Origin of the sequence: Kitasatospora sp. GAS1066B (assembly GCF_041262605.1) — a bacterium.
Lineage (GTDB): Bacteria > Actinomycetota > Actinomycetes > Streptomycetales > Streptomycetaceae > Kitasatospora.
In genome coordinates, this window is the sequence record NZ_JBGCCO010000004.1 from 1 (window position 1) to 114,947 (window position 114,947).

General features: G+C 72.2%; 98 protein-coding genes (1 of these 98 running past the window's edge). 48 read left to right on the plus strand and 50 right to left on the minus strand.

Features of this window, described 5'->3' with window-relative positions; genetic code table 11:
* Positions 1–647, plus strand: a 647-nt coding sequence (locus ABH937_RS04955) for a hypothetical protein (protein ID WP_370146225.1), incomplete at its 5' end; no start/stop codon positions are given.
* A gap of 350 nt (positions 648–997) precedes the next feature.
* Here ABH937_RS04955 and ABH937_RS04960 read toward each other — a convergent pair.
* The 7 genes from ABH937_RS04960 to ABH937_RS04990 form a co-directional block, all read right to left on the minus strand.
* Positions 998–1,927: an FHA domain-containing protein gene (locus ABH937_RS04960; RefSeq protein WP_280688748.1), complete on the minus strand. Its 930-nt coding sequence runs from the start codon at positions 1,925–1,927 to the stop codon at positions 998–1,000.
* 208 nt (positions 1,928–2,135) lie between these two features.
* A complete protein-coding gene (locus tag ABH937_RS04965) occupies positions 2,136–3,497 on the minus strand; it encodes a VWA domain-containing protein (RefSeq protein ID WP_280688749.1) in 1,362 nt (453 codons plus the stop codon).
* Positions 3,498–3,549: 52 nt separating this feature from the next.
* Positions 3,550–4,713 (minus strand): protein phosphatase 2C domain-containing protein, encoded by a 1,164-nt coding sequence (locus tag ABH937_RS04970; protein ID WP_370146227.1) that lies wholly within the window; start codon positions 4,711–4,713, stop codon positions 3,550–3,552.
* Positions 4,714–4,715: 2 nt separating this feature from the next.
* Entirely contained in the window at positions 4,716–7,238 is a 2,523-nt protein-coding gene (locus ABH937_RS04975) for a serine/threonine-protein kinase (RefSeq protein ID WP_280688750.1), read from the minus strand.
* A gap of 5 nt (positions 7,239–7,243) precedes the next feature.
* Complete coding sequence (locus tag ABH937_RS04980) at positions 7,244–8,590, minus strand: hypothetical protein (RefSeq protein WP_280688751.1); 1,347 nt, start codon at positions 8,588–8,590, stop codon at positions 7,244–7,246.
* Positions 8,591–8,625: 35 nt separating this feature from the next.
* The gene (locus ABH937_RS04985; protein WP_280688752.1) at positions 8,626–9,552 is read right to left on the minus strand and encodes a glutamate ABC transporter substrate-binding protein; all 927 of its coding nucleotides are present in this window, start codon (positions 9,550–9,552) and stop codon (positions 8,626–8,628) included.
* 11 nt (positions 9,553–9,563) lie between these two features.
* Entirely contained in the window at positions 9,564–10,928 is a 1,365-nt protein-coding gene (locus ABH937_RS04990) for a hypothetical protein (RefSeq protein WP_280688753.1), read from the minus strand.
* 255 nt (positions 10,929–11,183) lie between these two features.
* On the opposite strand from ABH937_RS04990, the gene ABH937_RS04995 reads away from it, so the two are divergent.
* Together ABH937_RS04995 and ABH937_RS05000 are read left to right on the plus strand one after the other, a co-directional pair.
* The gene (locus ABH937_RS04995) at positions 11,184–12,212 is read left to right on the plus strand and encodes a cytochrome c oxidase assembly protein (RefSeq protein WP_280688754.1); all 1,029 of its coding nucleotides are present in this window, start codon (positions 11,184–11,186) and stop codon (positions 12,210–12,212) included.
* Between the two features lie 32 nt (positions 12,213–12,244).
* Entirely contained in the window at positions 12,245–12,826 is a 582-nt protein-coding gene (locus tag ABH937_RS05000) for a nucleosidase (RefSeq protein WP_280688755.1), read from the plus strand.
* 62 nt (positions 12,827–12,888) lie between these two features.
* Here the strand turns inward: ABH937_RS05000 and ABH937_RS05005 are convergent, their stop codons facing one another.
* A complete protein-coding gene (locus ABH937_RS05005; RefSeq protein ID WP_280688756.1) occupies positions 12,889–13,680 on the minus strand; it encodes a ZIP family metal transporter in 792 nt (263 codons plus the stop codon).
* A 221-nt stretch (positions 13,681–13,901) separates the two neighbouring features.
* Here ABH937_RS05005 and ABH937_RS05010 point away from each other — a divergent pair, with 221 nt between their 5' ends.
* Positions 13,902–14,537: a DUF4291 domain-containing protein gene (locus ABH937_RS05010; RefSeq protein ID WP_280688757.1), complete on the plus strand. Its 636-nt coding sequence runs from the start codon at positions 13,902–13,904 to the stop codon at positions 14,535–14,537.
* Positions 14,538–14,666: 129 nt separating this feature from the next.
* Positions 14,667–15,116, plus strand: a complete 450-nt coding sequence (locus ABH937_RS05015; RefSeq protein ID WP_280688758.1) for a nuclear transport factor 2 family protein — start codon at positions 14,667–14,669, stop codon at positions 15,114–15,116.
* A 21-nt stretch (positions 15,117–15,137) separates the two neighbouring features.
* Here ABH937_RS05015 and ABH937_RS05020 read toward each other — a convergent pair whose 3' ends face one another.
* The 8 genes from ABH937_RS05020 to ABH937_RS05055 form a co-directional block, all read right to left on the minus strand.
* Complete coding sequence (locus ABH937_RS05020) at positions 15,138–15,755, minus strand: TetR/AcrR family transcriptional regulator (RefSeq protein WP_280688759.1); 618 nt, start codon at positions 15,753–15,755, stop codon at positions 15,138–15,140.
* A 46-nt stretch (positions 15,756–15,801) separates the two neighbouring features.
* Positions 15,802–16,857 (minus strand): N-acetylglucosamine kinase, encoded by a 1,056-nt coding sequence (locus tag ABH937_RS05025; protein WP_280688760.1) that lies wholly within the window; start codon positions 16,855–16,857, stop codon positions 15,802–15,804.
* Positions 16,858–16,923: 66 nt separating this feature from the next.
* A complete protein-coding gene (locus ABH937_RS05030) occupies positions 16,924–18,207 on the minus strand; it encodes a 6-phospho-beta-glucosidase (protein ID WP_280689037.1) in 1,284 nt (427 codons plus the stop codon).
* Positions 18,208–18,212: 5 nt separating this feature from the next.
* Positions 18,213–19,115 carry a carbohydrate ABC transporter permease gene (locus ABH937_RS05035; protein ID WP_280688761.1) on the minus strand — a complete coding sequence of 301 codons (903 nt, stop codon included), beginning with the start codon at positions 19,113–19,115 and terminating at the stop codon, positions 18,213–18,215.
* A gap of 2 nt (positions 19,116–19,117) precedes the next feature.
* Positions 19,118–20,092 carry a sugar ABC transporter permease gene (locus ABH937_RS05040; protein ID WP_280688762.1) on the minus strand — a complete coding sequence of 325 codons (975 nt, stop codon included), beginning with the start codon at positions 20,090–20,092 and terminating at the stop codon, positions 19,118–19,120.
* A 7-nt stretch (positions 20,093–20,099) separates the two neighbouring features.
* The gene (locus tag ABH937_RS05045) at positions 20,100–21,440 is read right to left on the minus strand and encodes an extracellular solute-binding protein (protein WP_280688763.1); all 1,341 of its coding nucleotides are present in this window, start codon (positions 21,438–21,440) and stop codon (positions 20,100–20,102) included.
* Positions 21,441–21,564: 124 nt separating this feature from the next.
* Complete coding sequence (locus ABH937_RS05050; RefSeq protein ID WP_280688764.1) at positions 21,565–22,752, minus strand: ROK family transcriptional regulator; 1,188 nt, start codon at positions 22,750–22,752, stop codon at positions 21,565–21,567.
* Between the two features lie 237 nt (positions 22,753–22,989).
* The gene (locus tag ABH937_RS05055; RefSeq protein ID WP_370146231.1) at positions 22,990–24,120 is read right to left on the minus strand and encodes a mechanosensitive ion channel family protein; all 1,131 of its coding nucleotides are present in this window, start codon (positions 24,118–24,120) and stop codon (positions 22,990–22,992) included.
* Positions 24,121–24,500: 380 nt separating this feature from the next.
* On the opposite strand from ABH937_RS05055, the gene ABH937_RS05060 reads away from it, so the two are divergent.
* Positions 24,501–25,118, plus strand: a complete 618-nt coding sequence (locus ABH937_RS05060; RefSeq protein ID WP_280688765.1) for an HNH endonuclease — start codon at positions 24,501–24,503, stop codon at positions 25,116–25,118.
* A 155-nt stretch (positions 25,119–25,273) separates the two neighbouring features.
* On the opposite strand, the gene ABH937_RS05065 is transcribed toward ABH937_RS05060, so the two are convergent.
* Positions 25,274–29,479 (minus strand): beta-N-acetylglucosaminidase domain-containing protein, encoded by a 4,206-nt coding sequence (locus tag ABH937_RS05065; protein WP_370217344.1) that lies wholly within the window; start codon positions 29,477–29,479, stop codon positions 25,274–25,276.
* 349 nt (positions 29,480–29,828) lie between these two features.
* Between ABH937_RS05065 and malQ the strand changes: the two genes are divergently transcribed.
* Both malQ and ABH937_RS05075 read left to right on the plus strand, forming a co-directional pair.
* Positions 29,829–32,012 carry a 4-alpha-glucanotransferase gene (gene malQ / locus ABH937_RS05070; RefSeq protein ID WP_370217345.1) on the plus strand — a complete coding sequence of 728 codons (2,184 nt, stop codon included), beginning with the start codon at positions 29,829–29,831 and terminating at the stop codon, positions 32,010–32,012.
* Between the two features lie 21 nt (positions 32,013–32,033).
* Positions 32,034–32,267, plus strand: a complete 234-nt coding sequence (locus ABH937_RS05075; RefSeq protein ID WP_370146236.1) for a hypothetical protein — start codon at positions 32,034–32,036, stop codon at positions 32,265–32,267.
* A 57-nt stretch (positions 32,268–32,324) separates the two neighbouring features.
* Here the strand turns inward: ABH937_RS05075 and ABH937_RS05080 are convergent, their stop codons facing one another.
* The 4 genes from ABH937_RS05080 to ABH937_RS05095 all read right to left on the minus strand — a co-directional run bounded on the left by ABH937_RS05080 (position 32,325) and on the right by ABH937_RS05095 (position 35,783).
* Positions 32,325–33,035, minus strand: coding sequence for a VIT family protein (locus ABH937_RS05080; RefSeq protein WP_280688768.1), 711 nt, complete (start codon positions 33,033–33,035; stop codon positions 32,325–32,327).
* Positions 33,036–33,118: 83 nt separating this feature from the next.
* Complete coding sequence (locus tag ABH937_RS05085; protein WP_280688769.1) at positions 33,119–33,880, minus strand: FAD:protein FMN transferase; 762 nt, start codon at positions 33,878–33,880, stop codon at positions 33,119–33,121.
* Positions 33,880–34,392 (minus strand): FMN-binding protein, encoded by a 513-nt coding sequence (locus tag ABH937_RS05090; protein ID WP_280688770.1) that lies wholly within the window; start codon positions 34,390–34,392, stop codon positions 33,880–33,882. The genes ABH937_RS05085 and ABH937_RS05090 overlap by 1 nt, the downstream gene beginning before the upstream one ends.
* 14 nt (positions 34,393–34,406) lie before the next feature.
* Positions 34,407–35,783 (minus strand): ferredoxin reductase family protein, encoded by a 1,377-nt coding sequence (locus ABH937_RS05095; RefSeq protein WP_280688771.1) that lies wholly within the window; start codon positions 35,781–35,783, stop codon positions 34,407–34,409.
* A 227-nt stretch (positions 35,784–36,010) separates the two neighbouring features.
* Here ABH937_RS05095 and ABH937_RS05100 point away from each other — a divergent pair, with 227 nt between their 5' ends.
* Both ABH937_RS05100 and ABH937_RS05105 read left to right on the plus strand, forming a co-directional pair.
* Complete coding sequence (locus ABH937_RS05100) at positions 36,011–36,706, plus strand: response regulator transcription factor (protein WP_280688772.1); 696 nt, start codon at positions 36,011–36,013, stop codon at positions 36,704–36,706.
* On the plus strand, positions 36,703–38,214 hold the full coding sequence (locus ABH937_RS05105; RefSeq protein WP_280688774.1) for a HAMP domain-containing sensor histidine kinase: 1,512 nt from the start codon (positions 36,703–36,705) through the stop codon (positions 38,212–38,214). The genes ABH937_RS05100 and ABH937_RS05105 overlap by 4 nt, the downstream gene beginning before the upstream one ends.
* A gap of 67 nt (positions 38,215–38,281) precedes the next feature.
* Here the strand turns inward: ABH937_RS05105 and pepN are convergent, their stop codons facing one another.
* Both pepN and ABH937_RS05115 read right to left on the minus strand, forming a co-directional pair.
* Positions 38,282–40,864, minus strand: a complete 2,583-nt coding sequence (pepN, locus tag ABH937_RS05110) for an aminopeptidase N (RefSeq protein WP_280688775.1) — start codon at positions 40,862–40,864, stop codon at positions 38,282–38,284.
* 132 nt (positions 40,865–40,996) lie between these two features.
* Positions 40,997–42,808 (minus strand): PQQ-binding-like beta-propeller repeat protein, encoded by a 1,812-nt coding sequence (locus ABH937_RS05115; protein WP_280688776.1) that lies wholly within the window; start codon positions 42,806–42,808, stop codon positions 40,997–40,999.
* Positions 42,809–43,216: 408 nt separating this feature from the next.
* On the opposite strand from ABH937_RS05115, the gene ABH937_RS05120 reads away from it, so the two are divergent.
* The 6 genes from ABH937_RS05120 (at position 43,217) to ABH937_RS05145 (ending at position 51,680) form a co-directional block, all read left to right on the plus strand.
* Entirely contained in the window at positions 43,217–44,413 is a 1,197-nt protein-coding gene (locus ABH937_RS05120) for an ROK family transcriptional regulator (RefSeq protein WP_280689041.1), read from the plus strand.
* A 198-nt stretch (positions 44,414–44,611) separates the two neighbouring features.
* Positions 44,612–45,715 carry a sugar ABC transporter substrate-binding protein gene (locus ABH937_RS05125; RefSeq protein ID WP_280688777.1) on the plus strand — a complete coding sequence of 368 codons (1,104 nt, stop codon included), beginning with the start codon at positions 44,612–44,614 and terminating at the stop codon, positions 45,713–45,715.
* Positions 45,716–45,842: 127 nt separating this feature from the next.
* Positions 45,843–46,628, plus strand: a complete 786-nt coding sequence (locus ABH937_RS05130; protein ID WP_280688778.1) for an ATP-binding cassette domain-containing protein — start codon at positions 45,843–45,845, stop codon at positions 46,626–46,628.
* Positions 46,625–47,908, plus strand: coding sequence for a sugar ABC transporter permease (locus tag ABH937_RS05135; RefSeq protein WP_370217347.1), 1,284 nt, complete (start codon positions 46,625–46,627; stop codon positions 47,906–47,908). The genes ABH937_RS05130 and ABH937_RS05135 overlap by 4 nt, the downstream gene beginning before the upstream one ends.
* 193 nt (positions 47,909–48,101) lie before the next feature.
* Positions 48,102–50,018, plus strand: a complete 1,917-nt coding sequence (gene dxs, locus ABH937_RS05140) for a 1-deoxy-D-xylulose-5-phosphate synthase (protein WP_280688779.1) — start codon at positions 48,102–48,104, stop codon at positions 50,016–50,018.
* A 141-nt stretch (positions 50,019–50,159) separates the two neighbouring features.
* The gene (locus tag ABH937_RS05145; protein WP_280688780.1) at positions 50,160–51,680 is read left to right on the plus strand and encodes a glycosyltransferase family 39 protein; all 1,521 of its coding nucleotides are present in this window, start codon (positions 50,160–50,162) and stop codon (positions 51,678–51,680) included.
* A 61-nt stretch (positions 51,681–51,741) separates the two neighbouring features.
* Here the strand turns inward: ABH937_RS05145 and ABH937_RS05150 are convergent, their stop codons facing one another.
* From ABH937_RS05150 to ABH937_RS05175, 6 genes are all read right to left on the minus strand, one after another.
* Positions 51,742–52,185 carry an SPW repeat protein gene (locus tag ABH937_RS05150; protein ID WP_280688781.1) on the minus strand — a complete coding sequence of 148 codons (444 nt, stop codon included), beginning with the start codon at positions 52,183–52,185 and terminating at the stop codon, positions 51,742–51,744.
* Between the two features lie 168 nt (positions 52,186–52,353).
* Positions 52,354–54,480 (minus strand): 3-hydroxyacyl-CoA dehydrogenase NAD-binding domain-containing protein, encoded by a 2,127-nt coding sequence (locus tag ABH937_RS05155; RefSeq protein ID WP_370217348.1) that lies wholly within the window; start codon positions 54,478–54,480, stop codon positions 52,354–52,356.
* Positions 54,477–55,697, minus strand: a complete 1,221-nt coding sequence (locus ABH937_RS05160) for an acetyl-CoA C-acyltransferase (protein ID WP_280688783.1) — start codon at positions 55,695–55,697, stop codon at positions 54,477–54,479. The genes ABH937_RS05155 and ABH937_RS05160 overlap by 4 nt, the downstream gene beginning before the upstream one ends.
* 190 nt (positions 55,698–55,887) lie before the next feature.
* Positions 55,888–57,132, minus strand: a complete 1,245-nt coding sequence (locus ABH937_RS05165; protein WP_370217349.1) for an HRDC domain-containing protein — start codon at positions 57,130–57,132, stop codon at positions 55,888–55,890.
* A 113-nt stretch (positions 57,133–57,245) separates the two neighbouring features.
* Positions 57,246–57,962, minus strand: a complete 717-nt coding sequence (locus ABH937_RS05170; RefSeq protein WP_280688785.1) for a response regulator transcription factor — start codon at positions 57,960–57,962, stop codon at positions 57,246–57,248.
* A 335-nt stretch (positions 57,963–58,297) separates the two neighbouring features.
* Complete coding sequence (locus ABH937_RS05175) at positions 58,298–58,972, minus strand: DUF3000 domain-containing protein (RefSeq protein ID WP_370217350.1); 675 nt, start codon at positions 58,970–58,972, stop codon at positions 58,298–58,300.
* Positions 58,973–59,180: 208 nt separating this feature from the next.
* Here ABH937_RS05175 and hemE point away from each other — a divergent pair, with 208 nt between their 5' ends.
* Positions 59,181–60,251, plus strand: coding sequence for a uroporphyrinogen decarboxylase (gene hemE, locus ABH937_RS05180; RefSeq protein ID WP_370217501.1), 1,071 nt, complete (start codon positions 59,181–59,183; stop codon positions 60,249–60,251).
* On the opposite strand, the gene ABH937_RS05185 is transcribed toward hemE, so the two are convergent.
* On the minus strand, positions 60,252–61,175 hold the full coding sequence (locus tag ABH937_RS05185) for a DUF4349 domain-containing protein (protein WP_370217351.1): 924 nt from the start codon (positions 61,173–61,175) through the stop codon (positions 60,252–60,254).
* A 134-nt stretch (positions 61,176–61,309) separates the two neighbouring features.
* Here ABH937_RS05185 and hemG point away from each other — a divergent pair, with 134 nt between their 5' ends.
* Positions 61,310–62,740, plus strand: a complete 1,431-nt coding sequence (hemG, locus tag ABH937_RS05190; protein ID WP_370217353.1) for a protoporphyrinogen oxidase — start codon at positions 61,310–61,312, stop codon at positions 62,738–62,740.
* A gap of 4 nt (positions 62,741–62,744) precedes the next feature.
* Entirely contained in the window at positions 62,745–63,458 is a 714-nt protein-coding gene (hemQ, locus tag ABH937_RS05195; protein WP_280688789.1) for a hydrogen peroxide-dependent heme synthase, read from the plus strand.
* 33 nt (positions 63,459–63,491) lie between these two features.
* On the opposite strand, the gene ABH937_RS05200 is transcribed toward hemQ, so the two are convergent.
* From ABH937_RS05200 to ABH937_RS05230, 7 genes are all read right to left on the minus strand, one after another.
* On the minus strand, positions 63,492–64,277 hold the full coding sequence (locus ABH937_RS05200; protein ID WP_280688790.1) for a TIGR04222 domain-containing membrane protein: 786 nt from the start codon (positions 64,275–64,277) through the stop codon (positions 63,492–63,494).
* Positions 64,278–64,358: 81 nt separating this feature from the next.
* The gene (locus tag ABH937_RS05205; protein WP_280688791.1) at positions 64,359–64,859 is read right to left on the minus strand and encodes a SigE family RNA polymerase sigma factor; all 501 of its coding nucleotides are present in this window, start codon (positions 64,857–64,859) and stop codon (positions 64,359–64,361) included.
* Between the two features lie 74 nt (positions 64,860–64,933).
* Positions 64,934–65,851, minus strand: a complete 918-nt coding sequence (locus tag ABH937_RS05210; RefSeq protein ID WP_280688792.1) for a hypothetical protein — start codon at positions 65,849–65,851, stop codon at positions 64,934–64,936.
* Between the two features lie 130 nt (positions 65,852–65,981).
* Positions 65,982–66,386: a peptide-methionine (R)-S-oxide reductase MsrB gene (gene msrB, locus ABH937_RS05215; RefSeq protein ID WP_280688793.1), complete on the minus strand. Its 405-nt coding sequence runs from the start codon at positions 66,384–66,386 to the stop codon at positions 65,982–65,984.
* 12 nt (positions 66,387–66,398) lie between these two features.
* Positions 66,399–67,811: a UDP-N-acetylmuramate--L-alanine ligase gene (gene murC, locus ABH937_RS05220; RefSeq protein WP_370217502.1), complete on the minus strand. Its 1,413-nt coding sequence runs from the start codon at positions 67,809–67,811 to the stop codon at positions 66,399–66,401.
* Positions 67,812–68,095: 284 nt separating this feature from the next.
* Positions 68,096–68,554 carry an indole-3-glycerol phosphate synthase gene (locus ABH937_RS05225; RefSeq protein WP_280688795.1) on the minus strand — a complete coding sequence of 153 codons (459 nt, stop codon included), beginning with the start codon at positions 68,552–68,554 and terminating at the stop codon, positions 68,096–68,098.
* Between the two features lie 115 nt (positions 68,555–68,669).
* Positions 68,670–69,437, minus strand: a complete 768-nt coding sequence (locus ABH937_RS05230) for a pyrimidine reductase family protein (protein WP_280688796.1) — start codon at positions 69,435–69,437, stop codon at positions 68,670–68,672.
* Here ABH937_RS05230 and zapE point away from each other — a divergent pair.
* From zapE to ABH937_RS05250, 4 genes are all read left to right on the plus strand, one after another.
* Complete coding sequence (zapE, locus tag ABH937_RS05235; protein WP_370217356.1) at positions 69,436–70,533, plus strand: cell division protein ZapE; 1,098 nt, start codon at positions 69,436–69,438, stop codon at positions 70,531–70,533. The two genes, ABH937_RS05230 and zapE, sit on opposite strands and share 2 nt — an antisense overlap.
* A gap of 36 nt (positions 70,534–70,569) precedes the next feature.
* Positions 70,570–72,678: an excinuclease ABC subunit UvrB gene (uvrB, locus tag ABH937_RS05240; RefSeq protein WP_280688798.1), complete on the plus strand. Its 2,109-nt coding sequence runs from the start codon at positions 70,570–70,572 to the stop codon at positions 72,676–72,678.
* Between the two features lie 182 nt (positions 72,679–72,860).
* Positions 72,861–73,442 (plus strand): TerD family protein, encoded by a 582-nt coding sequence (locus ABH937_RS05245; RefSeq protein ID WP_280688799.1) that lies wholly within the window; start codon positions 72,861–72,863, stop codon positions 73,440–73,442.
* Positions 73,443–73,633: 191 nt separating this feature from the next.
* The gene (locus ABH937_RS05250) at positions 73,634–74,533 is read left to right on the plus strand and encodes a TerC family protein (protein WP_370217357.1); all 900 of its coding nucleotides are present in this window, start codon (positions 73,634–73,636) and stop codon (positions 74,531–74,533) included.
* 66 nt (positions 74,534–74,599) lie between these two features.
* Here ABH937_RS05250 and ABH937_RS05255 read toward each other — a convergent pair whose 3' ends face one another.
* Positions 74,600–75,253, minus strand: a complete 654-nt coding sequence (locus ABH937_RS05255) for an MBL fold metallo-hydrolase (RefSeq protein WP_280688802.1) — start codon at positions 75,251–75,253, stop codon at positions 74,600–74,602.
* Between the two features lie 61 nt (positions 75,254–75,314).
* Entirely contained in the window at positions 75,315–76,076 is a 762-nt protein-coding gene (locus ABH937_RS05260; protein WP_370217358.1) for a maleylpyruvate isomerase family mycothiol-dependent enzyme, read from the minus strand.
* Between the two features lie 275 nt (positions 76,077–76,351).
* On the opposite strand from ABH937_RS05260, the gene uvrA reads away from it, so the two are divergent.
* The 11 genes from uvrA (at position 76,352) to ABH937_RS05315 (ending at position 89,095) form a co-directional block, all read left to right on the plus strand.
* Positions 76,352–79,258 carry an excinuclease ABC subunit UvrA gene (gene uvrA / locus ABH937_RS05265; RefSeq protein WP_370217359.1) on the plus strand — a complete coding sequence of 969 codons (2,907 nt, stop codon included), beginning with the start codon at positions 76,352–76,354 and terminating at the stop codon, positions 79,256–79,258.
* A gap of 106 nt (positions 79,259–79,364) precedes the next feature.
* Positions 79,365–79,841, plus strand: coding sequence for a Rieske (2Fe-2S) protein (locus ABH937_RS05270; protein ID WP_370217360.1), 477 nt, complete (start codon positions 79,365–79,367; stop codon positions 79,839–79,841).
* Between the two features lie 49 nt (positions 79,842–79,890).
* Complete coding sequence (gene uvrC, locus ABH937_RS05275; protein WP_280688806.1) at positions 79,891–81,930, plus strand: excinuclease ABC subunit UvrC; 2,040 nt, start codon at positions 79,891–79,893, stop codon at positions 81,928–81,930.
* Between the two features lie 2 nt (positions 81,931–81,932).
* Positions 81,933–82,811 carry an RNase adapter RapZ gene (rapZ, locus tag ABH937_RS05280; protein ID WP_280689044.1) on the plus strand — a complete coding sequence of 293 codons (879 nt, stop codon included), beginning with the start codon at positions 81,933–81,935 and terminating at the stop codon, positions 82,809–82,811.
* A gap of 133 nt (positions 82,812–82,944) precedes the next feature.
* The gene (gene yvcK, locus ABH937_RS05285) at positions 82,945–83,952 is read left to right on the plus strand and encodes a uridine diphosphate-N-acetylglucosamine-binding protein YvcK (protein WP_280688807.1); all 1,008 of its coding nucleotides are present in this window, start codon (positions 82,945–82,947) and stop codon (positions 83,950–83,952) included.
* On the plus strand, positions 83,943–84,923 hold the full coding sequence (gene whiA / locus ABH937_RS05290; RefSeq protein WP_280688808.1) for a DNA-binding protein WhiA: 981 nt from the start codon (positions 83,943–83,945) through the stop codon (positions 84,921–84,923). Before yvcK ends, whiA begins: the two co-directional genes overlap by 10 nt.
* A 225-nt stretch (positions 84,924–85,148) precedes the next feature.
* On the plus strand, positions 85,149–86,153 hold the full coding sequence (gene gap, locus ABH937_RS05295) for a type I glyceraldehyde-3-phosphate dehydrogenase (RefSeq protein ID WP_280688809.1): 1,005 nt from the start codon (positions 85,149–85,151) through the stop codon (positions 86,151–86,153).
* 149 nt (positions 86,154–86,302) lie between these two features.
* Positions 86,303–87,505: a phosphoglycerate kinase gene (gene pgk / locus ABH937_RS05300; protein ID WP_370217361.1), complete on the plus strand. Its 1,203-nt coding sequence runs from the start codon at positions 86,303–86,305 to the stop codon at positions 87,503–87,505.
* Positions 87,506–87,508: 3 nt separating this feature from the next.
* The gene (gene tpiA / locus ABH937_RS05305) at positions 87,509–88,294 is read left to right on the plus strand and encodes a triose-phosphate isomerase (protein WP_280688811.1); all 786 of its coding nucleotides are present in this window, start codon (positions 87,509–87,511) and stop codon (positions 88,292–88,294) included.
* Positions 88,295–88,381: 87 nt separating this feature from the next.
* A complete protein-coding gene (secG, locus tag ABH937_RS05310) occupies positions 88,382–88,618 on the plus strand; it encodes a preprotein translocase subunit SecG (RefSeq protein WP_280689045.1) in 237 nt (78 codons plus the stop codon).
* Positions 88,619–88,807: 189 nt separating this feature from the next.
* Positions 88,808–89,095 carry an RNA polymerase-binding protein RbpA gene (locus ABH937_RS05315; RefSeq protein WP_030308030.1) on the plus strand — a complete coding sequence of 96 codons (288 nt, stop codon included), beginning with the start codon at positions 88,808–88,810 and terminating at the stop codon, positions 89,093–89,095.
* Between the two features lie 198 nt (positions 89,096–89,293).
* Here the strand turns inward: ABH937_RS05315 and pgl are convergent, their stop codons facing one another.
* The 5 genes from pgl to tkt form a co-directional block, all read right to left on the minus strand.
* Positions 89,294–90,079 carry a 6-phosphogluconolactonase gene (gene pgl, locus ABH937_RS05320; RefSeq protein ID WP_280688812.1) on the minus strand — a complete coding sequence of 262 codons (786 nt, stop codon included), beginning with the start codon at positions 90,077–90,079 and terminating at the stop codon, positions 89,294–89,296.
* Positions 90,076–91,254 carry a glucose-6-phosphate dehydrogenase assembly protein OpcA gene (gene opcA / locus ABH937_RS05325; protein WP_370217362.1) on the minus strand — a complete coding sequence of 393 codons (1,179 nt, stop codon included), beginning with the start codon at positions 91,252–91,254 and terminating at the stop codon, positions 90,076–90,078. The genes pgl and opcA overlap by 4 nt, the downstream gene beginning before the upstream one ends.
* Positions 91,251–92,795, minus strand: coding sequence for a glucose-6-phosphate dehydrogenase (zwf, locus tag ABH937_RS05330; RefSeq protein WP_280689046.1), 1,545 nt, complete (start codon positions 92,793–92,795; stop codon positions 91,251–91,253). Before zwf ends, opcA begins: the two co-directional genes overlap by 4 nt.
* Positions 92,796–92,875: 80 nt before the next feature.
* The gene (tal, locus tag ABH937_RS05335) at positions 92,876–94,021 is read right to left on the minus strand and encodes a transaldolase (protein WP_280688814.1); all 1,146 of its coding nucleotides are present in this window, start codon (positions 94,019–94,021) and stop codon (positions 92,876–92,878) included.
* 98 nt (positions 94,022–94,119) lie between these two features.
* Complete coding sequence (gene tkt, locus ABH937_RS05340) at positions 94,120–96,219, minus strand: transketolase (RefSeq protein WP_280688815.1); 2,100 nt, start codon at positions 96,217–96,219, stop codon at positions 94,120–94,122.
* A gap of 443 nt (positions 96,220–96,662) precedes the next feature.
* Between tkt and ABH937_RS05345 the strand changes: the two genes are divergently transcribed.
* Positions 96,663–97,604, plus strand: a complete 942-nt coding sequence (locus ABH937_RS05345) for a heme o synthase (RefSeq protein ID WP_370217363.1) — start codon at positions 96,663–96,665, stop codon at positions 97,602–97,604.
* A 128-nt stretch (positions 97,605–97,732) separates the two neighbouring features.
* Entirely contained in the window at positions 97,733–98,071 is a 339-nt protein-coding gene (locus ABH937_RS05350; protein ID WP_280688817.1) for a hypothetical protein, read from the plus strand.
* Positions 98,072–98,198: 127 nt separating this feature from the next.
* On the opposite strand, the gene ABH937_RS05355 is transcribed toward ABH937_RS05350, so the two are convergent.
* On the minus strand, positions 98,199–99,113 hold the full coding sequence (locus ABH937_RS05355) for a heme A synthase (protein WP_370217504.1): 915 nt from the start codon (positions 99,111–99,113) through the stop codon (positions 98,199–98,201).
* 589 nt (positions 99,114–99,702) lie between these two features.
* On the opposite strand from ABH937_RS05355, the gene ABH937_RS05360 reads away from it, so the two are divergent.
* Entirely contained in the window at positions 99,703–100,368 is a 666-nt protein-coding gene (locus ABH937_RS05360) for an LAETG motif-containing sortase-dependent surface protein (protein WP_370217364.1), read from the plus strand.
* Positions 100,369–100,449: 81 nt separating this feature from the next.
* Here ABH937_RS05360 and ABH937_RS05365 read toward each other — a convergent pair whose 3' ends face one another.
* Entirely contained in the window at positions 100,450–101,169 is a 720-nt protein-coding gene (locus ABH937_RS05365) for an ABC transporter permease (protein WP_370217505.1), read from the minus strand.
* A gap of 41 nt (positions 101,170–101,210) precedes the next feature.
* A complete protein-coding gene (locus ABH937_RS05370) occupies positions 101,211–102,137 on the minus strand; it encodes an ABC transporter ATP-binding protein (protein WP_370217365.1) in 927 nt (308 codons plus the stop codon).
* 156 nt (positions 102,138–102,293) lie between these two features.
* On the opposite strand from ABH937_RS05370, the gene ABH937_RS05375 reads away from it, so the two are divergent.
* The 9 genes from ABH937_RS05375 to ABH937_RS05415 all read left to right on the plus strand — a co-directional run bounded on the left by ABH937_RS05375 (position 102,294) and on the right by ABH937_RS05415 (position 109,935).
* The gene (locus ABH937_RS05375; RefSeq protein ID WP_370146252.1) at positions 102,294–103,169 is read left to right on the plus strand and encodes a helix-turn-helix transcriptional regulator; all 876 of its coding nucleotides are present in this window, start codon (positions 102,294–102,296) and stop codon (positions 103,167–103,169) included.
* Complete coding sequence (gene sufB, locus ABH937_RS05380; RefSeq protein ID WP_370217366.1) at positions 103,166–104,581, plus strand: Fe-S cluster assembly protein SufB; 1,416 nt, start codon at positions 103,166–103,168, stop codon at positions 104,579–104,581. The genes ABH937_RS05375 and sufB overlap by 4 nt, the downstream gene beginning before the upstream one ends.
* A 76-nt stretch (positions 104,582–104,657) precedes the next feature.
* On the plus strand, positions 104,658–105,893 hold the full coding sequence (gene sufD / locus ABH937_RS05385; RefSeq protein WP_280688821.1) for a Fe-S cluster assembly protein SufD: 1,236 nt from the start codon (positions 104,658–104,660) through the stop codon (positions 105,891–105,893).
* A complete protein-coding gene (locus ABH937_RS05390) occupies positions 105,890–106,240 on the plus strand; it encodes a non-heme iron oxygenase ferredoxin subunit (RefSeq protein WP_280688822.1) in 351 nt (116 codons plus the stop codon). Before sufD ends, ABH937_RS05390 begins: the two co-directional genes overlap by 4 nt.
* Positions 106,241–106,242: 2 nt before the next feature.
* Complete coding sequence (gene sufC, locus ABH937_RS05395; RefSeq protein ID WP_280688823.1) at positions 106,243–107,007, plus strand: Fe-S cluster assembly ATPase SufC; 765 nt, start codon at positions 106,243–106,245, stop codon at positions 107,005–107,007.
* A 5-nt stretch (positions 107,008–107,012) separates the two neighbouring features.
* Positions 107,013–108,278: a cysteine desulfurase gene (locus ABH937_RS05400; protein ID WP_370146296.1), complete on the plus strand. Its 1,266-nt coding sequence runs from the start codon at positions 107,013–107,015 to the stop codon at positions 108,276–108,278.
* A gap of 16 nt (positions 108,279–108,294) precedes the next feature.
* The gene (gene sufU, locus ABH937_RS05405) at positions 108,295–108,747 is read left to right on the plus strand and encodes a Fe-S cluster assembly sulfur transfer protein SufU (RefSeq protein WP_280688825.1); all 453 of its coding nucleotides are present in this window, start codon (positions 108,295–108,297) and stop codon (positions 108,745–108,747) included.
* Positions 108,748–108,763: 16 nt separating this feature from the next.
* Positions 108,764–109,159, plus strand: a complete 396-nt coding sequence (locus ABH937_RS05410; protein ID WP_280688826.1) for a metal-sulfur cluster assembly factor — start codon at positions 108,764–108,766, stop codon at positions 109,157–109,159.
* Positions 109,160–109,281: 122 nt separating this feature from the next.
* Positions 109,282–109,935 carry a Uma2 family endonuclease gene (locus ABH937_RS05415; RefSeq protein WP_370217367.1) on the plus strand — a complete coding sequence of 218 codons (654 nt, stop codon included), beginning with the start codon at positions 109,282–109,284 and terminating at the stop codon, positions 109,933–109,935.
* Between the two features lie 8 nt (positions 109,936–109,943).
* Here the strand turns inward: ABH937_RS05415 and ABH937_RS05420 are convergent, their stop codons facing one another.
* Positions 109,944–110,150: a hypothetical protein gene (locus tag ABH937_RS05420; RefSeq protein WP_280688828.1), complete on the minus strand. Its 207-nt coding sequence runs from the start codon at positions 110,148–110,150 to the stop codon at positions 109,944–109,946.
* A gap of 244 nt (positions 110,151–110,394) precedes the next feature.
* Positions 110,395–111,717, minus strand: a complete 1,323-nt coding sequence (locus ABH937_RS05425) for an MFS transporter (RefSeq protein WP_280688829.1) — start codon at positions 111,715–111,717, stop codon at positions 110,395–110,397.
* Between the two features lie 331 nt (positions 111,718–112,048).
* Between ABH937_RS05425 and ABH937_RS05430 the strand changes: the two genes are divergently transcribed.
* Positions 112,049–113,677 carry a hypothetical protein gene (locus ABH937_RS05430; RefSeq protein WP_370217368.1) on the plus strand — a complete coding sequence of 543 codons (1,629 nt, stop codon included), beginning with the start codon at positions 112,049–112,051 and terminating at the stop codon, positions 113,675–113,677.
* On the opposite strand, the gene ABH937_RS05435 is transcribed toward ABH937_RS05430, so the two are convergent.
* Positions 113,666–114,151: an SRPBCC family protein gene (locus ABH937_RS05435; RefSeq protein WP_370217369.1), complete on the minus strand. Its 486-nt coding sequence runs from the start codon at positions 114,149–114,151 to the stop codon at positions 113,666–113,668. The genes ABH937_RS05430 and ABH937_RS05435 overlap by 12 nt on opposite strands.
* A 357-nt stretch (positions 114,152–114,508) precedes the next feature.
* Here ABH937_RS05435 and ABH937_RS05440 point away from each other — a divergent pair, with 357 nt between their 5' ends.
* A protein-coding gene (locus tag ABH937_RS05440; RefSeq protein ID WP_280688832.1) for a hypothetical protein crosses the window boundary here: on the plus strand, positions 114,509–114,947 show its start. The gene runs 728 nt beyond the window's last position; only the first 439 of its 1,167 coding nucleotides appear in the window; the start codon lies at positions 114,509–114,511; its stop codon lies off the right edge, out of view.

Here is a 114,947-nt window from a genome sequence, read left to right on the forward strand (position 1 = left end):
GGTCCTCGCAGGTGCTGGCGATCGGTAACGACGGCAACGTCTACCACGAGATCCGCTTCGCCAACGGCAGTTGGAGTGGCTTCGCCCCGCTGCCCGGTGTGGGCTCGCCGAACATGTCGGCCAGGGCGGTGGCGATCGCGGGGATGCCGGACGGGTCCTCGCAGGTGCTGGCGATCGGTAACGACGGCAACGTCTATCACGAGATCCGTTTCGCCAACGGCAGTTGGAGTGGCTTCGCCCCGCTGCCCAGCGCCGGCTCGCCGAACATGTCGGCGCGCAAGGCGGGCATCGCGGGGATGCCGGACGGGTCCTCGCAGGTGCTGGCGATCGGTAACGACGGCAACGTCTACCACGAGATCCGCTTCGCCAACGGCAGTTGGAGTGGCTTCGCCCCGCTGCCCAGCGCCGGCTCGCCGAACATGGCCGCGAGCGCGGTGGCGATCGCGGGGATGCCGAACGGCTCCTCGCAGGTGCTGGCGATCGGCAATGACGGCAACGTCTACCACGACATCCGCCTCGCCAACGGCAACTGGAGCGGCTTCGCCGCCGTCCAGGGGCCGTACGGGTCGAGCACCTTCCCCGCTCAGCGGGCGGCCATCGCGGGGATGCCCGACGGCTCCAGCCAGGTCCTGGCGACCCGGAGCTGATCGGCTCTCCGGTCGTGACGGCGGTGGGGGGGCCCCCCCCCCCGGGGGGGGGCCCCCCCCCCCCGCGGGGGGCCCCCCCCCCCGGGCCCCCCCGCCGCCCCGGGGGGGGCCCCGGGGGGGTCGCCCGCCGGCCCCCCCGCGGGGGGGGGCCCCCGGGGGGGGGGGGCCCGGGGGGGGGGGGGGGGGGGGCGCCCCCCCCCCCGGGGGGGCCCCCCCCCCGCCTCCTGCTCTCGGCAGCCGGACCAGTACTCCGGCGACCTACGGGTGTCGCCGCCTGAGAGCAGCTGGCACCGACCAGCGATCCGCCGCCGTCCCACACCCTGGTGGGACAGCGGCGGACAGGAGCGGACCTACGCCCGGATCAGGGTGATCGTGGTCCAGGCGCCGATGTGGATCCGGTCGCCCTCGGTCAGCGGGATGGCGGTGTGCGGGGCGATCGGGTCCGGGCCGCCGTTGACGGTGGTGCCGTTGGTCGAGTCCTGGTCGACCAGGACCCAGCTGCCGTCCGGCTGTTCGGCGAGAAGCGCGTGCTGGTGGGAGGCGCCCGGGTCCTCCGGTGGCACTGAGAGGTCGATCTCCGGGACGGTGCCCTTGTGCTGGCTGCGCCGGCCGATCCGCAGCTGGCCGCGGCCGGTGATCGGGATCCGGCGCTCGGGGCAGTACGGCGGGAAGAACAGCCCGGAGGCCTCCGGGCCGCTGCGCGCCATCATGTCGGTGAAGTACTCGCGGTCCGCGGCGACCACGGCCACCCAGGTGGTGCGCGACTGCTGCTGGTGCGGGGCGGCCGGCGGGGTCAGCGCGAACGAGGTCGGGTACTCCATCGACTGCTGCTGCGGGGGAGCCTGCTGCTCGGGCTGCTGCTGGTAGCCCTGGTCGGGGTAGGCCTGGCCCGGGTAGTTGTTCTCGGGGTAGCCGTTGCCGTTCGACGACGGGTAGGGCTGGGGGGCCGACGGCTCCTGCGGCGGGTAGCCGTAGCCGCCCTGCGGCTGGGGAGGCTGGCCGATCGGCGGGTAGCCGTAGCCGCCCGGCGCCTGCTGCTGAGGCTGAGGCTGCTGCGGGGCGGACGCGGCCAGCTCGTAGTCGTAGCCGCACTCCTCGCAGTACCGGCCGGTCTGCGGGGTCTGGCAGATCGGGCAGCTGACCAGGGCCTCGGTGGCCCCCGCCGGGTAGCCCCCGGCCGTGCCCGGCGGCGGACCGGGCGGCATCTGCGGCATCGGCGGCGCCGAGTAGGGTGCCCCACCGGCCGCCCCGCCCGGCACCGAGCCGGAGGCCGGGTTCATCGGGAAGCCACAGAAATCGCACCAGTCCTCGGCTTGCGACTCATGGCCCCTAGGGCAGATCGGCATCAAGTCCCCCACATCTCAGCAGGTCCGGCAGGTAGCGGCAGCAGGTCATGTCAGCGCACCACGATACCGATGAGTGGTGAAGCGGTGAACGCCGGATCGAAGCCGTTCATGCCCGGTGCGCGCCGGTGCGCGCCCGCCGCGCTCACTCCGGGCGCTTCTTGCCGGCCACCCGGACCGTCTTCGTCGAGCGGGTCTCCAGGGTCATCGAGTCGGCCTCGCTGACGTCCTTGCGGAACTTGACCGTGCCCTCCTTGGCGTCCACCACGTCGACCACCTTCTGGAGCAGCTTGAAGGTGCCCTCGTTGCCGGTCTGGTGGGCGAGGCGGACGGCCGCGCCGAGCTTGGAGGTGGCGCGGTCCAGGTCGCCGGCCCGGTGGGCCTCCAGGCCTTCCTGGATGGCGTCGGCGAGCTCGGCCTGGCCGGTGTAGTGGGCGACCTGCGGGCTGATCTTGGTGGAGGAGGCCAGGTCGTCGGTCCAGACCGCCTTGACCAGGCCCTGGGTGAGCACCTCGGCGGTACCGCCGGCCTGCGGCAGCACCAGCGAGATCCGGGCGGCCAGCATCTCGTTGCCGACCGCGGCCGTCGGGACCTCCACGCAGACGTGGTAGTCGCGGCTCTCGTCTCCCCACGAGCCGGTCGGGTAGTCGCCGGCCCGCGGGCCGGCCTCGGCCCGGCGCTCGGTGAGGTCCTCCAGGTTCGGGGCGACCTGCTTGACGAACTTGACGCTCGCGTTGGCCGGGGTCCAGACCCGCAGCGCCACGTCGGCGACCTGCTTGCCCATCGCGGCCTCCATCATCGAGCGGAAGTCGTCGGCCAGGCCCGAGGGTTCGGCCACGATGTCCACCGTGCCGAGCAGCGCGGAGGAGATCCGGCGCAGTTCGGGGATCTCCCAGTCGGTGCCGACCCCGCGGCAGTCGGCGGTGAAGTGGCCGCTCACCCGGTCCAGGGTCCGCTGCAGGTCCTCGGGCTTCTCGTGCTCGTTGCGGCCGTCGGTGAGCAGGATGCCGTGCCGGATGGCGAAGTCGCGGCGGGTCAGGAAGAGCTTGTCGGCCAGCGTCAGCCAGGTGCCGATCGCGGTGCCGCCGCCGGCGGTGAGCTTGCGCAGCGACTGCTTGGCCGCCTCCCGGGTGGCCGGCGAGGCGATCGCCAGGCCGCCGTCGCCCGGGTAGACCTCCTTGGCCTCGTGGGTGCCGGCCACCACCGCGAACGCGACCCCGTCGCGCACCGTGTCGATGGCCACCGCGGTGGCGTCCCGGGCGTTGCGCATCTTGGTGGGCGGGTAGTCCATCGAGCCGGAGCAGTCCACCATCAGCACCACGGCGGCGCTCTGGCCCGCGTCGCCGCCCGCGTCGCCGGCGCCGAGCGGCCGGCCGCCGGTGGTGCCGCCGCCGGTGGCCGTCACGGTGACGATCGCGTTGACCTCGCGGGCGCCCTCGGCGAGGTACTCGTTCTGGAAGATGTCGGTGGTGAAGCGGGGCAGGTTCGACTTGGCGAGACTGGCCATGGCCGTGAACTCCTGAAGCGTGGAAAGGGGATGGGATGGCCGGGAAGCGTCGTCAGCGGGGCGGCAGGGGCAGCGGCGGGTGCGGGGGCACCGGGGGGACCGGCGGCATCGGCGGCGCGGCGGCGGGGGCGGTGATCACCGGCAGGTCCAGCAGCGTGTCGGTGTAGCCGCCGGCCGGATCGGGCAGCACGGGCAGCACCGCCACGGTGATGTTGTCGTGGCCGCCCGCCCCGACCGCGAAGGAGACCATGGCCCGGGCGGCCCGCAGCGGGTCCCGCTGGGCGTCGACCCGCACCAGGTCGGCCAGGTCGGTGGCGGCCTCGGCGTAGTTCCACAGCCCGTCGCTGCAGATCACCAGCACCCCGGGCACGTGCGGGGTGAAGGCCACGGTGTGCGGCTCGACCTCCTCGGCGTCCGCGCCCAGCCAGCCGGTGATCGCGTGCGCCCGGGCGTCCGCGTAGGCCTCGGCCTCGCTCATCAGGCCGGCCGCGACCATCCCGGCGGCCCAGGAGTCGTCCTCGGTCAGCCGGTAGGGCTCGGCGCCCTCCCGGTCGTCCGGGATCCAGTAGGCCCGGCTGTCGCCGACCCAGCCGATGGTGACCACGCCGCCCGCCGCGACCGCGCCGACGAAGGTGCAGGCGGGGGAGTTGCGCCCGGCCTCCGGACCGCTGGTGCGGCCCAGCTCGGCGACCGCCTCGGCGGCGGTCAGGATCGCCCCGCGCATCGCCGGCTCCGGCTCCACACCGTGCTCCAGCGCGGTCAGCAGCGCCTCGCTGGCCGTGTCGGCGGCGGTCTGTGACGCCTCGTCAGGGCGCGAGGCCGAGGAGACGCCGTCGCAGACCACCGCGACCTGCGCGTTCTCGCCGCCGGGCAGCGAGGTGGCGGCCACCGCGAAGGCGTCCTCGTTGCGGTGGTGGCGCACCCCGCGGTCGCTCACCGCGGCCACCCCGGACAGCTCGCGCTCCTGGTGGTCGCGCGGGCGCGGCTGGGCCGCGCCGCAGGACTCGCAGTAGCCGTCCTGGCTCAGCGACAGCGAACCGCACTGCGCGCAGCCGTTCGGCGCCGGCAGCTCGAAGTCGCCGTCGTCGGCGGCCGGTTGCTGCTCCTCGCCGCGCTCGGCGGCGGACGCCAGGTGGCGCCCGCAGGCCTCGCAGAAGACGTCCTGCGGGTCGAGCGGTTCGGCGCAGAACGGGCAGACCCGCTGAAACTCCATCATCGTCACACCCAGGTTCGCGGGCGGGTGCGGTTGGCCCGCTCGACCAGTTCGATCCGGTCCTCGGCCCGCTCCGCCAGCCGGGCCAGCACCCGGTAGGAGCGTTCCAGGGCGAACCGCAGCTCGCGCTCCCGGGCGGGGTGGCCGAGCACTTGGACGTCGCCGTCGCCGGCCGGCAGCGGTCGGCTCGCGGCGGGCGTGGGCCGACCGGCCAGCACCCAGCCGAGCGCGGCGTCCAGCACCTCCACCGAGAGCTGCTCGCGCCGCCGGTCGTCCAGGCCGAGCGAGCTCAGCTGGGCCGAACCGGCCAGCAGGTCGCCGCCCAGCGGCTCCTGGCCCGGGCGCTCGCGCAGCCGGGCCCGGATGCTCGCGATCCGGGCGGCGGTGTAGTGGCTGGAGGTCTCCGGGACGGACTCCAGGGTGGCCACCGCACCGGCCCGGTCGCCGGCCGCCAGGCAGACCCGGGCCAGGCCGAAGGCGGCGCTGACATAGGCGTGGTCGGTGGTCCAGACCAGACGGTAGAACTCGGCCGCGTCCTCGGCGTGGCCGAGCAGTTCGGCGCAGATGCCGAGCGCCAGCTTGGGCGCGGACTCGCCGGGGAAGGCGTCGTAGATCGCGTCGAAGGCCTCGGCGGCGGCCTCGGCCAGCGCCCGGGCTGCCGCCGGATCGCCGGCGGCACCCGCGGCCGTCAGCTGGGACAGGCCGCGGTACCAGACCACCCGCCAGTCGTCCCCGTCACCGGCCTGCAGCTCGGCGAGCGAGGCGGCGGCGTCGGTGTGCCGGCCCAGCTCGATCAGCGCCCGCAGCTCGCGCAGCCGGCGTTCCACCGAGTTGACCGGCGCGCCTTGCAGGGCGGAGAGCACGTCGGCGGCGCGGGTGGCCATCAGCGCGGCCAGGAAGCCCGCGTTGGGGTCGCTCGGGTCCACCCGGGGGACCGGCAGGGCGAGCGCGGTGGCCGCCGCGTCCAGCGGCCGCAGTCGCGGCAGGCCGGGCGCGGGCGGCTCACCGTCGGTCACCAACTCGGTGTCCACCACCCGCAGTTCGGGACCGAACAGGGTGGAGAGGGCGGGCCGCGGGTTGCGGTCCTTGAGCGCCAGGATCTCCCGCAGCACGCCGGTCAGCTGGTCGGCCATCTCATCGGCGGAGGAGAACCGGCGGCTCGGGTCGGGGTCGGTGGCGCGCACCAGCAGGCGGTAGAAGGACTCGTACTCGGCGAAGACCGGCACCTGCTCGGGGCCGGGCAACTCGTCGACCCAGGTGGTGCTGTAGCCCTGGAAGTCGAAGCTGAGCACGGCCAGGGTGCGGGCCACGGTGTACAGGTCGGAGGCGGGCGACGGGCCGTCGGTGGCGATCTCCGGCGCCTGGTAGCCGACGGTGCCGTAGATCGGGCCGTCGTCGTCGAAGCGGCGCACCGCGCCCATGTCGATGACCTTGAGCGTGTCCTCGCTCTGGATCACGTTGTCGATCTTGAAGTCGCAGTAGATCAGGCCCCGGCTGTGCAGGTAGCCGAGCGCCGGCAGCGCCTCCAGCCCGTAGGCGATGGCCTGCTCGACCGGCAGCGGCTCGCGCTTGCCGTCCGCGCCGCGCCGCTCGTTGGCGATGTCCTTGAGCGACTTGCCGCCGACGTACTCCATCACGATGTAGCCGTCGGTCGAGCCGGTGCGCAGGTCCGGGTGCTCGACGAAGTTGATGATCCGCACGATGTTCGGGTGGTCCACCTCGGCCAGGAAGCGCCGCTCGGCGATCGCCGCCGCCAGCGCGTCCTCGTCGCCGCTGTCCAGCAGGCCCTTGAGCACCACCCAGCGGTCCGAGACCCGGCGGTCCACCGCCAGGTAGATCCAGCCCAGGCCGCCGTGCGCCAGGCAGCCCAGCACCTCGTACTGGCCGCCGACCAGATCGCCGCGGCGCAGCTTGGGGGTGAAGGAGTACGCGGTGCCGCAGTTGCTGCAGAAGCCGTCCGGGCGGCCCGGGCGGCCGTTCTTCTCCCGGCCGACCGGGCGCTCGCACTTGCTGCAGAACCGTTTGCGCTCGGGGACCTCGGGGTTCTCCAGCACGGCCAGCGAGGGGTCGGCGGTCGGCACGGTGGGGACCGTCACCAGGCCGGCGCCCAGCCGGGGGCGCCCGGCGGTGGTGCCGGTGGACTTGCTGCTGCGCACCGAGACCGAGCCGCGGGTGCCGGTGCGGGTGGAGCGGTGCGAGCGCGAACGGCCCGACATGGCACGGGCCGAGCCGGTCCGGCTGGAGGGCATCGAGCGCACCGAGGAGGAGTCCGGCGACTGCCGGGCGGACGGGATCGCCGCGCCGCCCTCGGGGGCCAGGCCGCACTCGTCGCAGAATCCGTCCGCGTCGATGGTGCCGGCGCAGCCGGCCCGCGCGCAGCGGGCGCCGGGGCCCGCCGTCGCGGTGGCCGCCGGCGCACCGGCCCGACCGGTCGTCGCCGACAGCGGGGCCAGCCCGCACTCGGTGCAGTAGCCGTCCTCGTCGATCACACCGCCGGAGCAGTCCGGCCGCACACAGGCTTCGCCCATGGCTCTCAGTCCCCCTGTCCTTCGTACCGCCGCGCGTCCTGCGGCGCCGCCGCCGGACGGAGCGCCTGCTGGAATCTCGCCACCGCCGCCGCTGCCGCGCGCAGATCGCACGGGGCGCTCCACAGCAGCCAGCGGGCCTTCTCGTAACGCTCGATCACCTCGGGGTCCTCGGCCACCCCGAGCCGGGCCGCCATCGCCTTGTAGGCGTCCAGCCGGCCGCGCAGCTCGGCCCGGACGGCCAGCGGCGCGGTCACCTCGGTCAGCGACTGCCGGGCCCGGGTCAACTCCTGGGCGGCCTGCTCCTCCAGGGCGTCGAGCAGCGGCGCCAGCCGGTGCCACTGCCCGCTCTGGCGCAGCTCGGCGGCCTGGTGCACCCCGTCGCGCAGCGCGGCCAGCGGCCCCGGCACGGCCGGCACCTCGGTCGCCGCGATCTTGGCGAGCACCTCGCCGCGCGCCTGCCGGGCCTCGCCCAGCGTGGCGTCCGCGCGCCGCAGCAGGTCGGCGACCTGGTGCAGCCGCTCGTCCGCCTCGTCGCGCAGCCGGAGCAACTGCTCCAGCTCGACCCGCACGTTGTCCAGCGCCCGGCCGGCCTGGTCGAACCGCTCGGTGTCCACCGCGCCGGCCGCGGCCGCCTGGGCGGCCACGCTGCTCGCGGTCTCCCGACCGCGCTGGGCCGGCACCCGGGCCGGGCGCCAGAGCGCCAGCGGGTCGGCCAGCACCTGGGCCCGAAGCTCCGTCAGCTCCTGTTCGAGCCGGCCCAGCTCGTCGGCCAGCGGGTGCGCGCCGGCCCGCACGCCGACCGAGGCGGCAAGCGTTGCCACCCGGCGCAGCTCGGCGAGCAGCAGGTCGATCCTGGCCGGCAGCGCGGACCAGACCGCGTCGGCCGCGCTGACCACCTCCAGCACGGTGGCGTACCAGGAGTTCATCCGGTCCATCAGCTCGCCGAGGCTGATCTGCTCCACCATCCGGGCAGGGCCCGTCAGTTGCATCGCCGCGTTGGGCAGCTGGCCGCCCGAGACGGTGACCGCGCGGCCACGCAACAGCTCGCTCAGCTCGGCCAGTTCGGGCGAGGTCGGGCGCACCCGGCGTGAGCGCACCGCGCGGGCGGCGGCCAGCGCCTCCGAGTAGCGGTCGAAGAAGGCCCAGAGCAGGCCGAGGCCCTGGTTGGCCACCGACCAGCGCTCCTCGGTGCGCCCGGACAGGGCCGCGCCCTCCAGCAGGCGCCGGCCGGGATGGTCCTGGAGCGCGAGCAGCGCCGCCTCGACGGCCTCGCGCTCGGCGCTCAGCCGGGACAGCTCGCGGTCCACCTCCTCCCGGCTCAGCACCGGGCCAGCGGATCCTGTCAACGCCACGCCCTTCTCTCCTCAATCCTCGGTCAGTTCGGTTCTCACGGCAGGTAGTTCGCGGGCGGCGGGCCGTCGGAGGATCCCAGGTAGGGCGCGAGCCACTTGTCGTAGCTGGCCATCCAACCACCACCGCCGCGGTAGTCGGCCAGCACCTGGTTCACCCGGGCCACCAGGTCGGGCGCGGTCCTGGACATCGCCACGCCGTACGGTTCGTCGGTGATGGAGGGGCCGACCACCTGGACCGTCGGGTCCTGGGCGGCCTGGCCGACGGCGATCGCGTTGTCGGTCAGCGTCGCGTCCACCTGCCCGAGCTGCATCCGCACCAGGCAGTCGAGGTCGTTGCCCACCACCGTGATCGCCTTCACCCCGCGCGGATCCTGCTTCAGCTGATCCTGCGCGGTCGAGGCCTGCGACACGCACACCGTCTTCCCCTTCAGTGCGCCGTCGACACTCGTTGCGTGGGCCGCCTTCGGTACCACCACCTGCTGTCCGGCCTGGAAGTAGACCGTGGAGAAGGCCACGTCGTTCAGCCGGTCGCAGGTGATCGTCATGGTACGCGCGATCACGTCCACCTGGCCGTTCTTGATGGCTTCTATACGTTGCGCGGTGGGCACCATCTTGAACACGACCTTGCTCGGGTCACCCAGGATGGCCTGGGCGATCGCGTGCACGATGTCGATGTCGAAGCCCTCCACCTGGCCGCTGGCCGGATCCCGGAAGCCCCAGTGGTAGTTGTTCTGGTCGACGCCGGCGATCAGGTAGCCGCGCTTCTTGATCGCGCTCACCGCCGGGCCGCTGTCGCTGCTGCTCGGCGGCAGGCTCTTGGTGGGATCGCAGGTCGGCGCCGCCGTCTTGACCGTCGCACCGGCCACCGCCGCCCGCCCCGCCACGCCCGAGGCCGAACCGGCCAGCGCGAGCGGCGCCAGCAGGGCGGCTGCGACCAGTGAGGTCCGTACCCGTCGAGTCATCCGTCCCCCCGTCATCGGAACTCCGCCAGCCGGCGGCCGATCCCGCGCAGCACGCCCGCCGCACCCAGCAGGGCGAGCACGGCGGCGGCGTAGACGACGGTGCCGGTGGCGTCCCGTCCGTTCTTCGCCGCGCTCAGGAAGTCGGCCTGTTCGACCTTCACCGCGTTCGCCAGGTCCTGATCCAGCGCCAGGAAGGCCGGCTGCGCGCTGTCCGCGCCACTGCCCACCGTGCCGTCCAGCGCGCCCTGGTAGTCGCCGGCGTTGTTCTTGGCGTCGGCGGCGGTGTGCCGCTGGGTCCAGAGCGAGAACTGGTCGCGGGCGGCCTTGATGTCCGCCGCCGCGCCGCTCGGGGCCAGCTGTTGGGCATTGGCCAGGGCGCCGGAGTCGGCCGCCGAGGTCTTGGTCCACTGGTCGGCGTACTGGGTGGTGGAGCCGCGCGCGACCAGGTTGAGGTTCTCCGCGGTGCGTGCCTGCAGCGAGTCCACCCGGGCCAGGTTGAGCGCCTGCAGCGGCGTCGAGCCGTGCTCGAGGCTGTCCGAGAGCGCCGAGTCGGCGGCCAGCACCCCGACGGTCAGCCAGAGCAGGGTGGCCAGCAGCGCGCCGGTGGCGCCCAGCAACCCGAGGTTGAGCACCCGGTTGGTGCGCCGGAACAGCCGGACCTGCACCCAGAGCAGGCCGGCCAGGAGCAGCGCGCCGAGCACGTAGGCCGCCCAGGGGGTGGCCTGGGCGTCGGCGTAGTCCTGGTTCAGCCGGGCGAGTTCGGCGTCGGACAGGTGCTGGGCGGCCGGCAGCAGCTGGCTCTGCATCTGGTTGGAGGCGTAGCTCAGGTAGGCCGCGCCCAACGGCAGGCCCTGCCGGTCGTTGGTCCGCGCGGTCTCCACCAGGCCCGAGTAGACCGGCAGTTGCTGGTTGAGCTGGTCGATCCAGGTCTGCGCCCGGCCTGCGCCTGCGCTCTGCGCGGCGGCCTGGGTGAGCAGTTGGGCGGCGTTCGCCAGGTCGTCCTGGTAGCGCTGGCGGACCTCGCGCGGTTCGCCGCCGGCCAGCAGGAAACCGGAGGCCGCCGTGGTGTCGGCGTCCGCCAGCGAGCGGTAGATCTCGGTCGCGTTCTGGCTCAGCGGCTGGCTGTGGGTGACCACCTGGTCGGCCGCGCTGCTGCGGTCGGCCACCTGCCACCCCGTCAGGGCGCCGAAGGCGAGCACCAGGACCACCAGGGCGGTCCCGGTCAGCCGCAGCTGCCCGGGCGCGGTGCGGGCCGCGGCCCGCCAGCGGTCGCGCCGTCGCGCCCGCGGCGGCGTCGGTGGGCGTCGTGGATACGGTGGTGGCGCGCCGCCACCCTGTCCCGGCGGTCGTGCCGCCGTCTGCGCTGGTGTTGCCACCCGCCCCACCTTCCCCCAAGGCCACCCCGACGGTCAGGACCGGCCCGTTGCCAGCAGTATGGCCACCGCGTCCGACAGCCACACGTGACTTGCGCCAAGACGCGACTGAACCTTAGTGCGGTTGCGGCGCCGGGCCACCGGCGGGTGGCGCGCTGGACGGCGTGGCGTCGGTGCCCCGCTGCCGGTGATCGACTCGCGGTCGGCCATGATGGCGTGGGAACCCGCCGCACCCGGGCGGAGCATGGAGCGCGAACGATGCAGAGCACAGCAGTCCTGGCCGAAGCCGCCGGATACCACGGCCCGCCGCCGTGGCAGTGGGCCGACCTGGCCACCTCGTGGACCGCCGAGCCGGTGGTGCTGGCGCTCTGCGCGCTGCTCGGCGGCGGCTACCTGCTCGGTCTGCGCACGCTGGCCCGGGCCGGGCAGCGCTGGCAGCCGACCCGCACGCTGAACTTCTTCGGCGGGCTGCTGCTCTGGATCTGGGTCACCTGCTCGGGCATCGGCGTCTACGACCGGATCCTGTTCACCGACCGGGCCGTCCAGGTGGTCCTGCTGCTGATGCTGGTCCCGCTGCTGATCGCGATGGGTGCGCCGGTCTCGCTGCTGGCCGAGGCCTCGCCGCCGGACCGCCGGGAGCGGATCCTGCGGGCGCTGCGCAGCGGGCCGTCCAAGGTGCTGATGTTCCCGGCGGTCTCCACCGTGCTGCTGCTGGCGCCGCCGTGGCTGCTCTACTTCACCCCCTGGTACGAGAAGAGTCTGAGCAGCGGCGCCTGGAACATCGGGCTGCACGTCTCGCTGGTGCTGCTCGGGCTGGCCTACTTCTGGCCCCGGCTGCAACTGGACCCGGTCGGCCACGAGTACCCGCACCTGATCGGGCTCGTGATCACCTTCGTCGAGGTGATCTTCGACGCGGCGCTCGGCATCGTGCTGATCTACGGCGGTCACATCGTCGCCGAGCACTACTACGTCACGCTGGACCGCCCCTGGGGCCCGAGCATCGCGCAGGACCAGACCTGGGGCGGCAACGCGCTCTGGGTGCTGGGCGATCTGGTCGGCCTGCCGTTCCTCTGCGCGCTGATCCGCCGGATGATCGTGCAGGGCCGCGAGGAGACGGCGGCGGTGGACGCGGTGCTGGACGCGCAGTACGCGGCGGCAGCGGAGGCGGCCCAGGCGGCCGGGGCGGAGGGCGGCGAGGGCGGCGAGGCCGAGCCGGCCGAGGTCGGGCTGCGCCCGTGGTGGCTGGACGACCCCAACCTGAAGCACCGGTTCGGCGCCGACGGCTGAGTACGCGGGCCTGTCTCAGTACGATCGGGCGCATGCAGCTGATCGGAACCGTCGCCCCTGACCGCCCGCTCCTGGTCCTCGCCGTCGCCGAGGAGGCCGCCCACCTGGGCGAGGACCTGCCGGTCCTGCTCACCGGCATGGGCAAGGTGAACGCCGCCACCGCGCTGGCCACCGTCCTGGCGAGCGGCCCGCACCCGGCCGAGGTGATCAACCTCGGGACGGCCGGCGCGCTGCGGCCCGGGCTGGACGGTCGGATCCACCTGATCGGCACGGTGCTCCAACACGACCTGGACACCAGGGTGCTGCGGCAGCTCACCGGCCAGAGCTTCGGCGGCCCGCTCACCCTGGCCGCCGACGGCGCCGTGCTCGCCACCGGCGACCTCTTCGTCTCCGACCACGCCGCCCGCGACCGGCTGGCCGCCGCGGCCGAGTTGGTCGACATGGAGGGCTATGCCGTCGCTGCCGCCGCCCAGCGCGCGGGAGTTCCGGTCCGGCTGGTCAAGTACGTCAGCGACGAGGCCGGCGAGGGCGCGGCGAAGGCCTGGCGGGACTCGGTGGACGACTGCGCCGTGCGGCTGGCGGCTTGGGTGCGCGAGCAACTCGCCGGGCGCTGAACCACTGAGGGGGGCGCCGACCGGCGCCCCCCTCGCAGTCGCTCGACGCGCTCAGGCGCGGTTCACGCCCCGCCGGCCGTCACGATCGCGTCGGTGGCGAAGCCCAGCAGCACGCCCGCCAGGATCAGCCAGGTGGTCAACTCCTTGAGCGCCGCCCGCCGGGCCACCGCGAGCAGCTCGATGACGACGTAGAGGATCGAGCCGGCCGCCAGGCCCAGGAACGCGATGCTCAGCTTGTCGTTGACCAGGTGCTGGCCGACCAGGGTGCCGGCGAAGGTCGGGCCGCCGCCGATCAGGCCGAGCAGGCCGAGGCTGCCCCAGGACGGGCGGGTGCCCTCGGCGGCCAGCGGGGCCACGATGCCGAAGCCCTCGGTCGCGTTGTGCAGGCCGAAGCCGATGATCAGCAGCACGGCCAGCGATATCTCGCCGCGCGCGGCCGAGTTGCCGATCGCCAGGCCCTCGGCGAAGTTGTGCAGGCCGATGCCGACCGCGATCATCATCGCCAGCTCGGCCGCGCCGGCCTTCGCGCCCTCGACACCGGCCGCCTTGGCCCGCCGCCGGGCGTTCCAGCGGTCGTAGTAGACCAGCCCGACCAGCCCGATCCCCAGGCCGGTGGCCAGCACCAGCGCGCCGCTGATCGCGGTGCCCCAGTGCTTCTCGGTCAGTGCCTGGTCGGTGGGGTCCCAGGCGTGCGTGAGCACGTCCCAGATCAGGAAGATCAGGATCCCGATGGCCAGCGCGTTCAGGCCGGCCCGCAGCCGGGGCGCCGGGTTGCGCAGCCGTCCGATCGGCAGGCCGAGGTAGATGGTGAAGCCTGCGATGGCCCCGAGGAGGGCGATCTGACCGCTGGACAAGGCTTGCTCCGGTGGGGTCGGAATGAGGGTGTCGCCGCAGACAGTAAGCCAGGCAAGGCTCACCTAACAAGCCGTTGGGTCGGAGGTCTCGGCCAGGCAACGGTCGGATCACGAGGGGATTCCCGGTCGGCCATGAACAGCCCAAGAGTGGCCCAAGGAAGAGTCCCGAGTGCCTCGTAATCCCGGTGACGGTGGCCACCCGCCCGGTGCAGACTGACCCGATGCAGCACGAGAGCAGCGAAGCCGCCCCACTGCCGGTCCGGCAGATCCGCGCCGCCTACACCGAGCAGACGGTGACGGTCTACCAGGCCTACCCGCCCGCGATCGGCGAGCACGCGGCCCGGCACGGGGAGTTCCCGGCCGACTGGAGCCGCAGCCGGATGACCTGGATCAAGCCGAGCTTCCGCTGGATGATGTACCGCAGCGGCTACGGCACCAAGCCGGGCCAGGAGGTGGTGCTGGCCCTGGAGATCACCCGGGCCGGCTTCGAGTCCGCGCTCGGCCGGGCCGTCCTCTCGCACTACGACTCCGAGGTGCACGCCGACCGCGCCGCCTGGTCGAAGCGGCTGAAGGAGAGCACGGTGCGGGTGCAGTGGGACCCGGAGCGCGACCTGGACCTCAACCCGCTGGGCCACCGCTCGCTCCAACTGGGCCTGGCGGGCCGCGCCACCCGCGACTACGCCGACCACTGGCTGCGCGCGGTGCGCGACGTCACGCCGCTCGCCCACCGGGTGCGGGATCTGGTGCGGGCCGGTGACCGGTCGGCGGCCGCCGCGCTGCTGCCCGCCGAACTGCCGTACCCGCCGGTCGCGGTGGAGGTGGTCCGGGAGCTGCGGATGTCGCCGCAGGAGATCTGACGGGGCGTCGGCAAGCGGGGGGTAGACAAGCGGGGGGTAGACAAGCGGGGCGGACTCTCCGGATACTGAAGCGGGGCCACCGTTCCGATTCCACCGGTCCCGTTCTGCCGACTCCGGAGGAGCACTCCCATGTCCGAAACCGTCCTGACCCCGCGCCAGGTGCTGGAGAAGCTGTTCCACACCGTCGTGCACGGCACCCGCGACGAACTCGCCGACCTCTACGCGCCCGACGTGGTGATCGAGATGCCGTTCGCCCCGGCCGGCGCGCCCAAGGTCTCGCACGGCCGCGAGGAGTTCCGGACCCGGCTGAAGGAGCGGGCCGGCCGGTGGGTGTACACCGGTGTCGACGTCCTGCACCTGCACGACACGGACGACCCCGAGGTGGTGGTGGCCGAGTACCAGGTGCGCGGCACGGTGAGCTCGACCGGACGGCCGTTCGCCTTCACCTACATCATGGTGGTCCGGGTCCGCGACGGGCTGATCGCCGTCTCGCGCGACTACTTCAACGTGCTGGAGAGCATGGCCGCCCTGGACGCCACCCCGGAGGCGATCGCGGGCCTGATCCACGGTGACGCCTGACGGTCTTCGCGGGCCCGCCCGTCAGTGGCCGGTCGTGCTCCGGGCGGCGAGCAGGCCGAGCGCGCCCGTGACGGCCTCGTCGAACGGCTGCCGCGACTGGGCCGCCCTGGCCAGCACGTAGCCGCCCTGGACCACCGCGACGACGGCGCCGGCGGTGGCCGCCGGGTCGAGTTCCGCGCTGAACTCGCCGTTCGCGAGGCCCTCGGCGAGCAGTTCGGCCAGCCGGCCGTGCAGCCAGCCGAAGGTCTCCTCGACCGGCTGGCGCAGCATCGGGTCCGCGATCACCTCCGGGTCCTGGGTGAGCCGCCCGACGGGGCAGCCCTTGAGGACGTCCCGCTCCCGGCGCAGGTAGGCGGTGATCCGCTCCAGCGCGGTGCCGGGGCCGGCGAAGTCCGCCTCGGCGCCGGCCCGGACCTCCTGTGCGGTGCGGGTGATCGCGGCCAGCGCCAGGTCGGGCTTGCCGTCGAAGTGGTGGTACATGCTGCCCTGGCCCACTCCCGACCGCTGCTGGATCGCCTTGGGGCTGGTGCCGACGTACCCGCGCTCCCAGAGCAGCTCGCGGGTGCTCTCGATCAGGCGCTCGGCAGCGTTCGGCCCGGCGGCGTTCGGCCCGGCGGCGTTCGATCCGGAGGTGTCCATGCGAGGCATCGTACCTACCAGTAGGTACAGCGGGCAAAGGGCGGCGCTACGCCACCACCGCCGCCGTCGTGCTGCCGTACGCCTCGCGCAGCCGCCGCTGGGCCGCCTCGCCGCCGCCCAGGCCCCCGTCGGCCAGCCGGTCCAGGCCGAGCAGCGCCGCGCCGAGCACCGGGGGAGCGGTGACGATCCGAGGCAGCGCCTGCGGGGCCAGGGCGTGCAGCCGGGCGGTCAGGTTGTCCAGCAGCAGCGGGTGCTCGGCGGCCAGCACCCCGCCGCCCAGCACCAGCGGGGTCGGGGTGTCCAGCAGTTCGAGCCGGGTGAGCGCGACCCGCACCAGCCTGGTGATCTCGTCGGCCTGACGGTCGATCAGCTCCAGCGCCGCCTGATCGCCCCGCTCCGCGCAGCCGAAGATCAGCGGCACCACCTCGTGGAGCCGCTCCTGGCCCAGCTTGCGCAGGTGCAGCGCCTCGGCGACGGCGGTGGCGTCGGGCAGCCCGAAGTGCGCGGCGATCGCGGGGGCCAGCGCGGTCGCCGTACCGCGCCCGTCCTCGGCCCGGGTGGCGTGCCACATCGCCTCGGCGGCCAGCCCGCCGCCGCCGCCCCAGTCGCCGGTCAGCTGGCCGAGCGCGGGGAACCGCACGGTGCGGCCGTCGGGCAGCAGGCCGACGCAGTTGATCCCGGCCCCGCAGACCACCGCCACCCCGTACGGGGTGGCGCTGCCGGCCCGCAGCAGTCCGAAGGTGTCGTTGCTGACGGCGACCGTGCGGCCCCAGCCGTACGCGGCCAGCGCGCGCTCCAGCTGCTGCTCCTCGACCGGCAGATCGGCATTGGCCAGGCAGGCCTGGAGGTGCTGCCCGAGCGGCCCGGCGGTGGCGCCGAGCCCCGCCGCCCGGGCTGCCGCCGCGATCAGCGGCGCGAGCGTGGCGACGGCCGTCTCGGGACCGTCCAGGTGCGGCGTGAAGCCGCCGCCGCGCGCGGTGCCGAGCAGCTGCCCGTCGGCGCCGACCAGGGCGACATCGGTCTTGCTGTTGCCCGCGTCGATGGCGATCACGCCGACGGGCTCGGTGGCGTGATCGTGCGGTTCCAGCTGGTGGTGGTCCATCGTTTCCCCGGGGCTCGTCCATGAGGCCCCGGCCGGTCCGGCCGGGGCGCGGTGCATGACTGGTCGTCAGAGCCAGCTCAGGTACCGGCTGTTGTGTGCGAGCAGCCGGTCCGTCAGCTGGTCGGCGAGCTCGATCTGGCCGACCAGCGGGTGGGCGAGCAGCGCGTCGAAGACCCGGTCGCGGCCGCCCTTCAGGGCTGCCTCCAGGGCCAGTTGCTCGTAGGCCGTGACGTTCGCGATCAGGCCCCGGTAGAGCGGCTCGACCGGGCGCTGCGGCAGCACGGACACCCCGTGCGGGCCGACCCGGGCCGGGACCTCGATCACCGCGTCGTCCGGCAGGAACGGCAGGAGCCCGTCGTTGCGGGTGTTGACCACCTGCACGTCGTACCGCTCGCCGCCGGTCCCGAGCAGCGCCGCGAGCAGTTGCACGGCCGCCTCCGAGTAGAAGGCGCCGCCGCGCTTGCCCAGCAACTCGGGCTTGCTGTCCAGGGTCGGGTCCGCGTACAGGTCCAGCAGTTCGCGCTCGATCGCGGCGACCTCGGCGGCCCGCGAACCCTTCTCGCGCAGCTCCTCCACCACCTCGTCGTGCTGGTAGAAGTAGCGCAGGTAGTAGGAGGGCACCACGCCGAGCCGGCGGATCAACGGCAGCGGCAGCTCCAGGTCCGTGGCGATCTCGGGCCCGAAGCCGTCGAGCAGTTCCGGCAGCACCTCGCGCCCGGTGGTCGCCTCGGGCGTCTCCAGCAGCGTGACCCCGCGCTCCCAGGTCAGGTGGTTCAGTCCGACGTGGTCGAGCCTGATCAACTCCGGTGCCACGCCCAGGTGCGCGGCGAACTTGCGCTGGAACCCGATCGCCACGTTGCACAGGCCGACCGCCTTGTGCCCGGCCTCCAGCAGGGCCCGGGTGACGATGCCCACCGGATTGGTGAAGTCGATGATCCAGGCGTCCGGGTTGGCCCGGCGGACCTGCTCGGCGATCTCCAGCACCACCGGGACGGTGCGCAGCGCCTTGGCCAACCCGCCCGCGCCGGTGGTCTCCTGGCCGACGCAGCCGCACTCCAGCGGCCAGGCCTCGTCCTCGCCCCGCGCCGTCTGACCGCCGACCCGCAACTGCAGCAGCACGGCGTCCGCGTCCGCGACGCCCGCGGCCAGGTCGCCGGTGGTCCGCACGACGGCCGGGTGCCCCTGCTTGGCGAAGATCCGCCGGGCCAGGCCGCCGATCAACTCCAGCCGCTCGGCGGCCGGGTCGACCAGCACCAGCTCGGCGATCGGCAGCCGGTCGCGCAACCGGGCGAAGCCGTCGATCAGTTCGGGCGTGTAGGTGGAGCCGCCGCCGACGATCGCGAGTTTCAGAGACATCAGCCCTTGACTCCTGTCAGGGTCACACCTTCGATGAAGGCCTTCTGTGCGAAGAAGAAGAGAACGATCACCGGTGCCATCACCAGCAGGGTGGCCGCCATGGTGAGGTTCCAGTTGGTGTGGTGCGCGCTCTTGAACGACTGCAGGCCGTAACTGAGCGTCCAGGCGCCCTGGTTCTCGCTGGAGTAGATCTGCGGTCCGAAGTAGTCGTTCCAGCAGTAGAAGAACTGGAACAGTGCCACCGCGGAGACGGCGGGCCTGGCCATCGGCAGGATCACCCGCAGCAGGGTGCGCAGTTCCCCGCAGCCGTCCACCCGGGCCGCCTCGGTGTACTCCTTGGGGATGGTGAGCAGGAACTGGCGCAGCAGGAAGATCGAGAAGGCGTCGCCGAAGGCCATCGGGATGATCAGCGGCCAGAGCGTCCCGGTCAAGTGCAACTGCTTGGCCCAGAACAGGTACATCGGGATCACCGTCACCTGCGGCGGCAGCATCATCATCGAGATGACCGCCATCAGCGCCAGGTTGCGCCCCCGGAACCGGAACCGGGCCAGCGCGTAGGCGACCGGCAGGCTGGAGACGATGGTCAGCGCGGTGCCCGCCCCGGCGTAGACCAAGGTGTTGCGCCACCAGGTCAGGAAGCCCGGGGTCTGCCACACCTTGACGTAGTTGCCCCACTGCCAGTTCTGCGGCCAGAAGTCGGTGGTCAGCGCCTGGCGGTCGGTCATCACCGAGGTGAGGAAGACGAAGACGAACGGCATCAGGAAGAAGAGCGCCGCCGCCACCGCGGTGGAGTGCACGGCCACCCAGTGCAGGGCGGCCCGGCGCCGGGCGGCGCGCACCGCGTCGCCGTGCCTGCCGGCGCCGACCGGCTTGGCGAGCGTGGGGGTCGAAGTCAGCGTCATGCTCAGTCCTCGCTCGTCACGAAGCCGGCCCGGCGGCGCAGCAGCAGGCTGGTGAAGGCCATCGACAGGGCGAACAGGACCAGCGCCACCACGCAGGCCGAGCCGGTGTCGAAGCGCTGGAAGCCCAGGTTGTAGACCATCTGCGGCAGCGTCCAGGTGGAGCCCTGCGGAAAGCCGGGCTCGAACTGCTCGCCGGAGCCGCCGATGATGCCGCTGGCCACCTGCCCGGCCACGATGGCCTGGGTGTAGTACTGCATGGTCTGGATCACGCCGGTGACCACCGCGAACATCACGATCGGCGAGATGTTCGGGTAGGTGACGTAGCGGAACCGCTGCCAGGGTCCGGCGCCGTCCAGCTCGGCCGCCTCGTACTGCTCCGTCGGCACGTCGAGCAGCGCGGCCATGAAGATCACCATCAGGTCGCCGATGCCCCACAGGGCCAGCATGGTGAGGGCCGGTTTGGACCAGGTCGGATCGTTGAACCAGCCCGGCTGCGGCAGGTGGAGCTTGCCGAGCAGGTGGTTCACCGGCCCGGTGCCGGGGTTGAGCAGGAACGCGAAGGCGATCGTGGCGGCCACCGGCGGGGCCAGGTAGGGCAGGTAGAAGGCGGTGCGGAAGAGGCCCGCGCCGCTCTTCACCTTGGTGATCAGCATCCCGATCCCGAGCCCGAAGAGCACCCGCAGCGTCACCATCACCACGACCAGCCAGAGCGTGTTGCGCAGGCCCTGCCAGAAGAAGGGGTAGTGGTTGAAGACGTAGTCCCAGTTCTTCAGGCCGGTGAAGACGGGCGGGGCGAAGCCGTCGTACTTCATGAAGGAGAAGTAGACGGTGGAGATCAGCGGGTAGGCGAAGAAAAAGCCGAAGCCGATCAGCCAGGGGGAGAGGAACGCCAGCGTGCGGGCGGTCTCCCGGCGGCGCTTGCGGCGCAGGGCCTGCGGTACGCGCGCCGCCGGGCGGGTGGCTCGGGTCAGTGCCATCGGGGTGTCACTTCGCCTGGGCCACGGCCGCGTCGATTTCCTTGTCGGTGGCCTTCAGCCCACCGGCCAGGTCGGTCTGCTTGCCGCTCTCCACGTCGTAGGCGAAGTTCTGCAGGCTCACCTGGTACGCGCCGCCGTTGATGCTGGCGGGCGTGGTCGAGGAGTTCGGGTTCTTGGCGATGTCCAGGAACGTCTTGAAGTTCGGATCCTGGGTCAGGTTCGGCGAGTTGAGCGCGGCGACGGTGCTCGGCACGTTGTGGATCGCGTTGGCGAAGCTGACCACGGCGTCCGTGTTGGTGGTCAGGTACTTCACCAACTGCCAGGCGGCGGCCTGCTTGGTGCTGGTCCGGGCGATGCCGACGATGGTGCCGGTCTGGTAGCCGCGGCCGTAGGTGCTGGCCAGCGCGTCCGGCACCGGGAACGGCGCGGTGCCGTAGTCGACCGTGGAGTTGTCGTCGGAGATCGACTGCGTCCGCCACTCGCCGTCGATCGCCATCGCCACCTGGCCGGTCTCGAACGGGTTCTTGGCGCTGAACTCGTCACCGAAGCCGGTGCGGAACTTCTCCAGCTTGTCGTAGCCGCCGAGCTGGTTCACCAGGTCCTTCTGCCAGCTGAGCATCTGGGTGACCGTCGGGTCGTTCGCCAGGTTCGACTTGCCGCTGGCGTCGAAGTAGCCGGTGCCCCACTGGCCGAGGTAGTGCGCGGGGGAGGACTCGTAGCCGTGGTAGTCCGGCATGAAACCGAGCTGCTGGTAGCCGTCGCCGCTCGGGACGGTCAGCTTCACCGCGTCGGCGTCGAACTCGCTGAGCGTCTTGGGCGGCGCGGTGATCCCGGCGGCCGCGAAGGCCTTCTTGTTGTAGTAGAGGCCGTAGGCGTCGCCGAGCAGCGGCAGCGAGCACTGGTCGCCCTGGAAGCCGCTGTACTGCAGCATCGGCGCCGGGAAGGTGGCCTTCGGGTCGATGCCGTCCTGCTTGAGGAAGGGCGTCAGGTCGGCCCAGATCTTGTCGGTGCAGAACTTGCCCACGTTGTCGGTGGTGAACGAGGAGACCACGTCCGGCGCGTCGGGGCCGCCGGCCCGCAGCGCCTGCTCGCTCTTGTCGTCCGAGATGTTGGCGACCACCTTGACATGGACGTGCGGGTTGAGCTTCTCGAAGTTGGCGATGTTCGCGTTGATCGCGCCGGTCTCGTTGGGCTGGCTCCAGCCGTGCCAGAACGTGATCGTGACGTCCTTGCCGTTGGTCGAGGTGTCGCTTCCGGCGGAGCTCTGTCCGGTGCAGCCGGCCAGGAGCACGACGCTCGCGCCGAGTGCTATCGAGGCGAGGGAGCGGCGGGTACGGGTCTGGGACACGCGTCCTCCAGGGGGGTGCGGGGGCGGGCGGCATGGCCCGTCCACCCGGCGGGGGGAAGGTGGGGAGGGGTGGTGCGTCGGGCGGTGCTGTGTCGGGCGGTGCTGTGTCGGGCGGTGGTGCGCGTCAGGCGGTGGTGAAGGCCCTTTCCCGCGCGGCGGTCAGGGCGTGGTGCAGGGCGCCGTGCAGCACGGGGGAGCCGGGGACGGTGCTGCTGAGCAACTGGGGGCGGGGCACCGCGAGGCCGGTGAGTTCCTCGCGGACCAGCTCGCGCAGCCGATCGCCGCCGGCGGTGGGGATCCCGCCGGAGAGCACCACGATCTCGGGGTCCATCACCGCGACGACCGCGGCCAACCCGGTGGCCAGCCGGTCGGCCAGCTCTCCGAGGAACTCCTCGCCCGCGCCCGGGGTCACCAGTGCGCGTTCGATCGCGGCCTCGGCCGTCCTGCCGGACAGCCCGTGCCGCTTGGCCAGCGCGAGTACGGCGTCGGCGCCGGCCAGCTGCTGGAAGCCGCCGGAGTTCTCCCGGCGGACGTTGCGGACCACCGGCGCGCCGGGCACCGGCATGTAGCCGACCTCGCCGGCACCGCCGGTGAAGCCACGGTACAAGCGGCCGCCGATCACGATCGCGGCGCCGATCCCCTCGGCTGCCCAGAGCAGCACGAAGTCGTCGCAGCCGCGCGCCGAGCCGAGGGCTCGCTCGGCGACAGCGGCCAGGTTGACGTCGTTCTCGATCGAGACCGGCGCGCCCAGCGCCGCTCGCAGCTCGGTCAGCAGCTGCGGGTCGTGCCAGCCGGGCAGGTGCGGGGCGTAGCGCAGCTTGCCGGTGGTCGGGTCGAGCGCGCCCGGGGTGCCGATGGCGACCTCGCTCAGGCAGCCCGGCGCGAGGCCGGCCAGCCGCAGCGTCTCGGCCACCCCGTCGGCGACCCGAGCCACCGTGCCGGCGGCCTGCCGGCCCGGGGTGGGCACCTCGTGCTCGGCCAGCGTGCGGCCGGTGATGTCGGCCACCGCGAAGCTGATCTGACTGGGCGTCACATCCAGGCCCGCGACGTACCCGGCGGCCGGGTTCACCTGGTAGAGCTGCGCGTTCGGCCCCGGGCCGCCCGCCGTGGTGCCCACCGGGACCACCAGCCCGGCTGCCTCCAGGCGGGCCAGCAACTGGGAGGCGGTGGGCTTGGACAGGCCGGTCAGGGCGCCGATCCGGGTGCGGGAGAGCGGGCCGTGCTCGAGCAGCAGGTCGAGTGCCGCCCGGTCGTTGATCGCCCGTAGCCGGCTGGGGGTGCCGGGGCGGCGAGTGCTGGTGGAATCTGTCACGGGCTCGATCCTCCCTCATCGGCGCTGGCGTCGGGGTGGTGGTGACCCCTTGCGATGATTGGAAACTTTACTAACAGTCGAGGGCAGGCTGTCAATGGTTTCGACTGACCTTCGACTGACCTTCGACTGACCTTCGACGTGCAGTCCGACATCACGGTGCGGACACGACGGAGCCCCGCGACCCGGAGATCGGGGTCGCGGGGCTCCGTGACGTGCGACTTCGCGCGGAGCGCGGCGCTACGGCAGCTTGCCGAACGCCTGCTGCTCCTCCGGCGTGGGCGCCGGGATCGGCCGGACGGCCAGCGAACGGGCCGAGGCCGGATCGGAGAGCGCGGACGGCGGCAGCGCGTCCGCCGGAGCCACGGCGGCCACGGCGGCCGCGATCCCGTCCTCCTCCTTGAGCTTGATCCCGGCCTCGTCGAAGGCGAGCTTGAGGCGCTGCCGCAGCCCCCGGGTGATCAGGGTCGCCTTGCCCGGCATGGTCCTGGCCTGCACCCGCAGCACCACGGCGTCGGCGGCCACCGACTCCACGCCCAGCACCTCCACCGGCTCCCAGAGCAACTCGTCCCAGGGCGCCTCCTGGGCGAAGTCCTCGGCCGTGCGCAGGATCAGCTCGGTGACCTGGTCCAGCTTCTCCCGGTAGCCGACCTGGACGTCCACCGTCGCGGTCGACCAGCCCTGGCTCATGTTGGCGATCCGCTTCACCTCGCCGTTGCGGATGTACCAGATCTCGCCGTTCGCACCGCGCAGCTTGGTCACCCGCAGGCCGACCTCCAGCACGGTGCCGCTGGCCACCCCGGTGTCGATCTCGTCCCCGACGCCGTACTGGTCCTCCATGATCATGAAGACCCCGGAGAGGAAGTCCGTCACCAGGTTGCGCGCGCCGAAACCGATCGCCACCCCGGCCACGCCGGCGCTGGCCAGCAGCGGCGCCAGGTCCATGCCGAGAGCCGACAGCACCATCAGCGCGGCGGTGCCCAGGATGCTGAACGAGGCGACGCTGCTGAGCACCGAGCCGATCGCCGCCGAGCGCTGCTGGCGGCGCTCGGTGTTCACCAGCAGCCCGCCCAGCCGGCCGATCGAGTCGGCGTCGGCCTCCGGCTCGCGGGTCATCCGCTGTATGAACTGCGCGATCAGCTTGCGCACCACCGCCCGCAGCAGGACCGCGAGCACCACGATGATCAGGATCCGCAGCGCGCCCTCGACCCAGCTCGCCCAGTTGGCGTCCAGCCAGGACGCGGTCTGCTTGGCGCTTGAGGTCACGTCGTCCGCACTGGTCGGCAGGTGCAGCGACGGGGCCTGGGGCGGAGCGGCCGACGGGCCGGCGGCGGCCAGGGGGAGGAGGGCCGGGGGACCGGACCAGCTCACGGTGGAACCTTCCTGCAGAGGGACACGCCACCGGTCCGTGCGGGACACACCGCCCACGCGGACCGGGCACCTCAGCCTAACGCCCGTCCACCGCCCTGTTTCCCCGCCGTTTGCCCGCCGGGGGACCACGAGGTCCCGTCGGAGTGATCTTCCTGGGCCGCTCAGCGGCGTCGTGACGGCCGTTCGAGTGCGACACGGTGCGCCGCTGGGCATAGAGATCAGTACGACCGGTCGCGACCGAAGCCTCTTCGGGCCGTTACCCGGTAGTGGTGGCGCCGTACAAAGTCGTAAGGCGACACTGGGGGTGATCGCGCAGCGATGCGCGATCATCCGCTCGTCCCGGCGCGAGCCACGCGCCGCAGGCGTCCAAGGAGGCATCCGTGCCGCATGTCCTGGTCCTCAACGCGTCCTACGAGCCACTCGGCGTCGTATCGATGCGCCGCGCCCTCATCCTCGTCCTCAACCACAAGGCGGTCAGCCTGGAGGACTCGGGTGTCACTCTGCACAGCGCCACCAGCGCCGTTACGGCGCCCTCCGTGGTCCGGCTCACCCGGTTCGTCCGGGTGCCGTTCTGCGGGCCAGTACCGCTCACCCGCCGCGCACTGTTCGCCCGTGACCACGGGCGTTGCGTCTACTGCGGGGCCGCCGCGACCAGCGTCGACCACGTGATCCCGCGCAGTCGCGGCGGGCAGCACCGCTGGGACAACGTGGTGGCGGCCTGCCGCCGCTGCAACCACATGAAGGCCGACCGCCACCTGACCGAGCTCGGGTGGCGGATGAAGCGACCTCCGGCTCCGCCCAGCGGGCTCGCCTGGCGCATCATCGGAACCGGGATCAGGGACCCGCGCTGGCGGCCCTACCTGGAGCCGTACGGCGGCACGGACCAGTTCCGTGACTTCGAACACCACGACCATACCGACCACGCGGGAGCACCGGTTCCGCTGGGCCGGTCCCGTCCCGTCCACCGCGATGAGCAGCCGGAGGCTCTCACCGCCTGACCAGCGAGGGCCGAACGGTGCCTCATGGGCCGGTGGCGCGCTCGAGCGAGCGCACCACCGGCCCGCCGTCATGGTCGGCCGGTATGACGACGGCGACATCCGCGCGCTGACGGCCGGGCAGCTCGCCCGGCGCCGACCGTCATCGGGTCACGGCCTCAGTGCGTCGAGCCCGGTGAGGAGCTCGGGTCCGGCGAGGCGCCCGGGGTCGGGGCGCCGCTCGGGGGTGGGCTCGGTGTGCTGGCGGGGGGTGGGGTGGCCCCGGTGCCCGGAGTGGGCAGGGGCGTGGGGACCGGCACCGGCACCGTGGGGGTCGGCGTGCTGCTCGGCACCGGTCCCGGCACGCCGCCCGGGGTCGGCGTCGGTGCCGGCACGCCCACCGGCGGCTGGGCCGGGGGCGCCACGGTGCCGCCCTGCTCGGTGACCCCGTAGAGCTCGAGCCCGGACAGCGAGTAGCCGTCCTTGGTGGCCCGGCTGACCCCCTGCATCCGCAGGTAGAGGGCTCCGGGCGCGTCGAACCGGACCGTCTCGGTGCCGCCGTGCCCGTTGGCGACCGTGGCGACCGTGGTCCAGGTCTTCCCGTCCGCCGAGGTCTCCAGCCGGTAGGCACTGGCGTAGGCGTCCTGCCAGTGCAGCACCGCCTCGCCCAGGTGGGTGGCCTGCGGCAGCTTCAGCTGCACCCAGGCGTTGTCCGTGGCCGGCGAGGCCCAGCGGGTGTTCGGGTCGCCGTCGTTCACCGCCGAGGACGGGAGCTTGGACGTCAGGTCGCCCGACGAGCTCGCCGTCGCGCCGCGCGCCAGGTCGGGCCCGCCGGTCGGCGGCACCACGTGCACCTGGAGGGTCTGCTGGATGGCCACCGAGCCGGCGGTGAAGCTCACCGGCACCTGGTAGGTGCCGGACGGGGTGCCCGCCGCCGCGCTGACCTGCACCGGAGTGCTGGCCCGCCCGCCGCGCGGCAGGCTGACCGGGGTGCCCGGCTGGCCCGGGGCGGGGGCGGGCGCCACGGTGATGCCCTGGACCCCGCTCGGGGCCGCCGCCTGGAGCAGGCCGGTCGTGCCGTCGGGGCGCAGCGCGTCCACCACGGCCTGGGTCTGGGCGGGCGCGGGGGCGCCGGCGATCACGTCCAGCACCGGGTCGACCAGGGTCAGCCGGGCCACCGGGGTGTCCGCGTACCAGGGCACGATCTGGTTGACCACCGGTGCGTCGCCGCCCGGCTGCCAGGTCAGTCGCACCGCGTCGGTGGGTCGGCCGCCGGCCGGCAGCTCGTTGTAGCCGGGGCGCAGGGTGCCGATGTCGCGCCAGCTGCCGTCCGGATCGTGCACCGACACGGTGGCGGTGGCCCGCACGGTCGGGTCGGTCAGCACGGTGAGCCGGTCCAGCGGCCGGGGCGCGCCCAGCTCGATGCTGAGCGGGGCGTCGGTGACGGTCGGCGCGGCGGCCGCCCGGTAGGCGGTGTCGGGGTCGCCGTCCAGCACCGTGGCGGCCGAGGAGCCGGGCAGGGCGGCCGGGCCGCCGGAGACGGTGACGTTCACGCTGTCCGGCGCGGTCACGCTGAACTCGCGCACCGCGACCGCCGTCTGCTGGGTCTTGGTGGCGCGCAGCCGGACCGCCTTGACCAGCACACCGGCCGGCAGCTGGGCGGTGACCGTCTTCTGCTGGTGCACCGTCGTCAACTGGTGCCAGACGGCGTCGTCGCCGACGTACTCCAGCACCCCGTCGTGCAGGTAGTCGTTCGCCGCGGCCGCTGTATCGTCCCCGATCGGGGCGGCACTGCCGGGCCCGCCCGCACCGTCCGTCGAGCCCATCCGCACCGTCACCGAGGCCACCGGGCGCCCGTCACCCAGCGCGACACCGATCGCGTCGCCGGGCTGCGGCGGGGCCGAGGTCCAGTAGAAGGTGTCGGGCGAGGCGTCGGCCATCAGCGCCGGGGGGTGGCCGTTCGCGCTGCCCATGGTGGTGGTCGCGCTGAGCTGGCCGGAGCTCACCCCCGACCAGCTGTCGGCGGCCTGGGTGGCCCGGTCCAGGAAGGGGTCCAGCACCCCGGCGCCGACCGTCACCGGACCCTGGGCGGCCAGCTGGGTGCGCAGCGCGCGCAGCTGCACCCGGGCCTGCCAGGCGGTGGCGCCGTCACCTCCGTGCTGGGCCAGCAGCATGTCCAGGGCCGCCTGCCCGGCCTTGCCGTACAGGCTCAGTCGGTCCAGCCAGGGGCCGGCCTCCGCGGCCAGCGGGCCGGCCCCGGCCGGTGAGCCGCCGCGCAGCGCGTCCGGGGCGCCGGCCATGGTGCCGAAGGCGGCCCGCAGCGGGTCGGCGGCCTGCTGCAGCCGGCCGAGGTCGACGGCGCCGCCGGCGGGCTGCAGCGCGGACCAGAAGGCGTCGAGCAGCGGGGTCAGGTAGCCCGACTCCTGGGAGGAGAGCGGTGACGAGGAGCTGTTGCCGGCCAGCGCGCCGATCGCGGCCAGCGCGGGGCCGGCGTCGGTGGCGGCGGCCGGAGTGGCGCCCTGGACCGGCCCGAACTCGGCCGCCAGGGCGCGCAGCGCGTACCGCCAGGAGGCGTCGGACTGGTAACCGGTCGGGTTCCAGGCGTAGTCGGCGGCGGTCGACAGCGGGATCTGCGAGGCGGTGGGCTGCTGCATCGCCGCCGTAAGCAGCATCGCCGAGCGGCTCGCCACCTCCGGGTCGCGCCCGGTGTAGGGGCCGAGGAAGAGCCGACCCGGGGTGGAGTCGTTGACCGGGTAGTTGTCCATGGTGACCAGCGGGTGGTCGAAGAGGCGCCCGGTGTCCGCGGTCTGACCGGCGGTGATCTTCCCGGGGATCACCCCGACCCCGCTCCAGGCGATCTGCACCACCTTCGGCAGCGCGGCGGCCAGCGCGGTGCGGTACGGGCTGGCGCCCTGCTGGTGGAACTCGGTGGGCACCACCGAGAGCGAGGCGAGCGCCGGATCCGGGTCGATCAGCCGCCGCTGGACGGCGGCCGCCAGCTTCGCCTGCGCCTTGGCGGCGGCGGCCGGCCCGGTGCCGAAGGCGTCCTGGTCGGCGGAGCAGTGCCAGTCGTCGTAGCTGACGTCGTCGAACTGCAGCTGGAAGGCGCCGAATCCGAGGTCGCGCATCGCCGAGAGCTTGCCGATCAGCGCGTCCAGGTCCTTGCCGGAGCTGAAGCAGAAGTTCTGGCTGGGGGAGACGGCGTAGCCGAGCGTGACGTGGTCGGCTGCGGCCCGCTGGGCCAGCGCCTTCAAGTCCTGTGCCTGCGCCTGCGGGTAGGGCTGGCGCCACTGGTCCTGGCGGTACGGGTCGTCACCGGGGGCGTAGAGGAAGAAGTTCTGCTTGGTCCGGCCCAGGAAGTCGATCAGGTCGAGCCGCTGGGCGGTGGTCCACGGGGTGCCGTAGAAGGACTCGGCGGTGCCGCGCAGCGCTGCGCCGGTGGGCCAGTCGCGGATCGTCAGACCGGGGAAGCCGTAGCCGCCGCCGTTCTGCCCCTGCCCGGCCGGCACGGCGGTGAGCAACTGGCGCAGGCTCTGCGCGGCGTAGAAGGTGCCGGTGGCGTCCACTCCCGCGAGCACCACCGCACCGTAGGAGCCGCCGGCGATGGGCAGTTGACCGGCCGCCAGCACGTAGCCGCCGGCCGGCAGCCCGGCCGGGCCGCTCGCGCCCAGCGCTTGCAGCGCCTGGGCGGCGCTCGGGTCGGGCTGCTCGGCGGGGCCGCCGAAGTAGACCACCAGCGAGCCGGCCGTGGGCGGCGGGATCGGCGTGCCGGGGACCAGCGAGGAGGGGACCACCACGCTGGTGGCGCCCGCCTCACCGAGCACCTCGCGGACCGCCGCCAGCGCGCCCGGGTCGGCCTGGCCGCCGGTCACCAGGGTCACCTGGGCGGGCACCGTCACCGGCTTGCCGCCCGGCGTCAACTGCTGTGGCTGTGGGAAGACCTGGGGGCTGGTCAGACTCCCGAGCGGAGTGCGCACCGGGGCGCTGACCGCGTACCCGGCGCCGGTGCCGGCCGCCGCCGTGGCCGGGGCGGCGGCGACCAGGCCGCCGATCACCGCGGCGGCCGAGAGGGTGGCGGCGATCCGCAGCGCGGCCCGGCGGTGCGTCAGGGCCTGTGCGACGCCCGTGCCGGTGACGGTCCGTCCACTGATGGTCCGTCCGCTGGGGTGGCGCTCGGCGCGCACCGCGGCGAGCAGCGGTTCGGTGCCCTTGAGGTCGGCGATCAGCCGGTCCGCCGCCCGCGGGGCGACCAGGCGCGCGGTGCGGGCGGCGGACCGCCGGGTGACATGGACGGCGGGATGCTGCAGGACCTCACGCAGAGCCGGGCTTGCTTCGAACTGTTGCCGCAGCCGCTGACCTGCGGCGACGGACACACGGGTCTGCACGGGGGCCTCCTCGCGGCCGGGGGCGGGCGGCCGAACGGGGTGATCGACGGGCTCGCGACGACTGCTTTCCCGGCCCCCCTGCCGAACCCGCCGACCTCGCGGCCCCAGCCCACCAGTTGGCTGCTCCCACTGTCAACGTGAGCCGGTCCGATGGCCGTTCCATCCCCTTTTGTCCGGTGCTGAACCGGCTTTCGTCCGGCGCCCGGACCCGATCACTTCCCCACCTCCGGCGCGCCGCCGCGGATGCCGACCGGACCGGCCGGGTAGGAGTGGAGCTGACGAACACTCTGCCGCCGCAGGAGTCACACCACACCCGCGAAATTGTCCCCGAGTCCTCCAGGAGACCGTGTTGGCCGCCTATCTCCACCGCTCCGACGAACAGCCCGACGAGTCGTCAGGTCCGGCCGCCGATACCGCCGCCGACCTGCCCACTCCCGCGCTGGCCGCCCTCGCCCACGCGCACGGCGTGGACAGCAGCTACGACCCGGGCGACGGCGTGCCGGTCCGGGTCGGCGCCGGCACGCTGGTCGACGTGCTGGCCGCGCTCGGCGTGGACGCGAGCACCCCGCAGGCCGTCGAGCTGGCGCTGGCCGAGCACCGGGCCGCCGTCGCCGCCCGGCTGCTGCCGCCCTGCCTGGTGGTCCGCGCCGGGCGACGCACCGCGCTCGACGTGCCCGCCGCCGCGCGGCTGAGCATCACCCTGGAGGACGGCGGCAGCTGGCAGCTGGCACCGGCCCGCTCGCACTGGCTGCCCGCCGACCTGCCGCTGGGCCGCCACACCCTGCACCTGACGCTGGCCGACCGGGCCGCGACCACCACCCTGATCGTGGCCCCCGACTCGCTCGCCCCGCTGCAAGGGCGCGGCTGGGGCTTTCTGACCCAGCTCTACTCGGTGCTCTCCGAGCGCTCCTGGGGCATGGGCGACCTCGGCGACCTGGCCGAGCTCGCCCAGTGGTCGGCCGGCGCGCTCGGCGCCGACTTCCTGCAGCTCAACCCGCTGCACGCGGCGTTGCCCGGCACCCCCTCCGACCCCTCGCCCTACCGGCCCTCCTCGCGCCGCTTCGCCGACCCGGTCCACCTGCGGATCGAGGCGGTCCCCGAGTACGCCTACACCGACGCCGCCGACCGGGCCGAGCTGGCCGAGCTGGCCCAGCAGGGCGGCCGGCTGCGCGCCGAGGTGCTGGAGCACGACGGCCTGATCGACCGGGACGCCGTCTGGGCGGTCAAGCGCGAGGCGCTGCGGCTGCTGCACGCCGTCCCGCGCGGGCCGGGCCGGGAGGCCGCCTACCAGAGCTTCGTCCGGAGCGAGGGCGACTGGCTGGAGCAGTACGCGACCTGGAACGCACTGGCCGAGCTGCACGGCAGCGACTGGCGGCACTGGCCCAAGGGGCTGCGCCACCCCGGCACCCCGCAGCTGGCCGCCGCCCGCGCCGAGCTGGCCGAGGCCGTGGAGTTCCACCGCTGGCTGGCCTGGTTGCTGGACGAGCAGCTCGGCGGGGCCCAGCAGGCCGCCGAGCGGGCCGGGATGGCCGTCGGCCTGATCCACGACCTGGCCGTCGGCTGCCACCCGAACGGCGCGGACGCCTGGGCGCTGCAGGACTACCTGGCCGCCGGCATCTCGGTCGGCGCCCCGCCGGACGCGTTCAACGCGCACGGCCAGGACTGGGGCCTGCCGCCCTGGCGCCCGGACACGCTGGCCGCCGCCGGCTACGCCCCGTACGCCGAGCTGCTGCGCGCCGCTGCCCGGCACGCGGGCGCGATCCGGATCGACCACGTGATGGGCCTGTTCCGGCTCTGGTGGGTCCCGGCGGGCCGCCCGCCCACCGAGGGCGCCTACGTCCGTTACGACGCCGAGGCGATGCTGGGCGTGCTCGCCCTTCAGGCGCACCGGGCCGGCACCGCCGTGATCGGCGAGGACCTGGGCACGGTCGAGCCAGGGGTGCGCGAGGAGCTGGCCGCGCGCGGGGCGCTCGGCACCTCGGTGCTCTGGTTCGAGCGGGACTGGACCGGCAAGGAGGGTGCCAAGGGCGCGCCGCTGGCCCCCGAGCGCTGGCGGCCCGGCTGCCTGGCCACCCTGACCACCCACGACCTGCCCAGCACCGCCGCCCGGCTGTCCGGCGAGCACGTCCAGCTGCGCCATCAGCTGGGCCTGCTGGCCCGCCCGCTGGCTGCCGAGCAGCAGGCAGCCGTCAGCGAACTGGCGGACTGGCGGGAGGAGTTGACCAAGATCGGATTGCTCGCCAACGGGGCCGAGCTGGACCAGGCCGCGCTCTACCGGTTCCTGCTGGCCACCCCGGCCGAGCTGGTCGGCGTCTGGCTGCCCGACACGGTCGGCGACCCGCGCCCGCAGAACCTGCCCGGCACCTGGGACCAGTACCCGAACTGGCGGCTGCCGATCGCCGACGCCGGCGGCCGCCCGGTCACCCTGGAACGGCTGGCCCGGGCAGCGGGCGCCGCCGAGCTGGGCGCCCTGCTCGCCGCCGGGCTGCCGGCCCGACCCGGAAGGCCGACCCCGCCGAGCGATGCCCAATAAAGGGCGGGTACGTTGAAAAACGTGGACAAGAGGAATGCTTTGCGCGCCGGTGCGGTCTCCGCGGCGGCCACGCTGATGATGCTGCTGTCGTCGCCCGCCTTCGCCGCGACCAAGGTCGCCACGACGGAGCAGGCCAGCCTGGGCGTCGGGGCCGCGATCGGACTGTACGTCGGGATCCCGGTCGTGCTCTTCGCGGTCATCGCCGGCCTGGTGATGCTGGGTACCGCCAACAGCGCCAAGGGCACCAAGAAGTAGTCGGTCCGACCGCCCCGCCACCTCACCACCCGGTGCAGTGGCGGGGCGGTCGCGTGCTCACGCCCCGGCCCTGCCCAGCAGCACGCCCGCCAGGTAGGTGACCGCCATAGCGAGGCCGCCGCCCAGCACGTTGCGCGCCACCGAGGGCCGCACCGGCGCCTCGCCCAGCCGAGCGCCCGCCCAGCCGGTGAGCAGCAGCGCGCAGAGCACCGCCGCCACCGTGACGGGCACCCGCAGCCCGGCCGGCGGCAGCACGATCGCCAGCAGCGGCAGCAGCGCGCCGATCGTGAACGAGACGAAGCTGGCCCAGGCCGCGTGCCAGGGGTTGACGATCTGCTCGGGGTCGATGCCCAGCTCGACCCGGGCGTGCGCCGTCAGCGCGTCCCGGGCGGTGTACTGCTCGGCGACCTCCCTGGCCAGCTCGGGGGTCAGCCCGCGCTCCTCGAAGAGCCCGGTCAGCTCCACCAGTTCGGCGTCCGGCTGCTCGGCCAGCTCGCGCTCCTCGACCGCGAGCGCCGCCCGCTCGGAGTCCCGCTGGGCGCTCACCGAGACGTACTCGCCGGAGGCCATCGAGAGCGAGCCCGCCAGCAGCCCGGCCAGCCCCGCGGTCAGCAGCGTGTTGGCCGACGAGGTCGCGCCGGCCACCCCGACCACCAGGCCGGCGGTCGACACGATCCCGTCATTGGCCCCGAGCACGCCGGCCCGCAGCCAGTTCAGCCTGCTGCTCAGGCTGCCGGCGTGGTTCTCCGCGTGCCCGATCTCGTCCATCGCCTCAGTCTTGCCACAGCCGCCGCCCCGAAACCCTGATCCGGCGCGGTCGCGGCGTGTCGTGCTGCCGGACGGTCGCCGGCTCAGCTCACCAGATGGCGCGCCACGCCGGGGGTGCCGAGGCGGCGGCCGTCCGGCAGCACCGCCAGGGCCTCGTACCCGTCCTTGGCCGTCACCCAGTCCAGCGCCCGCAGCGGGCCCATCGCGAAGGCGGCGGTGGCGTAGGCGTCGGTGCGGGCCAGCCGGGGGCCGATCAAGCTGAGCGAGAGCAGGCCGCGCGCGGGGCGGTCGGCCTTCGGGTCGATGATGTGCTCGCCGCGCTCGGCCGTCCCGGAGGTGGCCACCGCGAAGCCGTCGGCCCGCGCGTCCTCGCTCAGCACCGCGGCCAGCTGCCCGGCCCGGGTCGGGTCGGCGACGCCCACCCGCCACGGCCGTCCGGGCGCCGCCTGGCCCCTGGTCTGCACATCGCCGCCGCCGGTCACGCTGTGGTGCCGGTAGCCGGCCGCCAGCAGCAGCTCCGAGGCCCGCTCGATCGCCCAGCCCTTCACCCAGCCGGACGGGTCCAGCCGCCCGCCCGGGCGCGCGGTGAACCAGCCGCCGGTCTCGGTGGCGACGGCCGCGCAGTGCTCCAGGGCCTCGCCGACCAGCGGGTCGCACTGGCGCAGCGTCAGCTCGCCGCGGCCCAGCCGGCTGATCTCGCTGCCGGGCAGGTAGGTGGAGAAGAGGGCGTCCAGCCGGTGCAGTTCGGCGAGCGCGGGCCCCAGGATGCCCGGTTGCCCCGGCTCGGCGTCGCGCACCGCGAAGGAGAAGACGGTGCCCATCGCCGCCTCCGCGTGCGTCAGCATCAGTGCACGCCGGCCTGGTCGAGGGCGCTCTGCAGGGAGCGGGTGTAGCCGTCGCTGGTGTAGGTGGCGCCGGAGACCGAGTCGATCCGGGCGTTCCCGGCGGCGATCGCCTCCTGGTTCAGCTGGGGGAGCGCGTAGCTGTTGATCTCCTCGTCGCGGTTGGACTCGCTGGGGTACTGGAGCACGTCGACCTTGCTGAGCTTGCCGCCGGTGAGGGTGATCCGGACCTGGACCGGGCCGTACCGGGTGTCGACGGGGCTGCCGGTGACGGTCCTGGTCCCGCCGCCGCTCGCGGCACTGCCGGCGGCGCTCGGGCTCGGGCTCCCACCGGTGCTCGGGGCCGTGCCCGAGCCGGTGCCGCCGCTCGACGGCTGATCGGCCGGCGTCGCGGCCCCGGTGTCCGAGGAGATCACCGGCAGGCTCTGCGCGGAGGCGCTGCCGTGCGGCTTGAGGGCGAGCAGCAGCACCACGCCGGCCGCCGTGGCCGCGGTGGTGACGATGGTTCGGCGCATCGGCTCAGGCTCCTTCAGAAGACGAACGACTCATGGTGGATCCGCCGGCGCGGCACCCCCGCCGCGCACAGCGCCGTGATCACGGCGGTGGTGAACTCCTCGGGACCGCAGACGAAGACCTCGTGCCCGGTCAGCTGCGGTACCAGTCGCTTCAACCGCGGCGCCGTGAACGGATCGCCCACCTGCGAGCGCCGCCCCAGCAGGAAGTTCAGCTTCGCCCGTCGCCGTGCCGCCACCGCCTCCAGTTCCTCGCGGAACAGCACGTCCTGCTCGCTGCGGGCCCGGTAGAGCAGGGTCAGCTCGCCGGGCCGGGCGGGCAGCGTCTCGAAGAGCGCGCGGATCGGCGTGATCCCGACGCCGGCCGCGATCAGCAGCACCTTGCGGGCACCGCGCCGGCGCGCGGTGAACGCCCCGTACGGGCCCTCCGCCCGCACCCGCACGCCGGGGCGCAGCGCCGCCACCGCCCCGCTGTGCCCGCCCAGGTCCTTCACGGTGAAGCGCAGGAAGCGCGGGTGCGGCGGCGCCGAGAGCGAGTACGGGTTGGCCGCCCAGCGCAGTCCCGGCACCAGGAACTGCAGGCGGAAGAACTGCCCGGGCTCGCAGCGCAGTTCGTCCAGCCGCTCGCCGGTCAGGTAGACCGACACCACCCCGGGCGCCTCGGGGCGCACCTCGGCGATCCGCAGCCGGTGCCGGCGGTCGCTCAGGAACGGCACCACCAGCCGGAACCAGCCCAGCAGCGCGAAGGATCCCAGGTAGAGCGCCCACCAGCCGAGCATCCCGACGCCCTGGTTCAGGTCGGCGCCGTTGGTCAGCTGGTGGGCGAAGGCCAGCGCGATCGCCAGGTAGGTCGCCAGGTGCAGGTAGTACCAGGCCTCGTAGCTCAGCCGGCGGCGGGCGGCCCGGGCCGAGACCGCGCCGGTGCCGAGCAGCAGCAGGGTGCCGAAGGTCGCCTTGAGCATGTCCGGGTAGTGGAAGACCAGTTGCACGCTCTCGGGGACCACCCCGGTGTGCGCGGTCAGCGCGTACCCCCAGATCACCGTCAGCACGTGCACGGTGACCAGGCCGACCAGGTAGCGCCCGCCGAGCGCGTGCCAGCGGGCCAGCCGGTCGGCGCCCACCTCGCGCTCCAGCACCGGGATCCGGGCCATCAGCAGGAGCAGCACCGGCGCCGCGTAGCCGGCCAGCAGCCCGGTGATCCGGGCCGCGCCGGTCAGCCACTCGGCGGACCCGGTGACCGCGAAGGTGTCCCGCCACCAGAGCGCCAGCACGGCCGCGGCGCCCGCGGCGATCAGCACCGGCACCAGCGTGGCCAGGTCGACGGTGACCGAGTCGTGGGTCGCCGCGGGCGTGGGTGCGGCACGGCGTGCGCGGCGGTGGGTGGCGGTGCTCACCAGCGGTTCTCCTCCGATCGGGACATCGCCACCCTGCCACCGGAAGCTATCAATTCGCTCTGAACCCGAACGGCCTTCGGCCGGGAGATCCGGCGTCTGCGCAGGTCAGAGCGGTATGGCCGGGCCGGGGATCTCACGGCATTCTCATCGGGCACCCGCAGACTGCCCAGGGTCCGGGAGAATGTCCGGACCTGCCGCCCTCTCACCTTCTTCCTTGAACGGACCCCATGACCACCCCACGCCGCATCCTGGTCGTCGACGACGAGCCCGATCTGGTCGAGGTGCTCTGCGGCGCGCTGCGCTACGAGGGCTGGCAGGCCCGCGGCGCCGCCACCGGGCGCGCGGCCGTGGCCGCCGCGCTCGACTGGGCGCCGGACGCCGTGGTGCTCGACATGATGCTCCCCGACCTGGACGGTCTGGCGGTGCTCGCCCGGATCCACGCCGAGCGCCCCGAGGTCCGGGTGCTCTTCCTGACCGCCCGGGACGCCGTGGAGGACCGGATCGCGGGGATCACCGCCGGCGGCGACGACTACGTGACCAAGCCGTTCAGCCTGGCCGAGGTGGTCGCCCGGCTGCGCGGCCTGCTGCGCCGGGTCGAGCCGGCGCCCGGGCCGCCGCCGGGGGAGGCCCTGGTGCTGGGGGACCTGGTACTGGTCGAGTCCGCCCGCGAGGTCACCCGGGGTGGGGTGCCGATCGAGCTGAGCCCCACCGAGTTCGCGCTGCTGCAGCACCTGATGAGCCACCCGCGCCAGGTGCTGAGCAAGGCCCAGCTGCTGGACGCCGTCTGGTCCTACGACTTCGGCGGCCGGGCCCACGTGGTGGAGCTCTACATCAGCTACCTGCGCAAGAAGATCGACGCCGGGCGGCCGCCGATGATCCACACCGTCCGGGGCGCCGGCTACCTGATCAAGCCCGCGCCGTGACGCGGCCGTCCCCACGCGCGCTGTGCGCCCGGCTCCTGCCCCGCACGCTCCGCGCCCGGGTCTTCCCCCGCACGCTCCGGACCCGTCTGATCGCCGGCCTGGCCGCACTGCTGCTGGTGATCTTCGCCGGGGTGGGCCTGGCCGTCACCACCGCCCTGCAGCACTACCTGCTCGCCCGGCTCGACCAGCAACTCGCCGACACCGGTGGCCGTTACGCCGCCAGCCTGGAGCACAACGCCAAGGCCGACACGGCCAGCCACGACACCCGGGCCCAGTCGCCCGGCACCTTCGGCGCCCGGCTGCTGGACGGCATCGTCACCGAGGCCGGCGTGGTCGACGGGGACGCGGACGACGCGGCGGTGGCCGCCGGGATCGCCCCCGCCGACACCGACGACCAGGTCGAGCTGAGCCCCGCCGAACAGCGCACCCTGGCCGCCCTGCCGGTGGCCGGCCCGGCCCGCACCGCCGACCTGGCCGGCCTCGGCGACTACCGGGTCCGCGCGGTGGCCGGCGGGGACGGCGACGTGCTGGTCACCGGCCTGCCGCTGCGCCAACTCAAGGACACCGTGCACCAGGTGATCATCCTCGAGGTCACCGTCTACGGCGCCGCCCTGGCCCTGGCCGGGCTGGCCGGCGCGCTCTGGGTACGGCTCGCGCTGCGCCCGTTGGACCGGATCGCCGACACCGCCGAGCGGGTCAGCGCTCTGCCGCTGGCCCGCGGCGAGGTGGTGCTGACCGAGCGGGTGCCGCCGGCCGCCGCCGACCCGGACACCGAGGCCGGTCGGGTGGGCCTGGCCCTCAACCGGATGCTCGGCCACGTCGAGGACGCCCTCGCCCAGCGGCATGCCCTCGAGGACCGGTTGCGCTCCTTCGCCGCCGACGCGGGGCACGAACTGCGCACCCCCGTGGCCACCGTGCGCGGCCACGCCGAACTGGCGCTGCGCCACCCCGAGCCGATCGCCGCGCCGGTCCGGCACGCCCTGAACCGGATCGAGGCCGAGGCCGCCCGGATGGGCACCATCGTCGACGACCTGCTGCTGCTCGCCCGGCTGGACGCCGGCCGCCCGTTGGCCGCCACCGACGTCGACCTCACCCGAATCGTCCTGGACTGCACCGACGATGCCCGCGCCGCCGCCCCCACCCACCACTGGCGCCTGGACCTGCCCCCCGACCCCGTCGTGCTCACCGGCGACGAGGACCGCCTGCGCCAACTCCTCGCCAACCTGCTGGCCAACGCCCACCGGCACACCCCGCCCGGCAGCACCGTCACCCTCGCGCTGACCCGCCACCGCCTGACCGTCACCGACGACGGCCCCGGCGTGCCCGCCGACCTGGCGCCGCACATCTTCGACCGCTTCGTCCGCGGCGATCAGACCCGCTCCCGCAGCACGGGCACCACGGGGCTCGGGCTGGCCATCGCGCGCGCGATCGCGGTGGCGCACGGCGGGAACCTGACGCTGAGTCAGCTCGACGGCGGCGGTGCGCGGTTCGTGCTGACGCTGCCCTGACACGGGCCGCACGCCAGTCGGCCCCCGGACGCGATCGCGTCCGGGGGCCGACTGCACTGCGGGATCGTCAGGCGTGCGCGCCGGCCTCACGGTCCGCCGCCCGCGCGGTCAGCGACCGCTCCACGCCCGCGCGCGACTCCACCACCAGCCGCGCCAGCGCCGGGGCCGGCTCGGCGTCGGCCAGCCACGCGTCGGTGGCCGCCAGGGTCTCGCGCGACACCTGGTAGCTCGGGTAGAGCCCGATGACGAGCTGCTGCGCGATCTCGTGGCTGCGGGTCTCCCAGACGTCCTTCAGCGCCGCGAAGTACCGGTCCACGTAAGGGGCCAGCAGCTCGCGCTGGTCGGCGACGTTGAAGCCGCTGATCACCGCGTCCTGGACGTAGTTGGTCAGCGCGTCCGAGTCGATGACCGAGGCCCAGGCCTCGGCCTTGGCCTCGGCCGTCGGGCGGGCGGCGCGGCAGGTCGCGGCCTTCTCCTGGCCGGCGGCGGTGTTGTCGCGGGCCAGCTCGGCGTCGATCGCCGCGTCGTCCGCCTGGCCGACGGCGACCAGGCGGGTGAGCAGGTCCCAGCGCAGGTCGGTGTCGACGGCCAGGCCCGGCACCTCGATGGTGCCCTCGAGCAGGCCGGCCAGCAGGGCGAGCTGCTCGGCGGAGCGGGCCACGGTGGCCAGCGCCTTCGCCCAGGCCAGCTGGTGGTCGCTGCCGGCCTCGGCGGCGCGCAGCCGCTCCTCGGCGGCGGCGGCCCAGCGGACCAGGCCCTGCTCGCGCCAGGCGGGGTCGGCGTAGAGCTCCAGGGCGAGCTTGACCTGGCGGTGCACCGACTGGACCACGCCGATGTCGGACTCCTTCGGCAGCCCGGACAGCGCGAGCGCGAGGTAGTCGCGGGTGGCCATCTCGCCGTCGCGGGTCATGTCCCAGGCGGCGGCCCAGACCAGCGCACGCGGCAGCGGGTCGGCGAAGTCGCCCAGGTGCGCGGTGACCGCGGCGAGCGAGTCGGCGTCGAGCCGCAGCTTGGCGTAGGAGAGGTCGTCGTCGTTGAGCAGCACGACGGTCGGGCGCCGGCGGCCCACCAGCTCCGGGACGGCGGTGAGTTCGCCGTCCACGTCCAGCTCGATCCGGTCGGTGCGCACCAACTTGCCCTCGACCAGCGAGTAGCAGCCGATGGCGATCCGGTGCGGGCGCAGCGCGGCGACGCCCTTGGCGCCCTCGGGCAGCGCCGGCGCCTCCTGGCGGACGGCGAAGGCGGTGATCACGCCGTCGGCGTCCAGCTCCAGTTCGGGGCGCAGGACGTTGATCCCGGCGGTCTGCAGCCAGGCCGTGGACCAGGCCTTCAGGTCGCGGCCGCTGGCCTCCTCGAGCGCGCCGAGCAGGTCGGCGAGGGTGGTGTTGCCCCACGCGTGCCGCTTGAAGTAGGCCTGCACGCCCTGGAAGAAGGCGTCCTGGCCGACGTAGGCCACCAGCTGCTTGAGCACCGAGGCGCCCTTGGCGTAGGTGATGCCGTCGAAGTTGACCTGGACGTCCTCCAGGTCGTTGATCTCGGCCATGATCGGGTGGGTCGAGGGCAGTTGGTCCTGCCGGTAGGCCCAGGTCTTCATCTGGTTGGCGAAGCTGGTCCAGCCGTTGGGCCACTTGGTGCCGGCCGGCTCGACCAGGGAGACCATCTCCGCGTAGGTGGCGAACGACTCGTTGAGCCAGAGGTCGTTCCACCACTCCATGGTGACCAGGTTGCCGAACCACATGTGGGCCAGCTCGTGCAGCACGGTGGTGGCGCGCTGCTCGTAGGCGGCGTCGGTCACCTTCGAGCGGAAGACGTACTGGTCGCGGAAGGTGACCGCGCCGGCGTTCTCCATCGCGCCGGCGTTGAACTCCGGGACGAAGAGCTGGTCGTACTTGTCGAACGGGTAGGCGAAGTCGAACTTCTCCTGGAAGTACGTGAAGCCCTGCTTGGTGACGGCGAAGATCTCCTCGGCGTCCAGGAACTCCTTCAGCGACGGGCGGCAGTAGATGCCCAGCGGCACCCGCTGCGCGCCGTCGGTGAACTCGTCGAAGACACCGACGTACGGGCCGGCGATGATCGCGGTGATGTAGCTGGAGATCCGCTTCGTGGGGGCGAACGTCCAGGTCTGCGTCTCGCCGTCGCCGACCGGCTCGGGGGTGGGGGAGTTGGAGACGACCACCCAGCCGCGCGGCGCCGTGACGGTGAAGGCGAAGGCCGCCTTCAGGTCGGGCTGCTCGAAGGAGGCGAACACCCGGCGGGCGTCCGGCACCTCGAACTGGCTGTACAGGTAGGTCTCGCCGTCCACCGGGTCGACGAAGCGGTGCAGGCCCTCGCCGCTGTTGGTGTACGCGCAGTCGGCGACCACCCGCAGCTCGTTCTCGGCGGCCAGGCCGGTCAGCGCGATCCGGCTGTCCGCGAAGGCGGCCGGATCCAGCTGCTCGCCGTTGAGCACGATCTCGTGCACGGTCGGAGCGACCAGGTCGATGAAGGTGGCTGCGCCCGGCTGCCTGGCGGTGAACCGGACCACGGTGGTGGACCGGAAGGTGCCGCCTTCGCGGGCCGAGCTCAGGTCGAGCTCGATGTCGTACGCATCCACGTGGAGGAGCGCGGCCCGGGTGCGGGCCTCCTCACGGGTCAAGTTGGTGCCAGGCACTCGCAGGACTCCTTCGTCAGGCTTGTTGGCCCGATCCTCCCACGGCACCCGGCCGCGGCCCGAGCGGATTGTGCCGGAGCCCGCCGCGGCTTTCGCGACGGGCTCCGGTGACAGCCCCTAGGTGAGACCAGGTCAGCTCTTCGTGTAAAGGGTGGCGGTGGCGTTCATCGGCAGGGTCGGGACGGTCAGCACCTGGCCGTTGTCGGAGAGCAGCACCTGCGCGTCCTGGAAGGAGAGGAAGGCGTCGTCGCCGTTCTTGGCGCTGAAGGCCTCCACCTGCGTGACGCTGCCGTCGGTCGGGCTCAGCGTGACCACCCGGGCGCCCTTGCCGAAGCCGTCCATGGCGATCGCGGTCGGCTTGCCGCTGGAGGTCTTGTCGACCAGCCGCAGGCCGTTCTCGGCGCCGCCGTCGACGGTCCACAGGGTCTTGCCGCTGACCAGGTCGATCGCCTCGATGGAGGTCTTGCCGCCGCTGTTCACCTCGACGTAGAGGGTGTTGCCGATCACCAGGCTCTTGTTCATCGGGTCGGAGTAGGCGGAGAGCTGCAGCCGGTCCGCGCCGGTGGACTTCAGCGGGACCTTGGCCTCGGCGTTGCCCGAGGAGTCGACGCCGACGAAGTAGTCGTTGTCGTAACCGTTGGAGATCTGCACCACCAGCGGCTTGGCCGAGACGATGTTGGTCAGCCGCTCGTTCTCGCCGAGGGTGAACGACTCGGTGGTCTTGCCGGTGTTGGCGTCCAGCACCATCAGCGCCTGCTTCTGGTCCGCGTCCGAGCAGTAGTCGCTGACCACGATGACGGTGTCGGCGGCGTCCGCGTTGTCCGAGCAGTACTGGCCGCGGTCCTTGTAGGCCCAGACCGAGGTGCCGTCGGTCAGGTTGTAGCCGGCCAGCAGCGAGCCGCTGGCGGCGGCCAGCGTGGTGTCGGTGACGGTGACCTGGGTGCTGAAGCTCTTGCTGCTCAGCGGCGAGCCGACCTTGTAGATCAGCTTCCCGGTGGTCGCGTCGATCGCGCCGACCGCGGCGCAGTCGTTGTCGCCCAGGTTGAAGCTGACGCCGCCGATGTTGTTCTTGTTGACGGTCTTGGACATGCTGCAGATGGCCTTGGTGCCGTCCGGCGCCTTCAGCGTCCAGACCGCCTTGCCGGTGCCCAGGTCGTAGCCGGTCAGCCCGGTGCTGTCGCCGCGCACCAGCAGCTTGTCGGTGACCCACTCGCCCAGGGTGTGCAGGTCGGTGGTGTTGCCGTCGACCTTGGGCACGGTCCAGGTGACGGTCAGCTTGCCGGGGTCGCCCCCCGTGCCGCCACCGCCGGTGCCGCCACCGCTGGCGGCGGGGTTCGGCCTGGAGTGGCCGCTGAACAGCACCACCAGGCCGACCACGATGGCGACCGCCAGCACGCTGCCGATGACCGCGCCGAAGACCAGGACCGGGTTGCGCTGCTTGGTCGGTTGCCCGGTGGGCTGGACCGGCCCTGGGTAGCCGTAGCCGGGGGCGGGCTGCTGGCCGAACTGCGGCGGCGGGTAGCCGCCCTGCGCCGGACCGGGCGGCGGGTAGCCGCCCTGCTGGGCACCGAAGGCGGCGGGCGGAGCGGCCTGCGGGTAGCCGTAGGAGAGCTGCGGCTGCGGCTGCGGGTCGTACGGGCCGACCGGCGCGCCGGGCGCCGGCGGGGCGCCCTGCGCGGGGAAGGCCAGGGCGGTCGGCTGGTAGCTCAGGTCGGCCGCGCTCGGCCCACCGGGCGCACCGGCCGCTCCGGGCGCCCCCGGGGCGGCGGGTGCGCCGGGCGGTGCGAACGGCGGCTGGGCCGGAGCCGGGATCGCCGCCGAGCCGAGCTGCGTCAGCTGGTCCGCGACCGCCGCCGGGTCGACTCCCGGCCGCGGCGGTACGCCGCCCTGGCCGCCCGCCGGGTCCTGCGGCCCGTAGCCCGCACTGGGCTGATCCCCTGCCATGTGATGCCCCGTCATTGTCCGTCCGAGCGCCGCCCGCCCCGGCCCGGTGGGACGCGGGAGACTGGATGGGCGGCTGAGAATTAATGGACATCGTAGAGGCGCACCGTTTTCGGGTGGCCCCAGGTCCGGTTCGGGCGCGCCCGGGCGGACTCGAAGCTGACTCGCAGCGGACTCGCAGCGGACTCGACGTGGACTCGAAGCGGCTCCGGAGAACAGCGGGTGAACGGCGTTCGATGACGTGGCTGAGCGGTGGTTGAGGTTTCGGAGCGATCCCGTTTGCCGTCTTGACGAGGTACCCGGTGGTGCGCTCGGCATAGAGTTCAGAAGTTGAAGGTGAATTTTCCCGCAACGGCGCGGTTGGGCGGGGGACCGTCGGGTGCCCGCGTCCGAAGGAGGTCATTCATGTCCATGGACACGCCGGGGTCGCAGTCCTCGCTGCACCGCGCCAACCTCGAACGGGTGCTGCGCGCCGTGCGGATGGCGGGCTCGCTCACCCAGGCCGAGATCGCCCGGGCCACCGGGCTCTCGGCGGCGACGGTGTCCAACATCGTCCGCGAGCTCAAGGAGGGCGGCACGGTGGTGGTGGCCGACACCTCCTCCGGCGGCCGCCGGGCCCGCAGCGTCTCGCTCAGCGGGGACGCCGGGATCGTGGTCGGCGTCGACTTCGGCCACTCGCATCTGCGGGTGGCGGTGGGCAACCTGGCGCACCGGGTGCTCGCCGAGGAGAGCGAGCCGATGAACGTGGACGTCTCCGCCGAGCAGGGCTTCGCCCGGGCCGAGGCGCTGGTCGAGCGGCTGCTGGTGCAGGCCGGGTTCCGGGCCGACAAGGTGATCGGGGTGGGCCTGGGTGTGCCGGGCCCGATCGACGTGGAGACCGGGGCGCTCGGTTCCACCGCGATCCTGCCCGGCTGGACCGGCATCGCGCCCGGCCGCGAACTGGCCCAGCGCCTGGGCATGGAGGTCTACGTCGACAACGACGCCAACCTGGGCGCGCTCGGCGAGCTGGTCTGGGGCGCCGGCCGCGGCCTCGGCGATCTGGCGTACATCAAGGTGGCCAGCGGGGTGGGCGCCGGGCTGGTGATCAACGGTCAGATCTACCGGGGCCCGGGCGGCACGGCCGGGGAGATCGGCCACATCACGCTGGACGAGGCGGGGCCGGTCTGCCGCTGCGGAAACCGGGGCTGCCTGGAGACCTTCGTCGGCTCCCGCTACCTGCTCAACCTCTTGAACGCGAGCCACGAGCGCGAGCTGACCCTGTCCGAGGTGGTGCGGCTGGCCCAGCAGGGCGACCTCGGCTGCCGCCGGGTGATCGCGGACGCGGGACGGCAGATCGGCACCGGCGTGGCGACCCTGTGCAATCTGCTCAACCCGCGCCGGGTGATCCTCGGTGGCGACCTCGCAGAGGCCGGTGAGCTGGTGCTTTCCCCGATCCGGGACTCGGTGGCGCGGTACGCGATCCCCTCGGCGGCCCGTCAGCTGTCGATCGTTCCCGGCACCCTGGGCGGACGTGCCGAAGTGTTGGGCGCCTTGGCCCTGGTGATGAGTGAGATGGGTGAAACCGGCGTAATCGGGCATGGTACGGCTGCGGTGGGCGCGCGCGGCTGACGGTCTGTCACCTGGGTACAAGGGGGGCGAAACGGACATGGTCGGACAGTTTGGTCTCAGCTCAGCCTTCAGGAAGATAACGAAAGGGTTTGAATTTTCCGAGGCTTGGGTTTACTTGTTGACGACAATGCGAGGTGGCAGGTTGACTCCCTTCCACCTCGCCGCAACGTTGCGGCTCTGTCAGGGAGGCACCCCCACATGAACGCAATGATGCGTCGCGTCGTCGTCGGTACCGCTGCGGTCTCGATGGCCCTCACCTTGGCCGCCTGTGGCAAGGCCGGTAGCAGCAGCTCCAACTCCGCGAGCTCGGGCGACAACAAGACCATCGGCCTGCTCCTCCCCGAGAACTCCTCCTCGGTGCGTTACGAGTCCTTCGACAAGCCGCTGATCCAGGCCAAGGTCAAGGACCTGTGCCCTGACTGCACCGTCAAGTACAACAACGCCAACGGGGACGCGGCCACCCAGAAGCAGCAGTTCGACACCCTGGTCTCGCAGGGTGTGAAGGTGATCATGCTGGACGCCGTGGACGCCACCGGCACCGCTTCCTGGGTGACCGACGCGCAGAAGAAGGGTGTCAAGGTCATCGCGTACGACCGGCTGGCCACCGGCCCGGTCTCCGCGTACATCTCCTTCGACAACGAGAAGGTCGGCGAGCTGCAGGGTCAGGCCCTGATCGACGCCATCAACGCGAGCGGCGGCAACGCCAAGACCGCGAACGTCGTGATGATCAACGGTGACGACGCCGACCCGAACGCCGGTCAGTTCAAGGCCGGTGCGCACAAGGTCCTGGACAGCGGCGTGGGCAAGATCGTCTACGAGCAGTCCGGTGAGTGGAAGCCCACCGTGGCCAGCCAGAAGATCGGTGCCGCGATCACCTCGCTCGGCAAGAACGGCTTCCAGGCCGTCTACTCCGCCAACGACGGCATGGCCGCCGCGATCGTCACCGCCCTGAAGACCGCCGGCATCACCAACATGCCGGTCGGTGGCCAGGACGCGGCCTCCGACGCCATCCAGCGGATCCTGACCGGCGACCAGGCCTACACCATCTACAAGGCCTACAAGCCGGAGGCCGAGGGCGCCGCCACCATCGCGGTCGACCTGCTGCACGGCGTGGACGTCAGCGGCACCGCCACCTCGGTGACCCCCAGCGGTGGCCAGAACGTCCCCTCGCTGCTGCTCACCCCGGTCGTGGTGACCAAGAAGAACATCGCGTCCACCGTGATCGCCGACGGCCTCTACAAGGTCTCGGACATCTGCACCGCCCAGTACGCCGACGCCTGCAAGGCCGCGAACATCCAGTAACGGACGCGACCTTCAGCAAGCGACGCAGTCGACCGGGCCTGAGCAGCAGGTCCGGTCGGCCTGCCGTCGGCACTTCGGCGTGCTGGCCTGAGCCATGTGCGCCCTTTGACCCCCGAAGGAGCCACCGATGGTTCAGTCAGACATACCCGTTCTCGCCCTGCGCGGCGTCTCCAAGCGGTTCGGTGCCGTCCAGGTGCTCACCGGCGTCGACCTGGAGGTGCACGCGGGCCAGGTGGTCGCGCTGGTCGGTGACAACGGCGCCGGCAAGTCCACCCTGGTCAAGACGATCGCCGGGGTGCACCCGATCGACGAGGGCAGCATCGAGTGGTCCGGCCGGCCGGTCCACGTGACCCGTCCCCAGGACGCCCAGGCGCTGGGCGTCGCGACGGTCTACCAGGACCTCGCACTCTGCGACAACCTCGACGTGGTCGCCAACCTCTTCCTCGGCCGCGAGCTGGTCCGCGGCGGCCGCCTCGACGAGGTGGCGATGGAGAAGCGCGCCAAGGAGCTGCTCGACACCCTGTCGATCCGGATCCCCAGCGTGCGGATCCCGGTGGCCGCGCTCTCCGGCGGTCAGCGCCAGGTGGTCGCGATCGCCCGTGCGCTGATCGGCGACCCGAAGGTCGTGATCCTGGACGAGCCGACCGCGGCCCTCGGCGTCGAGCAGACCGCTCAGGTGCTCGACCTGGTCGAGCGGCTGCGTGACCGGGGCCTGGGCGTGATCCTGATCAGCCACAACATGGCGGACGTGCGCGCGGTGGCCGACCAGGTCGCGGTGCTGCGGCTGGGCCGCAACAACGGCGTCTTCCCGGTCGCCACCACCAGCCACGAGACGATCATCTCGGCCATCACCGGCGCCACCGACAACGCGGTGACCCGCCGTCAGGCACGAGTCGCGGAGACGACCAAGTGAGCAAGCACGCCACCCCCGAGAAGGCTTCCACCGTGACCGAGACGACCGACAGCGCGGCGCCCGCCGCCGTGGACCCCCGACTGCTGGTGCGCGAGCAGGGCCTCGCCGGCTACCTCGAGGAGTTCAAGCGCAAGTTGCGCTCGGGTGACCTCGGCTCGATACCGGTGGTGATCGGACTGATCCTGATCGCCACCATCTTCCAGGCGATCACCGGCAACTTCCTCACCGCCGGCAACCTCTCCAACATCACCCTCTACATCGCGGGCCCCGGCCTGATCTCGGTCGGCATCGTCTTCGTGCTGCTGCTCGGCGAGATCGACCTCTCGCTCGGCTCGGTGGCCGGCGTCTCGGCCGCGGTCTCCGCCGTGCTCTCCATCCAGCACGGCGTCAACGAGTACCTGGCGGCGATCCTCGCCGTGCTGGCCGCGCTGGCCATCGGCGCGCTGCACGGCTTCTTCTTCGCCAAGATCGGCGTGCCCGCCTTCGTCGTGACGCTGGCCGGCCTGCTCGCCTGGAGCGGCCTGCAGGGCTATGTGATGGGCAACACCGGGACGCTCAACAACATCCCGAACGGCTTCATCGCCAACCTCGACAACTACTTCTTCGCCGACGTCGCCGCCGCGTACGGCCTGGCCGCGATCAGCGTCGTCGGCTACCTGGTCGCCGCGCTGCTGGGGGCCAGGAGCCGCCGCGAGGCCGGCCTGCCCGCCAAGCCGGTCAGCGAGATCGCGCTGCGTGCCGTGGCGCTCGCGGTGCTGGCCTTCGGCGCCGCCTACACCCTCAACCAGGACCGCGGCTTGCCGCTGGCCCTGGTGGTCTTCCTCGGTGTGGTCGTCGTCACCGACTTCGTGCTGCGCCGCACCGCCTACGGCCGCAAGGTCTTCGCGGTCGGCGGCGGCGTCGAGGCGGCCCGCCGGGCCGGCATCAACGTGGCCCGGGTGCGGATCTCGGTCTTCATGATCTCGGCGGGTCTGGCCGCGGTCGGCGGTCTGTTCATCGCCTCGCAGGCCGGCTTCGCGGACAAGCAGCTGGGTAGCGGCAACGTCCTGATGAACTCGATCGCGGCGGCCGTGATCGGCGGCACCAGCCTGTTCGGCGGCCGGGGCAAGACCTGGTCGGCGCTGCTGGGCATGCTGGTGATCCAGTCCATCGTCACCGGCCTTGACCTGCAGGGCATCAGCCAGTCCATCCAGTACATGATCACCGGTGCGGTGCTGCTGGCCGCGGTGGTGCTGGACTCGGTCTCGCGCCGGACCCAGAAGTCCTCCGGCCGCGGCTGACGGTCGGGATCGCCCGCCCGGGACACGCCCGCACCAAGGGGGCGCGTCCCGGGCGTTCGCGCGCCTGGTCAAAGCCCGCCAAGACGCCCCGCGCCGCAAAGCGTCCGACGAGCGGACATTAGACTCGACCAGCTGGGTAGTCCGACAGCCTGCCCGCGACACGTACCGATAGAGACCGATAGAGGAGGAACGGGTGCCCCTGCTGACCCGCATTCGGGGACCGCGCGATCTCGACCGGCTCACCCCGGGGCAGCTGGCTGCCCTCGCCGAGGAGATCCGGGGCTTCCTGATCGAGGAGGTCGCCAAGACCGGCGGACACCTGGGACCGAACCTCGGTGTGGTGGAGCTGACCATCGCGCTGCACCGGGTCTTCGACTCCCCGCGCGAGCGGATCCTCTTCGACACCGGGCACCAGTCGTACGTGCACAAGCTGCTGACCGGCCGTCAGGACTTCAGCCGGCTGAAGATGAAGGGCGGCCTGTCCGGCTACCCGTCGCGGGCCGAGTCCGAGCACGACGTGATCGAGAACTCGCACGCCTCCACCGTGCTCGGCTACGCCGACGGCATCGCCAAGGCCAACCAGCTGCTCGGCCACCAGGACTGCCCGGTGGTCGCGGTCACCGGCGACGGCGCGCTGACCGGCGGGATGGCCTGGGAGGCGCTGAACAACATCGCCGACGGCAGGGACCGCCCGGTGGTGATCGTGGTCAACGACAACGAGCGCTCCTACTCGCCGACCATCGGCGGCCTGGCCAACCACCTCTCCACGCTGCGCACCACCCAGGGCTACGAGCGCTTCCTCACCTGGGGCCGCGACACCCTGCAGCGCACCCCCGTGCTCGGCGGGCCGCTGGCCGACGCGCTGCACGGTGCCAAGAAGGGCCTGAAGGACTTCATCGCGCCGCAGGGCATGTTCGAGGACCTGGGCCTGAAGTACCTCGGGCCGATCGACGGCCACGACATCACCGCCGTGGAGTCCGCGCTGCGCAAGGCGCGCGGCTTCGGCGGCCCGGTGATCGTGCACGTGATCACCGAGAAGGGCCGCGGCTACCACGCCGCGCTGAACAACGAGGAGGACCGCTTCCACGCGGTCGGCGTGATCCACCCGGACACCGGTCTGCCGGTGAAGACCTCCGGCAAGGACTGGACCTCGGTCTTCGGCGAGGAGATGGTCGAACTCGGCCGCGAGCGCGAGGACATCGTGGCGATCACCGCCGCGATGCTGCACCCGGTGGGCCTGGCCGACTTCGCCAAGGCCTTCCCGAAGCGCACCTTCGACGTCGGCATCGCCGAGCAGCACGCGGCCGTCTCCGCCGCCGGGCTCGCCACCGCGGGGCTGCACCCGGTGGTCGCGGTCTACGCGACCTTCCTGAACCGGGCGTTCGACCAGGTGCTGATGGACGTCGCGCTGCACAAGCTCGGCGTCACCTTCGTGCTGGACCGGGCCGGCGTCACCGGGACCGACGGCGCCTCGCACAACGGCATGTGGGACATGTCGATCCTCCAGGTGGTCCCCGGGCTGCGGCTGGCCGCGCCGCGCGACGCCGACCAGCTGCGCGCCCAGCTGCGCGAGGCGGTCCAGGTCAAGGACGCGCCGACGGTGGTGCGCTACTCCAAGGGCTCGGTCGGCCCCGCGGTCGCCTCGCTCGGCCGGATCGGCGGGATGGACGTGCTGCACGGCAGTGCTTCGCCGCTGCCCGAGGGGGAGCGGCGGGCGGACGTGCTGATCGTCTCGGTCGGCGCGCTGGCCCCGCTCTGCCTGGAGGCGGCCGCGCTGCTGGACGCCCAGGGAATCAGCGCCACCGTGGTCGACCCGCGCTGGGTCAAGCCGGTGGACGCCGCGCTGCCGGGGCTGGCCGCCGAGCACCGCGTGGTGGTCACGGTCGAGGACAACGGGCGGGCCGGCGGCGTCGGCTCGGCGATCGCCCAGGCGCTGCGGGACGCGGAGCTGGATCTGCCGCTGCGCGACTTCGGCATCCCGCAGGCGTTCCTGGACCACGCCAAGCGCGAGGAGATCCTGGCCGAGATCGGGCTCACCGGGCCCGACATCGCCCGCCAGGTCACCGCGCTGGTCTCCCGGCTGGACCAGTCCGCGGTGGTCGAGGCCTGACCGGATCGGGGCCTGAGCTGCGTCGATCGGCCTCGAGCGTTCCTCAGGCGATCTTCCATGGCCTTCGTGACAATATGACATTCATATCTGAGTTCGGGACCGGCGGCGTCTGCGCCGGTCCCGCCCGGTAGGTTGTCCCTCGTGCCTGCTGAGACCTCGACCCTCACGCGCCCCGCCGCGCTTGCCGCGCGGGTCTCCGAGCACGTCCGCACGGGGTACTGGACCCGGGTGGTCCCGGTGCTGGCCGTGCTGGCGACCCTGACCCACATCCCGTCCTTCCTGCGGCCGGTCTGGAGCCCCGACGAGGGCTACCTGGCCACCCAGGCCCGGATGCTCGCCGACGGCGGCGTGCTCTACGACACCGTGGTGGACCGCAAGCCGCCGCTGCTGCCCTGGCTCTACGAGGCCTGCTTCTCGGTCTTCGGCTCGCTCTCGCTCTGGCCGCTGCGCACCCTGGCGATCGTGGCGCACCTGGTCACCGCCGTGCTGCTGGCCTCGCTCGCGCGCGGCCGCTGGGGCAATCGCGCCGGCGCCGCGGCCGGGGTGCTCTACCTGATGCTCTCCATCGGGCTCTCGCCCGAGGACACCCAGGCGGCGACCTTCGAGGTCTTCATGCTGCCCGCGATGGTGGCCGCCTTCCGCTACGCCGAGCGGCGGCGCTGGCTGGCCGCCGGGATCGCGGTGGCGGTCTGCTCGCTGACCAAGCAGACCGGCGGCGCGGTGCTGCTGCCGGTGCTCTGGATGCTCTTCCAGGACGCCCGGCTGCGCGCCGTGCCGTGGCGGAGCGCGCTGGCCAAGGTCGGGTTCGGCTTCGCGCTGCCGATAGCGATCGTCGCGGTGATCCTCACCAAGCCCAAGGGCTTCCTCTTCTGGGTGGTCACCGGCAGCGGCGACTACGCCTCGCTGAACGGCGACTGGTTGCAGATGCTCGGCCGGGCGCTGGGCAACTCGGCGATCCTGCTGGCGGCCGGCCTCGGCTTCCTCTTCCCGCTCGGCCACCGGGTCTGGCTGCGCTACCGCACCGGGCGGCCGCTGCCGACCCGTGGCGAGTCCCACGGCGCGGCCAGCGACCTGTGGGTCTGGCTCTTCTCCTCGGTGGTCGCGGTGGCCACCGGCTTCCACTTCTTCGGCCACTACTACCTGCAGCTGATGCCGCCGCTGGTGCTGCTCGGGGTCGGCGCGGTCTCGGTCTCGGCGATCCGCTGGAAGCCGGTGCTGGTCTACAGCTCGGTGGCCTGCACGACCTTCTGGGCGCTCGCGGTGGCCTGGCCGGGCGAGCAGATGAGCCAGAACAACCAGGTGGCCACGGCGGTCGCCGAGCGCAGCACGCCCAAGGACACCGTGCTGGTCTGGGGCATGCACCCCGAGCTCTACTGGCTCTCCGACCGCAAGCCGGCCACCCGCTACCTGACCGCCGGGTTCCTGACCAACTTCAGCGGTGGCAAGGGCAGCGTGGACGTCGGCGAGCAGTACAGCGTGCCGGACGCCTGGCAGACCTTCGACAAGGAGTTGTCCAACGGGCTGCCCGCGGTCGTGGTGGACGACTCCGGCAGCGCGCCCTACCAGCCCTCCCAGGTGCCGGCGATCGAGAACCTGCTGGACACCCACTACCAGGTGGTCGGCGCCTACGGCGACGCGATGGTCTACCGCCTGAAGAAGTAGGCCGCAGCAGTGAGCCGCCGACCCACGGGGGGTCGACGGCTCACTGCTGGGTCACTGCCGGTCAGCGTCGGCGGCTACCGAGCACCATGCCGGCGGCGGTGAAGGCGAGCAGGCAGGTCAGACCGCCGACCACCACCTGGTTCCAGATCATTCCCCTGGTCGCCGTGTGCCCCACGGTCACCACCCAGGGGGAGATGATCAGGAACACGCCGGTCGCGGCCATCGCCCAGGTCAGCCCGAACATCCGGGCCGGGGCGAGGGTGAGGCCGAGTCCGAGCGCGGCGATGCCGATCCCGAGGATCAGGTTGCAGATCGTCAGTTCGTGGCTGGCGGCGCTGAAGTGCACCACGTAGGGCGAGATGGCCAGGTAGAGGCCGGCGAGCACGACGAGCCCGTCGACGGCGACTCCCTGCGGTCCGTCCATCATGCGTGCGTACCGGGTCCGCATCTCCGCAATGTCGGGATGGGTGGAGAGGTCACCGGTTCGATGTGAGACGTCGGCCATACGACTCGCCTCCTTCGGTGTGCAAGTCCGATCTCGCTTGGCCTAAAAGTATTATGCGCTTTGTCCTCATTTGATGTATACCGATGGGGTTCAGGCATGCGAAAGGGCGGCCCGCTCGGATCGAGCGGGCCGCCCTTCAGGCGTTCAGGCGCTGTCGCGGGCGCGGTCTCAGACCGGCACGCTGGCCAGGCCGGGGGCCAGGAACTTCTTGCCGTTCACCCGCTCGGCGACACCCTCGCGGTCCAGGTACGGGGTGATCCCGCCCAGGTGGAAGGGCCAGCCGGCGCCGGTGATCATGCACAGGTCGATGTCCTGCGCCTCGCCGACGACGCCCTCGTCCAGCATCAGGCCGATCTCCTGCGCGACGGCGGAGAGCGCCCGGTCCCGGACCTGATCCTCGGTCAGCGCACTGTCGCCGAAGGAGAGCAGCTCCAGCACCTCGGGGTCGAGGACCTGCTTGCCGTCCTGCCAGATGTAGAAGCCGCGCTTGCCGGCCTTGACCACCTCGGCGAGGTTCTCGGAGACGGTGAACCGCTCCGGGAAGGCGCCGTGCAGGGTCTCCGAGACGTGCAGCGCGATGGCCGGGCCGACCAGCTCGAGCAGCGCGATCGGGGACATCGGCAGGCCGAGCGGCTGGACGGCCGCCTCGACGGTCTCGAACGAGGTGCCCTCGTCGATGATGTTCTGGATCTCGCCCATGAAGCGGGTCAGGATCCGGTTCACCACGAACGCCGGGGCGTCCTTGGTGAGCACGGCCGTCTTCTTCAGCTTCTTCGCGACCGCGAAGGCGGTGGCGAGCGAGGCGTCGTCGGTCTTCTCGGCCCGGACGATCTCCAGCAGCGGGAGGATCGCGACCGGGTTGAAGAAGTGGAAGCCGACCACGCGCTCCGGGTGCTGCAGCTTGGAGGCCATCTCGGTGACCGAGAGCGAGGAGGTGTTGGTCGCCAGGATGGTGGTCGGCGAGACCACCGCCTCCAGCTCGGCGAAGACGTTCTGCTTGACGCCCATCTCCTCGAACACGGCCTCGATCACGAAGTCCGCGTCGCCGAACGCCGTCGCCTTGTCCAGGTGACCGCTGACCAGGCCCTTGAGCTTGTTGGCCTTGTCGCCGCCGATCCGGCCCTTGGCCAGCAGCTTGTCGACCTCGGCGTGCACGTAGCCCACGCCCTTGTCGATCCGCGCCTGGTCGATGTCGGTGAGCACCACCGGCACCTCCAGGCGGCGCGCGAAGAGCAGCGCCAGCTGAGAGGCCATCAGACCGGCGCCGACCACGCCGACCTTGGTGACCGGGCGGGCCAGCGACTTGTCCGGGGCGCCGAACGGGCGCTTGGCCCGGCGCTGCACCAGGTTGAAGGCGTAGATGCCGGCCCGCAGCTCGCCGCCCATGATCAGGTCGGCCAGCGCGGCGTCCTCGGCGTCGAAGCCCTGCTGCAGGTCGCCGTTCTTGGCGGCGGCCATGATGTCCAGCGCGCGGTAGGCGGCCGGCGCGGCGCCGTGCACCTTGGCGTCGGCGACGGCGCGGCCCCAGGCGATGCACTGGTCCCAGTTCTCGCCGCGGTCGATCTCCGGGCGCTCGACGACCGTCTCGCCCTTGAGGACCTTGGCGGCCCAGAGGATCGACTGCTCCAGGAAGTCGGCCGGCTCGAAGATCGCGTCCGCGATGCCGAGCTCGAACACCTCCTTGCCCTTGAGCTGCTTGTTCTGGCTCATCGAGTTCTCGATGATGACCTTGACCGCGTTGGCCGGGCCGACCAGGTTCGGCAGGATGGTGCAGCCGCCCCAGCCGGGGACCAGGCCGAGGAAGACCTCGGGCAGCGAGAAGGCCGGCAGGCCCGAGCTGACGGTGCGGTAGGTGCAGTGCAGACCGATCTCCACACCGCCGCCCATCGCGGCGCCGTTGTAGAAGGTGAAGCTCGGCACCGGCAGCGCGGCGATCCGCTTGAAGACCTCGTGGCCGCCCTTGCCGATGGCCAGCGCGTCGCCGTGCTCCTTGAGCAGCTCGACGCCCTTGAGGTCGGCGCCGACCGCGAAGATGAACGGCTTGCCGGTGATCGCCACGGCGACGATCTTGCCGTCGGCGGCCTCCGCCTCGACCTGGTCCAGCGCCTCGGAGAGCTTCAGCAGCGAGCCCGGGCCGAAGGTGGTCGGCTTGGTGTGGTCGAAGCCGTTGTCCAGGGTGATCAGCGCCAGCTTGCCGGCCTGCAGCGGCAGGTCCAGGTGGCGCACGTGCGCGGTGGTGACGACCTCGCCGGGGAACAGCTCGGCGCCGCGCTTGAGCAGCTCAGTCGTGGTCACTTGGTGCTCCCAGAGAAGTGCGGGTTCTCCCAGATGACGGTCGCGCCCATGCCGAACCCGATGCACATGGTGGTCAGGCCGTAGCGGACGTCCGGGCGCTGCTCGAAGCGGCGGGCCAGCTGGTTCATCAGGCGCACGCCCGAGGAGGCCAGCGGGTGGCCGAACGCGATCGCGCCGCCGAACGGGTTGACCCGCTCGTCGTCGTCGGCGATGCCGTAGTGGTCCAGGAAGGCCAGCACCTGCACGGCGAACGCCTCGTTGACCTCGAACGCGCCGATGTCCTCGATCGTCAGGCCGGCCTTGGCCAGCGCCTTCTCGGTCGCCGGCACCGGACCGATGCCCATGACCTCGGGCTCCACGCCCGCGAAGGCGAAGTCGACCAGGCGCATCTTGATCGGCAGGCCGAGCTCCTCGGCCACGTCCTCGGCGGCCAGCAGCGAGGCGGTGGCACCGTCGTTGAGACCGGCCGAGTTGCCCGCGGTGATGTTGCCGTGCGGGCGGAACGGGGTCTTGAGGTTCGCCAGCGACTCCATCGTGGTGCCCGGGCGCATCGGCTCGTCGGTGGTCGACAGGCCCCAACCGGTCTCGCCGACCTCGGGGTTGGTGTTGCGGATCGCGATCGGCACCAGGTCGGGCTGGATGTCGCCGTTGGCGTAGGCCTTGGCGGCCTTCTCCTGGGAGCGCACCGCGTAGGCGTCGCAGCGCTCCTTGGTGATGTGCGGGAACCGGTCGTGCAGGTTCTCCGCGGTCATGCCCATGAAGAGGGCGGACTCGTCGACCAGCTTCTCGGAGACGAAGCGGGGGTTCGGGTCGACGCCCTCGCCCATCGGGTGACGGCCCATGTGCTCGACGCCACCGGCGACGACGATGTCGTACGCGCCGAAGGCGATGCCGCTCGCGGTGGTGGTGACGGCGGTCAGCGCGCCGGCGCACATCCGGTCGATGGCGTAGCCGGGGACCGACTTCGGCAGGCCGGCGAGCAGGGCGGCGGTGCGGCCGATGGTCAGACCCTGGTCGCCGATCTGCGTGGTGGCCGCGACGGCGACCTCGTCGATCCGCTCGACGGGCAGGTTCGGGTTGCGGCGCACGAGCTCCCGGATGCACTTGACGACCATGTCGTCGGCGCGGGTCTCGTGGTAGATGCCCTTCGGGCCGGCCTTGCCGAACGGGGTGCGGACGCCGTCAACGAAGACGACGTCCCTCGCGGTACGAGGCACGGGGGCTCTCCTCCCAGGGGACATGGCATGGTGCGCAGAGACGCGCTCGCACGGAGTCGCACGGAGCAGCGCTGCTTCACGGTCATGCTACTGGTCGGTAACCAACTTGCCCAGGGCCGGGCCCCGCCGGCCCGGTGTGTCCCCCGCCACGTGCGGCCTTGCCCCCGGGCGCGTCCCCGAGCCCCCGCCGCTACGCCGGCGGCTGTGCCGCCGCCAGGAAGGCCTCGGCCACCACCGGGGCCACCAGTTCGACCTGCCAGCGCCGGGCGCCCAGCGCCCGCAGCGCGCCGGCCACGGCGGGTGCGGTGGCCTCGGTGGGCGGCTCCCAGGAGACCCGGCGGATCAGGTCCGGGGTGATCAGGTTCTCGGCCGGCAGGTGGTGCTGCTCGGCCAGCTCGGTCACCGCGGCGCGGGCCCCGGCGAGCCGGGCGGCGGCCACCGGGTCCTTCTCGGCCCAGGCCCGCGGCGGCGGCGGACCCTCGTGCGGGGCGGCGGCCGGCGGGAGCTGCGCCTCCGGGACCGCCCGGGCCCGGTCGAGCGCGGCCAGCCAGTGCTCCAGCTGCCGCCGGTGCACCCGGGGGCCGAAGCCCTGGAGGTTCTGCAGCGTCTGCACGGTGGTCGGCATGGCCAGCGCGGCCGACACGATCGCCGCGTCCGAGAGCACCCGCCCCGGCGAGACGTCCCGCTCCTGCGCCTGCTTGTCCCGGGCCTGCCACAACTCGCGGACGGCCGCCAACTGCCGGCGCCGGCGCACCTTGTGCAGGCCGGAGGTGCGCCGCCAGGGGTCCACCCGGGGCGCCGGGCGCGGGGCGGCGGCGATCGAGGCGAACTCCTCCAGCGCCCAGTCGAGCTTGCCCTGGGCGTCCAGCTCCCGCTCGAGTGCGTCGCGCAGCTCGACCAGCACCTCGACGTCCAGAGCCGCGTAGCGCAGCCAGGGCTCGGGCAGCGGGCGGGTGGACCAGTCCACCGCCGAGTGCTCCTTGGCCAGCGTGTAGCCGAGCACGCTCTCGGTCATCGGCCCCAGGCCCACCCGGGCGAACCCGGCGATCCGGCCCGCGAGTTCGGTGTCGAAGAGCCGCTGCGGCCGCATCCCGACCTCGGCCAGGCAGGGCAGGTCCTGGGTCGCCGCGTGCACCACCCACTCGGCGTCCGCCAGCGCCGTCCCGAGGCCGCTCAGGTCGGGGCAGGCGATCGGGTCGATCAGCGCGGTGCCGGCGCCGGCCCGGCGCAGCTGGATCAGGTAGGCGCGCTGGCCGTAGCGGTAGCCGGAGGCCCGTTCGGCGTCGACGGCGACCGGTCCGGTCCCGCTCGCGAAAGCCTCGACCACGGCCGCCAGCGCGGCTTCGTCCGCCACCACGGGTGGCAGGCCTTCCCGCGGTTCGAGCAGCGGCACCGGGGCGGTCTCTAGGGCGATGGCTTCAGCGGCGTCGGTCACCCCCCAAGGGTACGACGACCCCCGTCAGGGGGACCCTGCTCGGCGGTCGCGGAGCTGCCCGAACGCGCACGGCGGTTCGGAGGAAACGTTCCTCCGGACCGCCGCGCGGCCACTCAGTGGATGATGCCGGTCCGCAGCGCGACGGCTACCATGCCGGCCCGGTCGCCGGTGCCCAGCTTGCGGGCGATCCGGGCCAGGTGGCTCTTCACGGTCAGCGCGGACAGGCCCATGGCCACGCCGATCGCCTTGTTCGACTGCCCTTCGGCGACCAGCCGCAGCACCTCGACCTCACGGCCGGACAGCTCGCGGTAGGCGGCCGGCGCGGCTCCCGGCGCACCGGGCGCACCGCCGGCGCCGGGGGCGCCCAGGTGACCGGGGCCGCCGGGCATCCCCGGGCGGCGCATCCGACCGGCCAGCCCGGCCGCGCCCAGCGGCATCCCCGGGCGGCCCGGCATCGCCATGTTGGTCCGGGTGCCGGTGACCACGTAGCCCTTGACGCCGCCGGCCAGCGCGCTGCGCACCGCGCCGATGTCGTCGGCGGCGGACAGCGCCAGGCCGTTGGGCCAGCCCGCCGCGCGGGTCTCGGCCAGGATGGTCAGGCCCGACCCGTCCGGCAGGTGGACATCGGCCACGCAGATGTCGCGCGGGGTGGAGACCCGGGGGCGGGCCTCCGCGATCGAGGAGACCTCGATGACGTCGCGCACGCCGAGTGCCCACAGATGGCGGGTGACGGTGTTGCGGACCCGGGGGTCGGCGATCACCACCATCGCCGTGGGCTTGGTCGGGCGGTAGGCGACCACGTTTGCGGGGTGCTCTAGCAGGACCGACACCGTGCCTCCTGAGGGGAGTGGCGGACGGAACCCCGATGGGCGAAGGAGTCGGAGTGTTCCGTGTGTGGAAAGGGTCACAGACTGCTTCGGCATCATTCGTGCCCGGCTTTAGCGAATGATCACGATCTGGTGAGCCACAATACGGACAAATCGAGCGGAAGAATGGTTCGACATGCCCACGGATCGTCAGAAATCGATCAGAAACGGGATGAAACGATCAGTCGGCGCTGGGTAGTTGACGCCTGATCACGGGTTTCGTCGCCCGGGGATGCCCGGTGAGCAGCCCGGCGACCCGCCCGGGGGCGGGTGCGGGGCTCGCGGTGGGTCGTCAGCCTTCAGTGTGAGCGCGGCCGGCGTCGGGCCGGCATCGGGACCACTCCGCCGAGTGACGGCGCGTCCGGCGTGGTCAGGGGCGCGGGAGCGCTCGGGGGCAGCCCCGCACAGACGCAGAGCAGCTCGGCCCAGGCCGTCAGATGCCGCTCGAACCGGCCGTCCGAGGGGGTCCAGGAGGCCCGCAGCTCGATCTCGGTGGATGCCGGCCGCTCGGCCAGCGCGCCGAAGTACTGCGAGGCGCACCTGGTCACCGTGCCGCCGGGCGCGGCGAAGCCGGCGCCCTGGGACTGCAGCGCGTCCATCAGCCAGGCCCAGCCCACTTCGGTGAGCATCGGGTCGCCGGCCATCTCCGGCTCCAGCTCGGCCCGGGTCATGGTGACCACCCGGAACTCGCCCTGCCAGGCGTCCGGGCCGGCCGGGTCGTGCAGCAGGACGAACCGCCCGTCGGCCAACTCCTCGCCGTCCAGCTCCACCTCGGCGGTCACCGCCCAGCTGAACGGGGCCAGCCGGCGCGGCGCCGGCGCGCTGGACAGCCGCACCTCGGGGCGCGGCCGTACCGCCGTCAGCGCCTCGACCGCGCTGCGGAAGGCACTTGGGTGCGGCTCCGCCGCGGGGATCGACGCCGAGTCCTTGCTCGTTCCGCCCTGTTGTGCGGGGTTCCCGCCGACCGCTGCCATGAGCTGAAGACTAGGCCCTGTCCCCGGATTCCCGGCGGAGCGGCACGCCTGCCGGACTCCGACGCCGGTGGAGCGACCGGCACCGGTGGTCGGCGTCCCGCCAGGTGCCGGTCGGTCCTGGACGATCCCACGAGTGGGCCGCGGCCTGCATGGAGAAGGAGCGTGGGAGGATGGCGGCGTGAGTGAGACGACCGCAGCCCAGCCCGCCGTGCCGAACCCCGCAGTCCAGCCCGCCGCGCGCGGTCGAGCGTACGACTCGGCCTTCCTGCGGGCCTGCCGGCACGAGCCGGTGCCGCACACCCCGGTCTGGTTCATGCGTCAGGCGGGCCGCTCGCTGCCCGAGTACCTCAAGGTGCGCGAGGGCATCCCGATGCTCGAGTCCTGCATGCGGCCCGAGCTGGTCAAGGAGATCACCCTGCAGCCGGTGCGCCGGCACAAGGTGGACGCGGCGATCTTCTTCAGCGACATCGTGGTGCCGCTCAAGGCGGTCGGCATCGACGTCGACATCAAGCCCGGCGTCGGCCCGGTGATCGCCGACCCGATCCGTACCAAGGCCGACCTGCAGCGGCTGCGCCCGCTGGAGCCGGACGACGTGCCCTACATCACCGAGGCGGTCGGCCTGCTGGTCGACGAGTTGGGCCAGACCCCGCTGATCGGCTTCGCCGGCGCCCCGTACACGCTGGCCAGTTACCTGGTCGAGGGCGGTCCGTCGAAGAACCACGAGCGCACCAAGGCCATGATGTACGGCGAGCCGGAGCTGTGGGCCGAGCTGGTCGACCGGCTGGCCCAGATCACCTCCGCCTTCCTCAAGGTGCAGATCGCGGCGGGCGTCTCGGCCGTCCAGCTCTTCGACTCCTGGGTGGGCTCGCTGGCGCCGGACGACTACCGACGCTCCGTCATGCCGGCCAGCACCAAGGTCTTCGACTCGGTCGCCGACCTCGGGGTGCCCCGGATCCACTTCGGTGTCGGCACCGGTGAGCTGCTCGGCCTGATGGGCCGGGCCGGCGCCGACGTGGTCGGCGTCGACTGGCGGGTGCCGCTGGGCGAGGCGGCCCGCCGGGTCGGGCTCGGCAAGGCGCTGCAGGGCAACCTCGACCCGGCGGTGCTCTTCGCGCCGACCCACGTGGTGGAGACCAAGGCCCGCGAGGTGCTGCACGCGGCCTCCGCGCTGGGCGGCACCGGCCACATCTTCAACCTGGGCCACGGCGTGCTGCCGAGCATGGACCCGGACGCGCTCAGCCGCCTGGTCGCCTTCGTGCACGAGGCCAGCGCGCGCTGATCACTCGGCCGGTTCGGGCTGCTCCACGCGAGCAGCCGCCCGGCGCCGGCGCAGGACGAACCAGAGCACCGGCGCCGCGACGGCCAGGAACGGCGCCGCGGCCGCCAGCACGACCAGCAGCGTGCGCAGCACGGCGACCAGGACCAGGCAGCCGCCCGCCAGCGCGTGCCCGACCGAGCCCCAGAAGCCGCGCCCGGGCTTCGGCCGGGGCCCGACCACCGCGGCCGGCTGCTGCCGCACCTGTAGGTCCACCGTGATGGTGGAGAGCGAGGTCTGGGTGGCCAGTTGCTGCTGCTGGGCCTGCAGCGACTCCAGCGCGGCCTCGCGGCTGCTCAGCTCCCCCTCCAGGGTGACGATGTCGTTCAGCGAGGCGGCCTGCGACATCAACTGGCGGACCCGGTCCACGCTGGCCTGCTGGCTCTTCACCCGGCTGTCGACGTCCGCCACCTGCTGGGTGAGGTCGTCGGCCTGGGTGGAGCGACTCAGCACCGTGCCGAAGCCGGCCAGCTGGTCGAAGCTCTGCTGGAAGGCCGCCGACGGGATCCGCAACACCACCTCCGCGCTGCCCGAGTCCCCGGAGTTCTCGTGTTCGACGAAGCCGGACTGCCGGGTGGCCAGGTCCTCCGCCCGCTGGACCGTGCCGTCGATGCTGTCCACCCGCAGGCCGAGCTGCCCGGTGTAGGCGATCGCCCGCGGATCCGCAGCGGGCGCCGCGCTCGCGCCCGGGGCCGACCCGGCGGCCCCGGCCTTGGCGGGCTGGCCGGCGGCCTGCCCGGGCGCGGCCTGGGCCGGCTGGGGTGCCTGTGCCGCCTGGGGCCCCGCCACCGCGCTGTTCCCGCCGCCGTCCGCGCTGCACCCGGCGAGCGCCAGGACGGCGGCGGCCGCCAGCGCGGCGCCGGCTCTGCTGATCCCGCTCATGCTCATGCTCTGGATTCCCCTCCCGCTGACACGTGTCCGGTTGGACGGCCCGGCAGTTGACGGGGTTTCAGGTCTCGGGTTGCGACTGCGTCTCAGCCCGATCACCATTCGGACCAGGGCCGTCTGGGAGACTGCGGGGCATGGCAGAAGCACTTCCCAAGGTCGCCGTGATCGGCGGCGGCATCGCCGGGCTGGCCGCGGCCGCCCACCTGGCCGGCGTGGCCGGCGGGCCGGCTCGCGCACGGGTCACCCTGCTGGAGGCCGGCGCGTACCTGGGCGGCAAGCTGCGCACCGGCGAGGTGGGCGGGATCCAGGTGGACCTCGGCGCCGAGTCGATGCTGGCCCGCCGCCCCGAGGCCGTCGAACTCGCCCGGCAGGTCGGCCTGGCCGACGCCCTGGAACCCCCGAGCACCGCCAAGGCCGCCCTGTGGACCAGGGGTGCGCTGCACCCGCTGCCCGGCGGGCAGCTGATGGGCGTCCCCGGCGACCTCGACGCGCTCGCCGCCTCCGGCGTGCTCAGCCCCGAGGGCCTGGCCCGGGTGCGGGCCGAGCGGCCGGCCGCGGTCGCCTCGATCGGCCAGGGCGTGGCGGGCGGCGCGGATGTGGCGATCGGCGCCTTCGTGGCCGAGCGGCTCGGCCAGGAGGTGGTGGACCGGCTGGTCGAGCCGCTGCTCGGCGGTGTCTACGCGGGCCGCGCCGCGGAGATCTCGCTGCGCGCCGCCGTCCCGCAACTGCTCGCGATCGCCCAGGGCGGCGGGTCGCTGGTCGGCGGCGTGCACGCGCTGCTGGACCGCCCGCAGGCCGGCGGCCCGGTCTTCCAGGGCCTGCGCGGCGGGATCGGCACCCTGCCCACCGCCGTCGCCGCCGCCTGCGAGCGGGCCGGCGTCCAACTGCGGTTGCGCACGCCGGTCGGCGAGCTGCGCCGCACCCCCGAGGGCTGGCTGGTCGACGGCGAGGCGTTCGACGCCGTGCTGCTCGCCGTCCCCGCGCCCGTCGCCGCCAAGCTGCTGGCCGCCGACGCGCCGGGCGCCGCCGCCGAGTTGGCCGCGATCGAGTACGCCGGGATGGCCCTGGTCACCCTCGCCTTCGACCGCACCGAACTGGCCGATCCGCCGCCGGGCAGCGGATTCCTGGTCCCCCCGGTGGACGGCCGCTCGATCAAGGCCGCCACCTTCTCCAGCCGGAAGTGGGGCTGGCTGGCGAGCGCCGCCCCCGACAGCTTCGTGCTGCGCACCTCGCTCGGTCGCTACCGCGAGGAGGCGGCGCTCGACCTGGACGACGCCGAACTGGTCGCCCGCTCGCTGGCCGACCTGCGCGCGGCGGTGGGCCTGAGCGCCCGCCCGTACGCGAGCTCGGTCGACCGGTGGCGGGCCGGCCTGCCGCAGTACCCGGTGGGTCACCAGGAGCGGGTCGGCCGGATCCGGGCCGCCGTCCGGGGCCTGGGCGGCCTCGCGCTGGCGGGCGCGGCCTACGACGGCGTGGGCATTCCGGCCTGCGTGGCGAGCGCCCGGCGCGCCGTCGACGAATTGTCGACCCCGGCGCCGGGGCAGAGCGCGCGAAAGGGAGAATGAGGGCATGACCGATACCGCTGAGCAGACGTCGCAGAAGAAGAAGGCCCGGGACCTGAACCAGGTCATCCGCTACACCATGTGGTCGGTGTTCCAGCTGAAGGACGCGCTCCCCGAGGACCGCGCCGCGCTGGCCACCGAGGTCGAGGAACTGTTCGAGCAGCTGGCCGCCAAGGACGTCACGGTGCGCGGCAGCTACGACGTCTCGGGCCTGCGCGCCGACGCCGATCTGATGATCTGGTGGCACGCCGCCGACTCCGACGACCTGCAGGAGGCGTACAACCGCTTCCGCCGCACCGGGCTCGGCCGCCTGCTCAAGCCGGTCTGGTCGAACATGGCGCTGCACCGCCCCGCCGAGTTCAACAAGTCGCACATCCCGGCCTTCCTCGCCGACGAGCACGCCCGCGAGTACGTCTGCGTCTACCCGTTCGTCCGCTCCTACGAGTGGTACCTGCTGCCGGACGACGAGCGCCGGGCGATGCTCGCCGAGCACGGCCAGATGGCCCGTGGCTACCCGGACGTGCGGGCCAACACGGTCGCCTCGTTCGCGCTCGGCGACTACGAGTGGCTGCTCGCCTTCGAGGCGGACGAACTGCACCGGATCGTGGACCTGATGCGCGACCTGCGCCCGTCCCGCGCGCGCCTGCACGTGCGCGAGGAGGTGCCGTTCTTCACCGGTCGCCGCAAGCCGATCAGCGAGCTGCTGAACGGCCTGGTCTGATCCCTGACGCCTGACGCCTGACGGCGGGCTCGGCTAACCCCGCAGCGCCATCCGCAGGCGGGCGTCCTGCAGCGCGTCCGCGCCGTCGATCGCCACCGCCGTGAGCAGCAGGCGCTCGGCGTCGCGCGTGCCCGCGCCCTCGCTGCTCGCGCGGCGGGGGCGGCGGCGCAGCTCGCGCAGGACCTGGTCGCCGGCCGGGGCGGCCCAGCGGGTGTAGGGGTGCACGTCCACCCGGGCCATCAGCAGGGTGCCGGTGGTGAGGATCAGCGGCAGCGAGAACCAGGCCAGGGTGGCGGCGCTGTCGTGCCGCCCGGGCCCGGTCAGCGTCATCGCCGCGACCAGCAGCACCGCCGAGAGCAGCAGCGCCTGGCGGACCTGACGCACCGCCAGCATCGTGCTCTCGCGGATCCCCGCCGGGGTGGCCAGGCCCGCCAGCGAGAGCCGGGCGCCGATTTCGGCCACCGTCGGATGCTCGCTGAGCGCCTCGCGCAGCTCCGCCGTCCGGCACTGCCCCTCCGGGCCTATCTCGCTGATCAGCGCGCGCTCCAGGCGGCTGCGGCCCTGCGGGTCGACCACCGTGGTCCAGCCGGTGTGCGCCAGGTGCAGCCGGCCGCGCCCGTTCATCAGCACCAGCGCGAGGTCCACCACCCGCTCCGGGCCGCCGGCCAGGTACGCCGTCTCGTAGAGCCCGATCGCCACCTGGTCCGTCTCCTCCTCCGTCAACCCCACCGACGCGTCGGCCGAGGCGGCGGCCCGGACCAGACGCAGACAGGCGAGAACCGCGACGACGCAGGCCGGGACCAGGAAGAGCAACCACATGGGCCCTGTTCTAGACCTCATGAGCGCGAGCTGGGAAGAAACCGTGGGCACGATACCGAATCGTGACCGGCGCGGTGCTCTTCAGCTGAACAGCACCGCCCGGTCCGTGCCCAGGTGCCCGCGCAGCACGGTGAGGGCGCGCATGCTCTGCGACTTCACCACCGAGGTGCTCAACCCGAGGATCTCGGCGGTCTGTTCCACGCTCTGGTCCTCCCAGTAGCGCAGCAGCACGATCGCCCGCTCCCGTTTGGGCAGCAGCGCCAGCGCGTTCAGCAGGGTGAGCCGGTCGGCCGTCGGGTCGCCCGGGTGCGGCAGGTCCGGCAGCTGATCCACGGCCAACTCGCTGCTGCTGCGCAGCCGTTTGTGGTCGAGCAGCGTGTTGAGCAGCACCTTGCGGGCGTAGCCGAACGGGTCGCTGCCGTGCCGGGCCAGCCGGTTCCAGGCCACGTACATCTTGGTGAGGGTGCTCTGGGTCAGATCCTGGGCCAAGTGCCAGTCCCGGCACATCAGGTAGGCGATCTGCCGCAGGCGGGTGACGTTCGCCTCGGCGAAGGCGGTGAAGTCGGCTTCGTTGCGCACCATCGGTCTCCCGGTCTCGGTGGGTGGAAAAGGGGGGAGCCGCGACCCCGTTCGGGGCCGCGGCGGTGATGGTGCGGTTACTTGGTGATGGGCAGGTCGGGGTACTTCGCGTCGGCGGCCTGGACGAACGAGGCCGGCATCAGGTAGTTGATCGCGGGCGTGCCGGCCAGGGCGAGCGCCTGCTCCTGGGTCAGTGGCGCCACGGCCGGGCTCGTGATGCCGGCCGCGCCGGTGCAGTTGGGCATCCAGACCGTGACGTCGACGCCGTCGTGCCGCCGCAGCACGATGATCGAGTGCTGGAAGCAGGCGGCCGGGTTGGACACCACCTCGAACTGCTCGCCGCTGGGCGTGGTCGAGCAGCGGTAGCTGTAGCCGGCGGGCCAGTCACCCGGCTGGCAGAACGAGTACTGCGACTTGAAGGCCGCGACCTCCAACTGGGCCGTGCCCTGCGCCGTGTGCACGTTGAGGCTGACGTAGGGGCTGGGACTCTGCGAACCGCCCAGCTTGGCCGAGTAGTTGTCCGTGCTGAGTCCGCTCGGCAGGGCGTGCAGCACCGCGTCCAGCAGGCCGGCCGGGCTGTCCGGGACCAGCACGCCGGACGACGTTGCGGCGGAGGCGCTGGGGGCCCCGGGCGTGGGAGACGCCGTGACAACCGATGGCGCACCGGGCGCGCTGGGTGTCGCGGAACTCGACGGCGTACCGGCCGCGCTGGGCGTCGCGGAAGCCGACGGCGTACCGGCCGCGGCCGCGCTCAGCTCGGCCCGGTGAGCCGGCCCGCTGCCCAGCACCCCGACCAGCACGCTCGCCGCGACGGCCACGGCGGTCACCGAGCCGGTGACCGCGCCCACGGTCCGCCGCCGCCGCTGCCGGCGTCCGCGCTGGGTGGCCAGCGTGACGACGTCGCCCAGCGGCGGTCCGTTGAGCGCGGCGAGCTCGGTGTCCAGCGCATGATGAAACTCGTCGGGTCGGAACCCGTCGCTCTCGTTTTCGTTCATGTCGATTGCTGTCCCTCTGATGTCGGTCGCACGCCGGCTGTGCGGACCCGCTGCTGCGGGCTCTGCTCACCAGGACGGGTCGGACCGGCGGTTCGGTCGCAACCGCGGGACAGCAATCGAAATCGACGCGCTACTCGGCCGGCCGCAGGGTCAGCGAGATGCTGTTGATGCAGTACCGCTGGTCGGTCGGCGTTTCATAGCCCTCGCCCTCGAAGACGTGGCCCAGGTGGCCGCCGCAACGCGCGCAGCGGACCTCGACCCGGCGCATGCCCATCGTGGTGTCCTCGATGTACTGGACCCGGTCCTCGGCCAGCGGCGCGTAGTAGGAGGGCCAGCCGCAGTGGCTCTCGAACTTGGTCTCCGAGCTGAACAGTTCACTGCCGCAGGCCCGGCAGCTGTACACGCCCACCGTCTTGGTGTCGGTGTACTCGCCGACGAACGGGCGCTCGGTGCCCGCCTCACGCAGCACGTGGTACTCCTGCGGGCTGAGTTGGGCTCGCCACTCGCCCTCGGTCTTCTCGATCTCGTAGCTCATCTCTGACCTCCTTCAGACCGCATCAGCAGCCAGCCGCTCCAGGCCATTCCCGATTTCGTCCAAGATCGCCGGTCCCAGGTTGGTCACGTCGCCGGCGCCCATGGTCAGCACCAGGTCGCCCGGTGCGGCCAGCTCGGCCAGCGCCGCGGCGGCGGCCGCGAAGTCGTGTTCGGCGGTCACCTCGGCACCCGCGCGGCGGGCCGCGTCGATGATCAGCTCGCTGGTCACGCCCGGGATCGGGTCCTCGCGCGCCGGGTAGATGTCGAGCACCACCGAGGCGTCGGCCAGCGCCAGGGCCTGGCCCATCTCCTCGGCCAGCTGCTGGGTCCGGCTGAACAGGTGTGGCTGGAAGACCACCAGCACCCGGCCGGCGCCGGCCTCCCGGATCGCCTCCAGGTCGGCGGTCATCTCGGTGGGGTGGTGCGCGTAGGAGTCGATCACCTGCACGCCGCGCGCCTCGCCCTTGAGCTGCAGGCGCCGGCGCACGCCGGTGTACGAGCCGAGCGCCTTGGCCAGGTCCTCGGCCGGCACGCCGAGCGCGACACCGGCGGCCAGGGCGGCGACGGCGTTGTGTGCGTAGTGCCGCCCGGGCACCGAGACGGTGAAGGCCAGCTCGCGGCCGTCCAGCTCGACGGTGACCTCGCTGGTCATGCCGCGCGCGGCCACCGAGACCACCCGTACGGTGGCGTCCTCGGCGGCTCCGACGGTGACGATCCGCACCCCCGCGGCGGTCAGGCCGTCGCGGCCGGCCACCCGTGCGGTCAGCTCGCGGGCGCCCCCGTGGTCGGCGGAGATCACCAGGGTGCCGCCGGGCTCGATCCGGGCGACGAAGGTCTCGAAGGAGTCGTAGATCTCGTCCATCGACGCGTAGTTGGCGTGGTGGTCGAGCTCCACGTTGAGGATGATCGCCACCTCGGGCGCGTACTTGTGGAAGCTGCGGTCGCTCTCGTCCGCCTCGGCCACGAAGATCTCGCCGGTGCCGTGCTGCGCGTTGCTGCCGGGGGCGTCCAGGTCGCCGCCGATCGCGTAGGACGGGTCCAGGCCCAGCTCGCCGAGCGCGACGGCCAGCATGCTGGTGGTGGTGGTCTTGCCGTGCGTGCCGGCCACCGCCAGCGCGCGCCGCCCGCCCATCAGCGCGGCCAGCGCGTCCGAGCGGTGCACCACCGGGATGCCGCGCTCGCGGGCGGCCACCAGCTCGGGGTTGTCGGACCGGATCGCGCTGGAGATCACGATGCTGCTGGCGCCGTCCGGCACGTTCTCGGCGGCGTGGCCGACCTGGACGGCGGCGCCCAGCTCGCGCAACGCGAGCACGGTCTCGGACTCCTTCGCGTCACTGCCGGAGACCTTGGCGCCACGCACCGCGAGGATCTTCGCAAGACCCGACATGCCGGCCCCGCCGATTCCGATGAAGTGCGGGGCGTGCAGGTCGTGGGCGGCGTCGTTCAAGGCAGTCTCCAGAGCTGAAGAGGCGAGCTGAAATGGCGAATCGTCCTCGCGGGCATTCCCGCAAGGACGATTCTGCCACCAGCCGGGCGACTGACCCGCGACGCAGTGGAGCGTGGGGGCCGCCGAGGTGGGGGCACCTTCCGGCCGAAAGCTGGGGGCGAGGCGGGACCCGCCCGCAGCGGAGGAGCGGGTCACCAGGCCCCATGTCAGGGGACCGGGCCCCATGCCCGCGAGGGTGTCGCCGCTCGGGGCCGCCGGGTGGGTCAGGCCTCGCTGGCGAAGAGCTTCAGCACCGGCACGCCGACCTTGTGCCGGGCCTTGGAGGCCCAGTCGCGGTGGAAGAACTCCTCCACGAAGTGCGGCGCGGTCAGCACCAGGACCTCGTCCGCCGAGGACTCCTCGACCACCGTGCGCAGGGTGTCCAGCGGGTCGGCCTCGACCACCTGGCCGGCCGCCTCGGCGCCGGCCTGCCGCAGGTGGCGCAGGCTGTGCTCGAGCGACTCGGCGACCACCGCCGGTCCGTTCGCCTCGTCGTGCTCGTGCACCGCCTTGTCGAGATGCCCGAGCGCCACGTCGTCGAGGGAGCGCAGCAGTTCGTCCTGCTTGCCGCGCGGTTGCATCAGGACGACGAACGAGACCTTCTCCTCACCGTGCAGGGTGGTGACCAGCTCCACATCGGCGTCGGAGAGCGCCTTTTCGATCATCAGTACGGTTTTGAACACTAGAGTCCCTTCCGTGTTACAGGCCCCCGGGGTCCGGTGTCCCCTCCCATACTGCCCGGAGGAAGCTTTCCTCACGCGGCACATGTGGCGCACGGGCCACCTGGAGAGTGGGCGGTTACTCGGGGGTACGGCAGTAGCGAGTGAAGAGGAAACCTTTCTGCTCGATCAATGAGACCAGCCGCATCCGCTGTGCGTCAGCCATTTCCACACCGTGCATGATCCGTGGCGCGTCCCCGGCGGTCAGCAGCGGGGCCAGCGACAGGCACAGCTCGTCCAGCAGCCCGTCGGCGGCCAGCTGGGCCAGCAGGCGGGGGCCGCCCTCAGTGAGCTGCCGGGTCCAGCCGCGCGCGGTCAGCTCGGCCTGGGCCGCCGTGAGGTCGACCCCGCCGCGACCCGTCGTGATCACGTCGGCCACCTTCCGCACCGCGGTCAGCGCGGCCGCCGGGGCGTCCTCGGGCGCGATCACCACGGTGCGCACCAGCGCTTCGGTGAACAGCGGTGCGTCCAGGTCCAGCACCAGGCTGCGGCTGACGATCGCGATCACCGGCGCCGGCGCCTGCCCGGCGGCCGCGCGCGCCGCCGCGAAGTCGGCGCGCGCCCTGGCCGGACGGTAGCCCTCGGCCCGGACCGTCTCCGCGCCCACCAGCACCACGTCGGCGAGTGCCCGCAGCACGCCGAAGATCCGCTTGTCGGCGTCGCCGGAGAGCCCTTCGGAGAGGCCGGAGAGCTTCGCGGCCCCGTCCAGCGAGCCGACCATGTTGGCCCGCAGCCAGGGCCGGCCCGCGGCCACCTGCTCGGGATAGGCGTAGGTGTCGGCCAACGCCTCCAGCGCGGCGGGATCGGCGTGGTCGGCGGAGTGTGACGGACGGATCAGCTGGCGCATGTCTGGCAGTCTTCCACGACGCGTACTCTTGACTACCGTGCCCGCAGCCTCCCACCCTGAAGCCATAGTCGGTACGGTCACCGGCTCCCCGCTCGCGCTGACCGAGCGCCGTCCGGTGGTTCCGGCCGAGCGCCTGGTCGCGGAGATGGTCCCGCCGCCGCGATTCGCCGGCGTCAGCTTCGGGTCCTACCTGCCGGACACCACCCAGCCCAGCCAGGCCGGGGCGGTCACCGTGCTGGAGGAGTTCGCGGCCGGCCTGAACGCGGTCCAGGCGCCCAAGCGCGGCTGGTTCCGCAAGGCGGCGCCACCGGCCGGCCCGGACGGCGTCTACCTGGACGGCGGCTACGGCGTCGGCAAGACCCACCTGCTGGCCTCGCTCTGGCACGCGGCGCCGGGCCCCAAGGCCTTCGGCACCTTCGTCGAGCTGACCAACCTGGTCGGCGCGCTGGGCTTCCAGCAGGCCGTGCGGACGCTCTCCGGCCACAAGCTGCTCTGCATCGACGAGTTCGAGCTGGACGACCCGGGTGACACGGTGCTGGTCTCCACGCTGCTGTCGCGGCTGGTGGAGGCCGGGGTCAAGCTGGCCGCCACCTCCAACACCCTGCCGGAGAAGCTGGGCGAGGGCCGGTTCGCGGCCACCGACTTCCTGCGCGAGATCCAGGGGCTCTCGGCGCACTTCCGCCCGCTGCGGATCGACGGCCAGGACTACCGCCACCGCGGTCTGCCGGCCGCCCCGCCGCCGTACTCCGACGACCAGGTGACCCAGCGCGCCGCCGGCACCCCGGGCGCCGCGCTGGACGACTTCGGCGACCTGCTGGCCCACCTCTCGGTGGTGCACCCCAGCAGGTACGGCGCGCTGCTCGACGATGTGCACGCGGTCTTCCTGCGCGGGGTGCGGCCGGTGGACGACCAGTCGACGGCGCTGCGCCTGGTGGTGCTGGCCGACCGGATGTACGACCGCGAGCTGCCGGTCACCGCCTCCGGCATCCCGTTCGACCAGGTCTTCTCCGAGGAGATGCTGAAGGGCGGCTACCGCAAGAAGTACCTGCGCGCGATCTCCCGCCTGGTCGCGCTCGCCCGGGATTCAGCTCGATAGATCCGGACTGTCGGTGCCGGGTCGTACGGTGGGACCGTGCGACCCATCACGAGCATTGAGCGGACCACGACGCCCTTCGAGGTCGTCAGCCCCTACCAGCCGAACGGCGACCAGCCGGCGGCCATCGCCGAGCTGGAGCGCCGCGTCCGCGCGGGCGAGCAGGACGTCGTCCTGCTGGGCGCCACCGGCACCGGCAAGTCGGCCACCACCGCCTGGATGATCGAGAAGCTCCAGCGGCCCACCCTGGTGATGGCGCCGAACAAGACGCTCGCCGCCCAGCTGGCCAACGAGTTCCGCGAGCTGCTGCCGAACAACGCGGTCGAGTACTTCGTCTCGTACTACGACTACTACCAGCCCGAGGCGTACGTCCCGCAGACCGATACGTACATCGAGAAGGACTCCTCGATCAACGAGGAGGTCGAGCGGCTGCGCCACTCGGCCACCAACTCGCTGCTCACCCGTCGGGACGTCGTGGTGGTCGCCTCGGTCTCCTGCATCTACGGTCTCGGCACCCCGCAGGAGTACGTGGACCGGATGGTGCAGCTCAGGGTCGGTGAGGAGATCGACCGGGACGCGCTGCTGCGCCGCTTCGTCGACATCCAGTACACCCGCAACGACCTGGCCTTCACCCGCGGCACCTTCCGGGTGCGCGGCGACACCGTGGAGATCTTCCCGGTCTACGAGGAACTGGCGCTGCGGATCGAGATGTTCGGCGACGAGATCGAGTCGCTCTACACCCTGCACCCGCTCACCGGCGAGATCATCAAGCAGCACGACGCCATCCACGTCTTCCCAGCCACCCACTACGTGGCCGGCCCGGAGCGGATGGAGCGCGCGGTCAACGGCATCGAGCGGGAGCTGGCGGAGCGGCTGGCCACCCTGGAGAAGCAGGGCAAACTGCTGGAGGCCCAGCGGCTGCGGATGCGCACCACCTACGACATCGAGATGCTCCGCCAGATCGGCAGCTGCTCCGGCGTGGAGAACTACTCGATGCACTTCGACGGCCGCGAGCCGGGCACCGCGCCCAACACGCTGCTCGACTACTTCCCGGAGGACTTCCTCCTGGTCATCGACGAGTCCCACGTGACGGTCCCGCAGATCGGCGCGATGTACGAGGGCGACGCCTCGCGCAAGCGCACCCTGGTCGAGCACGGCTTCCGGCTGCCCTCCGCGCTGGACAACCGGCCGCTGAAGTGGGAGGAGTTCCTGGGGCGGGTCGGCCAGACCGTCTACCTCTCGGCCACCCCCGGACCGTACGAGCTGTCCCGTGGCGACGGCCAGGTCGAGCAGATCATCCGCCCGACCGGCCTGATCGACCCCGAGGTGATCGTCAAGCCGACCGAGGGCCAGATCGACGACCTGGTGCACGAGATCCGGCTGCGGGTCGAGCGGGACGAGCGGGTGCTGGTCACCACGCTCACCAAGAAGATGTCCGAGGACCTCACCGACTACCTGCTCGGCCTGGACATCCGGGTCCGCTACCTGCACAGCGACATCGACACGCTGCGCCGGATCGAGCTGCTGCGCGAGCTGCGGGCCGGCAAGTACGACGTGCTGGTCGGCATCAACCTGCTCCGTGAGGGCCTGGACCTGCCGGAGGTCTCCCTGGTGGCGATCCTGGACGCGGACAAGGAGGGCTTCCTGCGCTCCGGCACCTCGCTGATCCAGACCATCGGCCGCGCCGCCCGAAACGTCTCCGGCCAGGTCCACATGTACGCGGACAAGATCACCGCGGCGATGGCGAAGGCGATCGACGAGACCAACCGTCGCCGCGCCGTCCAGCAGGCCTACAACGAGAAGCACGGCATCGACCCGCAGCCGCTGCGCAAGAAGATCGGCGACATCCTGGACACCCTGGCCCGCGAGGAGGTGGACACCGAGGAGCTGCTCAGCACCGGCTACCGGGACGACGCCAAGGCCAAGGGCAAGGCTCCGGTCCCCGCGCTGAGCGCCGACCGGGCGGCCGACCGGGCCAGGAGCGGCAGCCTGCCGGCGGTCGAACTGGCCGGGACCATCCAGGAGATGACCGAGCGGATGCACGCGGCCGCGGCCGCACTGCAGTTCGAGGTGGCCGCCAGGTTGCGGGACGAGGTCAAGGAACTGAAGAAGGAGCTGCGCCGGCTCAAGGAGGCCGGAATCGCCTAGCGCACCCCTTGACGCGCCGGGGGCGGCCCTGGTGGGGCCGTCCCCCAGGGCCTAGGGTTGGCAGACGACGTACCAGGCGGACAGCAGCCAGGGGGGCCTCAGCCGGGGGACGGCAGCGGGGTGTTCCGACGCTGGCCGGCGTGCGTGACCCAGCGCGCGGGCCGAGAAGAGGGGATAACACCGTGTCGGTGAATCTGACCAAGGGGCAGCAGGTGAGCCTGCGCAAGCCCGGCGGCGAGCCGTTGAGCGTGGTCCGGATGGGCCTGGGGTGGCGTGCGGCGCCCAAGCGCGGCATCTTCGGCAGCCGCACCCGGCAGATCGACCTGGACGCCTCGGCCCTGCTCTACGCCGAGCGCACGCCCGCCGACGTGGTCTTCTTCCAGCAGCTGGTGAGCAAGGACGGCTCGGTGCGGCACACCGGGGACAACCTGGTCGGCGGCGCGGGGGCGGGCGGCGACGACGAGTCGATCGTGGTGGACCTGTCCCGGATCCCCGCGCAGATCACCCAGGTGGTCTTCACGGTCAGCTCCTACACCGGGCAGACCTTCGCCGAGGTGCAGAACGCGCACTGCCGCCTGCTCGACGAGCTCAACGGCCAGGAGCTGGCCCGCTACGAGCTGACCGGCGGCGGCGCGCACACCGGGCAGATCATGGCCAAGGTGTTCCGGGATCCGTCCGGCGGCTGGGAGATGCAGGCGATCGGTGCCCCGGCCCGGGCCCGGACCTTCCAGGACCTGCTGCCGGCGATCGAGCCGTTCCTGTAGGCCCTTGGGTAGTTCTTTACCTTCTCTTGGGGCTTCCTGTATTCTGCTGGGAACGGAGGGGAGTATTCCCCCTACGGTGTTCCCGTCAGCACGGCGGCCGCGGATCGGCCGACCCGGGAGCATCGGCCCGCGTCGTACAGTGCGGGCGGAAGAGACCTCCGGCAGACGACACATGCCGGAGGACCAGCTTCATGGACGTCTCGCTCGCCCTGTGGGCGACCACGATCGGGGTGCTGATCGCCCTGATCGCCGCCGACTTCTTCATCGGCGGCCGCAAGCCGCACGAGGTCTCGATCAAGGAGGCCGGCACCTGGACGGTGGTCTGGGTGGTGCTGGCGATCCTCTTCGGCTGCTTCCTCTGGTGGTACGGCGGCGGGCAGCCGGCCGGTCAGTTCTTCGCCGGCTACCTGACCGAGAAGTCGCTGAGCGTCGACAACCTCTTCGTCTTCGTGCTGATCATGGCCAAGTTCGCGGTGCCGCGCGCCCAGCAGCAGCGGGTGCTGATGGTCGGGGTGCTGATCGCGCTGGTGCTGCGCGCGGTCTTCATCGCCGGCGGCGCGGCGCTGATCAGCAGCTTCTCCTGGGTCTTCTACTTCTTCGGCGCGTTCCTGGTCTGGACGGCCTGGAAGCTGATCAAGGAGGCCAGGGCCGGCCACCAGGACGAGGAGTTCCAGGAGAACCGGGTGCTCACGGCGGTCCGGCGGCGCTTCCCGGCGATCTCCGCGATGACCGTGGTGATGCTGGCCATCGGCACCACCGACGTGCTCTTCGCGCTGGACTCGATCCCGGCGATCTTCGGCCTCACCCAGGACCCGTACATCGTCTTCACCGCCAACGCCTTCGCGCTGATGGGCCTGCGCCAGCTGTACTTCCTGATCGGCGGGCTGCTGAAGCGGCTGGTGCACCTGTCCTACGGGCTCTCGGTGATCCTCGGCTTCATCGGCGTCAAGCTGGTGCTGCACGCCCTGCACGAGAGCGGGCTGCACGTGCCGGAGATCGGCATCCCGTTCTCGCTCGGCTTCATCGTGCTGGTGCTCGGCATCACCACGGTCACCAGCCTGCGCGCCACCCGGCGGGCCGCGCTCACCTGACGACGGCAGCCCCGGGGCCGCGCCTGCCCCCGGGCCCGCACCGGCGGCACCCGGGGGCGCACCGCTTCACCAGCCGCGCTCGCGCCACTGCGGCAGGTGCGGGCGCTCGGCGCCGAGGGTGGTGTCCTTGCCGTGGCCCGGGTAGACCCAGGACTCGTCGGGCAGCACGTCGAACAGCTTGGTGGTGACGTCGCGGTAGAGGCTCTCGAAGGCCGCCTTGTCGTTCCAGGTGTTGCCCACCCCGCCGGGGAAGAGGCAGTCGCCGGTGAAGACGTGCGGGTGCCCCTCGGGGTCGTCGTAGATCAGCACGATCGCGCCCGGGGTGTGGCCGACCAGGTGGCGCACGGTCAGTTCGACCTCGCCGACCCGGACGGTGTCGCCGTCCGCCAGCAGCAGATCGGTGGGGACCTCGATGCCCTCCGCGTCGAACCGGCCCGCCGCGGTGCGGGCGCCGGTGGCTGCCACCACCTCGGCCAGCGCGTTCCAGTGGTCGTGGTGGCGGTGCGTGGTGACCACGGTGGCCAGTCGGTCGCCGACGGTCTCCAGCAGCGCCGGGGCGTCGGCCGCCGCGTCGATCAGCAACTGCTCGTCGCTGGCCCGGCAGCGCAGCAGGTAGGCGTTGTTGTCGAAGGGGCCGACCGCGACCTTGGTGATGATCAGGTGGGCGAGTTCCCGCACGTCCGGCGGGCCGCCGACCTTGACGGCTCCGTGGTAGCTCAAGGGGTGCTCCTCTGGCAGTTCTGGCCGGTCTGGCCGATGGTTGCTCGGATATGATCCCGCGTCAGGCCATCGGGGGGAGGGCGGGCAGTGCCGTGCGCGGGTCGGCCAGCGGGCCGCCGTCGCGGTGCACCTGCAGGCCGTCGCCGTCCGAGCGGCCGGACAGCCAGGCGGTGAGCGCCCGGATCGGGCCCTCGACCCGCAGCTCGACCGCGCCCGCACCGCCGAGCCGGGCCTTGGCGGCGGTGTCGTCGGCCAGCAGCTCGATCGCCGGCAGGCCGTCGACCCCGGCGAACTTGGCCGCCAGGTTGCCGAACTCGACGGCGGCGAACTCCTCGGGCCAGTGCGCCGGGGTGTAGCCGTGGGCCAGGTCGACGTGGTGGTACTCCAGTTCGCCCAGCCGCTTCCAGGGCAGCTCGGCGGCGGGGAAGGTGTAGCCGTGCCGGTGCTTGAGGGTGGCGCCCCAGGCCTGCGGCGGCAGCGCGGCGGCGGCCTCGGCCAGCCGGGCGGCGCTGGTGCGCAGGTCGGCGAGCTGCTCGTCCAGCGGGCGGCCTGCGCCCTGCTCGATGCCCTCCTCGCGGGCGGCGGCGCTGGCGTACTGCGGGATGTCCTGGCCGGTGCGGGCCGACTCCAGCAGGTTGACCAGCGAGTCGGCGTTGCGCGCCAGGTGGGCCAGCACATGGCCGCGGGTCCAGCCGGGCAGTGCGGAGGGCTCGGCGAGGCTGCTCGGCTCGAGGGCGGCGACGGTGTGCAAGAGGCGCTCGGTGCTCTCGGCGACCTGGGCCAGGGTGGCCTGCGGGTCCAGCTCGGTGTTCTCGGTGGTCATCGGGTGGGCCTCCGTCGGTGCGTGACGTGGCAGGGCCCGGACTCGTTGGGCCGTGCAGGGCGAAGGCTATCGCCGGGCGGGGCGCTGAGCAGGGGGTTTCTCGGGATCCGGGCGATTGTCAGTGCGATGCGCTTCACTCGGTCGGGTGGTTCCGGGTGGACAAGCTCGATAATCGAACGCCTGATCTATAGGCTGATCGGTGAAACTGGAATCAGTGTCTGCCGTCAGTGATGCCTCACCGACGAGTCCGTCCCCGGAGAAAGGCGCCAGTAGCAGTGGCCGACCGCCTCATCGTCCGCGGTGCTCGCGAGCACAACCTCAAGAACGTCTCGCTGGACCTGCCCCGGGACTCCCTGATCGTCTTCACGGGGCTCTCCGGGTCCGGCAAGTCCTCGCTGGCCTTCGACACCATCTTCGCCGAGGGGCAGCGCCGGTACGTCGAGTCGCTCTCCTCCTACGCGCGCCAGTTCCTGGGCCAGATGGACAAGCCAGACGTCGACTTCATCGAGGGCCTCTCCCCGGCCGTCTCGATCGACCAGAAGTCCACCAACCGCAATCCGCGCTCCACCGTCGGCACCATCACCGAGGTGTACGACTACCTGCGCCTGCTCTTCGCCCGGGTCGGCAAGCCGCACTGCCCGCACTGCGGGCGGCCGATCGCCAAGCAGTCCCCGCAGGCGATCGTGGACCGGGTGCTGGAGCTGGCCGAGGGCACCCGCTTCCAGGTGCTCAGCCCGGTGGTGCGCGAGCGCAAGGGCGAGTTCGTCGACCTCTTCGCCGACCTGCAGTCCAAGGGCTACGCCCGGGCCCGGGTGGACGGCGAAACGGTCCAGCTGACCGAGCCGCCCAAGCTCAAGAAGCAGGAGAAGCACACCATCGAGGTGGTGATCGACCGCCTCACCGTCAAGGAGAGCGCCAAGCGCCGGCTGACCGACTCGGTGGAGACGGCGCTCAAGCTCGCCGGCGGCATGGTGGTGCTCGACTTCGTCGACCTGGCGGCCGACGATCCGGAGCGTGAGCGGATGTACTCCGAGCACCTCTACTGCCCGTACGACGACGTGTCGTTCGAGGAGCTGGAGCCGCGCTCCTTCTCCTTCAACTCGCCGTTCGGCGCCTGCCCGGAGTGCAGCGGCCTGGGCAGCAGGCTGGAGGTGGACGCGGAACTGGTGGTCCCCGACGAGGAGAAGTCGCTGGACGAGGGTGCCATCCACCCCTGGGCCGGCGGGCACGCCCGGGAGTACTACGGCCACCTGATCGACGCGCTGGCCACCGAGATCGGCTTCCGCACCGACATCCCGTGGGCCGGGCTGCCGCAGCGGGCCAAGAAGGCGCTGCTGCACGGCCACAAGGCCAAGGTCGAGGTGCGCTACAACAACCGGTTCGGCAAGGCCCGTTCCTGGGTCACCGGGTACGAGGGCGTGATCCCGTTCGTCCGGCGCAAGCACGCCGAGGCGGAGACCGACACCGCGCGCGAGCGCTTCGAGGGCTACATGCGCGAGGTGGCCTGCCCGTCCTGCCAGGGCACCCGGCTCAAGCCGGTGGTGCTCGCGGTCACCGTGCAGGGCAAGTCGATCGCCGAGGTCTCGGCGATGTCGATCAGCGACTGTGCCGAGTTCCTCAGCGCGATGAAGCTCACCGCCCGGGACAAGAAGATCGCCGAGCGGGTGCTGAAGGAGGTCAACGAGCGGCTGCGCTTCCTGGTCGACGTGGGCCTGGACTACCTCTCGCTGAACCGCGCGGCCGGCACCCTGTCCGGCGGCGAGGCACAGCGGATCCGGCTCGCCACCCAGATCGGCTCCGGCCTGGTCGGCGTGCTCTACGTGCTGGACGAGCCCTCGATCGGCCTGCACCAGCGCGACAACCACCGGCTGATCGAGACCCTGGTCCGGCTGCGCGACATCGGCAACACGCTGATCGTGGTCGAGCACGACGAGGACACCATCAAGACCGCGGACTGGGTGGTCGACATCGGCCCGGGCGCCGGCGAGCACGGCGGCAAGGTGGTGCACTCCGGCGCGCTCAAGGAGTTGCTCACCAACCCGGAGTCGCTGACCGGCCAGTACCTCTCCGGCAAGCGCTCGATCCCGATCCCGGAGGTGCGTCGCCCGCGCGACAGGACGCGCCAACTGGTGGTCCAGGGCGCCCGCGAGAACAACCTCAAGGACCTGACGGTCAGCTTCCCGCTCGGCACCTTCACCGCGATCACCGGGGTGTCCGGCTCCGGCAAGTCCACCCTGGTCAACGACATCCTCTACAGCCACCTGGCCCGCGAGCTGAACGGCGCGCGCAGCGTGCCGGGCCGGCACACCCGGATCACCGGCACCGAGCTGGTGGACAAGGTGGTGCACGTCGACCAGTCGCCGATCGGCCGCACCCCGCGGTCCAACCCGGCCACCTACACCGGCGTCTTCGACCACGTCCGCAAGCTCTTCGCGGAGACGGCCGAGGCGAAGGTGCGCGGCTACTTGCAGGGCCGGTTCTCGTTCAACGTCAAGGGCGGTCGCTGCGAGACCTGTTCCGGTGACGGCACCATCAAGATCGAGATGAACTTCCTGCCGGACGTCTACGTCCCGTGCGAGGTCTGCCACGGCGCCCGGTACAACCGGGAGACGCTGGAGGTGCACTACAAGGGCAAGTCCATCGCCGAGGTGCTGGACATGCCGATCGAGGAGGCGCTGCACTTCTTCGAGGCGGTCCCGGCGATCGCCCGCCACCTGCGCACCCTCAACGACGTGGGCCTGGGCTACGTGCGGCTGGGCCAGAGCGCGCCGACCCTGTCCGGCGGCGAGGCGCAGCGCGTCAAGCTCGCCTCGGAGCTGCAGAAGCGCTCCACCGGGCGGACCGTCTACGTGCTGGACGAGCCCACCACCGGCCTGCACTTCGAGGACATCAGCAAGCTGATCAAGGTGCTCTCCGGATTGGTCGAGAAGGGCAACACGGTGATCGTCATCGAGCACAACCTCGATGTGATCAAGACCGCCGACTGGCTGGTGGACATGGGTCCCGAGGGTGGCAACGGCGGTGGCACGGTGATCGCCGAGGGCACCCCGGAACAGGTCGCGGCCGTGACGGCCAGCCACACCGGCAAGTTCCTGCGGGACATCCTCGGCGACCGGGTGACCGACGAGGCGCCGGTGCCCGCCCCGCGCTCGCCCCGCAAGCGCGCGGCGGCGAAGAAGTAGCCGCCGACCAGCAGCACCGACCGGGCCCCGGCGAGCCGGGGCCCGGGTCGGCGCGCGACTAGACTGCGGGCCGTCCGCAGCCGCCGTCCCGCAGGGAGCAGCACCGATGTCCGAGATGTCCGCGCCGATCACTGACCAGCCGGCCGGGGCCGAGCAGCCCACCACTTCCCGCCGTGCCCTGCTCTGCTGCGGCGCGGCCGTGCTGGCCGGCGGCTCCGCGCTCGCGGTGGCCGGCTGCGGGCCGACCGACAACATCGCCAAGGGCGACGCCAAGGCGGCCAGCTCGGGCCCGGTCGACCTGGGCCCGGCCTCGGCGGTCCCGGTGGGCGGCGGCAAGGTCTTCGCGGACCAGCGGATCGTGGTCACCCAGCCGAGCGCCGGCCAGTACAAGGCGTTCAGCGCCCGCTGCACGCACGCCGGCTGCCTGGTCGACCAGGTCACCAGCAAGGTGATCCAGTGCCCGTGCCACGGCAGCCAGTTCAACATGGCCGACGGCACGGTGGCGAACGGCCCGGCGGCCTCCCCGCTGCCCGCCTACCAGGTCACCGTCTCGGGCGGGAACCTCACGGTCACCCCGAGCTAGGGTTTCTACAGCCACAGTTGTCCGCAGTTGCACGAGGGGGATCACCACGATGGCCGACCCGTCCACCTACCGTCCGGCCCCGGGAGCGATCCCGCTCTCGCCCGGGGTCTACCGGTTCCGGGACGAGCACGGCCGGGTGATCTACGTGGGCAAGGCGAAGAGCCTGCGCCCGCGGCTCTCCTCGTACTTCCAGGACCTGGCGAACCTGCACCCGCGCACCGCCACCATGGTCACCACCGCCGCCTCGGTGGAGTGGACCGTGGTCGGCACCGAGGTCGAGGCGCTGCAGCTGGAGTACTCCTGGATCAAGGAGTTCGACCCCCGGTTCAACGTCAAGTACCGCGACGACAAGAGCTATCCCGAGCTCGCGGTGACGCTGAACGAGCAGTTCCCCCGGGTCCAGGTGATGCGCGGGGCACACCGCAAGGGCGTGCGCTACTTCGGCCCCTACGGGCACGCCTGGGCGATCCGCGAGACGGTCGACCTGCTGCTGCGGGTCTTCCCGGTGCGCACCTGCTCCACCGGCGTCTTCAAGCGCGCCCAGCAGGTCGGCCGCCCCTGCCTGCTCGGCTACATCGGCAAGTGCGCCGCGCCCTGCGTCGGCAGGATCGACGAGGCCGACCACCGCGAGCTGGCCGAGGAGTTCTGCGACTTCATGGCCGGCCGGACCGGCAACCACCTGCGCCGCCTGGAGGACCAGATGCGCGTGGCGGCGGCCGAGCTGGAGTACGAGAAGGCGGCCCGGCTGCGCGACGACATCGAGGCGCTCAAGCGCGCGATGGAGAAGAACGCGGTGGTGCTGGCCGACGGCACCGACGCCGACCTGCTCGCGGTGGCCGAGGACGAGTTGGAGGCCGCCGTGCAGATCTTCCACGTCCGCGGCGGCCGGGTGCGCGGCCAGCGCGGCTGGGTCACCGACAAGGTCGAGGACGTGGACACCGCCGCCCTGGTCGAGCACGCGCTGCAGCAGCTCTACGGCGGCGCCGGTAACGAGGCGCAGGGCGAGGTGGTGCCGCGCGAGGTGCTGGTGCCCGCGCTGCCCGAGCCGGTGGGACCGGTCCAGGAGTGGCTGGCCGGCCTGCGCGGCTCGGGCGTCGACCTGCGGGTGCCGCAGCGCGGCGACAAGAAGGACCTGATGACCACCGTCGAGCGCAACGCCCAGCAGGCGCTGGCGCTGCACAAGACCAAGCGCGCCTCCGACCTGACCACCCGCAGCCGGGCCCTGCAGGAGATCGCCGACGCGCTGGAGCTGGACAGCGTGCCGCTGCGGATCGAGTGCTTCGACATCTCCCACCTGCAGGGCGATGACGTGGTCGCCTCGATGGTGGTCTTCGAGGACGGCCTGGCCCGCAAGGGCGAGTACCGACGCTTCCAGATCAAGGGTTTCGCCGGGCAGGACGACGTCCGCTCGATGCACGAGGTGATCAGCCGCCGGTTCCGCCGCTACCTGCGCGAGCGCGAGCAGACCGGCGAGTGGGCGGTGGTCGAGGAGGAGGACGACGAGCCCACCACCCCGGCCACCCCGACCACTGACGACGGACGCCCGAGGCGCTTCGCCTACCCCCCGCAGCTGCTGGTGGTCGACGGCGGCCAGCCCCAGGTCGCCGCCGCCAGGCGGGCGTTGGACGAGCTGGGCATCGACGACGTCGCGCTCTGCGGTCTGGCCAAGCGCCTGGAGGAGGTCTGGCTGCCCGGCCAGGACGACCCGGTGGTGCTGCCGCGCAGCAGCGAGGGCCTCTACCTGCTCCAGCGGGTCCGCGACGAGGCGCACCGGTTCGCCATCACCTACCAGCGCGCCAAGCGGGCCAAGCGGCTGACCAGCAGCGGCCTGGACGCCGTGCCGGGCCTCGGCGAGACCCGCCGCACCGCGCTGCTCAAGCACTTCGGCTCGGTGAAGCGGATCCGCAGCGCGACCGTCGAGGAGATCTGCGCCGTCCCGGGCATCGGGCGCCGCACCGCCGAGACTGTTGTCCAGGCGTTGTCCTCCCGGTCACCCGTGGCATTCGCGGTGAATACCGCGACAGGCGAGATCATGGAGGACGACGCGCAACAGAACGTTGCCAGCAGCGAGAGCGGGGAACCGAAGTGACAGTGTCCGATGTGGGGGAGACCGCCCCGGAGCTGGTGATCATCTCCGGCATGTCCGGCGCGGGGCGCAGCACCGCCGCCAAGTGCCTGGAGGACCTCGGCTGGTTCGTGGTCGACAACCTGCCGCCGGCCCTGATCCCGACCATGGTCGACCTCGGCGCCCGCTCGCAGGGCGCGGTGGCCCGGATCGGCGTGGTGGTCGACGTCCGCGGCCGGCAGTTCTTCGACGACCTGCGGGCCTCGCTGGAGGAGTTGGACAAGCGCGGCATCCGGCTGCGGGTGGTCTACCTGGAGTCCAACGACGACGCGCTGGTCCGCCGCTTCGAGAGCGTGCGCCGTCCGCACCCGCTGCAGGGCGAGGGCCGGATCGTGGACGGCATCGCGCAGGAGCGCGACCTGCTGCGCGAACTGCGCGGCGAGGCCGACCTGGTGATCGACACCTCCGACCTCAACGTGCACCAGCTGCGGGCCAAGCTGGACGCCCAGTTCGCCGACAACGACGAGCCCGAACTGCGCTGCACCGTGATGTCCTTCGGTTTCAAGTACGGCCTGCCGGTCGACGCCGACCTGGTGGTGGACTGCCGGTTCCTGCCCAACCCGCACTGGGTGCCGGAACTGCGGGCACGAACCGGTACCGATGTGGACGTCGCGGACTACGTCTTCCAGCAGCCCGGCGCCAAGGAGTTCCTGGACGGCTACGCGGAGCTCCTGCGCATCGTCACCGAGGGTTATCGCCGGGAGGGTAAGCGGTACATGACGCTTGCCGTAGGCTGCACCGGTGGCAAGCATCGCAGCGTGGCCATGTCGGAGCGGCTGACGAAGCGTCTGATCGCCGACGGCGTGGAAACGGTGCTGGTGCACCGCGACATGGGACGGGAGTGACGGCGGTCCCACAGCACCGCCGACAGCACAGGAAACTGGGGTAGGTGTGACGGGATACTCGCCAGGGCGGCAGTTCCAGCACAAGGCCGCCGAGCGGGGCTCCCCGGGCGCACAGCGCAGATCAGTCACCGCCGTGAAGGGGCCTACGGGCAAGGCCGGTGCCCCGCGGATCACCGCTCTGGGCGGCGGGCAGGGCCTGTCGGCCTCGCTCTCCGCGCTGCGCCGGCTCACCTCCGACCTGACCGCCGTGGTCACCGTGGCCGACGACGGCGGCTCCAGCGGCCGGCTGCGCGCCGAGCTCGGCGTGCTGCCGCCCGGAGACCTGCGCAAGGCGCTGGCCGCGCTGTGCGGCGACGACGACTGGGGCAACACCTGGTCCGAGGTGCTGCAGCACCGCTTCACCGGCACCGGCGAGCTGGGCGGCCACGCGGTCGGCAACCTGCTGATCGTGGCGCTCTGGGAGCAGCTCGGTGACCCGGTGGCCGCGCTGGAGTGGGTCGGCCGGCTGCTCAACGTGCAGGGCCGGGTGCTGCCGATGTCCGCCGTGCCGCTGGACATCGAGGCCCAGGTGCGCGGCCACGACCCGGCTCAGCCCGCGCAGATCTCCGCCGTGCGCGGCCAGGCCAGCGTGGCGGCCACGCCGGGCACCGTGCAGTCCGTCCGGCTGCTGCCCGAGGAGCCGCCCGCGGTGCCCGAGGCGGTCTCGGCCGTGCTGGAGGCGGACTGGGTGGTGCTCGGGCCCGGCTCCTGGTTCACCAGCGTGCTGCCGCACCTGCTGGTCCCCGAGCTGGCCAAGGCGCTGATCGGCACCAAGGCCCGCCGCCTGCTGACCCTGAACCTGGCCCCGCAGCCCGGCGAGACCGAGGGCTTCACCCCGCAGCGCCACCTGGAGGTGATCGCCGACCACGCTCCGGACCTCGGCGTGGATGCGATCCTGGTGGACGAGCGCGCGGTCACCGGCGGAGCCTTCGGGCAGGCCGACCTGGCGGGGCTGCAGAAGGCCGCCGAGCGGATGGGCGCCGCGCTGGTGCTGGACAAGGTGGCCTCGGCCGACGGCACCCCGCGACACGACCCAGAGCTTCTGGCGGCCGCGTACGACCGGATTTTCCGGACACATGGAAGGATCGGCCCATGGCGATGACGGCAGCGGTGAAGGACGAAATCAGCCGGCTCCCCGTCACCCGGGCCTGCTGTCGCAAGGCCGAGGTGTCGGCGATCCTACGATTCGCGGGCGGACTGCACATTGTGAGCGGTCGGATCGTGATCGAGGCGGAGCTGGACACCGGCATTGCGGCCCGACGGCTGCGCAAGGACCTGCTGGAGATCTTCGGCCACGCCTCCGAACTGGTGGTGATGGCCCCCAGCGGCCTGCGGCGCGGCAGCCGGTACGTGGTCCGGGTGATCAAGGACGGCGAGTTGCTGGCCCGGCAGACCGGGCTGGTGGACGGCCGAGGCCGACCGATCCGGGGCCTGCCCCCGGCGGTGGTCTCCGGCGCGACCTGTGACGCCGAGGCCGCCTGGCGCGGGGCCTTCCTGGCGCACGGTTCGCTCACCGAGCCCGGCAGGTCCTCCTCACTGGAGATCACCTGCCCCGGCTCGGAGGCCGCCCTGGCGCTGGTCGGCGCGGCCCGCCGGCTCGGCATCCCGGCCAAGGCCCGCGAGGTGCGCGGCGCGGACCGGGTGGTGATCCGCGACGGCGACGCGATCGGCGCGCTGCTCACCCGGCTCGGCGCGCACGAGTCGGTGCTGGCCTGGGAGGAGCGCCGGCTGCGCCGCGAGGTGCGGGCCACCGCCAACCGGCTCGCCAACTTCGACGACGCCAACCTGCGCCGCTCGGCCCGCGCGGCCGTTGCGGCCGGTGCCCGGGTGCAGCGAGCCCTGGAGATCCTCGGCGACGAGGTCCCCGAGCACCTCGCGGCCGCCGGTCAGTTGCGGATGCAGCACAAGCAGGCCTCGCTGGAGGAGCTCGGCGCGCTCGCCGATCCGCCGCTCACCAAGGACGCGGTGGCCGGCCGGATCCGCCGGCTGCTGGCGATGGCCGACAAGCGCGCGCTGGAGCTCGGACTCCCGAGCACCGAGGCGAACCTGACGGAGGAGATGGCGCTCTCCTGACCCTCGCGCCCGCTCGTGCCACCGCCGCCCCAGGAGTTTCCCAACTCCTGGGGCGGCGGTGGTTCTCCGCTCGCGCGGCGGTGGATCGGCACGCCACGCCATGGGTCTTGACGCAGGGCGGATGTGCCCGCGCAACCCGCTGCGAGGTAGGGTCAGTGGTGGTCGGGGACATCCCAAATTCCACCCCGTCGGCATAGCCCGGCGCACCTCAGAGGAGATCGGTTCGTGACGATCCGGGTAGGCATCAACGGATTCGGCCGCATCGGCCGCAACTTCTTCCGCGCGGTCAAGTCCCAGGGCGCGGACATCGAGATCGTCGGTGTCAATGACCTGACCGACACCAAGACCCTGGCTCACCTGCTCAAGTACGACTCCATCCTGGGTACCCTGCAGGCCGAGATCAGCCACACCGCTGACAGCATCACGGTCGACGGCCACACCTTCAAGGTGCTCGCCCAGCGCGACCCGGCCGCCCTCCCGTGGGGCGAGCTGGGCGTGGACGTGGTGATCGAGTCCACCGGCATCTTCACCAAGGCCGACCAGGCCAAGAAGCACGTCGAGGCCGGCGCCAAGAAGGTCATCATCTCGGCGCCCGCGACCGACGAGGACGTCACCATCGTGATGGGCGTCAACGACGAGAAGTACGACGCCGCGAAGCACACCGTCATCTCCAACGCCTCCTGCACCACCAACTGCGTGGCGCCGCTGGCCAAGGTGCTGGACGAGAGCTTCGGCATCGTCAAGGGCCTGATGACCACCGTGCACGCCTACACCAACGACCAGGTCACCCTTGACTTCCCGCACAAGGACCTGCGTCGCGCCCGGGCCGCCGCGCTGAACATCATCCCGACCTCCACCGGTGCCGCCAAGGCCACCGCGCTGGTGCTGCCGCAGCTGAAGGGCAAGTTGGACGGCACCTCGCTGCGCGTCCCGGTCCCGACCGGCTCGATCACCGACCTGGTCGTCACGCTGGAGCGGGAGGTCACCGTCGAGGAGGTCAACGCGGCCTTCCAGAAGGCGTCCGAGGGCTCCCTCAAGGGCATCCTGCACTACACCGAGGACCCGATCGTCTCCTCCGACATCGTGAACTCGCCGTTCTCCACGATCTTCGACTCGCTGATGACCATGGTCCAGGGCAACCAGGTCAAGGTCTTCGGCTGGTACGACAACGAGTGGGGCTACTCGAACCGTCTCGTCAACCTGACCTCCCTCGTCGGCGGCCAGCTCTGACGCAGCGGGAGCTGACGTGATGTGAGGAGCAGGGCCCGGACGGCGGACACCGCGTCCGGGCCCTGCTCCTGCCCACCCTCGCCCCTCCCCTCGGCGGCCCGGCGCTGTGCCGCCCCCCAGCGCCACCCCCTCTCCCAGGAGACAAGACCGTGAAGACCATCGACGACCTCGACGTGGCCGGCCAGCGCGTTTTCGTCCGCGCCGACCTCAACGTGCCGCTGGAAGGCACCACCATCACCGACGACGGCCGGATCCGCGCCGTCGCCCCGACCATCACCAAGCTGCTGGAGCGCGGCGCCAAGGTGATCGTCGCCTCCCACCTCGGCCGTCCCAAGGGCGAGCCGGACCCGAGGTTCTCGCTCGCGGCGGTCGCCGTGCGGCTCGGCGAGATCCTCGGCAAGCCGGTCGCCTTCGCGACCGACACCGTGGGCGACAGCGCCAAGGCCGCCGTCGCCGCCCTCGGTGACGGCGAGGTCGTGCTGCTGGAGAACCTGCGCTTCAACGCCGGTGAGACCAGCAAGGACGACGCGGCGCGCGGCGCCTTCGCCGACCAGCTCGCGGCGCTGGCCGACCGCTACGTCGGCGACGGCTTCGGCGCGGTGCACCGCAAGCACGCCTCGGTCTACGACCTGCCGGCCAGGTTGCCGCACGCGATGGGCGACCTGATCGCCACCGAGCTCGGCGTGCTGAAGAAGCTCACCGAGGAGGTGGCCCGCCCGTACGTGGTGGTGCTCGGCGGCGCCAAGGTCTCCGACAAGCTCGGGGTGATCGACAACCTGCTGGGCAAGGCCGACCGGATCCTGATCGGTGGCGGCATGGCGTACACCTTCCTCAAGGCCCAGGGCCACGAGGTGGGCATCTCGCTGCTGCAGGAGGACCAGATCCCCACCGTGCTGGAGTACCTGGCCAGGGCCGAGAAGAACGGCGTCGAGTTCGTCCTGCCGGTCGACGTCCTGGTCTCCGCGGACTTCCCCGACCTGAAGACCAAGGCTCCGGCGACCTACCAGGTCGTCGCGGCCGACGCGATCCCCGCCGACCAGGAGGGCCTGGACATCGGCCCGAAGACCCGGGAGCTGTTCGCCTCGAAGCTGGCGGACGCGGCCACCGTGTTCTGGAACGGCCCGATGGGGGTCTTCGAGCACCCGGACTACGCCGGCGGCACCGGCGCCGTGGCGCGGGGCCTGCTCGCCAGCGACGCCTTCACCGTGGTCGGTGGCGGCGACTCGGCGGCCGCCGTGCGCATCCTGGGCTTCGACGAGACCCAGTTCGGACACATCTCGACCGGCGGAGGCGCGAGCCTCGAGTACCTGGAGGGCAAGACGCTCCCCGGTATCGCCGCCCTGGAAGGCTGAGCAATGACTGAGCGTCTCCCGCTGATGGCGGGCAACTGGAAGATGAACCTCAACCACCTCGAGGCCATCCAGCACACCCAGAAGCTGGCGTTCGCGCTGGCCGACAAGGACTACGAGGCCGTCGAGGTCGCGGTCCTGGTCCCGTTCACCGATCTGCGCTCCGTGCAGACCCTGGTGGACGGCGACAAGCTGAAGATCAAGTACGGCTCGCAGGACGTCTCGGCGCACGACTCCGGTGCCTACACCGGTGAGGTCTCCGGGCCGATGCTGTCGAAGCTGAAGTGCACCTACGCCGTGATCGGCCACTCGGAGCGCCGCCAGTACCACGGCGAGAACGAGGAACTCGTCAACGCCAAGGTGAAGGCCGCCTACCGCAACGGGATCACCCCGATCCTGTGCATCGGCGAGCCGCTGGAGGTCCGCAAGGCCGGCACCCACGTCGAGCACACGCTGGCGCAGCTGGCCGGTGCGCTGGAGGGCCTGTCGGCCGCACACGCCGAGAGCATCGTGGTCGCCTACGAGCCGGTCTGGGCGATCGGCACCGGCGAGGTGGCCACTCCGGAGGACGCGCAGGAGGTCTGCGCGGCGATCCGGGCCAAGCTGGCCGAGCTGTACGATGCGGAACTGGCCGAAAAGGTCCGGATCCTGTACGGCGGTTCGGTGAAGTCCTCCAGCGCGGCGGGCCTGATGGCCAAGCCGGACGTGGACGGCGCACTGGTCGGCGGTGCCTCGCTGGACGCCGACGAGTTCGTCAAGATCGTGCGTTACCGGGAGCAGGCAGTAGGCTAACGCCCCCGCAGCAACGTAGTCTTTGGGCCGGACCACCTTCCCCGGTGGTCCGGCCCTTCGCCAATGAACGAGAGAGTTGGTCCCGCCGTGGTTCTCGGGTTCTCGATTGCCCTGATCATCTTCAGCCTGCTGATGATCCTCCTGGTGCTGCTGCACAAGGGGAAGGGCGGCGGCCTGTCCGACATGTTCGGCGGCGGATCGATGTCGGCCGGTGGCGGTTCGGCGGTCGCGGAGCGGAACCTGGACCGGATCACGATCATCGTCGGCCTCTGCTGGTTCGCCTGCATCGTCGTACTCGGTTTGCTGATCAAGGTCAAGAGCTGATCACGCCTCAGTTCTGAAGGCGGTGCGGACAGATCCTTATCCGCTCCGTACACTAGGACAACTTGTCACTGTCCGCAGCGGGCGGCGGTCGACAGAGCCTGGGCAGACCCAGGCGGTTAAGGGCACGCAGGGAGTCAGACCGTGGCAAGTGGCAACGCCATTCGTGGCAGCAGGGTCGGAGCAGGTCCGATGGGTGAGGCGGAGCGCGGCGAGTCCGCCCCCCGCAACCGGATCTCCTTCTGGTGCGCCAATAAGCACGAGACGCGCCCCAGCTTCGCCGCCGAGGCCGTCATCCCGGACACCTGGGACTGCCCGCGCTGCGGGTTCCCGGCCGGGCAGGACGAGCACAACCCGCCGGCGCCGTCGCGCAACGAGCCGTACAAGACGCACCTCGCCTACGTCCGTGAGCGTCGCACCGACGCCGACGGCGAGGCGATCCTGGCGGAGGCGCTGGCCAAGCTGCGCGGCGAGATCTGAGCCGAGAACGACCGGGGCGCGGGTGCGGGACCTGAGGGTCCGTCACCCGCGCTTTCGCATGCCCTGACCTCGTTCGCGGGATCTTTCACGCCCCGTGTTCACCGCCGCTTGACGGGCGAGGTGGCCGCCCGGTGCGGCGGCAACGCGAAGGGGCGGTGCGCTCGACGAGCGCACCGCCCCTTGGTTGTTGACGCTCCGTCAGGCCGAGGCCGGAGGGTAGAGCTGCGGCGGCAGCTTGGCGGCCGCCGCCCGGTCGAGCAGCCAGAGCGTGCGGCTGGTGCCGTACGCGCCGCAGGCCGGGGCCTGCAGCTCGCCCGGGTTGGACAGGGCCAGTGCCACCGCGTCCGCCTTGTCCTCGCCGGCCGCCAGCAGCCAGACCTCGCGGGCCGCCCGGATGGCGGGCAGGGTCAGCGAGATCCGGGTCGGCGGCGGCTTCGGCGCCCCGCGCACCCCGACCACCGTGCGCGCGGTCTCCCGCACGCCCGGATGCTCGGGGAAGAGCGAGGCCACGTGGGTGTCCGGGCCGACGCCGAGCAGCAGCACGTCGAAGGCGGGCACCAGGGCGCGGTCCTGCGGACCGGCGGCCTTGGCCAGCTCCTCGGCGTACCGCTCGGCGGCGGCCTCCACGTCGGCGCCGTCCACGCCGTCCGAGGCGGGCATGTAGTGCACCCGCGCCGGATCGACCGGGACGCCGGCCAGCAGCTCGTCGGTGGCCTGCACGGCGTTGCGCTCCGGGTCGTTGGAGGGCACGAAGCGCTCGTCGCCCCACCACAGGTCGATCCGGGACCAGTCCACGGCGTCCCGGGCCGGGGAGGCCGCGATCGCGGCGAGCAGCGCGTTGCCGTTGCGCCCGCCGGTGAGCACCACGGAGGCCAGGCCCCGGGCGGACTGCGCGTCGACGATCTTGGTGATCAGTCGGGCGGCGGCCGCCTGGGCCATCAGCTCCTTGTCGCGGTGCACCACCAGCTGCGGCACGGGACTCATGCCCCGCCCCGCTTGCGCGTGCTTGCCTTGGTGGTGGCCTTCTTGGCGCCGCTCTTCTCGGTCGCCTTCTCGGCCGCCTTCTTGACACCCGTGGCCTGCTTGGCCGGCGCCTTCTTGCCCGGCGCCTTCCCGGCCGCCGGGACCTTGGCGGTCACCCGGGGGGTGGCCACCGTGGCCTCGACCACGGCCGCCGCGGTCGCCTCGGCCACCGCCTGCTCGGCCGCGACGGCGTGGCCGTGCGGGACGGCCGGCTCGTCGAGGCGGTCCACGCCGGTCCGCACGGCGGCGGCGTAGATGGCGTCCTCGTCGAGCCGGCGCAGCTCCTCCGCGATCAACTCCGCCGTCTCGCGCCGCTTGAGCGCCACCAGCCGGTCCGGCGAGCCGGGGATCGACAGCGTGCCCATCAGCCCGTCGGGCCGGTCGAGCACGATCTCGCCGTCCTTGGAGCGCATCCGCACCGCGGTGATGCCCGGGCCGTCGGTGACCACCCGCTCGACCGGCACCCGCAGCCGGTCGTGCAGCCACAGGCCGAGCAGCTCGACGCTGGGGTTGTACGACTCGCCCTCGACCACCGCGGAGGTGATCTTGCAGGGCCGCTGGTCCAGCGCGGCGGCCAGCATCGAGCGCCAGCTGGTGATCCGGGTCCAGGCCAGGTCGGTGTCGCCGGGGGTGTAGCCGGTGGCCAGCACGGCCAGCTGGTCGACCGGGGACTCGGCGGTCACCGCGTCGGTGATCCGGCGCTGGGCGATCGCGCCGAGCGGGTCCTGGGCCGGGTGCAGCGGGGCGTTCTCCGGCCACCAGACCACCACGGGGGCGTCCGGCAGCAGCAGCGGCAGCACCACCGACTGGGCGTGCGAGGCGAGTTCGCCGTGCATCCGCAGGATCACGGTCTCACCCGAGCCGGCGTCGGAGCCGACCCGGATCTCGGCGTCCAGCCGGGCCCCGGCCCGCGCCCGCGGTGAGCGGCCCTCGCGCTTGACCACGGCGAGGATGCGCGAGGGGTGCTCGCGCGAGGCGTCGTTCGCGGCCTTGAGGGCGTCGTAGGCGCTGCCCTCCTCGGTCACGATGACCAGCGTGAGGACCATGCCGGCGGCGGAGGCGCCGCCGGCCCGGCGAGCGCCCATCAGGGCGCTGTTGATCTTGCTGGACGTGGTGTCCGTCAGGTCGATCTTCATGGCCGGCGCCAGCTCCTGCCGTCTCGTGCGATCATCTCGTCCGCCTCGGTCGGTCCCCAGGTGCCGGCCGGGTACTGCGCGGGCTTGCCGTGCTGCTCCCAGTACTGCTCGATCGGGTCGAGGATCTCCCAGGACAGCTCGACCTCCTGGTGCCGGGGGAAGAGGTTGGCGTCGCCGAGCAGCACGTCCAGGATGAGCCGCTCGTACGCCTCCGGGCTGGACTCCGTGAAGGACTCGCCGTAGGCGAAGTCCATCGTGACGTCCCGGACCTCCATCGAGGTGCCCGGCACCTTGGAGCCGAACCGCACCGTGACGCCCTCGTCCGGCTGCACCCGGATCACCAGGGCGTTCTGCCCCAGCTCCTCGGTGGCGTAGGAGTCGAACGGCAGGTACGGGGCGCGCTGGAAGACCACCGCGATCTCGGTCACCCGGCGGCCCAGGCGCTTGCCCGTGCGCAGGTAGAACGGGACCCCGGCCCAGCGCCGGTTGTTGATCTCCAGCTTGATCGCCGCGTAGGTGTCGGTCTTGGACTCGGGGTTGATGCCGTCCTCGTCCAGGTACCCGACCACCTCCTCGCCGCCCTGCCAGCCGGTCGCGTACTGGCCGCGCACCGTGTGCCGGCCCAGGTCCTTGGGCAGCTGCACGGCGCTGAGCACCTTGAGCTTCTCGGCGACCAGGGCCTTGGGGTGGAACGAGGCCGGCTCCTCGATGGCGGTCAGCGCCATCAGCTGGAGCAGGTGGTTCTGGATCACGTCACGGGCCGAGCCGATGCCGTCGTAGTACCCGGCCCGGCCGCCGATGCCGATGTCCTCGGCCATGGTGATCTGCACGTGGTCCACGTAGGACCGGTTCCAGATCGGCTCGAACATCGTGTTGGCGAAGCGCAGCGCCAGGATGTTCTGGACCGTCTCCTTGCCCAGGTAGTGGTCGATCCGGAAGACCTCGTCCCGGGGGAAGACGTCGTGGACGACCTTGTTGAGCTCCTGGGCGCTGGCCAGGTCGTGGCCGAACGGCTTCTCGATCACCGCGCGGCGCCAGGAGCCGGGCGGCGGGTCGGCCAGGCCGTGCTTCTTGAGCTGCTGGACCACGTTGGGGAAGAACTTCGGCGGCACCGAGAGGTAGAACGCGAAGTTCCCGCTGGTGCCCTGCGCCTTGTCGAGGTCCTCGATGGTCTGGCGCAGCGTGTCGAAGGCCTCGTCGTCGTCGAAGGTGCCCTGGACGAACCGCATGCCCTTGGCCAGCTGCTGCCACACCTCCTCGCGGAAGGGGGTGCGCGCGTGCTCCATGACGGCGTCGTGCACCTCCTTCGCGAAGTCCTCGTGCTCCCACTCGCGGCGGGCGAAGCCCACCAGCGAGAAGCCCGGCGGCAGCAGGCCGCGGTTGGCCAGGTCGTAGATCGCCGGCATCAGCTTCTTGCGCGACAGGTCGCCGGTGACGCCGAAGATCACCAGACCGGACGGTCCTGCGATCCGCGGCAGCCGGCGGTCCGCCGGATCACGCAGCGGGTTCTCGGGTTGCTGCGGAAGATCTCCTTGCGTCACCTCGGCCCCCTCCAGGTCGGGAAATGCTGGTGCATTACTCACTGCTGGGCTCCGCTTTCAGTGCGTTGTGCGAGCGGGTGTCAGTTGCTCTCGGCGGCGAACGAGGCCAGCGAGGCGGTGACGGTGTCGAGCAGCTCCTGCCAGGAGGCCTCGAACTTCTGCACGCCCTCGTCCTCCAGCACCTGCACCACGTCGTCGTAGTCGACGCCGGCCGCGGCCAGCGCGTCCAGCACCGCCTGGGCGTCCTGGTAGGCCGAGGTGATGGTGTCGCCGGTGACCTGGCCGTGGTCGCCGGTGGCGTCCAGGGTGGCCTCGGGCATCGTGTTGACGGTGCCCGGCGCGACCAGCTCGGTCACGTACAGGGTGTCCGGCAGCGCCGGGTCCTTGACACCGGTGGAGGCCCAGAGCGGGCGCTGCGGGTTGGCACCGGCCGCCTCCAGGGCCTTCCAGCGCTCGCCGGCCGGGCGCTTGCCGTCCACCGAGCCGAAGACCTCCTCGTAGGCCTGGTACGCGAGGCGGGCGTTGGCCAGCGCGGCCTTGGAACGCAGCTTGACGGCGTCGCCGCCGATCGCGTCCAGCCGCTTGTCGATCTCGGTGTCCACCCGGGAGACGAAGAAGGAGGCGACCGACTCGATCCCGGAGAGGGCGATGCCCTTGGCCTTGGCCTGCTCCAGACCGGTCAGGTAGGCGTCGATCACGGCCTTGTAGCGGTCCAGCGAGAAGATCAGCGTGACGTTGACGCTGATGCCCCGGGAGATCACCTCGGTGATCGCGGGCAGGCCGGCCTTGGTGGCGGGGATCTTGATCAGCACGTTGGGGCGGTCCACCAGCCAGGCCAGCTGCTTGGCCTCGGCCACCGTGGGCGCCGTCTGGTGGGCGAGGCGGGGGTCGACCTCGATCGAGACCCGGCCGTCGCGGCCGTTGCTGGCGTCGTAGACCGGGCGCAGCACGTCGGCGGCGTCCCGCACGTCGGAGGTGGTGATCATGCGGACCGCCTCCTCCGTGGTGACCTTGCGGACCGCCAGGTCGCGCAGCTGGCCGTCGTAGGAGGAGTCGCCGCTGCCGGCGATCGCCTTCTGGAAGATGGTCGGGTTGGTGGTGACGCCCACGACGTGCTTGCTCTGCACCAGCTCGGCCAGGTTGCCGGTGTTCAGCCGGGTGCGGCTCAGGTCGTCCAGCCAGATCGCCACGCCTTCGTCGCTGAGGCGCTTCAGTGCGTCAGTCATACTGCTCAGTCCTTAGTTCTATCGGTCAGTCAGGAAGCGGGACGGGCCGCGCGCCTGAGGCACTGTCACAGCGCAACTCGGGCGCGCGGCCGGCAGGCCTAGCGGTTGACGGCTTCCAGCGAACGCAGCGACTTGTGTGCGGCGTGCGCCACGGCCTCGGCGGTGATGCCGAACTCCTGGTACAGCACCTGGTAGTCGGCCGAGGCACCGAAGTGCTCCAGGCTGACGATCCGGCCGTGGTCGCCGACCAGCTCGCGCCAGCCCTGGGCGATGCCGGCCTCGACCGAGACCCGCGCCTTGACGGTGGGCGGCAGCACCTGGTCGCGGTAGGCCTGGTCCTGCTCGTTGAACCACTCGACGCACGGCATCGACACGACCCGGGTCGCGATGCCCTCGGCCTCCAGCGCCTCGCGGGCGGCGACCGCCAGCTGCACCTCGGAGCCGGTGCCGATCAGGATCACCCGCGGCGCGTTGTCCGAGGCCTCGGCCAGCACGTAGCCGCCCTTGGCCGCGCCCTCGGCGGAGCCGAAGACGTCGCGGTCCCAGGTCGGCACACCCTGGCGGGTCAGCGCCAGGCCCACCGGGCCCGGGTGGCTGGAGTGGCGCTCCAGCACGGTGCGCCAGACCACGGCCGTCTCGTTGGCGTCGGCCGGGCGGGCCACCGACAGGCCCGGGATGGCGCGCAGCGCGGCCAGGTGCTCGACCGGCTGGTGGGTCGGGCCGTCCTCGCCCAGGCCGATCGAGTCGTGCGTCCAGACGTAGCTGACCGGCAGCTTCATCAGCGCGGCCAGCCGGACCGCCGGGCGCATGTAGTCGGAGAAGACCAGGAAGGTGCCGCCGTAGACCCGGGTGTTCCCGTGCAGCGCGATGCCGTTCATGGCCGAGCCCATGGCGTGCTCGCGGATGCCGAAGTGGATCGTGCGGCCGTAGGGGTTGGCCCCCTTCAGCGGGTTGCCCTCGGGCAGGAAGGAGGAACCCTCGTCGATCGTGGTGAGGTTGGACTCCGCGAGGTCGGCCGAGCCGCCCCACAGCTCCGGGATCACCGCGCCGAGCGCCTTGAGGGTGTCGCCGCTGGCCTTGCGGGTGGCGATGTCCTTGCCGGCCGGGAAGCTGGGCAGCTCCTTCTTCCAGCCGTTCGGCAGCTCGCCGGCCTGGATCCGGTCGAACTCGGCGGCCCGGGCGGGGTTGCCGGCCCGCCACTCGCCGAAGGTCAGCTCCCAGGCGGCCCGGCCGGCCTTGCCGCGCTGGATCACCTGGCGGGCGTGGCTGAGCACCTCGTCGCTGACCTCGAAGGTGCGCTCCGGGTCGAAGCCCAGCACCTTCTTGGTGGCGGCGATCTCGGCGGCACCGAGCGCGGAGCCGTGCGCCTTGGCGGTGTTCTGCGCGTCCGGCGCGGGCCAGGCGATGATCGTGCGCATGCCGATGATCGACGGGCGCGAGGTCTCGGCCTTGGCGGCGGCGAGCGCGGCGGCCAGCGCCTGCACGTCGACGTCGCCGTTGTCCTTGGGCGTGATCCGCTGCACGTGCCAGCCGTAGGCCTCGTAACGGGCCAGCACGTCCTCGGAGAAGGCGGTGTGGGTGTCGCCCTCGATCGAGATGTGGTTGTCGTCGTAGAGCGCGACCAGGTTGCCGAGCTTCTGGTGCCCGGCCAGCGAGGAGGCCTCGGCCGAGATGCCCTCCTCCAGGTCGCCGTCGGAGACGATCGCCCAGATGGTGTGGTCGAAGGGCGAGGTGCCCGGCTCGGCCTCGGGGTCGAAGAGACCGCGCTCGTAGCGGGCGGCCATCGCCATGCCCACGGCGTTGGCGATGCCCTGGCCGAGCGGGCCGGTGGTGGTCTCCACGCCGGCCGTGTGGCCGTGCTCGGGGTGGCCGGGGGTGCGGCTGCCGTGCACCCGGAAGGACTTGAGGTCGTCCAGCTCCAGGCCGTAGCCGGAGAGGAAGAGCTGGGTGTAGAGCGTCAGGCTGGTGTGGCCGGGGGACAGCACAAAGCGGTCACGACCGACCCAGTGCGGGTCGGTCGGGTCGTGCCGCAGGAAGCGCTGGAAAATGACGTAGGCCGCGGGGGCGAGGGCCATCGCCGTCCCCGGGTGGCCGTTCCCGACCTTCTGCACCGCGTCCATGGCCAAGACCCGGGCGGTGTCGACAGTCCGCTCATCCAGCTCGGACCACTCGATTGCGTTCGTCGGCGTCGTGCTCACCCTTCTCAGGGCTCCTTCCGTATTGAGGTATGACCCCGTGAAGGGACCGGGTCGGCCACGACACTGTGGGCCTGACTCTGGTTCGGTAGTGCCGGTCACGGAGGGTTGATCCCGCTGCTGCGGCCGAGCCTACCGTCCGGGCCGGGGCCCGCCTTCCGTACTGCGACAACCCGGAGTTTCGTCATCGGATTCCCACGAATACTGAGTGCAGTGCGTCGCCGGACCATGTACCACCTTGGCCGGTTTCGCCCGGTTTTGCCCGCCTGAGCGGCGGGCGGTTCGCCCACTCACCCACGGGAGTGCGGCGCGGCCCCGTCAGCGGACCCCGGGGCGGATCGGGAGATATGCACCGTCTAAGGTGGCGTGGTACGCGCAGCGTGAACGGATTCACGAGCAATCGACCCGGGGACGCCTGCGAAGATTCATCTTCAGTTGGGGTGTTCGTGACCGCCGTTGAATCCCGCCCCGCCGGGGTCCTCGGGACGACCCGCGCGCGCCGGCCGTTCGGGGCTCGTGTCGGGGCCTTCGTCGCACTGACCAAGCCTCGGATCATCGAGCTGCTGCTGATGAGCACCGTTCCGGTGATGTTCCTGGCGCAGCGCGGGGTGCCCAATCTCCTGCTGGTGCTGGAGGTTGTCGTCGGGGGGTACCTCTCCGCGGGTGGTGCGAACGCGCTCAACATGTACATCGACCGCGACATCGACGCGGTGATGAGTCGCACCGAGCGCCGACCGCTGGTGACCGGGATGGTCTCGCCGCGCGAGGCCGTGGTCTTCGGGATCGCGCTGGGCGTCGTCTCCACGCTCTGGCTCGGCCTGCTGGTCAACTGGCTGGCCTCCGGGCTGGCGCTGACCGGGTACCTCTTCTACGTCTTCGTCTACACGCTGGGCCTCAAGCGGCGCACCGCGCAGAACATCGTCTGGGGCGGCATCGCCGGCTGCATGCCGGTGCTGGTCGGCTGGGCCGCGGTGACCGGGTCGCTGAGCTGGGCGCCGTTCGTGCTCTTCCTGGTCATCTTCTTCTGGACCCCGCCGCACTACTACCCGCTGTCCATGAAGGTCCGCGAGGACTACGTGAAGGCCGGCGTGCCGATGCTGCCGGTGACCGCGGGCGACCTGGCGGTGGCCCGGCAGATCGTCGCGTACTCCTGGGTCATGGTGGCCGTCTCGCTGGCGCTGTGGCCGCTGGCGCACACCAGTTGGCTCTACCCCGTCTCGGCCATGGTGCTGGGCGCGTTCTGGCTGAAGGAGGCGCACGGCCTGCACGCCCGCGCCAAGGCCGGTGTGGTGGGCGCCAAGCTCAAGGAGATGCGGCTCTTCCACTGGTCGATCACCTACCTGACGCTGCTGATGGTCGTGATCGCGATCGACCCGTTCGTCAGGTAGTCAGGTTCCTCAGGTAGTCGGCCCCGGTGTGCTCGCGACACCGGGGCCGTTCGTTCTCCCGCTTCTGTGTCGGGCGGCACAGGACCACGCCGTCGCGCGTTCCGCTACTCGTGGGTAGCATGCGGGTCATGAGCAGCGCAGAGACCCTCGCCCCCAACGCCGTGGACGCCCGTGCCGAGCGCCGGGCCAAGCGCATCGCCAAGCACCTGACCGCGTTCTCCGCACAGCACGGCGGCAGCGCCGACGCCGTGGTGGAGTACGTGGGCCGGGACGCCACCCGGATCGTGCTGGTCGGTCAGGACGGCGCCTGGGGCGACCAGGTGGCGCCCAGCTACGCCGTGGGCCGTCGGGCCGCCGAGCTGGCCGGGGTCACGCTGCACGACTCCTTCGAGGGTGAACTCGCCCTGAAGGTACGCACCGGCCCGTACGAGTGGAAGCGGATGGCGGGCATCCAGCTCGGCGGCTGACGTCGTCGATCCGGAGCCGCCGTCCGGTACGGACGGTACGGACGAAGGCCCTGACTCCCCGGTGCGGTGGGAGTCAGGGCCTTCGCCGTTCTTGGCGCCGTGCTCGGGCGTTCCTGCTGACGAGCCGTCAGACGGCTGCCCCCTGCGGGGCCTGCGCGGGCAGCGGCGCGGCTTCCGCCTTCTCGGCGTCCCGGGTGCGCAGCGCCAGCGGGACGCGCAGCACGGCGATCCAGGTCAGCGAGGCGCCGAGCATGTGCAGGCCGACCAGCAACTCCGGCGCGTCGGTGAAGTACTGGACGAACCCCAGCACGCCCTGCGCCATCAGCACCACGAACAGCTCCCGGGCCCGGGCCCGAGCGGCCGGCGGGGCCTTGACGGCGGCCAGCACGAAGATCACCGCGAGCGACAGCCCGACGGTCACGCACGCGAGGTCGGTGTGCAGCTGGGCCAGCCGGTCGTAGCTGATCGGCACCCGCGGCACGTCACTGGAGTCCCCCGGGTGGTGCCCCGCCCCGGTGACCAGCGTGCCGGCCACCACCAGCGCGCCCGTGGCGGCCACCAGCACGTGGCTCAACTGCCGAACCGGCCCGGTGACCAGCGGCCGGGCCGGCCCGTCACCCTCCTTGGCCCGCTCCCAGGTCAGCAGCGCCACCCAGACCAGCGCCAGCGCCGAGAGCATGTGGCAGGCCACCACGTACGGGTTGAGCTTGACCAGCACGGTGATCCCGCCGAGCACGGCGTTGCTCATCACCACCCAGAACTGCCACCACCCCAGCCGGGTCAGCGACCGCCGCCACGGCGTCGCGCACCGCGCGGCCAGGATCGCCCAGCCGACCGCCGCGCAGAGCACGTCCGTCAGCGTCCGGTTGGTGAACTCGATGATCCCGTGGAGGCCCATCGCCGGCGTGGGCGTGATGCTGTCACCGGTACAGGTCGGCCAGGTCTTGCAGCCGAGCCCGGACCCGGTCAACCGCACCGCGCCGCCGGTGACCACGATGACGACGCTCATCACCAGCGCGGCGAAGGCGGCCCGCCGCACCATGGTGGCGGACGGGTGCCAGCGCTCGGCCAGCAGGGAGAAGGGGGTACGCACCGTTTCATCCTAGGTTGCGCGCTTGCCGATCTTGCGGCGGGGGAGCGCCAGCGTGTGGCGGTCGGCGCGGCGCGACCGTGGACCGGGTCCGGCGGCCTCGGCGCGGTCGCACGACGGGCTCGTCCTCGCGGGCGCCTTCGGCGTGATCCCGCTGACCGTTGGCGGCGCGGAAGGCCTGATCGGGAGCACCGTGTGGCAGGTCGAGCCGTCATGGGGGAGCGAATGGCCTGATGTTTGCTCAAATATCTCAAACCGGGCGCCCGGCGATCATTTGTGATCACTGTGCGCCCGGTTTGCTTGCGGTGTGAGCAAGGCAACGCGGGTCCGGCGGACGGCTGTTGCCTGAGGTGAGCCGCGTGGTGTGCTTCTCAGCATGTCAAGGCCCGGGCAGCTAGGCGGAATTCAGCCGATCCACGGGGGGCGTCAGGGGCCCTGGTGCCGGTAGAGTCCCCCGCACCAGGTGTAGCCGGTCGCTTACAGATCACCGGATGGTTGGTCAACGACCGTGCCGCACAGCCTCATTCGGAAGGACTTTGCTATGGCGCGACAAGCGCGGATAACCGGCCGCACGTTCGCGGGGGCCGCCGTGCTCGCGGTGGCCGCCACCGGTCTGCTGGCCGGTACCGCTTCGGCGCACACCTACACGATCACGCATACGTGCTCGTCGGTCACGGTCAATCTGGCCAACTACAACTCGAACGTCACCAACACCATCACGGTGACCGAGGGCGACCAGACCGTGCTGCCCACCCAGACGTTCAAGGACACGTTCCAGCAGACGTTCCAGGTGGACCCCAAGCACTCCGGCGTGGTCGACGTGACGATCGCGGTCGTCGCGGGTGATGACCCGACGATGAAGCACACGTGGACTTTCACCGACGTGGAGCATGTGCCGGTCTGCCCGACGCCCACCCCCACCCCGAGCCCCACCCCGAGCCCCACCCCGCCCAGCCCGACGCCCAGCCCGACCCCCACCACGGCGTCGCCCACCCCGACCACCCCCGCGCCGACTTCGGCCAAGCCGACCACCCCGGCGCCGAAGCCCACCACCCCGGCGCCGAAGCCGAGCAGCACGGGTCCGTCGCTCGCCTTCACCGGTGGCGGCAGCGACTCCGGCATGATCGCCGGTGTCGGTGCGGCCGTGGTGGTTCTCGGCGGCGGGCTGGTCTTCATGACCCGTCGTCGCAAGGCCGGTCGTCACTAGGTGACGCTGAACGTCGCTGATCAACGCTGAAGGGGTGGGGACCGCAACCGGTCCTCACCCCTTCTTCTGTTCGGTCGGCCGCTACTCCCAGCGGAAGAACCGCGCCGCCGCCGCCAGCCCGAGCACCGCCCAGACCGCCAGGATGCCGAGGTCCGACCAGGGCACCCCGGCGCCGGTCTGCAGGACGGCGCGCAGTCCGTCGGAGAGCGCGCTGATCGGCAGCAGGTCGAGCAGCGAGCGCACCGCCGAGGGGAACTTGGTCAGCGGCACGATCACGCCGCCCGCCAGCAGCAGCAGGATGAAGACCAGGTTCGCCGCCGCCAGGGTGGCTTCGGCCTTCAGGGTGCCGGCCATCAGCAGGCCGAGTCCGGAGAAGGCGGCGGTGCCCAGGATCAGCAGCGCGAGGACCGAGAAGAGATCGCCGTGCGGCGACCAGCCCAGTGCCAGCGCGATCACCGAGAGCAGTGCGACCTGCAGCGCCTCGGTGACCAGCACGCAGCCGGTCTTCGCGGTCAGCAGCGCCCAGCGCGGCAGCGGGCTCGCGCCGAGCCGCTTGAGCACGCCGTAGCGCCGTTCGAAGCCGGTCGCGATCGCTTGTCCGGTGAAGGCGGTGGACATCACGGCGAGCGCCAGCAGGCCGGGCGCCAGGAAGTCGACCCGCTTGCCGGGGCCGGTCACCGACACCACGTCCACCGCGCTGAACAGCACCAGCAGCACGGTCGGGATCACCACGGTGAGCAGCAGCTGCTCGCCGTTGCGCAGCAGCATCTTCGTCTCGAAGGCGGTCTGCGCGAGCAGCATCCGGTGGACGGGGGCGGCGCCGGGCCGCGGTGCGTAGGTACTCACGAGCGCAGGTCCCGTCCGGTCAGTTCGAGGAAGACGTCTTCGAGGCTGCGCCGCTGCACGGTCAGCCGTTCGGGCAGCACGCCGGCTTCGGCGCACCAGGCGGTCACGGTGGCGACCAGTCGCGGGTCCATCGGCGCCTCGACGCGGTAGTTGCCGGGGGCGAGCTCCACGGCCGCCGCGCCGTCGGGCAGCACCTTGGTCAGCGCGCCGAGGTCCAGCCCGGGCGGGCCGTCGAAGTGCAGGCTGCTCTCGGCGCCGCCCCGGCAGAGCTCGTCGGGGCTGCCGCCGGCGATCACCCGGCCGCCGTCGACGATCTGGACGGCGTCGGCGAGCTGCTCGGCCTCGTCCATGTAGTGGGTGGTCACCACCACCGTGACGCCGTCCCGGCGCAGGTCGCGGACCAGCTCCCAGGTGGCGCGGCGGGCTTGCGGGTCCAGGCCCGCGGTCGGCTCGTCCAGGAAGACCAGCTCGGGGCGGCCGACCACGGCCATGGCCAGCGCGAGCCGCTGCTGCTGGCCGCCGGAGAGCCGGCGGTAGCTGGTGCGGCCGCACGAGCCCAGGCCCAGGCGCTCCACCAGGGCGGGCACGTCCAGCGGGTGGGCGTGCAGCTTGGCGGTGTGCTCCAGCATCTCGACGGCGCGGGCGCCGGCGTACACACCACCCGACTGGAGCATCACGCCGATCCGGGGTCGCAGCTCGGCTGCCTGCCGGATCGGGTCGAGTCCGAGCACCCGTACCGTCCCCGCGTCCGGACGGCGGTAGCCCTCGCAGGTCTCGATGGTGGTGGTCTTGCCGGCGCCGTTCGGGCCGAGCACGGCGGTGACGGTGCCGCGCTCGATGCGCAGGTCGAGGCCGTCCACCGCGGTCTTCTGGCCGTACCGCTTGACCAGCCCGGCGATCTCGACGGCGGGTGAGTTCTGCATACCGGCGAGTGTAGGAGGCCGGACCGAAGGGGCCGGACGTCGCCCCGGCTAGATCGTTTTCGCAGGTCAGGTAAGCCTTACCTGCGTGACCGATCCCACCGTTGAGGCGTAGGTCACGGCTTGTCCGGTCGGAGCTAATTACGCAACAATGGTGTTGTGAAAAACATCCGCGAGCACCAGCAGGAGCAGGAGGCCGAGTCGGCCCCCGGCTTCCCGGTGCCCGCGACCTCGGCGGAAGTGCTGCTGGACGGCCACCGGGCGACCCGGGACCGGGTCGCCCGCTCGATCCTGGACCACGGTCCGTCCTCGGCCGCCGATCTGGCCAGCCGGCTCGGGCTGACCGCCGCGGCGGTCCGCCGCCACCTGGACGGGCTGGCCGCGGCCGGCCTGGTCGAGTCCCGCGAGCAGCGGGTCTACGGCAGCCGGGGCCGGGGGCGACCCGCCAAGGTGTTCGCCCTCACCGAGTCCGGCCGGGACGCCTTCTACCAGGCCTACGACCAGCTCGCCGCCGACGCGCTGCGCTGGATCGCCGAGGCGGTCGGTGGCGGCAAGGCCGGCGAGGAGGCGGTCGCCGCCTTCGCCCGGGCCCGGTTCGGCAAGCAGGGCCAGCGCTACCTCGGCGCCCTGGAGCGGGCCGCCGCCGACCAGCGGACCGAGGCGCTCGCCGAGGCGCTGAGCGCCGACGGGTACGCTGCGACGGTGCGGCGTGTGCCGTCCGCCGCCCCGGCCGCCAAGGCCCCGGCCGGCGCCCAGCTCTGCCAGCACCACTGCCCGGTCGCGCACATCGCCGAGCAGTTCCCCCAGCTGTGCGAGGCGGAGACCGAGGTCTTCTCCCAGCTGCTGGGCACCCATGTGCAACGGCTGGCCACCATCGCCCACGGCGACGGGGTCTGCACCACCTATGTGCCGGCACCCGGTGCCGCACCGTCGCCCGCCGCGAGTGAAAGCTCTGGCGATCGCACCGGTGCAGCGCCGACTGCCGGTACGACCACCGAAACACCGACTGCGCCTGCGCGGAGGAACCCCGCATGACTGACACCGTTTCCCACCCGGAGCTCGAAGGTCTGGGCACCTACGAGTACGGCTGGTCGGACCCCGACGCGGCCGGCTCGGTGGCCAAGCGCGGCCTGAACGAAGAGGTCGTCCGCGACATCTCGGCGAAGAAGTCCGAGCCGGAGTGGATGCTCAAGCTGCGCCTCAAGGGCCTGAAGCTGTTCGAGAAGAAGCCCATGCCGACCTGGGGCTCCGACCTCTCGGGCATCGACTTCGACAACATCAAGTACTTCGTGCGCTCCACCGAGAAGCAGGCCGAGTCCTGGGAGGACCTGCCCGCCGACATCAAGGCGACCTACGACAAGCTCGGCATCCCGGAGGCCGAGAAGCAGCGTCTGGTCGCCGGTGTCGCCGCGCAGTACGAGTCCGAGGTCGTCTACCACCAGATCCGCGAGGACCTGGAGGAGCAGGGCGTGATCTTCCTCGACACGGACACCGCGCTCAAGCAGCACCCGGAGCTCTTCCAGGAGTACTTCGGCACCGTGATCCCGGTGGGCGACAACAAGTTCGCCTCGCTGAACACGGCGGTCTGGTCCGGCGGCTCGTTCATCTACGTGCCGAAGGGCGTGCGCGTGGACATCCCGCTGCAGGCCTACTTCCGGATCAACACCGAGAACATGGGCCAGTTCGAGCGGACGCTGATCATCGTCGACGAGGACGCCTACGTCCACTACGTCGAGGGCTGCACCGCGCCGATCTACTCCTCGGACTCGCTGCACAGCGCCGTGGTCGAGATCATCGTCAAGAAGGGCGGCCGCTGCCGCTACACGACCATCCAGAACTGGTCGAACAACGTCTACAACCTGGTCACCAAGCGCGCCGTGGCGTACGAGGGCGCGACCATGGAGTGGGTCGACGGCAACATCGGCTCCAAGGTCACCATGAAGTACCCGGCCGTCTACCTGATGGGCGAGCACGCCAAGGGCGAGACCCTGTCGATCGCCTTCGCCGGCGAGGGCCAGCACCAGGACGCCGGCGCCAAGATGGTGCACATGGCGCCGAACACCTCCTCCAACATCGTCTCCAAGTCGGTGGCGCGTGGCGGTGGCCGCACCTCCTACCGCGGTCTGATCGAGATCGGCGAGGGCTCCAAGGGCGCCAAGTCCAACGTGCTCTGCGACGCGCTGCTGGTGGACACCATCTCCCGCTCGGACACCTACCCCTACGTCGACGTCCGCGAGGACGACGTCTCGATGGGTCACGAGGCGACCGTCTCCAAGGTCAGCGAGGACCAGCTCTTCTACCTGATGAGCCGTGGCATGACCGAGTTCGAGGCGATGGCGATGATCGTGCGCGGCTTCGTCGAGCCGATCGCGCGTGAGCTGCCGATGGAGTACGCGCTGGAGCTCAACCGGCTGATCGAGCTGCAGATGGAGGGCTCCGTCGGCTGACGCCTTGTCCTTCGAGACGAGGCAGTAGCCGTCCGACCCCGCTGACACTTTGAGGAAGAGAGCAACACGAACAGCCATGGCTGATACGCCCATGAACACCGCCGGCTCCACCACCGCCGGGTCGATCGAGGTCGGTACCGCCGGTGCCGGCGCGCAGCTCGCCGGGCCCGGCACCGGCCGAGCCACCGCACTGCAGCCGATCGACGCCCGGGTCGCGGTGAAGCCCTCGTACGACGTGAACGACTTCCCGGTGCCCACCGGCCGCGAGGAGGACTGGCGGTTCACCCCGCTGCACCGCCTGGGCGGGCTGCACGACGGCAGCGCCGTCAGCGCGCCGAAGGGTGAGGACAAGGTCGAGTTCAGCCTGCCGGACGGCGTCACCGCCGACCTGGTCGGCCGGGACGACGCGCGGATCGGCAAGGCCGGCAAGCCGGTCGACCGGGTCGCCGCGCAGGCGTTCAGCGCGTTCGAGCAGGCGCTGGTGGTCACCGTCCCCAAGGACGCGGTGCTCACCGAGCCGGTCAGGATCGACGTGCGCGGCGAGGGCGGCGTCCGCTTCGCGCACGTGGTGATCGACGTCAAGCCGTTCGCCGAGGCCGTCGTGGTGCTGAACCACACCGGCACCGGCACCCGGGCCGCCAACGTCGAGCTGCTGGTGGGCGACGGTGCCAAGCTCACCTTCGTCTCGGTCCAGGACTGGGACCGGGACGCGGTGCACACCTCCCAGCAGACCGCGCTGGTCGGCCGGGACGCCTCGCTCAAGTCCGTGGTGGTCACCTTCGGTGGCGACCTGGTGCGGATCCACCCGCGGGTCACCTACGCGGCCCCCGGCGGCGAGGCCGAGCTGTTCGGCCTCTACTTCGCCGACGCCGGCCAGCACCTGGAGCACCGCCTGCAGATCGACCACGACACCCCGCACTGCCGGTCGAACGTGGTCTACAAGGGCGCGCTGCAGGGCCAGGACGCGCACGCGGTCTGGGTCGGCGACGTGCTGATCCGCGCCGCCGCCGAGGGCACCGACACCTACGAGCACAACCGCAACCTGGTGCTCACCGACGGCGCCCGGGTCGACTCGATCCCGAACCTGGAGATCGAGACCGGCGAGATCGTCGGTGCGGGCCACGCCTCGGCGACCGGCCGCTTCGACGACGAGCAGCTCTTCTACCTGCAGTCCCGCGGCATCCCGCAGGAGGAGGCGCGCCGCCTGGTGGTGCGCGGCTTCTTCGCCGAGCTGGTGCAGCAGATCGGGGTTCCCGAGCTCCACGACCAGCTGATGGAGAAGATCGAGGCCGAACTGGCGGGCGTGGCATGAGCGAGCGCAGCGAGCGAACCACCAATGCTGTGTACGTGCGTGTCTGCTCGCTGAACGAGCTGGGCGAGGACTCGCCCAAGCGCGTCGAGCTGGGCGGTGGGCTGGCGATCTCGATCGTGCGCACCGAGGGCGAGGTGTTCGCGATCAACGACATCTGCTCGCACGCGAACGTCTCGCTCTCCGAGGGCGAGGTCGAGGACTGCCGGATCGAGTGCTGGCTGCACGGCTCGACGTTCGACCTGCGCACCGGCAAGCCCTCCGGACTGCCCGCCACCCGGCCGGTTCCCGTTTACCCCGTAAAGATCGAAGGGGACGATGTGCTCGTCTCCGTCACCCAGGAGTCCTGAGCATGGCAACCCTTGAAATCCGCGACCTGCACGTCTCCGTCGAAACTGAGGCCGGCCCCCGTGAGATCCTGCGCGGCGTCGACCTGACGGTCAAGCAGGGCGAGACCCACGCCATCATGGGCCCCAACGGCTCCGGCAAGTCCACCCTGGCCTACACCCTCGCCGGGCACCCGAAGTACACCGTCACCAGCGGCCAGGTGCTGCTGGACGGCGAGGACGTGCTGGCGATGACCGTCGACGAGCGCGCCCGGGCCGGCGTCTTCCTGGCCATGCAGTACCCGGTCGAGGTCCCCGGTGTCTCGGTCTCCAACTTCCTGCGCACCGCGGCCACCGCGATCCGCGGCGAGGCCCCCAAGCTGCGCACCTGGGTGAAGGAGGTCAAGGAGGCCATGGCGACGCTCCAGATGGACCCGGCCTTCGCCGAGCGCAACGTCAACGAGGGCTTCTCCGGCGGCGAGAAGAAGCGCCACGAGATCCTCCAGCTCGAGCTGCTCAAGCCGAAGATCGCGATCCTCGACGAGACCGACTCCGGCCTCGACGTCGACGCGCTGCGCCAGGTCTCCGAGGGCATCAACCGGGTCGCCTCCTCCGGTGAGGTCGGCACCCTGCTGGTCACCCACTACACCCGCATCCTGCGGTACATCAAGCCCGACTACGTCCACGTCTTCTCGGCCGGCCGGATCGTCGAGTCCGGTGGCGCCGAGCTCGCCGACAAGCTGGAGAACGAGGGCTACGAGGCTTACGTGAAGGGCGGCGCTTCCGAGTGACAATCATTCATCCCGGCTCGACGCTGGCGGGTCTGCTCGACACCGACGCGATCCGCAAGGACTTCCCGGTGCTGCAGCGGGTGCTGCACGACGGCAAGCCGCTGGTCTACCTGGACAACGCGGCCACCTCGCAGAAGCCCCGGCAGGTGCTGGACGCGCTCAACGCGTACTACGAGCAGCACAACGCCAACGTCCACCGCGGCGTGCACGTGCTGGCCGAAGAGGCCACCGCGCTGTACGAGGGCGCCCGGGACAAGGTCGCGGCGTTCATCAACGCGCCGAGCCGGGACGAGGTGATCTTCACCAAGAACGCCTCGGAGTCGCTCAACCTCGTTGCCAACATGTTGGGTTGGGCCGACGAGCCGTACCGCGTGGACGCGGACGCGGAGATCGTCATCACCGAGATGGAGCACCACTCCAACATCGTGCCGTGGCAGCTGCTCTCGCAGCGCACCGGCGCGAAGCTGAAGTGGTTCGGGCTGACCGACGAGGGCCGGCTCGACCTGTCCGACATCGAGCAGCTGATCACCGAGAAGACGAAGATCGTCTCCTTCACGCTGGTCTCCAACCTGCTGGGCACGATCAACCCGGTCGAGGCGATCGTCCGCCGCGCCCAGGACGTCGGCGCCCTGGTGCTGATCGACGCCTCGCAGGCCGCGCCGCACATGGTGCTGGACGTGCAGGCGCTGGAGGCCGACTTCGTCGCCTTCACCGGTCACAAGATGCTCGCGCCCACCGGCATCGGCGTGCTGTGGGGCCGTCAGGAACTCCTCGAGGACCTGCCGCCGTTCCTCGGCGGCGGCGAGATGATCGAGACCGTCACCATGGGCTCGTCCACCTACGCCCCGGCGCCGCACAAGTTCGAGGCCGGCACCCCGCCGATCGCCCAGGCGGTCGGGCTCGGCGCGGCCATCGACTACCTGTCCAACGTGGGCATGGAGAAGATCGCCGCCCACGAGCACGCGATCACCGAGTACGCGGTCGCGCGCCTCCAGGAGGTGCCGGACCTGCGGATCATCGGCCCGCGCACGGCGGTCGACCGCGGCGCGGCGATCTCCTTCGTGCTCGGCGACATCCACCCGCACGACGTGGGCCAGGTGCTGGACGAGCAGGGCATCGCGGTCCGGGTCGGTCACCACTGCGCCCGCCCGGTCTGCCTGCGGTACGGGGTTCCGGCCACCACTCGCGCGTCGTTCTACCTGTACTCGACGCCGGGCGAGGTCGATCTGCTGATCGACGGCCTGCACCACGTCCGCAACTTCTTCGGCTGAGGGGTGTGACGGCGACATGAAGCTCGACTCCATGTACCAGGAGATCATCCTGGACCACTACCGCAACCCTCACGGCAAGGGCCTGCGCGACGGCGACGCCGAGGTCCACCACGTCAACCCCACCTGCGGTGACGAGATCACCCTGCGGGTGCGGCTCGACGGCGCGGTGGTCGCGGACGTCTCCTACGAGTCGCAGGGCTGCTCGATCAGCCAGGCCAGCGCCTCGGTGCTGAACGACCTGGTGGTCGGAAAGCCGATCGGCGAGGCCCAGGCGATCCAGGAGGCCTTCCTGGAGCTGATGCAGAGCAAGGGCCAGGCCGAGGGCGACGAGGAGGTGCTGGAGGACGCGGTCGCGTTCGCCGGCGTCTCCAAGTACCCCGCCCGGGTCAAGTGCGCGCTGCTGAGCTGGATGGCCTGGAAGGACGCCACCGCGAAGGCGCTCGCCGAACAGCCGGCCATCAACAACTGACGAGGACCGATTGAGCATGAGCGACACCGAGGCCGGCACCCCGGCCCCCCAGGCGGACGGCCAGGCCGAGGGCCCGACCGTCATCGTCGGCACCACCGCGGGCACCGTCTCCGTCGAGGACCTCACCGAGGCCCTGATGGACGTGGTCGACCCCGAGCTGGGCATCGACGTGGTCAACCTTGGCCTGATCTACGGCATCCACATCGACGAGTCCGACGTCGCCACCATCGACATGACGCTCACCTCGGCGGCCTGCCCGCTGACCGACGTCATCGAGGACCAGGCGAAGACGGCGACCGACGGCCTGGTCCAGGATCTGCGGATCAACTGGGTCTGGATGCCGCCGTGGGGCCCGGACAAGATCACCGACGACGGGCGCGAGCAGCTGCGGGCGTTGGGGTTCAACGTCTGACAGCCGTCAACCCGCTGCCGCGTGGATCGCTCCTTTGAGGGGAGCTGCCATGCGGCAGCGGCGTCTCTGCGTACTCTGGGCGATGCTGGGCTTGCGACCGTGGAGGGAGTGCCGAGGTGTCTGTGGCTGCGATCGCGCATTACATGCTGCCCGACTCCCCGTATGCGATGTGGGCGCGGGGCGAGCTGGCCGATTATCTGCACCTGCCGAATGACGGCACGCGGGTGGAGGTGATCGGAGGGGAGATGTTCGTGTCACCTGCGCCTGCCTTCGCGCACGCCGGAATCATCGCGACTATCCAGCGGGTGATCGACGGTCGGGGATTCGTCGACCCTCAGTTCCCCTGGCGGAGCATGCAGGTGCTTGGCCTCGACATGGTCGAGCTCGGTGACGGTTATATTCCTGACCTGCTCGTTTTCCACGCGGACACCGAGACCAGAGCCTGGTCGGAAGGCGCCAGGTTTCTCACTCCCAACCAGGTTGAGCTGGTCGTCGAAGTGACGTCGAAGTCGAACGCACACAACGATCGTGAGCCGGTGGTCGGGCGTCGGGCCCTTGGTACCAAGTGGAGTGGTTACGCCCGCGCAGGGGTGGCGCATCATCTGCTGGTCGACCGGGATCCGAAGCGGTCGCGGGTCACCCTCTATGGGAGTCCGGATCGCTTCGCCGGGCGCTACGAAGAGTTGCAGGCCTGGAAGTTCGGCGACGTGGTGCGACTGCCGGAGCCCTTCGGCTTCGAGTTCCGCACCGAACTCTGGCGCCCCTGGTCCGACTGAATTCGGGCTCAGTCGGCTGCGTCCGAGGTGAGGTGTGCAACGACCCGGTCGACGTGGGCAGCGCGGTCACGTAGCAATTCGGTGCTGATCAGCACCTGGTGGTCGGTGGCGAGCGGGCGGAACAGCGGGCCGGCGACGGGGACCGCGATGATGTGCAGGTGGAACTCGCCGAGACTGGTGCGCCGCTGGAGTGCGTTGACGGCGTCCGTCATCATGTGGGGTCCACCGGGTCGGCGAAGCCGAGTGCGTCGCGGACGGCGAGCGCGCGGGCCGCGTCCTGGGTGAAGTCCAGAGTGATAGACCACGGTATGCCGGAACGGCTGTGCATACGGTGCCCTCCTCGCGCCAGGGTTCTTCGATGGTGGCACCATTCTGATGGCCCGTCAGGCGAACGCCACGGCCCGGACACCGTCGGGCGTCCGGGCCATGTGCTGTTCCGGGCTCGGCGTCGCGGCGGCCCTAACCCCGCCGCAGCACCGCCCCCGCGAGCCCCAGGCAGGCCGCTGCCGCGATCACCGCGAAGCCGCTGACGGCCGGGAGCAGGCCGTAGTGCTGGGAGAGGGCGCCGACCGCCACGATGGGCAGGGAGCTGCCGAGGTAGACGATCACCCAGAGGGTGCTCATCTCGCTCGCGCGGCGGGCCGGGTTCATGGCGGCCACCGCCGTGGTGAAGAGGGAGCGGAAGGCGATGCCCTGGCAGGCGCCGCCCAGCACGCTGCCGGCGAAGAGCAGGGCCGGTTGGTGGGCGTACTCGGCGGTGACGACCAGGGCGAGGCCGAGGGCGAGGCCGGTCATGCCCAGGGCGATGAAACGGCGGTCACGGGTGGGTGGGACGAGCAGCTGGGCCAGTGCGGAGGAGCCCAGCAGCAGGGCGGCGACCACGGCGCCGACCATCCGGGAGTGGGTGTGCAGCAGGCCGGCCGAGAAGGCGGGGGCCAGGCTCAGGTAGACCCCGAAGACGGCGTACGAGACGAAGCCGGCGCCCGCCGCGAGCAGGAAGGTGCGGCGGCCCTGGGCGGGCAGCGCGAGGCGGCGCGGGCGCAGGTGGAGCGGGGCGGTGACGCGCGGCGGGGCGTCGGCCGGGCGGCGGGCGCCGGGCATCCGGGGGTGCACCAGCGCCAGCGGCACGCAGAGCACCAGCAGCGCGACGGCGTGCGCCAGGAACGGGGTGAGCAGCGGGTGCGAGCCGCCGGCCAGCGAGGCGCCGACCACCGGGCCGAGCGCCACGCCGCCCGCCGAGCAGGCCAGGGTGAGCTTGGCGGCCAGCGTCGGGTGGTCGGGCAGCAGGTCGCCGAGGGCCGCGCCGGCGGCGCCGGTGGCCAGGGCGACGGCGATGCCCTGCACGGCCCGTCCGGCGGCCAGCTGGCCGAAGGAGTTGGCGGTGGCGAAGAGCGCGTCCCCGCTGGCGGCCAGGCAGACGGCGGGCAGGATCAGCGCGCGCCGCCCGAGCAGGTCGGACCAGTGGCCGACCGCGGCCAGCACCGGGACCAGCGCGAAGACGTAGACGGTGAAGAGCAGCGTGGTGTCGAAGGCGGTCAGGCCCAGGCGCTGCTGCAGCAGGGGGTAGACCGGGGTGGCCAGGTTGGCCCCGATCAGGAGCAGGAGCAGGGCGGCGGCACAGAGGCCGACGCGGACGCCGCGCAGCGCGTTCCAGCGGCTGACGGCGGCCAGCTGGAGCTGGGTCCGTGGTGCGAGCTCCAGGGGGAGCAGGGCCTCCGAGAGCCGGTGTCCGGGGCGCTGCACGAGGGGCAGGCCGGAACCGGCGGGGGAGAGGTCCGCCATGGCAGGGGTCTCCTGTGTGGCCGGGCGCCACCGCGGGTCGGCGTGGCATGCCGACGCGCCCGTCCGGTGGCGCTGTGGTGGTGGCCGTGGGTGCGGGAGGACCGTGGTGGAGCGGGGTGAGCTGAACAGAGCTGGGCGGCATTGCCCAGGCGTGACCGCGCGCGGGGTGTGCACGGGGTCGAAAGGAAGGATACGGGGTGGTGCGGTACCGGCGTGCACGGGTGGCACGCGCCCCCCGCAGGAGGGGCGCTGCCGAGGCAACGGCCGATACGCTGATCGCAGAGTGTGCAGAGTGTGCAGAACCCGATCCTTCGCTAGGAGCTCGCGCCTGATGGCCGGACGACGTCGTAAGAACCCTGACCACCCGTCGGTGACCGGGCCGGACGCGCTGCCCGGCAACGAGGGTCTGCTGCCGGCCGACTTCGAGCTGGCCGACCTCTACGGCGCGCACGGATCGGACACGGAGGAGGACCTGGACGACCTCTCGGTCATGGTCCCGCCGGTGCGGCTGCTGCCGGAGGCGGAGCTGGCGGCGGCCGCGCTGGCCGTGCCGCTGATCGAGCGGGCGGTGCGGCTGGCCCGATGGAGCGCGCCCACCCGTCCGGTGGACGAGCTGGGCGACCTGCTGGACGAGGACCGCGAGGCGGCCGCCCGGTTCCTCGACCTGGCACCGGCCGAGGGCGAGGTCGCCGAGGAGGCGGTGCTGGAGGCGATGCGGGTCTGGTCGCTGGCCAGTGACCTGGAGCTGGTGCTGGTCGCGCACGACGAGGCCGGCAACCGCGCGGCGGGCCCGAGCAGCGAGCTGGCCCCGGTGGAGGCCGGCGATCCGGAGTCGGTGCTGGAGCTGTGGCTGGCGGCCGCCGATCTGATCGCCGAGCTGGCGGTGGAGATCGAGCCGCTGGACGCCGAGCCGGACGCGGGCGAGGAGGCCGACGACGCGCGGGCCGAGGAGCTGCTGGCCCAGTACGAGGAGGTCCAGGAAGAGGCCGCCGAGCTGCTGGACGAGGCGCTCCAGGTGCTCTACGAGGCCACCGCGTTCGCCGAGCCGGGGCAGGAGACGGTGCCGCTCGGCGTGCTGGCCGCGCTGCTGGTGGTCCCCGACGGCGAGGAGCCGGACGAGGAGATGCTCGGCGACATCACCGATGTGATGGTCGCCCTGGACCCGATGCTCGCCGACCTGGCCGAGATCGGGTTGCTGGAGTACCAGCCGATCGACCCGGAACTCTTCGACGAGGAGGAGGCCGGGTCCGAGCAGGCGCCGCAGGACACCGAGCGGGCCCTGGACGAGGCCGAGGCCGCCCGGTTCGGCCTGGTCAAGCTGACCCCGCTGGGCCAGTACGGGATCCGCCAGTGGCTGCTCGACGAGGGCTACGAGGCGCCGTTGATCGGCGAGCTGGCCACCGGCGACGCCGTCGCGCTGCTGCAGGGCATCGCCGAGGCCGGCAACGTGCTGCCCGAGCAGGAGATCCGGGTCTGGCTGGCGGACCGCGAGCCGCTGGCCGCCGCCCGCGAGCTGCTGGACGCCGCGCGCGGCGAGGACCGCACCGCGCCGCTGCGCCGGATGCTCGCCCAGCTGGCCCTGACCGAGCTGGGCGAGGCGGCCGAGCCGGCCGCCCGCGAGGTGCTGGACGACGCGGAGCTGGGCGGTGGCGCGCGGGCCTGGCTGGTCTCGCGCGGGGCCGCCGACGTGCCCGCGCCGAGCCGCACGATGGTGCTGTGGACCACCGTGGACACCTTCGCCGCCCAGCTGCTGGACAGCGAGGGCGACGCCGAGGTGTTGCGCGAGCTGATCTCCGGGATGCCCGTGACCGACAACCCGGCGAGCTTCTTCGGCGAGCTGTGGCGGGTCGAGCACCCGTACACCGCTCAGGTGCTGGAGTCGGTCGGCGAGCTGCACCTGGACCGTCAGGTGGCCAAGGAGGCCCGCAAGGCGGCCTTCAAGGCGCGGTCACGGCAGTAGCCGGGCGGGCAGCGGCCCGGCGGACAGGTGGCGGCGCAGTCCGCGCCGCCCCGAGCGCATCATCAGCGCGTGGTTGGCCAGGAAGACCGGCCGCCCGGGCAGCGCGAGGAGCCGCATCAGCGGCTTGCCGCCGCGCACCTGCTCCTCGAAGACGGCCAGGCTGGCCCCGGGACCGTCCGACGTGACGGTCCACCGGGACCAGCCGGCCAGATCGCCGGTCAGCTCCGCCTCCAGCACCCCGCCCTGCCCGGCACCCCGTTCCTCCTGCCGCCGCTCCCGGGCGGTCAGCACCAGCTCGTAGGGCAGCACCGAGCGGATCCGCAGCCGCCCGCTGCTGCCGTCCAGCCGCTGGACCTGGCGCACCTGCGGCCACCAGCGCGGATAGCCCTCGACGTCGCGCAGCGCCCGGAAGACCGCGTCGGGCGGCGCGGGCAGTCGCCAACTGGTGGTCAGGTGGTACTGGTTGAAGTCCATACCGCCGATGATGCGGCCACGGCGGCTCGGGCGGCCCGAGCGGCTCGCGCCGCCCGGTTTCGGTGCACGGGAACCGGCCGCCACCGTTCGGTCGTCATACGGCCAAGCGTGGGCAGGGGCACCCGACAACATAGGCCCGATCCGCGCGTGGCGGGCCCGGAGCGGGTATCTGCCAACCGTACGAGGGAAGCTGATGGCCCAGCAGGTCGCGCGCACGTATCGTGGGCGAACGCGGCCGACCGGGCGGGCGACTCCCGTCCGCGGGTGGCCGCGGACCGAACGACGGCGAGGCCCGGGGGTGCGGCGAAGGTGACGATCGGCAGCGGGAGCTGGGCCGCGGAACCGGGTGACACGGCCATGCCACTGCGGACCGAGGCGGGGCCCGGGCCCGGCGAATGCCTGGCGGACGAGGAGTACTTCGGGCAGCAGGAGCGCCATGTCCGGCAGGTCTTCGGGGAGTTGGACTTCCCGGTGTACGGCGTGGACCGGGCCGGGCGCGGCGCCCGCGGCATCGCCCCCGAGCCCGGCGCGCACGCCGACAGCGACGCGATGAGCGGCTACGAGACGCACAACGGCGAGATCACCTGGATCGAGCTGCGCTCCGGTGACTGGACCTCGCTGGAGGGCCCGTACGTCACCGTGCGCACCTACCAGCCGGGGGTGGAGCGTTACGCGCCGCTGCCCGAGTTGGAGGAACTGGTCGAGCGCGAGCGGGACCGGATCTACGAGCAACTCGGCATCGACGAGGGCGACTGCCCGGGGCGGGTCCGCGCGCTGCGCGAGTGGATCAGCGTGG

Excerpts from the sequence above, each read along its gene's own strand:
- ABH937_RS04960 (WP_280688748.1), bottom strand. The coding sequence starts at position 1,927 with ATGAACCCGGCCTCCGGCTCGGTGCCGGGCGGGGCGGCCGGTGGGGCA.
- ABH937_RS04965 (WP_280688749.1), bottom strand. The coding sequence starts at position 3,497 with ATGGCCAGTCTCGCCAAGTCGAACCTGCCCCGCTTCACCACCGACATC.
- ABH937_RS04970 (WP_370146227.1), bottom strand. The coding sequence starts at position 4,713 with ATGATGGAGTTTCAGCGGGTCTGCCCGTTCTGCGCCGAACCGCTCGAC.
- ABH937_RS04975 (WP_280688750.1), bottom strand. The coding sequence starts at position 7,238 with ATGGGCGAAGCCTGTGTGCGGCCGGACTGCTCCGGCGGTGTGATCGAC.
- ABH937_RS04985 (WP_280688752.1), bottom strand. The coding sequence starts at position 9,552 with ATGACTCGACGGGTACGGACCTCACTGGTCGCAGCCGCCCTGCTGGCG.
- ABH937_RS04995 (WP_280688754.1), top strand. The coding sequence starts at position 11,184 with ATGCAGAGCACAGCAGTCCTGGCCGAAGCCGCCGGATACCACGGCCCG.
- ABH937_RS05000 (WP_280688755.1), top strand. The coding sequence starts at position 12,245 with ATGCAGCTGATCGGAACCGTCGCCCCTGACCGCCCGCTCCTGGTCCTC.
- ABH937_RS05010 (WP_280688757.1), top strand. The coding sequence starts at position 13,902 with ATGCAGCACGAGAGCAGCGAAGCCGCCCCACTGCCGGTCCGGCAGATC.
- ABH937_RS05015 (WP_280688758.1), top strand. The coding sequence starts at position 14,667 with ATGTCCGAAACCGTCCTGACCCCGCGCCAGGTGCTGGAGAAGCTGTTC.
- ABH937_RS05020 (WP_280688759.1), bottom strand. The coding sequence starts at position 15,755 with ATGGACACCTCCGGATCGAACGCCGCCGGGCCGAACGCCGCCGGGCCG.
- ABH937_RS05025 (WP_280688760.1), bottom strand. The coding sequence starts at position 16,857 with ATGGACCACCACCAGCTGGAACCGCACGATCACGCCACCGAGCCCGTC.
- ABH937_RS05035 (WP_280688761.1), bottom strand. The coding sequence starts at position 19,115 with ATGACGCTGACTTCGACCCCCACGCTCGCCAAGCCGGTCGGCGCCGGC.
- ABH937_RS05040 (WP_280688762.1), bottom strand. The coding sequence starts at position 20,092 with ATGGCACTGACCCGAGCCACCCGCCCGGCGGCGCGCGTACCGCAGGCC.
- ABH937_RS05080 (WP_280688768.1), bottom strand. The coding sequence starts at position 33,035 with ATGGACGAGATCGGGCACGCGGAGAACCACGCCGGCAGCCTGAGCAGC.
- ABH937_RS05085 (WP_280688769.1), bottom strand. The coding sequence starts at position 33,880 with ATGCTGACGCACGCGGAGGCGGCGATGGGCACCGTCTTCTCCTTCGCG.
- ABH937_RS05090 (WP_280688770.1), bottom strand. The coding sequence starts at position 34,392 with ATGCGCCGAACCATCGTCACCACCGCGGCCACGGCGGCCGGCGTGGTG.
- ABH937_RS05100 (WP_280688772.1), top strand. The coding sequence starts at position 36,011 with ATGACCACCCCACGCCGCATCCTGGTCGTCGACGACGAGCCCGATCTG.
- ABH937_RS05115 (WP_280688776.1), bottom strand. The coding sequence starts at position 42,808 with ATGGCAGGGGATCAGCCCAGTGCGGGCTACGGGCCGCAGGACCCGGCG.
- ABH937_RS05120 (WP_280689041.1), top strand. The coding sequence starts at position 43,217 with ATGGACACGCCGGGGTCGCAGTCCTCGCTGCACCGCGCCAACCTCGAA.
- ABH937_RS05125 (WP_280688777.1), top strand. The coding sequence starts at position 44,612 with ATGAACGCAATGATGCGTCGCGTCGTCGTCGGTACCGCTGCGGTCTCG.
- ABH937_RS05130 (WP_280688778.1), top strand. The coding sequence starts at position 45,843 with ATGGTTCAGTCAGACATACCCGTTCTCGCCCTGCGCGGCGTCTCCAAG.
- ABH937_RS05150 (WP_280688781.1), bottom strand. The coding sequence starts at position 52,185 with ATGGCCGACGTCTCACATCGAACCGGTGACCTCTCCACCCATCCCGAC.
- ABH937_RS05175 (WP_370217350.1), bottom strand. The coding sequence starts at position 58,972 with ATGGCAGCGGTCGGCGGGAACCCCGCACAACAGGGCGGAACGAGCAAG.
- ABH937_RS05185 (WP_370217351.1), bottom strand. The coding sequence starts at position 61,175 with ATGAGCATGAGCGGGATCAGCAGAGCCGGCGCCGCGCTGGCGGCCGCC.
- hemG (WP_370217353.1), top strand. The coding sequence starts at position 61,310 with ATGGCAGAAGCACTTCCCAAGGTCGCCGTGATCGGCGGCGGCATCGCC.
- hemQ (WP_280688789.1), top strand. The coding sequence starts at position 62,745 with ATGACCGATACCGCTGAGCAGACGTCGCAGAAGAAGAAGGCCCGGGAC.
- ABH937_RS05200 (WP_280688790.1), bottom strand. The coding sequence starts at position 64,277 with ATGTGGTTGCTCTTCCTGGTCCCGGCCTGCGTCGTCGCGGTTCTCGCC.
- ABH937_RS05205 (WP_280688791.1), bottom strand. The coding sequence starts at position 64,859 with ATGGTGCGCAACGAAGCCGACTTCACCGCCTTCGCCGAGGCGAACGTC.
- ABH937_RS05210 (WP_280688792.1), bottom strand. The coding sequence starts at position 65,851 with ATGAACGAAAACGAGAGCGACGGGTTCCGACCCGACGAGTTTCATCAT.
- msrB (WP_280688793.1), bottom strand. The coding sequence starts at position 66,386 with ATGAGCTACGAGATCGAGAAGACCGAGGGCGAGTGGCGAGCCCAACTC.
- zapE (WP_370217356.1), top strand. The coding sequence starts at position 69,436 with ATGTCTGGCAGTCTTCCACGACGCGTACTCTTGACTACCGTGCCCGCA.
- ABH937_RS05230 (WP_280688796.1), bottom strand. The coding sequence starts at position 69,437 with ATGCGCCAGCTGATCCGTCCGTCACACTCCGCCGACCACGCCGATCCC.
- ABH937_RS05250 (WP_370217357.1), top strand. The coding sequence starts at position 73,634 with ATGGACGTCTCGCTCGCCCTGTGGGCGACCACGATCGGGGTGCTGATC.
- ABH937_RS05260 (WP_370217358.1), bottom strand. The coding sequence starts at position 76,076 with ATGACCACCGAGAACACCGAGCTGGACCCGCAGGCCACCCTGGCCCAG.
- ABH937_RS05270 (WP_370217360.1), top strand. The coding sequence starts at position 79,365 with ATGTCCGAGATGTCCGCGCCGATCACTGACCAGCCGGCCGGGGCCGAG.
- uvrC (WP_280688806.1), top strand. The coding sequence starts at position 79,891 with ATGGCCGACCCGTCCACCTACCGTCCGGCCCCGGGAGCGATCCCGCTC.
- whiA (WP_280688808.1), top strand. The coding sequence starts at position 83,943 with ATGGCGATGACGGCAGCGGTGAAGGACGAAATCAGCCGGCTCCCCGTC.
- tpiA (WP_280688811.1), top strand. The coding sequence starts at position 87,509 with ATGACTGAGCGTCTCCCGCTGATGGCGGGCAACTGGAAGATGAACCTC.
- ABH937_RS05315 (WP_030308030.1), top strand. The coding sequence starts at position 88,808 with ATGGGTGAGGCGGAGCGCGGCGAGTCCGCCCCCCGCAACCGGATCTCC.
- pgl (WP_280688812.1), bottom strand. The coding sequence starts at position 90,079 with ATGAGTCCCGTGCCGCAGCTGGTGGTGCACCGCGACAAGGAGCTGATG.
- opcA (WP_370217362.1), bottom strand. The coding sequence starts at position 91,254 with ATGAAGATCGACCTGACGGACACCACGTCCAGCAAGATCAACAGCGCC.
- tal (WP_280688814.1), bottom strand. The coding sequence starts at position 94,021 with ATGACTGACGCACTGAAGCGCCTCAGCGACGAAGGCGTGGCGATCTGG.
- ABH937_RS05350 (WP_280688817.1), top strand. The coding sequence starts at position 97,733 with ATGAGCAGCGCAGAGACCCTCGCCCCCAACGCCGTGGACGCCCGTGCC.
- ABH937_RS05355 (WP_370217504.1), bottom strand. The coding sequence starts at position 99,113 with ATGGTGCGGCGGGCCGCCTTCGCCGCGCTGGTGATGAGCGTCGTCATC.
- ABH937_RS05360 (WP_370217364.1), top strand. The coding sequence starts at position 99,703 with ATGGCGCGACAAGCGCGGATAACCGGCCGCACGTTCGCGGGGGCCGCC.
- ABH937_RS05365 (WP_370217505.1), bottom strand. The coding sequence starts at position 101,169 with ATGCTGCTCGCGCAGACCGCCTTCGAGACGAAGATGCTGCTGCGCAAC.
- ABH937_RS05370 (WP_370217365.1), bottom strand. The coding sequence starts at position 102,137 with ATGCAGAACTCACCCGCCGTCGAGATCGCCGGGCTGGTCAAGCGGTAC.
- sufB (WP_370217366.1), top strand. The coding sequence starts at position 103,166 with ATGACTGACACCGTTTCCCACCCGGAGCTCGAAGGTCTGGGCACCTAC.
- sufD (WP_280688821.1), top strand. The coding sequence starts at position 104,658 with ATGGCTGATACGCCCATGAACACCGCCGGCTCCACCACCGCCGGGTCG.
- ABH937_RS05390 (WP_280688822.1), top strand. The coding sequence starts at position 105,890 with ATGAGCGAGCGCAGCGAGCGAACCACCAATGCTGTGTACGTGCGTGTC.
- sufC (WP_280688823.1), top strand. The coding sequence starts at position 106,243 with ATGGCAACCCTTGAAATCCGCGACCTGCACGTCTCCGTCGAAACTGAG.
- sufU (WP_280688825.1), top strand. The coding sequence starts at position 108,295 with ATGAAGCTCGACTCCATGTACCAGGAGATCATCCTGGACCACTACCGC.
- ABH937_RS05410 (WP_280688826.1), top strand. The coding sequence starts at position 108,764 with ATGAGCGACACCGAGGCCGGCACCCCGGCCCCCCAGGCGGACGGCCAG.
- ABH937_RS05420 (WP_280688828.1), bottom strand. The coding sequence starts at position 110,150 with ATGATGACGGACGCCGTCAACGCACTCCAGCGGCGCACCAGTCTCGGC.
- ABH937_RS05425 (WP_280688829.1), bottom strand. The coding sequence starts at position 111,717 with ATGGCGGACCTCTCCCCCGCCGGTTCCGGCCTGCCCCTCGTGCAGCGC.
- ABH937_RS05430 (WP_370217368.1), top strand. The coding sequence starts at position 112,049 with ATGGCCGGACGACGTCGTAAGAACCCTGACCACCCGTCGGTGACCGGG.
- ABH937_RS05435 (WP_370217369.1), bottom strand. The coding sequence starts at position 114,151 with ATGGACTTCAACCAGTACCACCTGACCACCAGTTGGCGACTGCCCGCG.